Genomic DNA, 115,343 nt, shown 5'->3' with positions numbered 1-115,343 from the left:
TCCCGCCGCCGGGGGAGCCGGACGCCTAGCGCGTGGTCCGCCGGACACGCCCCAATGGCGCCCCGCTGATGCCGGGAGGGGAGCCACGGGGGAGGGCCCAGGCGGAGTAATTGGGTCCGTTATCACTCTCCGAAGTCGTTCAGCTGTCCGCAACCGATTTGTTGTCCGCAGATTTCCGTCTTCCTCTGGCTTTTCGTCCCACACACCTTCACTCTGGGTAGTGACCAACGGAGTTCGGGCGGACGTGCGACGAGCACGTCGGGAGAGACGGGGGCAGCGCATGGAAGCGGTGCGGCTCATCCTGGCGAGCAGACGTGCTCTGGCGGGGAGTGGTGGTGGCCCCGAGACCCTGGCGGAGGTGTGGCAGGCCCAGGCCCTGGCCCAGGCGATCGGCAGCCGGCTCGCGGTCTCCGGACCGCCCGAACTGCGCGGCGAGGCCCTGGGGCTGACGGAACTGGCGGGCCGCGGCTGCGGCGTCCTGGACGCGCCGGATCTCGATCCCGGGGACTTACGGGCGGCGCAGCTCACCGGACTGGAGGACGCCCGTCAGGCCCTGCTGTGCCTGGGCGGCCTGCTCGGCGAGGTCGGCATCGCCCTCGTCGGCATCGCCAGCTCCGCCGCCGACGAGAGCACGTACTGGCAGTGCATGGAGGCGATCGACGCGGCGGACGAGTCCAGGGACCGGGTCCGCGAGATGCTGCGCAAGCTCGCTGCCCGCGAGGAGGCGCTACCGGAGCGGGAGGCCGGTTAGGGGGTGTCGTTCGGATCACTGCGGGTCCGCGACGCCTGGCACGGCACCTCGCCGCGTTGTCGCATCACCCGAATACGTCCAGTACACGGGTCATGCTCCGCCTTGCGAGGCACCGCACCATGCGCCGCGGCCTGATCCGCGGTGATCCGAACGACACCCCCTGGCCCCCCGTCCTGCGGATGCCGCCGACACGGCGGTGGCAGCGGGTGCAGGTGGGGCCCACCGGCACCCTGGCGTGCAGGATGGGGACATGGATCTTCGCATCTTCACCGAGCCCCAGCAGGGGGCCACCTACGACACCTTGCTCGCCGTGGCCAAGGCCACCGAGGACCTGGGCTTCGACGCCTTCTTCCGCTCGGACCACTATCTGCGCATGGGCAACGTGGAAGGGCTGCCCGGCCCCACCGACGCATGGATCACCCTCGCCGGACTGGCCCGTGAGACCAGGCGCATCCGCCTGGGCACGCTGATGACGGCCGGTACCTTCCGGCTGCCCGGAGTGCTTGCCATCCAGGTCGCCCAGGTCGACCAGATGTCCGGCGGTCGCGTCGAACTGGGCCTGGGAGCAGGCTGGTTCGAGGAGGAGCACAAGGCGTACGGCATCCCCTTCCCGAAGGAGAAGTTCGCCCGTCTGGAGGAGCAGCTGGCCATCGTCACCGGCCTGTGGGCGACGGAGGTCGGCAAGACCTTCGATTTCCACGGCGCCCACTACGAGCTCACCGGGTCGCCCGCGCTGCCGAAGCCGGCGCAGGCGAAGATCCCGGTGCTGATCGGCGGGCACGGGGCGAGTCGCACCCCGAGGCTCGCCGCCCGGTACGCCGACGAGTTCAACATGCCGTTCGCCTCGATCGAGGACAGCGAGCGCCAGTTCGGCCGGGTCCGCGCCGCGGCCGAGGAGGCCGGCCGCCGGGCCGACGACCTGACGTACTCCAACGCCCTCGTGGTCTGCGTCGGCAGGAACGACCAGGAAGTAGCCCGCCGCGCCGCCGCCATCGGCCGCGAGGTCGACGAACTGAAGACCAACGGATTGGCCGGCTCCCCGGCGGAGGTCGTCGACAAGATCGGCCGCTACGCCGGGATCGGCTCCCGGCGGATCTACCTCCAGGTGCTGGACCTCACCGACCTGGACCACCTGGAACTGGTCTCGTCCCAGGTGCAGTCGCAGCTGTCCTGACCCCGGTCCCCGGCGCGCGCACCACGGCCGGCCGGGTCATCCCGCCGGCCGGCCGTGGTGCGCGGTGTGCGTCAGTCGCAGGGGGTGGCGTCGCGGACGGCGTCGATGATCGCCGGTCCTGCGATGCCGTCCCACATGATGGCCGTCACCTTGGAGCAGAACACGTAGGAGTGGTCGCCCTCGATCTTGACCGGGCCCGCGTAATTGGTGAACAGGCCCTGGTCGGTCTTGCACAGGCTGGCGTCGGTCCGGTTGGGACACAGCTTGAGCTTCATCTTCATGCCGCCGGGCATGTTGTTGTCGAAGACGGCACAAGCGCCCGAGAAGCCCTGGCTGTTGGACTTGGTGTAGGTGAACAGGGTGCCGTAGCGGCGCGAGTCGGGAAGCCGCTCGGCGTTGAAGAGCGTGTAGCCGGAGCCGCACAGGGTGGCGGTGGCCTGGACGGCGTTCGGCTTCTTGGCGGCGATGGCCTTCGTCTGGGCGGAGGCGTTCGCGGCGAACTGCACCGTGGTGCCCGGAACCTTGAGCGCGTCGGCGGTGGGCGTCGCGGCGGTGGCCGCGGGCGTCGCGAAGGCGGTGGCGAGCAGCGCGGCACCGGCGGCCAGGCCGCGTATGAGCGCACGAGACATGGTGGAGATCCCCCTTGTTGTGAAGCCTGAAATTCCGCGCAGGCGTGTGCAGTTGCACAGCGGCGGAGGAGTGGTCGGGGCAACCGTACCCTGCTGCTGACTCTTACTCAGGTCGTACAGGTGTGCCGTGCGTCACGTGTGATGGAGCTGTGAAAGGAGTGATGACACGGACGGTAAAGGAATGGTAGGTTCTCTGCGACCACAAAAACCGAACACCGGTTCTCAATGCGCGCTTTTCACGGGGGATCGCTGCGCTATGTCTCAGAACTTCTTTCGCATCGCCGTGCCGCCCGCCGGACGCACCACGTCCGGCCTGACCGCGCCGCCGACCATCACCGGCGACCGCCGGCTTCGTGCCGCCGCCGCCCTTTTCTTTGCTCACGACATCGCGTTCGCATCGCGGGCAACGTAGAGACGAAGTCCGCGTGAACAAGGTGTCCGTCTGACGCTCGGCCCCAGCACCTGGCGTCCGCCTGACGTCATGCCGACCCTCGGGCCGGGCCAACAGCACCGCACACGCGGCGATTCTCCCTTCACATCAAGAGCAGCTGCAGAGCTGTGATCGGCGCGACCGTTGCGCCGCCGCCCGCACCTGCTCCTCCCTCAGGCTCCGCTCCCGCTGCCGTCCTCACCCTTCCGCCGGTAGCGGCGCGGCTGCGCGCCGGAACATCCGGAGCGCCCAACTCTCAGGAAAGAGACCCCACTTGAAACGCAACGCCATGCTTCGGCGTGCGCGGATACCCGTGACGGCGGCCATCACCATGGCCCTGTCCACCGGTGCCGCCACGACCCAGGCATTCGCTGCGGCTCCGCCGCACGCGGCGGCCGACGGGTGGTCGGCCCCGATCACCCGGGACACCGGCGCCAAGCCCGGCGACCAGCCCCGCGCCGTCCCCGCGGCCCAGCGCGCAGCAGTCCTCGGCAAGGGCTACAAGCAGTCCTCCGACCAGGCATTCACCACCTCCGGTGACGGCACCGGCTTCCACGTCCTGATCGCGGACAAGAAGGACGGATACGCCTGGAAGACCGCCGCGACGCTGTCGGAGCCCGGCTTCGACACCGACGCGTGGATCGGCAACGCCTGCCTGACCGAGTCCGGAAGGTACGCGGCGGTCGCCTACGCCCCGCGCACCTTCACCAACAAGCCCGAGCTGATGACGCGCGGAGCGTTCACCGCCGTCGTCAACCTGGCCGACGGACGCGTCACCAAGCTGCCCTTCCAGGCCACGCTGAGCTACTTCTCGCCCGGCTGCGGCGAGGGCGACCAGGCCGTGTTCACCGCGCTGACCGACGACGGGTCGGCGAAGAACCAGACCCGCCTGGTCACCGTCGACGCCAGGACCGGCAAGACCGGGAGCAAGCAGACGGTCACCGGACAGGTCACCTCGGCCGTCCCGACCGCACAGGGCGTCGTCGCCGCCGCCGGAAACCACATCGTCTCCGTCAGGGGCAGCGAGGTCCGCAGCGTCGCGACGACCAAGTCCTGGCCGTTCCAGCTGAAGGCCGACGCCGACGGAGGCGTCACCTTCATCGACGCGGCCCCCGGGGCGCCGAAGGGGCGCAGCGCCGTGGCGGCGGCCGGGAACACGGCCACGGTCTCGCGCGTCAGCGCCGACCAGATCAAGAAGGCCGACGGCAGGAGCAAGCCCGCCGGCCTCGCCGAGGGCAGGCTCGACCAGTTCGACCTCACCTCCACCCCCGCGGGCCAGGTGTACGTGACCGGCAAGGCCGGACTCACCTCGCGCTCGGCGGCCGGGCTGCTGCACAACCCCGGCGGAATCGCCAAGGACGCACAGGTCTCCAGCCGGGGACAGGCCGTCGTCACCTCCCGCTGGGCCGACGGCAAGGACTCCCGGATCCGTCCGGAGGAGGCCCTCGAGGCCCGCACCGTCCGTACGACGGTGAAGACCCTGGACACCCGCAAGACGGTGGTCCTGGACGCTCCTCCCGCCCTTGACTACGTGGGCGGTCAGAAGGAGATGACGCAGGGAACGCAGACCAGCCCGGTTCTGCTCGCCCAGGGCGCCAAGACCGTGGGCGGGTCGCGGGTGGCGGCGAACGACACCGTCGACGCCGACCGCTACTGTGCGGTGCCGCGCAACGACCCCAGGAAGCAGGCGTTCCAGCCCACCCCGCGTCAGGTCGAGTGGGCCGTCGACCAGGCCATCGTCGGCACGCTCAACAAGGGTGCCACGCGGCCGGCGAACTGGAAGAACACCGGGATGGCGGCCTACGCGCCGCAGACGCTGTTCCCCCTGGCGCCGCTCGCGGGCGGCTCCGGCGCCGACTGGCACGTGCCCGCGCAGGTGATGCTCGGCATCACGGCACAGGAGTCGAACATGTGGCAGGCCGCCAGGATCGCCGTGCCCGGCGTGACGGCGAACTCGCTGATCGGCAACTTCTACGGCATCAAGTACGCCGCGAGCGGCCAGCAGCAGGACCCGTGGGCGGTCAACTTCGAAAAGGCCGACTGCGGTTACGGCATCACACAGGTCACCGACGGCATGCGGCTGCCGGGCCACCTGAAGGACGGCGAGAAGGCCAAGACCCCGGTTCAGCAGGAGGCCATCGCGCTGGACTACGCGGCGAACATCGCCGCCGGTGTCAATGTCCTCATCGGGAAGTGGAACGACACTCGCAACGACGGCCTGGTCATCAACGACGGCAGTCCCAAGTACATCGAGAACTGGTTCTACGCCCTGTGGGCGTACAACGCCGGGTACTACCCCAAGTCCAAGCCGGTGAACGGCAAGTGGGGTGTGGGCTGGACCAACAACCCGGCCAACCCGCTGTGGAAGGAGAACCGGACCCCGTTCCTGGAGAACGCCGAGGGCAAGGACGACTACAGCCAGGCCGCACACCCGCAGGACTGGCCGTACGAGGAGAAGGTGATCGGCTGGGCCGCCCGCCCCATCTCCGCCATGTTCAAGCCGGGTGACATGGAGCCCGGCTACCGGGCCGCCTGGTGGAACAAGCCCGACGCCCGCACCTCGGCCAAGCCGCCGATCTTCGACTTCTGCGGTCCGTCGAACGACTGCGTACCGTCGAAGATCAGTGAGGGCGCCTCCAACGACGACGGCAAGGGTCCGTGCGCACTGCCCGGTGACCCGCACAGCGACAACCCGCTGTACCTGAAGTGCTGGTGGAACCAGCCGGTGAAGTGGAAGGACTGCACCACCGAGGCCCGGTGCGGCAACCCGGTGCACCGCTTCGACGACACCTACCCCGAGCAGCCCGACGAGAACTCCTACCCGCCGCGCTGCAACAGCGGACTGCCGTCCGGATCCCTGATCGTGGACGACCTGCCCAACGGCACCGTGCCGGCCGGATCCACCGGACGGACCTGCACCGTCAGCTCCGACGGCTCTTTCCAGTTCACCTTCGCGGGCGAGAACGGCAAGTACCCGTCCAAGATCGACCTGCACCAGATCGGCGCCGGCAACAACAACCACTTCTGGCTGGGCCACACCCGCTGGCTGGTGACCGCCGACGGCAAGAGGCTGTTCATCTCCGGCAAGTGGACGCTGAACAGCAGCAAGCGCGGCTGGATGCGCGTCTTCGTGCACATGCCGGACCATGGTGCCCACACCCGGCAGGCCGCCTACGACATCGGCGGCACCGACTCCACCTCGCACGTACGCGTGCAGCCCCAGCGGATCGGTCAGAACAAGTGGGTCGACCTGGGCGTCTTCAACTTCGTCGGCACCCCGACGGTGACCCTCTCCACCGACACCGACGACGGCTTCGGCGACGAGGACATCGCCTGGGACTCGGTGGGCTTCCAGCCGCTGTCGGCCAAGCCGAAGGACTTCGTCGTCGCCATGGGCGACTCGTACTCCTCGGGTGAGGGCGCCTCCGAGGGCAACCGGGACTACTACCCGGAGACCAACTACTACGACAAGCAGAACCCCAAGACCCGTGACGCCTGCCACCGCTCCACCCAGGCGTGGTCCCGCCAGGCGACGATCCCGGGCCGGTCGAAGTCCATCGGCGCCCTGGCCGACGACTACGGCTCCGCCATGGACTACCACCTGATCGCCTGCTCCGGCGCCCGCACCTACAACGTGGTGCACGAGGGGGAGGTGCAGTCCAACGGTGGTGAGAAGCCGCAGATGGACAAGGGCTACCTGGACCAGAACACCACCCTGGTCACCATCTCCATCGGCGGCAACGACGCTCGCTTCGCCAACGTCATCCAGAAGTGCCTGACCGCGATCAACGGCGGCAACTGCAAGGACAAGACGTTCGAGCTGGGCGACGAGGACGCGTCCGTCGGCGGCCGGGACCACCAGTTCAACGGCCAGACCCTGGAGCAGGCGGAGACCGGCATCATCGACCAGATCGTCCGGCCGGACATCGTCAAGGTCCTCACGGAGATCCACGAGAGGGCCCCGCACGCGAAGATCGCGCTCATGGGCTACCCGCCGCTGATCGAGAACCGCGGTGAGTGCCTGAGCATCACGGTCCCCGGAATCGGCCAGATCGGCCTGTCCGCCTCCTCGTCGGACTGGCTCAACAGCGTGGCCGGCGTGCTGGCGAACGCGATGCAGAAAGCCGCGGACGACGCCAAGGCCAAGGGCATCGAGGTCTCGTTCTCCGACCCGAAGCAGAACTTCGCGGGCAAGGCCGTGTGCGGCGACCCGGAATCCGTCCACGGCATCGTCAAGACGCTCGTGGACTCCGACGAGCCGAAGTGGGACTACCCGATCGTGGACAAGTTCGGCCTGTCCGCCCAGTCGTTCCACCCGAAGATCGGCGGCGCCCGCCTCTACGCCGACTCCCTGGAGCGCACCTTCACCGGCATGGGCCTGTAGCCCTGCCGTCGACCAGGGGCCCCGGATCCTCGGGGCCCCTCCCAAAGGAACGGAAGACACTCATGAGGAAGCTTCTGCACACCACGGTCGCCGGTGGCGCTGCCGCCGCCGCACTCGTCGCCCTGGCCGCCGCGCCGGCCTCGGCGGCGAGCTCGGACTCCCAGTTCGACGTGACGTTCCCCGACAAGAGGCCCCAGACCCAGTACTACGTCCAGAACTCCGCGAGCCTCAACTCCCAGACCGGGAAGGTGACCGGAAAGTCGGTCATGAGCTGGCAGATCCTCGACGACCAGGTCATCGACAACTCGAAGCGGTACACCAGCTTCAAGATCACCACGCGCATCGAGGAGCGCCTGACCAAGACCAGCGAGGACCACGTCGTCACGACCAAGACGTGCGACCTGACCAAGCTGGTCAACGACAACTACACGTGGTTCCAGCAGGAGGACGTCAACACCTGCGTCGCGCCCTCCACCCTGTACGACGGTGAGGTGTGGTGGTCGACGGACTCGACGGTCGTCTACGACATCGAAGGCGACGGCAAGGGCCCGGTCACCAAGGAACTCACCGGTTCGCCCCTGCTCCACGGCTGACACCCCCACAGGTACCGGGTCCTGAGCACTTCCGCCCAGGACCCGGGCCCGCCCTCCCCAGCGGCCCGGTCCCTGACCGAGCCCTGATTCCGCACGGCCGGAATGCGGGCGAAAAGCAGTGGTCACAGGCCCGGCGGACCGGAACACTCGGGGCATGTTCCTGACGATCAGCACCACCGGCACGCCGGAACGCCCGGCGACCGACCTCGGGTTCCTGCTGCACAAGCATCCCGACAACGCGCAGGCGTTCTCCACCTCCTACGGCCGGGCGCACGTCCTCTACCCCGAGGCGGACGCCGAGCGCTGCACTGCGGCGCTGCTGCTGGAGGTGGACGCGGTGGCACTGGTCCGGCGCGGCAGGGGCAAGGGCCGCGGCGGAGCACCCGACGCGGCGCTCGCCCAGTACGTGAACGACCGCCCGTACGCGGCCTCCTCACTGCTCGCGGTGGCGGTCAGCAGCGTGTTCTCCAGCGCGATGCGGGGCGTGTGCAAGGCCAGGCCCGAGCGCGCCGCTCAGCCACTGCCCCTGCGCATCGAGGTGCCCGCGCTGCCCGCCCGTGGCGGCCCGGGCCTCGTGCGCCGGCTCTTCGAGCCGCTCGGCTGGTCGGTGACCGCCGAACCGGTGCCGCTGGACACCGAGTTCCCGCAGTGGGGCGACTCGCGCTACGTCCGGCTGGGGCTGACGTCCTCCGCTCTCACCCTGGCTCAGGCCCTGCGCCACCTGTACGTCCTGCTGCCCGTCCTGGACGACGCCAAGCACTACTGGGTCTCCCCCGACGAGGTCGACAAGCTGCTGCGGGCCGGCGAGGGGTGGCTGCCCGGCCATCCGGAACACAAGCTCATCGCCAGCCGCTACCTGTCGCGGCGCTGGTCGCTGACCCGCCAGGCGATGGAACGTCTGGAGCTCGTGCGGCTGGCCGAGACCGACGACAGCGAGGTCGAGGAGATCGACAACGCGGTCGGGGAGGAGTCCGAAACCGGGACCGGGACCGAGGAGGAGAACGGGACCGAGGAGCGGCCGACGCCGCTCGCCGTGCAGCGCAGGGACGCGATCGTCGCGGCGCTGCGGCGGTCCGGCGCCGCCCGTGTGCTCGATCTCGGCTGCGGCCAGGGTCAGTTGGTGCAGGAGCTGGTCAGGGACGTGCGCTTCACGGAGATCGTGGGCGTGGACGTGTCGATGCGGGCGCTCACCCTCGCGGCCCGGCGCCTGAAACCGGACCGCATGGGGGAGCGGCAGGCCGCACGCGTGCACCTGTTCCAGGGGTCGCTCGTCTACACCGACAAGCGGCTCAAGGGCTACGACGCCGCCGTGCTCAGCGAGGTGATCGAGCACCTCGACCTGCCCCGCCTCCCGGCCCTGGAGTACGCGGTGTTCGGCTTCGCCCGCCCCCGCACGGTCCTGGTGACCACCCCCAACGTCGAGTACAACGTCCGCTGGGAGTCCCTCCCGGCCGGTCACACGCGGCACGGCGACCACCGCTTCGAGTGGACTCGCGAGGAGTTCCGCGCCTGGGCCGGGGCGGTGGCCGAACGGCACGGCTACGAGGTCGCGTTCACACCGGTCGGCCCGGACGACCCCGAGGTCGGCCCACCCACGCAGATGGCCGTCTTCACCAGGACAGACACCAACGACAGGACCAACGGCACCAACGACAGGACCAACGGCACCAACGACAGGACCAGCGGCACCGACGACAGGACCAGCGGCACCGACGACAAGACCAACGGCACCAACGACAAGGAGGCGAAGGCAGCATGACCGGGACCGGCACCGGGCGCGTCCTGCCCGTCACCGACCTCTCCCTCGTCGTCCTCGTCGGCGCCTCCGGCTCGGGCAAGTCCACCTTCGCCCGACGCCACTTCAAGCCCACCGAGGTCATCTCCTCGGACTTCTGCCGCGGTCTGGTCTGCGACGACCAGAACGACCAGAGCGCCACCGGTGACGCCTTCGACGTGCTGCACTACATCGCGGGCAAGCGCCTGGCCGCGGGGCGCCGCACGGTGGTGGACGCCACCAGCGTGCAGCAGGACGCCCGCCGGCAGCTGATCGACCTGGCCAGGAAGCACGACGTGCTGCCCATCGCCATCGTGCTCGACGTGCCCGAGGAGGTGTGCGCCGCACGCAACGCGGCCCGTACCGACCGGGCGGACCTGCCCCGCCGGGTGATCCAGCGGCACACGCGCGAACTGCGGCGCTCCCTGCGTCACCTGGAGCGTGAGGGCTTCCGCAAGGTCCACGTGCTCCGGGGAGTGGACGAGGTGGAGAACGCCTCGGTGGTCACCGAGAAGCGCTTCAACGACCTCACCCACCTCACCGGGCCGTTCGACATCATCGGCGACGTGCACGGCTGCGCCGCCGAACTCGAGGCACTCCTCGGCAAGCTGGGCTACACCGACGGCGTGCACCCGGACGGCCGCACGGCGGTCTTCGTCGGCGACCTCGTCGACCGCGGCCCGGACACCCCGGGCGTGCTGCGCAGGGTGATGTCGATGGTGAGCACGGGCAACGCGCTGTGCGTGCCCGGCAACCACGAGAACAAGTACAGGCGTTACCTCAAGGGCCGCAAGGTCCGGCACACACACGGCCTGGCCGAGACGGTCGAGCAGATGGAGGACGAGAGCGAGGAGTTCAGGCAGCAGGTACGGGAGTTCATCGACGGGCTCGTCAGCCACTACGTCCTCGACGGCGGCCGGCTGGTCGTGTGCCACGCCGGTCTGCCGGAGAAGTACCACGGCCGCACCTCCGGCCGGGTGCGCTCGCACGCGCTGTACGGCGACACCACCGGGGAGACCGACGAGTTCGGCCTGCCGGTGCGCTACCCGTGGGCGGAGGACTACCGGGGGCGGGCGGCCGTGGTCTACGGCCACACCCCGGTCCCGGAGGCCACCTGGCTGAACAACACCATCTGCCTGGACACGGGCGCGGTCTTCGGCGGCAGGCTGACCGCGCTGCGCTGGCCGGAGCGGGAGCTGGTCGACGTACCGGCCGAGCGGGTGTGGTACGAGCCGGCCAGGCCGCTGCGCACCGAGGCACCCGGCGGGCACCACGGGCGTCCGCTGGACCTCGGCGACGTGCACGGCCGCAGGGTGGTGGAAACCCGGCACGCGGGACGGATATCGGTCCGCGAGGAGAACGCGGCGGCCGCGCTGGAGGTCATGAGCCGCTTCGCGGTGGACCCGCGCCTGTTGCCGTACCTGCCGCCCACGATGGCCCCGACGGCGACCTCGCACGTCGAGGGCTACCTGGAGCACCCGGCGGAGGCGTTCGCCCAGTACGCGCAGGACGGGGTCGCCCGGGTGGTGTGCGAGGAGAAGCACATGGGCTCGCGGGCGGTGGCGCTGGTGTGCCGGGACGCGGAGGCCGCACGCAGACGGTTCGGTGCGGACGGTCCCACCGGCTCCCTCTACACCCGCACCGGCCGTCCCTTCTTCGACGACCCCACGGTCACCGAGGAGATCCTCGCCCGGCTGCGCACCGCGATCACCGAGGCCGGCCTGTGGAGCGAACTCGCCGCGCCCGGCGACGCTTCCGGCGAGGCGGACTGGCTGCTGCTCGACGCCGAGCTGATGCCGTGGTCGCTGAAGGCCTCCGGGCTGCTGCGGACCCAGTACGCGGCCGTGGGCGCGGCCTCGGGATCGGTGTTCCCGGATGCCGTCGCCGCGCTGGAGGGCGCGGCGGCCCGCGGTGCCGACGTCACGGATCTGCTCGCCCGCCAGCGCGAGCGGGCCTCGGACGCCGCCGCGTTCACCGCCGCGTACCGCCGTTACTGCTGGACCACCGACGGCCTGGACGGCGTCCGGCTGGCGCCGTTCCAGATCCTGGCGGCCCAGGGGCGCAGCCTCGCCGCCCTGCCGCACGACGAGCAGCTCGCCCTGCTCGACCGCCTGGTCGAGCACGACGGCACCGGACTGCTGCAGACCACCCGCCGCCTGTATGTCGACACCGCCGACCCGGAGTCGGTGCGGGCGGGCGTCGACTGGTGGCTGGAGATGACCGGCCGCGGCGGCGAGGGCATGGTCGTCAAGCCCCTCGGCGCCCTGGTCCGCACCGAGCAGGGGCGCCTGGTCCAGCCCGGCATCAAGTGCCGCGGTCGTGAGTATCTGCGGATCATCTACGGCCCGGAGTACACCCGCCCGGACAACCTCGCCCGGCTGCGGCAGCGCTTTCTGAACCACAAGCGGTCGCTGGCGGTCCGTGAGTACGCCCTCGGTCTGGAGACCCTGGACCGGCTGGCCGACGGCGAACCGCTGTGGCGGGTGCACGAGGCGGTGTTCGCGGTGCTGGCGCTCGAGTCGGAGCCGGTGGATCCGCGGTTGTGAGGCTCCGTACCGATCGATTCCGGTCAGGTTCGTTCCCCAGGTCGCGAACCTGGCCGGACGTCGGGGTTGCGATCCCACTCGTCCCTGGTTAACCGCTGGTTGCCGTGCTAACTTCGCTGGTCGGTCAAGCAGGTGTACCGGCTCAGGGGGAAAGTCGGTGGAGACAGGCGCGGGGCTCGGCGAGCCCGAGGACGATTCCGGACGGGCGCGAGGTCTTGAGCTGCTGTTACAGCTGACCGACGCCCTGTGCGAGCTGGGCTGCATGGAGGATCCGCAGGGGCGGGTGCAGTTCGCCTCCGTGCTGGGCGACCAGCTGCACCGGCAGGTCGACGTGCGCGGGGTCAAACTCCGTGAGGACGTGGTCACCCTGGTGCGGGCCGCGTTGAACGTGGCGGGCGGGGAGCGCGTACTGGTCGGGGTGGTCCGCATCCTCGAAGGGACGCCGGCGGGCGACGAACTCGACCGGCTGATCGCCCCGGTCGCCCCTTCGGACGCACTCGGCGCACCTCCCGGCCCGCTCTCCCGCGACGACGAGAAGAGCGCGCGCGTCGCCCTCGCCCGGGGCGAACTGCCCGCGATCCGGCTGCGGGACGACCTCTGCGAGGAACTGAACGGGCTCGACCTGCCCACCGGGCTCTCTCCCGAGCAGCTCTTCGCGCACCTGCTGGAGTGGAACGTGCAGCCGGACGGCATGCCTCCGGCGGTCCTCCTCCTCGACCGTGCCGCCCGCCTGACCACCCATCGCGGCCACCGCGCCGCTCTGTCCGGCTGGGTCGACGACTGGGCCCGGAGAGCCGGTCTGCTGGTCGAGTTGCGACTGCGCCGAGCGGCGCGCGAGCAGGAGACCAGCGATCCCGACATTCCGCGCTGCCTCGTCATCGCCGTCGAGCCGGCCCGCGACGGCACCGGCGAGGTCGCCGTACGCCCCTGGCTCAACACCGTCCCGGGCCACTGGGACCCGCAGCCCTGCGAACCCTGTGTCACCACGCTCGACGGCCTCGGCGCGGCCGTCGAACGGGCGCTCGGACAGGGCGCCCGGCTGTGGTCCGCCCCGGCCGAGCCGGATCCGAACGTACGGCGGCAGCCGCCGCTGTACATCGAGTTCGTCCTTCCGTACGACCTCCTCAACCACGACGTGGCCGCCCTGACGTACCGGATGGGCGACGCGAGGCCGTTACGGCTCGGACTGAAGTACGGGCTGCATCTACGCAGTCTGGAGCGAATGCGCTCCGCCGACGGGATGGTCCGGGAGCAGTGGCGCAGACGGTGGCGCACGCTGCACCAGGACGGAGTCGACGTGCACGCCTGGCGGGAGCCGGACGCCGAGCGGTTCGCCGCCTGGCAGGCCGAGCTGGTCGAGGAGTCCTCACGCACCGCCGTGGTGATGGACGCCCCGGACTCCGGCTCCACCCTTGAGGCGCTCAAGGCCGCCATCGCAGAAGGGATAGGACTCGCCGTCTGGGACCGGCGGGGGGTCTTCGTCGAGGAGCGCCGCGAGGTGGTCACCGCCGTGTTCGCCGCCGCGCCGTTGCCCGCACAGATTCCGACGGCCGTCCACCGTCTGCGGCAGAGCGCCGAGACCCAGGGGCAGGGACAGGGCCCGGCCCGTCTTCTCGGTCGGCACATCGGTTTCTTCTGGGACGATCCCACTCGGCCCGTCGACGTCCAGACCCCGTACCCCGGCGATCTCGCCAGCGAGGAGGCACCGGCATGAGCGTGCACGAGCAGACGGCCCCGAACGGCTGGCACGTCTTCCACGCCACCGGCCGGCCACCGGCCGCCCCGCCGCCGTTGCCGGCGCCCCCGCCGTGGCGCCGGTTCCGCGGCACTCCGGCCCAGCCCCCGCCACCGGACGACCCGGAGGCCGCCCTGCGCCGCCTGGGCCCCGGCGAGGCCGCCCAGCAGCTGGGCGCGGACGAGATCGACGTGATCAACGCCGCGCTGGTGCTGCGCAGGCCGCTGCTGATCACCGGTCCGCCGGGCGTGGGCAAGTCCACCCTGGCCTACCTGATCGCCCGGGAGCTCGGGCTGGGACGGGTCCTGGAGTGGAACATCGTCAGCCGAACGGCACTGCGGGACGGCCTGTACGTACACGACGCCATGGGGCGCGCCCAGGCCATCGCCGCCTGGCAGGCCGGGGTGCGGCACACCGCGGCCCCCGGGCAGGGGGACGGCGCGGCGGCACCGGAACCCGCCGAGGCGGGCTCCGGCGGGAGCGCCGTCAACACCGCGACTTCCCCAAGTACTCGTCAACTTCCCCCCGTTCTTGGGGAGTTCATCACATTGGGACCGCTGGGCACCGCTCTGTTGCCCTACGATCGTCCCCGGGTACTGCTTGTCGACGAACTCGACAAGAGCGACATCGACCTGCCGAACGACCTGCTGCACGTACTGGAGAACGGAAGCTATGACGTCCCGGAACTGGTGCGCGACGCCGCCGACGAGGCGTACGTCCACACCAGCGACCCCGGAGGCCGCGCCCTGGTGCGCGGTGGACGTGTCGAGTGTGCGGAGTTCCCGGTCGTGGTGATCACCAGCAACGGGGAACGCGAATTCCCCGCGGCCTTCCGCAGGCGCTGTCTGCCCCTGGAGATGCGCACTCCCTCCCGGGACCAGTTGCTGGCCATGGTCGAGAGGCACTTGGGAACCCGGTCTCCGGAGGCCGAGGACATGGTCGACCTGTTCGTGCAACGGGTCCAGGCCGGCGGTACCCACTCCCTGGATCAGCTACTGAACGCTGTCCGGATGACTACCGCGGGTGGTTTCCAGGCCGACGGTGACGGGCGTAAGCTCGTGGAAATGCTCCTCCGCGACCTCGCGAAGGGCCGCTGAGAATGACCGGCTTCCCCCGGGAGCGCGCATCCGGACCGGGCGACGGATATCCCGTATCGGGCTCGTCGCCTCCTTCGGCGTTCCCCGAGTCCGCCACGTACGCGAGTGAGTACCAAGCCGCGCTCCCGGCTGCCCCGGGACAGGACTCCTACGCCCGCGTGCGGCCGCTCACCGAGGAACAGCCCGGCCCGCACTGGCAGGAGCTCGCCGACGCGGTCTGGCTGGCCGCCCACTGGGCCCGCCACGGGAATCGCGCGACCGCGGGGCAGACAGCGTCGTCGGATGCCGGGAGCGGCCCCGCGCGCCCGCACTCCACGGGCCCGCGCCCGCAGGACGACGTACCCTCCGCGGACCCCGCCGACCGCGACCGGGCCGCCGCCGAGGACGCAGATCCTCCTCGGCCGGCCCACGAGGACAGCGCCGGGCCCGACGGGCAGACCCCGCCCCACCGGCCCCCGACCGGGCGCGGCCCGCACATCCCCGGCAGCCCCCTCGAAGGTCCCCCCACCCCGATGACGGGCACCGAACGGCTATTACCCGACCCCGAGGGCGGCATCACCCTGGTCGCCTCGCCGCTGCTCCCGGCGGCCGGGCCGGCCCGCCCCGCCCCGGGCCGCCGCACCGCCCTGCTCGCCCGCGCCCTGCACCGGCTGGCCCGCCGCCTGCCCTCGCGCGACACCCTGGAACTGGACGAGGAGACCACCGCCGAGCAGGGGGTCGTCGACGGCATGTGGATGCCCTTCCTGCGGCCCGCCCGCACATCCGTGTTCGACCTGGTGCTCCTGATCGACGACGCACCCACCATGCGGATCTGGGAGGACACCACCGCACGCCTCGCCGAGGCCGCCGAACACAGCGGCGCCTTCCGCGGCGTGCGCACCGTCGCCCTGAACGTACCGCGCACCGGGACCGCCACCCTGCGCTGGGGCCAGGGGCGGGCCGCCGCCGACCCCGCCGAACTGCTCGACGGCCGCGGCGGGCGGGTCTTCCTCGTCGTCACGGACGGACTCGCCCACGGCTGGGCGGCCCCCGCCGCGGACGAACTCCTCGGCCGGCTCGCCCACGCGGGCCCCACCGCGCTCGTCCACCTGCTGCCGCCCCATCTGCGGCACCGTTCCTCGCTCCACCCCTACCAGGCGGTCCTGGAGGCCGGCGGCTTCGGCGCCGCCAACGTGGGCCTCGAACACTGGGCGCCACCGGGCGGGCCGGACCCGCTGCGACCGCTTCCCGACACCGGCGACGGCTTTGTCGCGGTGCCGGTGGTCTCCCTGAAGCCCGGGTCACTCGCCGCCTGGGCCGACCTGGTCGCCGGGGAACGCGGCGTGCGCCGGCTGCTGCCCGTCGTCCTGGCCGGCACCCTGACCAAGGGCGCTCCCGCGCCCGGTCTGCGCGCCCCGCGCCTCCCACGCGCCGCCACCGCGGCCGTGCGCCGCTTCTTCACCCTAGCCACCCCCGCCGCGCGCCGTCTCGCCACCCAACTGGCCGCCATACCGTTCGAGTTCGACCTCGTGGACCAGCTGCGGCGGCGCGCCATGCCGGAGACCGGTCCCGATCACCTCGCCGAGATCCTGATGGGCGGACTGATCGACTGGGACAGCGGGGGTGAGGGACGCCCGGAGTTCGCCGACGGAGTGCGCGAGGCGCTGCTCGCCACCACGACCCGCAGCCAACTCGCCCGCACCGTCACCCTGGTGGGCGAGCTGCCCGCGGCGGGCGAGCGGGGCGTCGCGCTGCGCGCGGCCCTGCGCGACCCGCTGGGGGCAACACTGCCCGACCCGGCCGAGCGCGGCTGGGCGCGCAGCGAACTGGCCGTGATGCGAGCGCTCTCGGGACCGTACTCCGAACGCGCCAAACGCATCGAACCGACCTTCTCGAAGTTCACCGTCCAGACGGTCCCAGCGGCCGAACGAGTGGGGGCCGGTTTGCCGACCGGTACACCCGCTGAGGTGAACCACGCGGGGGGAGAGGTCTCGGGCGACGGTGGAGAAGGCAGGCATCCAGCGTCGACCGTCCCCGACTCACCTGGAGAGCACGTGCCGCTGGTACCCGACGCGACCCAAGACGAAGCCCTGGAGGCTGAGCCGCTCATGCAGAGCACCACGACCGCAACGCCGGCCCTTCTGGTGAACGTTCCGCTCCGGAACACCTCGTTCGTCGGCCGCCAGGCGCTGCTGAGGGACGTGGAGGAACAGCTCAAGGCCCAGGACACCACAGCCGTGCTGCCGAACGCGCTGCACGGCCTGGGCGGCGTCGGCAAGTCCCAGCTGGCCCTGGAGTACGTCTACACCCATCAGCACGACTACAAGGTGATCTGCTGGATCCCGGCCGAGCGGGAGAGCCTCATCCTGGCCGCGCTGGCCTCCCTGGCCGCCCAGCTGGGCGTCGCCCCGACCGGGCAGGACAGCGCGGCCGCCCCGGCCGCCAACACCGCCGTGCCGGCGGTCCTGGAGGCGCTGCGCACCGGTGCGCCCTACGACAAGTGGCTGCTCGTCTTCGACAACGCCGAGGACATCGAAGCGGTCCGCAACTACTTCCCGACCAACGGGCCGGGCAAGGTCATCGTCACCTCCCGGAACCGCGCCTGGGAACGGGTGGCGACCTCCCTGCCGGTGAACGTCTTCCAGCGCGAGGAGTCCATCGAACTGCTCCAGAGGCGCTCGCCCGATCTGACCACGGAGGACGCCGACCGGCTCGCCGAGGCGCTCGGAGACCTGCCGCTGGCCGTCGAGCAGGCGGGTGCCTGGCGCGCCGTCACCGGCATGCAGGTCGACGAGTACCTGGAACTGCTCGCCCAGCGCAGCCCGGAGATCCTCGAACTCGACCCGGCTCCCGACTACCCGGTCTCCGTCGCCGCCGCCTGGGACATCTCGCTGGAGCGGATCCAGGCCAACAACCCCGGCGCCCGGCAACTGCTGGACATCTGCGCCAGCATGGCGCCCGAGCCCATCCCGCGGTCGATGCTGCGCGGAAGCCGCGGCGTCAGCGTCACGCCCGAGGTCGACCCGCTGCTGCGCGAGCCGATCAAGCTGAACCGGGCCATCCGCGACCTGAACCAGTTCTCGCTGGTCAAGGTGGACCCGAGGTCCGACACGCTGCAGATGCACCGGCTGCTGCAGACGGTGCTCCTGGCCAAGCTGGGGCCCGAGGAGCGGGAGCGGATGCGGGACGCCGCCCACCAGCTGCTGTCGGCGGCTAAGCCGGGCCAGTTCGGCTCGTCCCTGGAGTGGCGCGCCTACCAGGCACTGCTGCCCCACGTCCTCACCTCCCAGGCCGTGACCAGCACCGACACCTATGTGCGCGAACTGGTCTACGACACCGTGTGGTTCCTGTACTACTGGGGCGACCACGAAGGCGCCGCGGACCTCGGCAGGCAGGCCTGGAACGCCTGGCTCGCGGCCTCCGGCGAGGAGGACATCCAAGTCATCCGGATGGCGAAGAGCGTCGCGTTCCTGCTGCGCCAGACCGGCCAGGTCGCGGAGTCGATCCCGCTCACCGAGAAGGCGCTGGAAGTCTCCCGCCGGATCGAGGTCGACCCGGAGGACCTGATCGACTCCCTGTGCGAGATGTCCGACGCCCGTCGCTACCAGGGCCGGTTCTTCGAGGCGAGGGACCTGGGCCAGGAGGCCACCGAGCTGGCCCGGTCCCTGTTCGGCTCGGACGACCCGCTGACGCTGCGCGCCACCCACAGCTGGGGCGTCGACCTGAGGCTGTGCGGGCAGTTCAGCGAGGCCCTGCCGCTGGACCAGGAGAACGCCCGCCTGCGCGACCTGCTGTTCGGCCCCGCCAGCTTCTACACCCTCAACACCCTCAACGCCCTGTCCATCGACATGCGCGAGGCCGGGGACTACCCCGGCGCACGCGACTTCCAGGAGGACGCCCACCGCCGGGCGCGCACCACCCTCGGCGAGGAACATCCGCTGACCCTGCGCATCGCCCGCAACCTCGCGGTGTGCCGGCGCCGCGACGGTGCGCTCGCCGAAGCCCTCAAACTCTCCGAGGAGACGCTGCGCCGCTTCATCGCCCGCTACGGGCCCGACCACTTCGACGCGCTGGCGACGGCGACCAACGTGTCCGTCGACCAGCGCCTGGCCGGGGACCTCGACGGTTCCCGGCAGCTGGCCGAGGTGACCCTGCGGCGCTACGTGCAGCGTCTCGGTCAGAACCACGCGTACACCCTGCTGACCAAGGCCAACCTGGCGGCCACTTGGCGGGCGCTCGGCGGCCTCGACAGCGCGCAGGAGCTGGAGGACGACGCGGCCGGCCGGCTCGCCGAGACGCTGGGCCCCCGGCACGTCACGACACTGACCGTCGCGATCGGCCAGGCCAACACCGCGTACGCGCGACTGGACTTCGAGCGGGCACAGGCGATCGACGAGGACAATCTGCCGCTGCTCGCCGAGGTGGCGGGCGAGACGCATCCACTGACCCTGTCCGTCACCGCCAACCTCGCCCTCGACCTGCGCGGTCTCGGCCGCGGGGCGGAGGCCGACGAGCTGCAGCGCCGGGCCGTGGACGGCTTCGGCGGCGTGGTCCGCGCCGACCATCCCTGGCTCCTGGCGGCCCGGCAGCGCCGCCGCGTCGAGTGCGACATGGCCCCGATGCCCCTGTAGCACAGCCGTCCGCCGCGCGATGGCCGGCGGTGGGGAGAGATGCCGCCCGGTCGGCGCCGGGCCGCGGGGCGTGCGCCCCGCGGCCCGTGAGCCCGCCGACGGCGGGAGCGGCCGAAGCCGGGCGGACCCGGAACCGCCCCGGCGGCACCGTGTGCCGCCGGGGCCCGCACACGCCGTCCCGCCGTGCGGGTGCGGTCAGCCGACGTCGACCGGGGCCGCCGGTGTGCCGGCGTCGTCGGTCGGCTCGTCCGAGGGGGCGCCCCGGTCCTTTTCGGCCAGACGGCGGACCAGGATCAGGAGCGGCTGGGTGAGGAGAGTGGTGGCCAGCGCCATGAAGACGAGCACGGTGTAGAGCGGTTTGCTCAGCAGGCCCGCCTGGAAGCCCGCGTTGAGCGCGATCAGCTCCGTGAGGCCACGGGTGCTCATCAGCACGCCGACGGTCCGGGCGTCGTTGCGGTCCAGGCCGCCCAGCCGTGCCGCCGCCGTGCTGCTGCCGATCTTCGTCGTGACCGCCAGCACCGTCACCACCAGCAGGGTGAGCCAGCTCGTGGCGTCCAGGCCGGCGACGGCGACGGACTGACCCGAGACCACGAAGAAGAACGGCAGCAGCAGCGAGCTGACGTCGTGCAGTGGCCGCACCAGGTCCGGATCCAGCGTTCCCCGTTCCTCACGCGGCAACACCACACCCGCGAGCAGCGCGCCGAAGATCACGTGCAGCCCGAGGGCCTGCGTCACCCACGCCGAGCCCAGGGCGAAGCCGATGAGCAGCGCCAGCCGCAGCGTGGGCTCCATCCGCGTACTCCACAGCAGTCTGCGGAGCAGCGGCCGGACCGCCACGAGCATCAGTGCGACGAAACCGAGTGCGAGCATCGCCCGTAACGGCCAGGCCACCGACTGGTCGCCGCCGCCGTCCAGCAGCGTCCCGGCGAGCACCGTCCACCCGATCGCGTCGAGCAGACCCGCCGCGGACACCGCCACCACCCCGGGCACCGTCCGGGACAGCTCGTTCTCCCGCACTATCGCCGTCAGCACGGGCACCGCGGTTATCGACAGCGCGACACCCGCGAACACCACCATGCCGACGGAGAGGTGGCGCGGCATGCCCAAGTCGTGCAACTGGTCCCCGAACAGCAGCGCACAGCCACTGCCCGCGGCCATCGGCACCACGAACGCCGCGAGGGCGACGCCCACCGCCGAGCGCGCCCGGTCGCCCAGGACCTTCAGGTCCAGCTCGTAGCCGACCGCCAGGAGGAACACCACCAGCGAGAACTGCGCGAACCCGGTCAGTGCCGGGCCGATCTCCCGGGGGAAGAGCGCCTTGTGCACACCCGGCGCCAGGCTGCCGAGCAGCGAGGGGCCGAGCGCTATGCCGGCCGTCAACTGGCCCACGATGTAAGGCTGTTTCAGCCGCCGGGCGACGTAGCCCCCCGCATGCGCGGCCACCAGGATCAGGGCCGAGGCGCCTACGAAATGCGTGACCATTGCATCAGGGCTCACGGTCTCCCCCTGTTGTCCAGTTGTCCAGTTGTCGAGGCCGACCCCTTCGGCCAAGGGCGGGTCCGCGTCTTCGGCGCTGAACCCCCAACTCCCCAGAATACTGGTAATTTGACGTTGCATCGGGGGTCGTACAGGGCACTGCATCAGTGTCACGGGGGGCACATGACGGCGGTCGTGTTCATCCATGGGACCGGGGTTCGCGAACCTGGCTTCTCAGCGCTGACGGGGCGCGTGGCGGCCGGGCTGACCGCGCTGCGCGACGGACTTCGCATCGTGCCCTACTACTGGGGTGGCACGCACGGTGCCACGCTCGGCGCCGGTGGCGCGAGCCTGCCCCCGCAGGGCGCGGCCCGCGGCCTCGCCGACGCCCCGGCGGGACCGGACGGCGGCGACGACACGGCCGCGGCCTGGTCCGCCCTCTACGCGGATCCGTACGCCGAACTCGCCCTGGCCGCCGTCGGAGCGGAGCGGTCCGGCGAGCGCCCACCGGGCTCCGTACCGCCCGAGCAGAAGCTTCAGGCCCAGCTGGCCGCCCTCGCCGCCCAGGGCGACGCACCCGCCGCGGAGCTGGGCCCCGGCCTGGCCCGCGCCACCACCGACCTGGCCTCCCACCCGTTGCTGGGCCCCGCCGCCGACGCCCTGGACCCCGACGACCTCGCGGCCCTGGCTGCCCGCAGCCTCACCGCCCGGCTCATCGCCGACGCCCTGGACGCGGACACCCCGCTCGTCCCCGTCGGCGACACCCGCGACGCCGTTGCCGTCCGGCTCGGCGAGGCCCTGGGAGCACCGCCAAGGGGCGCGGAACGCGGCCTGCGCTCCCTGGTGCTGCGGACGGCGGGCTCCGCCGCCTCCCGTGCCGTCCTGCGCCGCCGGCGGGCCCTCACCGAGGCCGCCCATCCCGCCGCCGGGGACATCCTGCGCTACCTCAGCCGTGGCGCCGCCGTCCGCGCCGACCTGCGGACCCTCGTCGCGGGCCTGGAGCCGCCCGTGGTGCTGGTCGGACACAGCCTCGGTGGCATCATCGCCCTGGACACCCTGATCTCCCGGCCGTTGCCCCAGGTCCGGCTCCTGGTCACGGCGGGTTCCCAGGGGCCGTTCCTGTACGAGTCGGGCTCCCTGCCGTCCCTGGAACACCCCGCGCCCCTGCCGCCGCACGTCCCCGACTGGCTGAATCTGTACGATCCCCGCGACCTGCTCGGCTATTGCGGCGCGGAGCTGTTCCCGGGCCGTGTCACCGACGTCGCCGTCGACAGCCGCCAGCCCTTCCCCGCCGCGCACAGCGCCTACTGGACCAACCCGGCGGTGTACCGGCACATCGCGGACCGCCTGCCGTGACCGGCCCGGCACCGGCGCCGCGGCGCGTGCACCCGTCGGGTGTGCACGCCCTGATCGTCGGCATCGAGCACTACGACGCCGGTGGCGCCTGGGACCTGCCGGGGCCCGCCCGGGACGCCGTCCGCTTCCACCGGCTGCTGCGCGCCGCCGGGGTGCCGGAGGACCAGCTGCTGCTCCACCTCGCCCCGTTGCCGTCGTACGACCCCGGCGTCCCGTACGCGCCCGCCGACCACGCCACACTGCGCCGCGTCCTCGTGCGCGAACTGCCCGCGCGACAGGGCGACTTCCTGTGGGTGTGGTGGGGCGGACACGGCGTCCTCGACCGGTCCGGGCACCTCAGACTCTTCTGCGCGGACGCCACGACCGCCGACAAGCTGGGCATCGACCTCGACTCCGCGCTCGCCCGGTACGCCGGGGACGCCGTGCCCGCGTTCACCGAGCAGCTGTGGATCGTGGACGCCTGCGAGACCTTCGAGGAGGCCCTCGGCTTCCGGGAACCGCTGCCGCCCGACGCCCTGCCGGTGGGACGGCACAACCTCGCCCACCAGCAGACCGTGCTGCGAGCCGCGGGCCGCGGACGGGCCGCCGTCAACGACCCCGTGCGGGGCACCGGGCTGTTCTCCGACGTGCTGCTCGCCCTGCTGTCCGACCGGGCGGGTGTACTGCCCGCACCGCCCGATCCGGAAGAACTGTTTCCCGCCGTCCGGGCACGCATCGGGGCCCTCAGGGAAGCGGGCCGTACTCTCCAGCATCCGGAGATCCGGCTGCAGAGCCCCGAACGCACCGAGATCCTGCCCGCGTCGGCACCGGCCCCGGCGGCCCGTCCCGTCTCGCCGTTGCAGCGGGCCGTGGACGCCCTGTTGGCCTATCCGCTGATGGCCGATCCCACCGAACGGCAGACGGTGGTCGCCGCGCTGGACCCTCGCGTCACCGGGACGCTGGCCCGTCACACCAAGGCCCGTACGGACGCGGCCGGCATCCTCAACGGGCTCGCCCGGCGTCGCCCGGAGGCGCTGTGGGAGCTGTACGACGCCGTGGTGTCCATCGACGACGATCCCGAGCGCGGGGACGAACTGGCGGCGGCCCTGAGGGAGTTCGGGGACCGGGCGAGGGGCCCGCGCCATCAGAAATGATCCGGTGGCGTGATCGTACGGTTTTCGACCCGGCCGGGAATGGCCATGATGGAAAGGACACGGGGCATCGCGTGCCACCGTGAGAGAAGGGGGTAGCACCTTGGACCAGCAGCCCGGTCTGCTGCACGCCGAAGCAGCTGTCCGTGAACCGGCCGTCGCCGTGGGCATCGACGTCCGGGAGTCGGATCTGGCCGACCTCACGGGGCTGCCCCTGACTGCCGTGGACGAACTCGTCCCGCTCCCTCCCACCGCCCGTCTCCTGGCGGAGGTCCTGCGCGCACGCAGCAGCATGAGGGCTGGAGGTGAGGGCCCCGCCCGGGCCGAATAGCCGCCGCCGCACCGCCCACAGAGCCCTACCCGGGTCCCCGCGCGCCCACGGGGGGTCCCGCACGCCCGCACCCGCGACCGGAGGCCCCTCCCATGACCAGCGAGCCACGCCGAGCCACGTTCCGGATGCCCGAGCGGCTCTTCGCGGAACTGGCCGCCGGCGGCGGCTCGGCGGAGGCCGTCGCCTTCCTCGAACGGGGGGAACGGGCGCGCCGGTTGCTGCTCCTGCGCACCCTGCTCGACTGCCTGGACGCGCTGCCCACCCCGCTGAGCCCGACCGCCGAGGCCTGGCAGGTGGTCAAGGAGGCGGCCGCGCGGGCACCCGAGCCGGTCGACCGGCTGCTGCTCGCCCCGGCGACCGGCGGCTGGATCGCCCATGTGCTGCGCCGGGTGCACGGCACGGCGGCGGGCCCGCCGCTGTGGGCGGAGGCAGGCCACCTGGGCGCCCTGGCCGTCTCGGCGTCCCTGCACGCCGGCACGGAGGCGTGCCTCGGTGTCCCGCTCACCGACGGCGGTCTGTCCCTCCCCGGCCTGGGGCTGGCCCGGCTCCCCGAGGCGGAACCGGGGCTGACGGTCGGCCGGGCGGTCACCCGTGCCGGACTGCTGACCCTCACCGGCCCGGGACGCGACGGCACTTCGTCCTGCCTGACCATCCGCCCGGCGACGGCACCGGTGCGCGGCGCGGGGGAGCGGTCCGGGAACGACCTGCCCGATTCCGGCCCGCACAGCGCCACTTCCCGCTGGCTGCCCCTGCGCACCCTCACCCACCATGGTCCCGCCGGACCCGTCTCCCTTCCCCTCGACGACCTCGACCCCTACCGCGACCTCGACGACCCCATTGCGCCGGCCAGACTTGAAGATGCGGAGGCCGAGGCGTGGCAGCGGCTGTTCGAGCAGGCCGTCGAGCTGCTCGCGGGCGACGCCGGGCCCGGGCGCCTGGACCCGGCGGCCCTGCGTTCCATAGCGCCCTGGGGCCGTACCACCACCCTGCCCCCCGCCCCGCCGACGGTCCGGGTCTCCGCCTCCAGCGGCGACTCCTACGGCGGCATGGTGATCGCCCGCCCCGCCTGTGCGCTCGCCCTCGCCGAAACGCTCGTGCACGAGTTCCAGCACAGCAAGCTCGCCGCCCTCCTGCACCTCTTCCCGCTGCTGGACGACGACCGGGAGGAGCGCTACTACGCCCCCTGGCGTGCCGATCCACGCCATCTCACCGGCCTGCTGCACGGCGCGTACGCGTTCACCGGAGTCGCGGGGTTCTGGAGCGACCGGCTGGCCGACGCCCAGGACGAGCGGACGGCCGACACGGCCGGCTACCACTTCGCGCTGCGCCGCACCCAGAGTCGGCTCGTGGTGCGGACGCTGCTGACCAGCGGCCGCCTCACCGCGCAGGGCCGCGCGCTGGTGTCGGGACTGGCGGGCACGCTGGACGGCTGGTTGCGCCGGCCCGTCCCCCCGGCCGCCCTCAGCCGTGCCCGGGCGGCCGCGGCACTGCACCGCACCGAGTGGCGGCTGCGCAATGTCGTACCGCCCTCGTCGCCCGCCGGACCGGCCCGGGACGCCCTCCGCTTCCGCGCCGACCGGACCCTGTGGCCGGACGTCCGCACCCACGCCTTCGCCGCCCGGCCCACCGCCCCCCGTACCCCCGACGAGCATCTCGCCGCCGGGGATCCGGCCGCTGCCCTGGCCGGGTATGCCGAGGCTCTCGCGGACGACCCGTCCGGACCGCACGCGCTGGCCGGGTGGATCGTCGCCCGGTCCGTCCTGGAACCGGGGCGCGAGACCCGGCGCATGCTGGCCCGCCCGGAACTCCTGCAGCCGTTGCCGAGCAGCTGACCGGGCCCACGGCACCGTGAGGCCACCGGCGCCGTCAAGCCACCGCGGCCCGGCCCGTCGGCGCCGTCAGCCCACCAGCCGCAACCGTTCCCGGCACACCCCGACCCGGATCGTCTGGCCCCACGTCAGATCCACCGCGTCCGTCTCCATGCCGTCCCCGAAGGCGACCAGCCGTTCGGACTCGATGGTCAGGCTCAGGGTGCCGGTGGCCGGCAGTTCGCCCGCCACCAGGGACGTTCCGGTGGCCGGCGACGGCCAGGCCTCGCGCACGAACCACAGCAGCCGGTCCTCCGCAGGGCCGGGAAGCCGCAGGGCCCTGCCCCGGTCCTGCCACACCGACCGGAGCCAGCCCGTGGCGCCCGTGCCGGTGCCCACCAGTACTCCGGAGGAGGCCTGGGCCTCGACGACACCCCTGTCGCCGTCGAGGCACAGGCGGTACCGGGCGGTCTGGTGACCGGGCGCTCCCAGATAGATCTCGTTGAGCGCGACCAGCCGCTGCGTGTCGTCGGCGACGGCCTCGACCATCGTGAGCTCCTCGACGCCCGTCCCCGGGTCCGGCACGGCCGGAAGCAGTGCCGCCGCCTCCCGCGGCCGGTGCCGTACCAGCACCCCCGGGTTCCGGTCCGGATCCGCGTCGACCCCCAGTACCGGCTGGCCGGAGAGGTACTTGGCGACGTTCGCCACCAGCCCGTCCTGACCGACCACGACCACGACGTCCTCCGGGGCGAACAGGAAACGGTCCAGGTCGGCCCGCTCCACCCGGGTCTGCCGCCAGGTCAGGGGCACCGCCGAGGCCACCTCGGCCAGCGCCCGCCGGGTGCGGCGGTGGCGTTCGGCGAGCTCCCGGATGTCGCGGCCCCGGGAGGAGAGGAAGAAGGCGGCCTGGCCGTGCGTGCCGTGGCGGGCCACCAACTCCTCGTACTCCGTGGTGCGGTGGACGAGGACGACGCGCGGCGCGAGGCTCACGCCTGCGCCTCCGGGCGGGCGGGGCCGACCCCCGTTGCGGGCTCGGCTCCGGTTGCGGGCGCGGAGCCGGCCGTGGGTACGGCTCCGGACGTGGGTCCGCCCAACCTGGCGAGCAGCCCGGTGAGTACGTCCGGCGAGATCGTCACATGGTCGATGCGCGGCAGGTTCTCGGCCAGGCGGGTCCCGGTCAGGGCGTGCAGGGTCGCGATGTCGGCGTCCGCGTGCACCCGCAGCCACGCCGCCTGGGCCTGCGCCCGTGCCTCACCCACCTCGCGCGCCCCCTCGGCCTGCGCCCGGGCGAGCCGCACGGAGCGGGCCGCCTCGGCCTCGGCCAGCCGCTCCGTGCGAGCCGCCTCGGCATCCGCCAGCCGGACCGTGCGGGCCGCCTCCGCCTCGGCCCGTACCGCGTCCGCCGCGGCCTGTTCCTCGGCCTCGCGCCGGGCGTTGGTACCTCGCTGCTCGACCAACCGCTCCTCGCGCCGGGCGAGTTCGATGCGGCTCGCCAACTCGTTCTCGGCGATCGCCCGTTCCCGCTCGACGGCCACCGCCCGTCGTTCGTAGGTCGCCCGGTCGGCCTCCTGCTGGATCTGTTCCCTGGCGGGGGTGCGCAGGGCCCGTTCCACCTCCGGTTCCGGACGCAGCGCCACCACGCGGACGCCGACCACCTCGACGCCGGTGGCCGGGAGCCGGGGCTCGGCGGCCAGCCCGGCCGCGACCCGCTCGCGCACCGCGGTCACGCCGTCGGCCAGAGCAGCCGACAGCGGCGTACGGGCCAGGACGGCCAGGGCGTGCTCCTGCGCGGTCTCGGTGAGCAGTGTGGCCAGTTGTTCGAGGGGCGCGCCGCGCCACACCCCGGTGTCCGGGTCGATCGAGAAGTCCAGGCGCTCGGCGGCGACGGCCGGGGCGCTGATCCGGTACGTGACCGTCGCCTGCACCGACACGTCCTGGAAGTCGGACGTACGGGCGTGGAAGGTCATGGCCAGCTCGCGGTCGTCGACCGGCACCTCGGACAGGGACGCGGTCAGCGAGCGGAACCAGAAGCTGAGCCCGGGGCCGTCGTGCGCGAGCCGGCCGGACCGGTGGTGCCGGACGTGCGCCGTCGGTGCGCCGCGCAGGTGGCGCCAGCCCAGGCGCCGGGTGATGTCGGCCATCGATCCCCTCCTGTTTTCGTCATGTGGACGATAAACGCTCGGCATGATTGTCGTCAATGAGACGAAAACAAGGGGACATGAAAACACGCGAGGGACGGGTGAATCCGGCCTCCGATGGTCAGGATGAAGCCATGGGATTCCACGTCGACTCCGAGGCCGGGCGGCTGCGCCGCGTGATCCTGCACCGACCGGATCTGGAGCTCAAGAGGCTCACCCCGAGCAACAAGGACGCCCTCCTCTTCGACGACGTGCTGTGGGTGCGTCGGGCGCGGGCCGAGCACGACGGGTTCGCCGACGTGCTGCGCGACCGCGGGGTCTCCGTGCACCTCTTCGGGGACCTGCTCACCGAGGTGCTGCAGATCCCGGCCGCCCGAACGCTCGTCCTGGAGCGGGTCTTCCACGAGAAGGAGTACGGGCCGCTCGCCACCGACCACATCCGGGCCGCCTTCGAGACGCTGCCCGCACAGGAGCTGGCCGAGGCCCTCGTCGGCGGGATGACCAAGCGGGAGTTCCTGGCCGCTCACGCGGAACCGACGTCCGTCCGCTTCCACGTCATGGATCTCGACGACTTCCTGCTGGGTCCCCTGCCCAACCACCTGTTCACCCGTGACACGTCCGCCTGGATCTACGACGGCGTCTCCATCAACGCGATGCGCTGGCCCGCCCGGCAGCGCGAGACCGTGCACTTCGAGGCCATCTACCGCCACCACCCGCTGTTCCGTGGCGAAACGTTCCATGTGTGGTCCGAGGGGCAGGCCGACTACCCGTCGACCATCGAGGGCGGGGACGTGCTCGTGATCGGCAACGGTGCCGTCCTCATCGGCATGAGCGAGCGGACCACGCCCCAGGCCGTCGAGATGCTCGCGTACAAGCTGTTCGCCTCCGGGTCGGCCCGGACCATCGTCGCGCTGGACATGCCCAAGCGGCGCGCCTTCATGCACCTCGACACCGTGATGACCATGATCGGTGGGGACACCTTCACCCAGTACGCGGGGCTCGGCATGCTCCGCTCCTACAGCATCGAGCCGGGCAGCGGGGACCGGGAGCTGAAGGTCACCGATCACCCGCCGGAGCACATGCACCGCGCGATCGCCGCCGCCCTCGGCCTGAGCGAGATCCGCGTCCTGACCGCGACCCAGGACGTGCACGCCGCCGAGCGCGAGCAGTGGGACGACGGCTGCAACGTCCTCGCCGTCGAGCCCGGCGTCGTGGTCGCCTACGAGCGCAACTCCACCACCAACACGCACCTGCGCAAGCAGGGCATCGAGGTGATCGAGATCCCGGGCAGCGAGCTGGGTCGCGGCCGGGGCGGACCGCGCTGCATGAGCTGCCCGGTCGAACGGGACGCCGTGGGAGCCTGAGGGCGACCGCGCGGACGGAACGTGATCGCATAGAAATGTTGAGCATCGTATAGAATTCCAGAGTCCTGTCCCACACCCGTTGGAGCGCCCCCATGGCGACAGTCCCGACCGCCCTCGCCGGCCGCCACTTCCTCAAGGAGCTGGACTTCACCGAGGAGGAGTTCCGCGGTCTGGTCGAGCTGGCCGCCGAGCTGAAGGCCGCCAAGAAGGCCGGGACCGAGACCCCTCACCTGCGGGGCAGGAACATCGCGCTGATCTTCGAGAAGACGTCGACGCGCACGCGGTGCGCGTTCGAGGTCGCCGCCGCCGACCAGGGCGCCTCGACGACGTACCTCGACCCCGCGGGCTCGCAGATCGGGCACAAGGAGTCGGCGAAGGACTCCGCCCGCGTCCTCGGCCGGATGTTCGACGCCATCGAGTACCGCGGCGACAGCCAGGCCACGGTCGAGGAGCTCGCCGCCCACGCAGGCGTCCCCGTCTACAACGGGCTCACCGACGACTGGCACCCCACCCAGATGCTCGCCGACGTGCTCACCATGACCGAGCACACCGGCAGGCCGCCCCGCGAGATCGCCTTCGCCTACCTCGGCGACGCCCGCTTCAACATGGGCAACTCCTACCTGGTCACCGGAGCCCTGCTCGGCATGGACGTCCGGATCGTCGCCCCCAAGACCTACTGGCCCGCCCAGGAGATCGTCGACCGCGCCCGCGAGCTCGCCGGCGCGAGCGGCGCCCGCATCACGCTCACCGAGGACATCGCCGAGGGCGTCGCGGGCGCGGACTTCGTGGCCACCGACGTCTGGGTGTCCATGGGGGAGCCCAAGGCGGTCTGGGCCGAGCGGATCGAGGCCCTCGCCCCGTACGCGGTGACGATGGACGTGCTGCGCGCCACCGGCAACCCTGACGTGAAGTTCCTGCACTGCCTGCCCGCCTTCCACGACCTGGGCACCGAGGTCGGGCGCGAGATCCACGAGCGGCACGGCCTGCGGTCCCTGGAAGTGACCGACGAGGTCTTCGAGTCGGCGCACTCGGTCGTCTTCGACGAGGCCGAGAACAGACTGCACACCATCAAGGCGATCCTCGTCGCCACCCTCGCCTGACCGGCCTTATCCTGACCGGCTTTATCCTGACCGGCGGCCCGGAGCCACCCCGCCCCGGCCGCCACGCGACGAACCCCGTCGCACCCGCACCACCAGAAACGAGCACCACCCGCATGCCCGCTCCCGGCACCACCCCCCGCCGCGCCCTGCGCATCAAGTCCCCGGCCCTCCTCGTCGCCGAGTCCGGCGCCGACCGCGCAGGCCACGGCCTCAAGCGCACGATGGGCCTGTTCCAGCTCGTCTGCTTCGGCGTCGGCGCGATCGTCGGCACCGGCATCTTCGTCGGCCTGTCCGACTCGGTCGCCCAGGCCGGCCCGGCCGTCGTCGTCTCCTTCCTGCTCGCCGCGATCACGTGCGTGTTCACCGCGTTCGCCTTCGCCGAGCTGGGCGGCGCGATCCCGGTCTCCGGATCGTCGTACTCCTTCGCCTACGCCGGTCTCGGCGAGTCCACCGCGTTCCTCGTCGGCTGGTGCCTGCTGCTCGAGTACGGCGTCTCCATCTCGGCCGTCGCGGTCGGCTGGAGCCAGTACGTCAACGAACTCCTGCACAGCCTCACCGGATGGCAGCTGCCCGCCGCGCTGTGTGCCGGGCCGGGCGAGGGCGGCATCGTCAACCTGCCCGCGGTGCTCGTGATCGCCATGGGCTGCGTGCTGCTGGTGCGCGGGGTGCGCGAGAGCGCCCGGGCCACCGCCGCCATGGCCGCCGTCAAGCTCGTCGTCCTGGTCGCGTTCTGCGTGATCGGCTTCAGCGCCTTCAAGCACGGCAACCTGGTCCCGTTCGCCCCGGCCGGCCTGGGCGGCATCGGAGCGGGCACCACCGCGGCCTTCTTCTCCTACATCGGCTTCGACGCGATCACCACGGCCGGCGAGGAGGCGAAGAACCCGCGCCGGGACATCCCGGTCGCGATCCTCGTCTGCATGGGCCTGGTCACGCTGCTGTACTGCGCGGTCGCGCTCGCCGCGATCGGCGCCGTCGGCGGCGACCAGGTCGGCGGCCGGCCCGCCGCGCTGAGCTACGTCGTCAACGTGGTCACCGGGTCCTCGGTCGGCGGCGCGGTCATCGCCTTCGGCGCGGTCGTCGCCATCGCCTCGGTCGTGCTCGCCGTGATGTACGGGCAGACCCGCATCCTGATGTCGATGTCCCGGGACGGGCTCGTCCCGCGCGTCTTCGAGCGGGTCTCGCCCCGGACCTCCACCCCCGTCGCCGGCACCCTGATCGTCGCGGCCGTCTTCGCGGTCCCGGCCGGCTTCGCCTCGCTGGACGTCGTGATGAACCTGTGCACCATCGGCACCCTCGCGATCATGGCCGTGGTCAACATCGCGGTGATCGCGCTGCGCCGCCGCGAGCCCGGCCTCACCCGGACCTTCCGCGTGCCGCTGTACCCCGTGGTCCCGCTGCTCGGCGTCGGCTTCTGCCTCTACCTCATGTACGAGACCGGGTGGACGACCTGGGTCCAGTTCGCGGCCTTCCTGGCGGCCGGGCTGCTGGTCTACGTCGGCTACGGACGCCGGCACTCCCGGCTCGCGCAGCGGGAGCGTACGGCCGGGGCCGCACAGGCGACCGAGGTGGCCGGGGCCGCGCAGGCCACCGACGCCGCCCAGGTCGCCGAAGAGGTCACGCAGGACGCAGCCGAGGCGGCAGCGCCGGCAGTCTGAACCAGACCGCCTTGCCCGACTCGGTGGGGCGGTGACCGCAGGAGGAGCTCAGGGCGCGGATCAGCAACAGGCCGCGCCCGCCCTCCTGCCAGGGATCCGGCGCCTCGAGGCCGGGCCGGGTCAGGCCGCCGGGCGGCGCCGGGTCCGGGTCGTGCACCTCGACATGGCAGCCGGTCGGCTGCAGCTCCACCACCAGCTCTATGGGCCCGTGGCCCGCGGTGTGCTCGACGGCGTTGGCGACCAGCTCCGCCGTGAGCAGCTCCGCGGTGTCGCAGTCGGCGGTGTGCTCCAGTTCGGCCAGCGCGGTACGGACCAGGGCACGCGCCACGGGCACGGCGGCCACCGTGTGCGGCAGCGCGACGCGCCAGGAGGCGGAGGCGGCGGAAGGAGGTTCGTGCAAGGTGGATCCGTTCATGGCGCAGGGCGTCCCAGTGATCACCATCAGGCTGTCCTGCTTTCAACCTCAGGAATGGTACGGGGGCCCTCGACAGCGGCTCCCGGCGGCCCCCGTTCGGGACCCGCGGCCCCGACAACGGACGGCTTACCCCGGTGACCGGACGCCCTCCCGTGACGAGTCGCCTCGTTACCGCGTTATCGCCGTCCCGTGACGAAGTGACGGCGGCGACGGAGCAGGCGACTATCGGTCACTTCACAACGCCGTATCGCGGTCTCGTGACGACAGTCACAGATGAGTGATAGCTTCGAAGGGAAGCGCAGCGAGGCAGAGGCAGTCCCCCCGAGGAGGCCGCACGTCATGAGTCCCTTCACCGGCTCCGCAGCCCGCACCTCCGCCTGGCGGCACCTGCGCGTCGAGCGCACCGACGGCGTCGCCACCGTCACCCTCGCCCGCCCCGACAAGCTCAACGCCCTCACCTTCGGCGCCTACGCCGACCTGCGCGACCTGCTCGCCGAGCTCTCCCGGGAGCGGGCCGTACGCGCCCTGGTGCTGTCGGGCGAGGGCCGCGGCTTCTGCTCGGGCGGCGACGTCGACGAGATCATCGGTGCGACCCTGTCGATGGACACCGCCCAGCTCCTGGACTTCAACCGGATGACCGGACAGGTGGTGCGGGCCCTGCGGGAGTGCCCGTTCCCGGTGATCGCGGCGGTGCACGGAGTGGCGGCGGGCGCCGGGGCCGTGCTGGCACTGGCCGCCGACTTCCGGGTCGCCGACCCCTCCGCCCGCTTCGCCTTCCTCTTCACCCGAGTCGGCCTGTCCGGCGGCGACATGGGAGCGGCCTATCTGCTGCCCCGCGTCGTCGGGCTCGGGCACGCGACCCGGCTGCTCATGCTCGGCGAGCCGGTGCGGGCGGCCGAGGCGGAGCGGATCGGGCTGATCAGCGAGCTGGCGGAGGAAGGCCGTGCCGACGAGGCCGCGCAGGCGCTGGCCCGCCGCCTGGCCGACGGCCCGGCGCTCGCATACGCACAGACCAAGGCGTTGCTGACGGCCGAACTGGACATGCCACTGGCGGCCGCCGTCGAGTTGGACGCCTCCACCCAGGCACTCCTCATGAACGGCGAGGACTACGCCGAGTTCCACGCGGCCTTCACCGAGAAGCGGCCGCCCAAGTGGCGGGGGAGGTGAGCGCGCCATGAAGGTCGCGGTCATCGGCGGTGGCCCCGGAGGGCTGTACGCGGCGGCGTTGCTCAAGCGCCTGGACCCCACCCGCGAGGTCACCGTCTGGGAACGCAACGCCCCCGACGACACCTTCGGCTTCGGGGTGGTCCTCTCCGACGAGACCCTGGGCGGCATCGAACACGCCGACCCGACGGTCTACGAGGCCCTTCGGGAACACTTCGTCCGCTGGGACGACATCGACATCGTGCACCGGGGTGTACGGCACACCTCCGGCGGCCACGGTTTCGCCGCCCTCGGCAGGAAACGGCTCCTGCAGATCCTGCACGAGCGTTGCCGCAGCCTCGGCGTCGAGCTGCGCTTTCGCACCGAGGCCCCGTCTTCGGCGCTGCTGGCCGAGGCGTACGACCTGGTGGTCGCCGCCGACGGGGTGCACAGTGCCACCCGCGAGGCCTGCGCCGACGTGTTCCGGCCCCGGGTGACCTCGCACCGCTGCCGCTACATCTGGCTCGCCGCGGACTTCGCCTTCGACGCCTTCCGCTTCGAGATCGCCGAGACCGAGCACGGCGTGATGCAACTGCACGGCTACCCCTATGCGGCCGACGCCTCCACCGTGATCGTCGAGATGCGCGAAGAGGTCTGGCGCGCGGCCGGCTTCCAGGACCTCGACGAGCAGGGGTCCATCGAGCGCTGCGCGAAGCTCTTCGCGGACGCGCTCGGCGGACGGCCCCTGCGCTCCAACAACTCGGCCTGGACCACCTTCCGCACGGTGGTCAACGAGCGCTGGTCGTGCGGCAACGTCGTCCTCCTCGGCGACGCCGCCCACACCGCCCACTTCTCCATCGGCTCCGGCACCAAGCTCGCCGTGGAGGACGCCCTCGCGCTCGCGGCCTGTCTCCAGGAGCAGGACGGACTGGACCAGGCGCTGACCGCCTACGAGGAGGAACGCAAGCCGGTGGTCGCCTCCACCCAGCGCGCCGCCCGCGCCAGCCTGGAGTGGTTCGAGAACCTCGGCCTGTACCTCCACCAGCCGCCCCGCCAGTTCGCGTTCAACCTGCTCACCCGCAGCCGCCGCGTCACCCACGGCAACCTGCGGCTGCGCGACGCCCGCTTCACCGACGCCGTCGAGCGGGAGTTCGGCTGCCGGCCCGGCACGCCCCCGATGTTCACCCCGTTCCGGCTGCGCGGACTGACCCTGCGCAACCGGGTGGTCGTCTCCCCGATGGACATGTACTCGGCGGTCGACGGCGTCCCCGGCGACTTCCACCTCGTCCACCTCGGCGCCCGCGCGCTGGGCGGCGCCGGTCTGGTGATGACCGAGATGGTGTGCGTGAGCCCGGAAGGCCGGATCACCCCGGGGTGCGCGGGCCTGTGGACCGGCAGGCAGGCCGGGGCCTGGAAGCGGATCGCCGACTTCGTGCACCGGCAGACCCCGGGCACCGCCGTCGGCGTCCAGCTCGGCCACAGCGGGCGCAAGGGCTCGACCCGACTGATGTGGGAAGGCATGGACGAGCCGCTCCCGGACGGCAACTGGCCACTCATGGCCGCCTCCCCGCTGCCCTACAAGCCGGGCAGCCAGGCCCCGCGCCAGCTGTCCCGCGCCCAGCTGACCGACATCCGCGAGGAGTTCACCGCCGCCGCGTGGCGGGCCGCCCGCGCCGGTTTCGACCTGCTCGAACTGCACTGCGCCCACGGCTACCTGCTCTCCGGCTTCCTCTCCCCGCTGACCAACCACCGCACCGACGCCTACGGCGGCTCGCTGGAGAAACGGCTGCGCTTCCCGCTGGAGGTCTTCGACGCCGTCCGCGCGGTGTGGCCCGGGGAGCGGCCCATGACCGTACGCATCTCGGCCACCGACTGGGCCGAGGGCGGCACGAGCGCCGAAGACGCCGTCGCGATCGCCCGCGCCTTCGCGGCGCACGGCGCCGACGCGATCGACGTCTCCACCGGCCAGGTGGTGACGGAGGAGCGGCCTGAGTTCGGGCGGTCGTACCAGACGCCCTTCGCCGACCGCATCCGGCACGAGGCCGGCGTCCCGGTGATCGCGGTCGGCGCGATCTCCTCCTGGGACGACGTCAACTCCCTGATCCTGGCCGGGCGTACGGACCTGTGCGCGCTCGCCAGGCCCCACCTCTACGACCCGCACTGGACCCTGCACGCGGCGGCCGAGCAGGGCTACACGGGCCCGGGCGCCGTCTGGCCGGCGCCGTACCGGGCGGGCAGCCGCCGCCCGCAGACCGGCCGCACGGACGCCCCGAAACCGCGGCTGAGCCTGGACGGCTGACGGCGCGCACCGGGCACCCGACCCGGGAAGCCGGCCCCGCTCACAGGTCGACGAACCGTGCTCCCGCGTCCCGCAGCCGCTCGTGCAGGCCCCGGAACACAGTGGCGGAGCGGGCGCCCGGCCAGTCGGCGGGCAGCAGGCGCGCGGGCAGACCCGGATCCACGTAGGGCAGGTGGCGCCAGGAGTCGAGGGCGAGGAGGTAGTCCCGGTAGGCCTCCTCGGGCGGGGTGTCGGGGCGTCGCTCCCAGGAGTGCAGCACGCGCGCGTGCCGGTCCAGGAACGCCTCGTGCTGCTTGGCGATCCCGGCCAGGTCCCACCAGCGCGCCACCGCCTCCCGGGTCGGGGTGAAACCCAGGTGGTCCCCGCGGAAGAAGTCCACGTAGCTGTCCAGGTGCAGCCGCTGCAGGGCGTGCCGGGTCTCCTCGTAGAGCCGCGCCGGTGCGATCCACACGCCGGGCGCCGCGGTGCCGAAGCCGAGGCCGGCCAGCCGCGAGCGCAGCACGTGCCGCTTCTGCCGTTCGGACTCCGGCACGGAGAAGACGGCGAGCACCCAGCCCGCCTCCTGGGGCGGCGCCGTCGCGTAGATGCGCCGATCGCCGTCGTCGAGCAACTGACGTGCCTCCGGGGACAGTTCGTACCCGGCCGTGCCCTGCTCCGTGCGGGCCGGTACGAGCAGCCCGCGTCGCTTGAGGCGGGACACCGACGAGCGGACGGACGGCGCGTCCACCCCGACCGCGGCCAGCAGCCGGATCAGCTCGGCGACGGGCACCGGGCCCGGCACGAATCGACCGTACGCGCCGTAGAGCGTGACGATGAGGGACCTCGGGGCGTGCTGCGCGTGCTGCTCGGACACGTTGATCATCTTAAGTCGTCAGTATTACCGCTGGTCACCGTGGTGGCGCAACCGGAACCGCTGGAGCTTGCCGGTGGCCGTGCGTGGCAGCGCGTCCAGGAAGACGATCTCCCGCGGGCACTTGTACGGCGCGAGCTCCGCCTTGAGGTACGCGCGCAGCGCCTCCGCGTCCCGTGGCGCGCCCTCCTTCACTACGGCATACGCGACCACCACCTGCCCGCGGGCCTCGTCGGGCCGTCCGACGACCGCCGCCTCGACCACGTCCGGATGGCGCAGCAGCGCGTCCTCGACCTCGGGGCCCGCGATGTTGTACCCCGCCGAGACGATCATGTCGTCGGCACGGGCCACGTACCGGAAGTAGCCGTCGCCGTCGCGGACGTAGGTGTCACCGGTGACGTTCCAGCCCGAACGCACGTACTCACGCTGCCGCGGATCGGCGAGGTAGCGGCAGCCGACGGGGCCCTGCACGGCGAGCAGGCCGGGCTCCCCGTCGGGCACGGGGGTGCCGTGCCGGTCCTGCACGCGCGCGTGCCACCCCGGTACCGGTACTCCCGTGGTGCCGGGCCGGATGTCCGCGTCGGCGGCGGAGATGAAGATGTGCAGCAGTTCCGTGGCGCCGATGCCGTTGATGATGCGCAGGCCGGTGCGCTCGTGCCAGGCGTGCCAGGTCGCCGCGGGCAGGTTCTCGCCGGCGGAGACGCAGCGCCGCAGCGAGGAGGTGTCGTGCGCGCCGAGTCCGTCCAGCATCGCGCGGTACGCGGTCGGCGCGGTGAACAGCACCGAGACCCGGTGCTCGGCGATCGCGGGCAGCAGTTGCCGGGGGCCCGCCTGTTCGAGCAGCAGGGAACTGGCGCCGGCCCGCATCGGGAAGATCACCAGCCCGCCCAGCCCGAACGTGAACCCGAGCGGGGGGCTGCCCGTGAAGACGTCGTCCGGGCGCGGTCGCAGCACGTGCCGGGAAAAGGTGTCGGCGATCGCCAGCACGTCCCGGTGGAAGTGCAGGCAGCCCTTGGGGCGGCCCGTGGTGCCGGAGGTGAAGGCGATCAGGGCCACGTCGTCGGCCGCGGTGTCGGCGGCGGGGTACGGGGTGGTGGGTGCCGGGCGGCGCAGGAGGTCGTCGGGGGCGTCGCCGCCGTATGTGGTGATCCCCAGGCCGGGTATCTCCGCCTTCGCGAGGTCGTCGACGGCCCGCACGTCGCACAGCGCGTGCCGCACCCGGGCGATCTCGCACAGGGTGCTCAGCTCGTGCGGGCGCTGCTGGGCCAGCACGGTGACCGCGACGGCGCCCGCCTTCAGCACCGCCAGCCAGCAGGCGGCGAGCCAGGGGGTGGTCGGACCGCGCAGCAGGACCCGGTTGCCGGGGACGACGCCGAGGTCCCCGGTGAGCACATGCGCCACGCGGTCGACGCGGGCGCGCAGGTCGCCGTAGGTCCAGGTGTCCCCGGAGGCGGTGCGGAACACCGGGCGGCCCGCGTCGGTGTGGTCCAGCAACTCGGCGGCGCAGTTCAGCCGGTCGGGGTAGCGCAGCTCCGGGAGGTCGAAGCGCAGTTCGGGCCACTGGTCCGGGGGTGGGAGGTGGTCGCGCGCGAAGGTGTCGACGTGGGCCGAGGGTATGGCCGACGCGGTCGCCGGGGCCGGGTCCGTCGGCCTCCCGGTGCCGTCCCTGCTGGGGTCCATGGCGGTTCGCCCCCTTGTCGTGGTGGGCTCGCACTGGGAGCGTATCGTGTTGGTGACGACAGTCAATGGAGCGCGATACGGTCGGGAGTGGACGTACGGCCACGGGAGGCAGGACCGGCGATGCCCGCATTCTCGCTCGAACCCGAACAGTCCGCCTGGTGCGCCGAGCTGCGGGCCCTGGCCGCCGACCGGCTGCGCCCGCTCGCGGAGAAGGGCGAGCCGGGCCGCGTGAACCGGCCGCTCGTCGCCGAACTGGGCCGCCTCGGCCTGCTGGAGCGCCTGTTCACCTCGGGCGCGCTGGACCTGTGCCTGATGCGGGAGTCCCTGGCCTACGCCTGCACCGAGGCGGAAACCGCTCTCGCCCTGCAGGGCCTGGGTGCCCATCCGGTCCACGCGCACGGCACCCCGGCGCAACGCGACCGCTGGCTGCCGGGCGTGCGCGCGGGCACGGCCGTGGCCGCCTTCGCCCTCAGCGAGCCGGGCGCGGGGTCGGACGCGGCGGCACTCACCCTCGAGGCCCGGCCCGAGGGCCCCTCCCACTGGCGGCTCACCGGTGAGAAGTGCTGGATCTCCAACGCTCCCGAGGCCGACCTCTACACCGTCTTCGCGCGGACCACGCCCGGCGCCGGGTCCCGCGGCGTGACGGCCTTCCTCGTGCCCGCCGACCGTCCCGGCCTCACCGGGAGCGCCCTGGAACTGCTCTCCCCGCACCCCGTCGGCACCCTGTCCTTCGACGGAGTCCCCGTCACCGCGGACGACGTCCTCGGCGAGGCCGGCCGTGGCCTGCGGGTCGCCATGGCCACCCTCAACCTCTTCCGCCCCAGCGTGGGCGCCTTCGCCGTCGGCATGGCGCAGGCGGCACTGGACGCGACCCTCGTCCACACCGCCTCGCGGGACGCCTTCGGCGGCAAGCTGAGGGACCTTCAGGCCGTGGCCCACCAGGTCGCCGAAATGGCCCTGCGCACCGAGGCCGCCCGCCTGATGGTGTACGCGGCGGCGACGGCGTACGACGAAGGCGTCCCGGGCATCCCCGGGCGCGCCGCGATGGCGAAACTCCTCGCCACCGAGACCGCGCAGTACGTCGTCGACGCGGCCGTCCAGCTGCACGGGGCCCGTGCCCTGCGCCGCGGCCACCTCCTCGAACACCTCTACCGCGAGGTGCGCGCCCCCCGGATCTACGAGGGAGCGAGCGAGGTGCAGCGCGAAATCATCGCCAAGGAGTTGTACGGAGAGCTGGACACGACCCGGGAGGCCCGGTGAACCCCGAGCGCGGCAACCCGCCCGACCCCGCCCCTCTCACCCGGGTCAACCCGCCCGGCCTCTCCCCGCCCCGGGGCTTCTCGCACGCCGTGGTCGCCACCGGTTCACGGGTGGTGTTCCTGGCCGGCCAGACGGCGCTGGACGCGGACGGCAAGGTCGTCGGCGACACCCTGCCCGAACAGTTCGAGCGGGCTCTCACCAATTTGCTCACCGCCCTGCACGCGGCCGGCGGCACCCCGGCCGACCTCGCCCGCGTCACCGTGTACGCCACCGACGTCGCCGACTACCGGGACCACGCCCCCGAACTGGGCCGCATCTGGCGGACGTCGGCCGGTCGCGACTACCCCGCGATGGCCGTCGTGGGCATCGCCCGCCTGTGGGACGACCGGGCGCTGGTGGAACTCGACGGTTTCGCCGTACTGCCGTGACACCGCGCCCGCCGGGTCACGACACGGGCAGGGCCTCGGGGGCGGAAACTCATCCGGGACGTGACCGGCGGCGCGCGCCCGGGGGCTCGCCATGGCCGCGCTCAGGCGGCCATGGCGAGCCGCTCCGCCGGTCCCCGGCGCGGCGCGACGACCCGGCCGTCGGGCAGCAGCTCACCGGTGTCGTCGAAGACGATCGTCCCGTCGCACAGCAGGCTCCAGCCCTGCTCGGGGTGGGCGGCGACGACGTGCGGGGCGCCGGTGTCGGTGGCTGCACCGGCGACCGGGTGGGAACGCGAGGACTGGTGGGAACACATGGCACACCTCCACATCGGTGGGACCGGTCTGCGGACCGCCCGCGCGGTGGTCCGCCGGACCGGCCGCATGGGTCGACCATGCGCCCGCCCCGGGCCCTTCGGAACAGCCACCGGCGAAGCGTGACAACACGCGGACGGTACGCGGACCGTTCATCGACGCTCGCAGCGGACTCGCCACCGAAGGAGTGACGATCACGCTCGTCGGCACGGGCGCCCGGTAGCAGTGGACTCCCTCATTCCAGCCATCCGGGAGGTTCCCAGATGTCCCTGCGCCCCCTTCTCGGCGCCATCGGCGCGGCCGCCGCGCTGCTGCTCACCACCCCCGCCGCCCCCGCGAGCGCGGCCTCGGGCGACACCGTGACCGTAGACCCGACGGGCCGGGTGACGGCAGACGGCACCGTCACACTCTCCGGCACCTACCGCTGCACCGGCGCCACGGGAGAGGCCTTGATCGGCTCCACCATCGGCCAGGACGGCTCCTCGATCCGGCAGGGCGTCGGCGGCACCCGGGCCGTGTGCGACGGCTCCGTGCACCGCTGGGTCAACACGGGCACGCCCGCGGTGAGCACCGTGGAGCCCGGCGAGACCCACGTCGAGGCCTCGATGCTGGAACTCCGCGACGAGGACGGCCTGCTGCTGCCCCACCTCCTCGCGGCGGAGAAGCAGGACGTCACCCTGACCGAGGCCTGACCGCGGCTCAGGTCCCCCGGCATCGGCCGGGCGGCCCCGTGATCCGGCCGATGCCCGGTCACGGGGCCGCCAAGAGGGTGACGCGTCTCGCCCGACCGGCTGCCGCCGCGAGGGTGATGCGTTCCGCCCGACGCGGGCTGCGGCCGACTTCCGGATCCCGGGCTCAGCGGCGCAGGGCGGTCTCCTGCCGCATGTGCGACAGTTTCTCGGGATTGCGCACGGCGTACAGCCCGGTGATGAGTCCGTCGTCGATGCGCACCGCCAGGACGGTGTCGATCGCGCCGCCCAGCCGGAGAATCAGCGCCGGGTACCCGTTGACCTGTGCCGGCCCCAGCATCGCCGCGGTGGCCCTGCCCAGCCCGGCGACCAGCAGACGGGCCACCTTGTCGGCCCCCACGACGGGCTTCAGGACGGCCTGCTTGACCCCTCCGCCGTCACCCAGGAAGACGACCTCCGGCGCGAGGATGTCGAGCAGGCCCTGCAGGTCGCCCGTCTCGGTCGCCCGTTTGAACGCATCGAGCGCCTGCCGGGTCTCGGCCGGGGAAACGACCCCGCGCGGTCGGCGCGCAGCGACGTGTGCCCGTGCCCGGTGCGCGATCTGGCGGACGGCGGCCGGACTCTTGTCGACGGCATCGGCGATCTCGTCGTACCCCAGGTCGAACACCTCGCGCAGCACGAACACCGCCCGCTCGGTGGGCGTGAGCGTCTCCAGCACCAGCAGCATCGCCATCGACACGCTCTCGGCCAGCTCGACGTCCTCGGCCACGTCCGGCGCGGTCAGCAGCGGTGCGGGCAACCAGGGACCGACGTAGGACTCCCTGCGGCGGCCGAGCGTACGCAGCCGGCTCAGCGCCTGGCGCGCGGTGATCCGGACCAGGTACGCACGCTCATCCCGCACCGTGCCGAGATCGACACCCGCCCACCGCAACCAGGTCTCCTGCAGGACGTCCTCCGCATCGGCGGCCGAGCCGAGCAACTCGTAGGCGACCGTGAACAGCAGATTGCGATGGACGACGAAGGCCTCGGTGGCGGGGTCCGCGCCCCCACCGCCGCCGAGCCGCCCGGCCACGCCCCCTGTGTGCTCGCTGCGCTCGCTCTCCACCGGCTGCTCCTGCCTGTCCGCACTCGACGATGCCACGCGCACAGGACGCCGGTCGACGCGTCTTTGTGACACCCACGCACAGTGGTGCACGTCACACGGCCGTCCCGTCACAAGGAGAAGGGGTGCCGGCATCTCGTGTCCGGCCAGTGCAGCACCCAGTGCAGCACTGCGAGTTACGAGTGAGGACGAAGGGGAAGTCATGGACGCCCGGTTCAACATGTTCGACAACGAGCTCGCCACCAGGTTCGCCAAGCGGTTCGCCAACACCGGCCTGGTGATCGAGCAGTCGCCGCTGCCCAAGTCCACGCGGGAGCTGGTGTCGCTGCGCGCCAGCCAGATCAACGGCTGCGGCTGGTGCATCGACTGCCACACGAAGGAGGCCGCAGCCGCCGGGGAAACCGCGGTTCGGCTCCACCTGGTCGCCGCCTGGCGCGAGTCCACCGTGTTCACCGAAGCAGAGCGCGCCGCACTGGCGCTCGCCGAAGAGGGCACCCGCCTCGCCGACGCCCACCAGGGCGTGTCGGACGAGACCTGGGCGCAGGTACGCGAGCACTACGACGACGACCAGATCGCCGCACTGGTCTCCCTGGTAGCCCTGATCAACGCGGCCAACCGCCTCGCCGTGATCGTCCACCAGAAGGGAGGCTCCTACGAACCCGGCATGTTCGCCGCCGCGTTCAACTGACCAACGGACAAGCCCTGGCCCGGGCCCGGCCTGGACCACCAGCTCCGGGCCGGGGCCGCGTAACGATGGGACTTTGGTGCCTGCTTCAGGACCGGACCGTCCTGGTGATCAGATGTCCCGAAACGTCTCGATCTGCGCCCCGATGGAGTTCAGGCGCTCGGCGAGGTCCTCGTAGCCGCGGTTGATGACGTACACGTTGCGCAGTACGGACGTGCCCTCGGCTGCCATCATCGCCAGCAGGACCACCACGGCGGGGCGCAGTGCGGGTGGGCACATCATCTCGGCGGCGCGCCAGCGGGTCGGGCCCTCGACCAGTACCCGGTGGGGGTCCAGCAGCTGCAGGCGGCCGCCCAGCCGGTTGAGGTCCGTCAGGTAGATCGCGCGGTTGTCGTAGACCCAGTCGTGGATCAGCGTCTTGCCCTGCGCGGAGGCCGAGATGGCCGCGAAGAACGGGACGTTGTCGATGTTCAGCCCGGGGAAGGGCATCGGGTGGATCTTGTCGATCGGTGCCTCCAGCTTGGAGGGCCGGACGGTGAGGTCCACCAGCCGGGTGCGGCCGTTGTCGGCGACGTACTCCGGGCTGCGGTCGTGGTCCAGGCCCATCTCCTCCAGGACCGCCAGCTCGATCTCCAGGAACTCGATCGGCACCCGGCGCACCGTCAGCTCCGACTCGGTGACGACGGCGGCGGCCACCAGGCTCATCGCCTCCACCGGGTCCTCGGAGGGGGAGTAGTCCACGTCGGCGTCGATGGTCGGCACGCCGTGCACGGTGAGCGTGGTGGTGCCGATGCCCTCCACCTTCACGCCGAGCGCTTCCAGGAAGAAGCACAGGTCCTGGACCATGTAGTTGGAGGACGCGTTGCGGATGACGGTGACGCCGTCGTGGCGGGCGGCGGCGAGCAGCGCGTTCTCGGTCACCGTGTCGCCGCGCTCGGTCAGGACGATCGGGCGGTCGGGGCGGACCGACCGGTCGACCTCGGCGTGGTACTGGCCCTCGGTGGCCGCCACCTCCAGGCCGAACCGGCGCAGCGCGATCATGTGCGGCTCGATGGTCCGCGTGCCGAGGTCGCAGCCGCCGGCGTAGGGCAGCTTGAAGCGGTCCATGCGGTGCAGCAGCGGGCCGAGGAACATGATGATGGACCGCGTGCGGACGGCGGCCTCGGCGTCGATGGCGTCCAGGTCGAGGTCGGCCGGCGGCACGATCTCCAGGTCGGTGCCCTCGTTGATCCAGCGGGTGCGGACGCCGATGGAGTTCAGCACCTCCAGCAGGCGGTAGACCTCCTCGATCCTGGCCACCCGGCGCAGCACCGTGCGCCCCTTGTTGAGCAGCGATGCGCACAGCAGGGCCACGCACGCGTTCTTGCTCGTCTTGACGTCGATGGCCCCGGACAGCCGACGGCCGCCGACCACCCGCAGATGCATCGGGCCCGCGTAGCCCAGAGAGACGATCTCGCTGTCCAGGGCTTCACCGATTCGGGCGATCATCTCAAGGCTGATGTTCTGGTTGCCGCGCTCGATGCGATTGACGGCGCTCTGGCTGGTGCCGAGCGCCTCGGCAAGCTGGGTCTGCGTCCAGCCGCGGTGTTGCCGGGCGTCACGGATGAGCTTGCCGATGCGTACGAGGTAGTCGTCTGCCATGGGGTTGAGGCTATCTCAGATATGAGATGGCGCCTCCTGGGGGGTCCAAGGGGGTGATGGACCGTCAGTGACGCCTGCTGGTACGGGTGTGACGCCATCCGAAAGGTCCGGGAAAATCCACTGATGTCGTAGTACGTCCGGTGCTGCTGTGCGTGTGTCGCGGCCCGTGCCTGCCCCCGGTGGTGATCGACCAGGAGTGCCTGTTGATGTTCAGCCGCACCCCGGGAAGAATCCGAAAACTCTTGCGAAATGTGAGCGGCATACGGTGCCTCCTTCCGAAACGTTGTCGTGCATGCCTCGTTTTCCGTCGAATACCCCAGCGCTTTCGGCTCAGTCGGCCAACGGCGGGCCGGGCTCCGACAGACTCGGGGAGTGGGCGACGGTGACGAACCGGCAGGGCCGGCGCGGAGGCTGTCCGGGGTCGCGCCCGTGCTCGCGATCGGGGATCCGGCGGACAGGCTGCCGCCGCTCGGCGCGAAGCGCGTCTACTGCCGCGAGCGCGGCGGCGGATGGAAGAAGGTCGCCGGCGGACTCATCCATGCGGCGTCGCTCACCGGGCGGTTGCTGATCGTCGCGTGCGGGGACGGCCACGACTGCGAGCGATTCCGGCAACGAGCGTGAATGCGGGGGTACTTCAACGGGCACGAGTTGCCGGAGTGGCCCACGATGCCGTCGCTGTACGGCAGAAGTCCCGCCGTTCGCCGCCGAGGGGAACCATGGCTGGGCGGTCTTCGACGGCGAATCCGTCAGGCTCTCGTTCGGCGCCACGGCTCCCCCCGCACGGCGCGGCCGGACCGACGTCGTCCCGCTCGCCGAGGTCGGCGAGCTGTGGTACCGGCAGGGACCGGTCCGGGGATCGTTCGGACTCGTCGGCCGCGGCTGCTCGGTCCCGTCGCCGCCGGACCCGAAGGAAGACGTCGACAGCATGGCCTGCGGTCCGGGCCACGAGCGCTGGGCCGCCCTCGTTGCGGCGATCCGCACTTCTCTGGCCGAGTCCCGCCACTTCTCTGGCCGAGTCCCGCCACTTCTCTGGCCGAGTCCCGCCACTTCTCTGGCCGAGTCCCGCCACTTCTCTGGCCGAGTCCCGCCCCGCTCAGTGACCCCTGCCGCGCGATCAGTGGAAGGTGCCTACCGGCCGGTGGACGGCTGGTGACCTGTCTCGGCGAAGGTAGTCGCTGTCGGTTCCGCTGACCTGCGGGGACCGGATTGGCTGAGACAGCCGTCACGGCCTGGGATGCCCCGCTTGCCGGGGACGCGCCGACGGCGACGGCGAGCGAGCGATCCCGCCGTGCCGGTCGAGAGCTCCCGGACGAAGTCGGGCTGCTCGCCGGCCATCCAGCGTTCGGTGGCCAGGCGGGCCGACGGGTCAGTCATGTCGACATCGGTGCGGCCCGCCCAGCCGTCCGCTTCAGGTTTGGTTTCCGAGCCGGAGCTTCAGTTGTTGGCCAGTGTGCGGTTGAGGAGGGGGAGCAGGCGGTCCCAGTGCCGCCGCAGTCCGGCGGGGTCGAATGCGTCGGTGTCGGACATGGTGAACCCGTGGACGGTGCCGGGGTAGATCTCGGAGGTGTAGCCGACACCCGCGACGTCCAGGGCCCGGTTGAGCTCGCCCAAGGCCTCGGGCGTCAGGTCGCTCTCGGCGTGGCCGAAGTGGACCTGGGCGGTGAGGTCGGCGAGAGCATCGGGCCCGTCCGCGCCCACGGGACCGTGGAATGCGGCGACGGCGGCCACCTGCCCGGGGTGGGCCGAGGCGGTGCGCACCGCCAAGAGGCCGCCTATGCAGTAGCCGGTCACCGCGACCGGTCCGGCGGCGACCTCGGGCTGGGCGGTGAGGAACTTGAGGTAGGCGTCGGCGTCGCTCAGGACACGTTCGGCGGTGTGCGCCTCGATCAAGGGCATCAACTGGGCCATGAGCGCCGGCCGGGCCTCTTCTCCGATGTGCTCGGGAAGACCGATCACCGGTGCCGGGCCGTGCCGGTAGAAGAGGTTCGGAACGAGCACGTAGTACCCGTGCCCGGCCAGTTCACGGGCCATCTCCCGCAGCACCGGCCGGATGCCGAAGCCGTCCGAGTGCATCAGTACCCCTGGGTGCCGCTCGCCGTCGTCCGGGAAGGCAACGAAGGCGTCGGCCTGGCCGTCCGCGGTGGAAATCCGGAGCGTCTTGGCGGGCATGAATTCTCCTGTCGTGGTTGATGTGCCGAGCCTGTGATCAACACGACGGAGGCGGAGCCCGCGCGGCAGCGCCGGGCCCTCGACCGAGTAGCGGGCCCGCACCGGCCCGTACGGCGCTCAGAAGGGCACCGGGTCACCAATCCGTGTGTGGCGCAATGCCGTCCCGGTATTCATAACCGCACAGCCTAACCCACCGGGCAAAAGCCGTCGCCGCGCCGGGTTGGGGGCTGACCTCGATGGAACAGCTCGGTTCGAGGGGTGCGCGGGTTCGGTTTCATGCGGCCGCGACGTAAACGCCTCGACTGGATGAGAGCGGTCAGGTGGGCCGGGCATGACCATCCCGCCCCCATGTACTAGAGTTATCTCGACATCGAGATATCTGCCCGGGCGCACCGCAGCCGCCATTTAGTAAGGGTTACCTAACTTAGCCTTACCTTAGCGGATCGGCCCAGATGCCGTGGCGGCAGGATCGTGGTGGTACGCGCACATCAATGAAGGAGACTGTCGTGTCGGCGAACAGCTTCGACGCCCGCAGCACGCTGCAGGTGGGCGACGAGTCGTACGAGATCTTCCGGCTTGACAAGGTCGAGGGCTCGGCCCGACTGCCTTACAGCCTGAAGGTCCTGCTGGAGAACCTGCTCCGCACCGAGGACGGCGCGAACATCACCGCCGACCACATCCGCGCCCTCGGCAACTGGGACTCCCAGGCCCAGCCGTCGCAGGAGATCCAGTTCACGCCGGCCCGCGTGATCATGCAGGACTTCACCGGCGTGCCCTGTGTCGTCGACCTCGCCACCATGCGCGAGGCCGTCAAGGAGCTCGGCGGCGACGCGGCGAAGATCAACCCGCTCGCCCCGGCCGAGCTGGTCATCGACCACTCCGTCATCGCCGACAAGTTCGGCACCAACGACGCCTTCAAGGTCAACGTCGAGCTGGAGTACGGCCGCAACAAGGAGCGCTACCAGTTCCTGCGCTGGGGCCAGACCGCCTTCGACGAGTTCAAGGTCGTACCCCCGGGCACCGGCATCGTCCACCAGGTGAACATCGAGCACCTGGCCCGCGTCGTCATGGTCCGTGACGGCAAGGCCTACCCCGACACCCTGGTCGGCACCGACTCGCACACCACCATGGTCAACGGCCTCGGCGTCCTCGGCTGGGGCGTCGGCGGCATCGAGGCCGAGGCCGCCATGCTCGGCCAGCCGGTCTCCATGCTCATCCCGCGCGTCGTCGGCTTCAAGCTCACCGGCGAGCTGCCCACCGGCACCACCGCCACCGACCTGGTGCTGACCATCACCGAGATGCTGCGCAAGCACGGCGTGGTCGGCAAGTTCGTCGAGTTCTACGGCGAGGGCGTCGCCGCCACCTCCCTCGCCAACCGCGCCACCATCGGCAACATGTCGCCGGAGTTCGGCTCCACCGCCGCGATCTTCCCGATCGACGACGAGACCCTGCACTACCTGCGCCTGACCGGCCGCTCCGAGCAGCAGGTCGCCCTCGTCGAGGCCTACGCCAAGGAGCAGGGCCTCTGGCTGGACCCGCAGGCCGAGCCCGACTTCTCCGAGAAGCTCGAACTGGACCTGTCCACGGTCGTCCCGTCCATCGCCGGCCCGAAGCGCCCGCAGGACCGCATCGTCCTCGCCCAGGCCGCCGAGCAGTTCGCCAAGGACGTCCTCAACTACGTGGAGGCGCCCGTCGCCGAGACGCCGGCCGCCGCCGCGTCCGTGGTCGACGAGGCCGGCGCCGAGTCCTTCCCGGCCTCCGACGCCCCGGCCTACGGCCACCAGGAGAACGGCGCCGGCGCCCCGCAGCACGGCCAGGGCACCGGTGCCGTACCGTCCAACCCGGTCCAGGTCACCGCCCCCGACGGCACGACCTACACCCTCGACCACGGTGCGGTCACGGTCGCCGCCATCACCTCCTGCACCAACACCTCCAACCCGTACGTCATGGTCGCCGCCGCCCTGGTGGCCAAGAAGGCGGTCGAGAAGGGCCTGACCCGCAAGCCGTGGGTCAAGACCACCCTCGCCCCGGGCTCGAAGGTCGTCACCGACTACTTCGACAAGGCCAACCTCACCCCGTACCTGGACAAGGTCGGCTTCAACCTCGTCGGTTACGGCTGCACCACCTGCATCGGCAACTCCGGCCCGCTGCCGGAGGAGGTCTCCAAGGCCGTCAACGATCACGACCTCGCGGTCACCTCGGTCCTCTCCGGCAACCGGAACTTCGAGGGGCGTATCAACCCCGACGTCAAGATGAACTACCTGGCGTCCCCGCCGCTGGTCGTCGCGTACGCCATCGCCGGCTCGATGAAGGTGGACATCACCCGTGACGCCCTGGGCACCGACCAGGACGGCAACCCGGTCTACCTGAAGGACATCTGGCCCTCCGAGGCCGAGGTCAACGACGTCGTCGCCAACGCCATCGGCGAGGACATGTTCGCCAAGTCCTACGAGGACGTGTTCGCGGGCGACGCCCAGTGGCAGTCCCTGCCGATCCCGACCGGCAACACCTTCGAGTGGGACCCGGAGTCGACGTACGTCCGCAAGCCCCCGTACTTCGAGGGCATGGCGATGGAGCCGGTCCCGGTCGAGGACATCGCCGGTGCGCGCGTCCTGGCGAAGCTGGGCGACTCGGTCACCACCGACCACATCTCCCCGGCCGGTGCCATCAAGGCCGACACCCCGGCGGGCCAGTACCTCACGGAGCACGGCGTCAAGCGGGCCGACTTCAACTCCTACGGCTCCCGCCGCGGCAACCACGAGGTCATGATCCGCGGTACGTTCGCCAACATCCGCCTGCGCAACCAGATCGCGCCGGGCACCGAGGGCGGCTACACGCGTGACTTCACGCAGGAGGGCGGCCCGGTCTCCTTCATCTACGACGCCTCGCAGAACTACCAGGCCGCCGGCGTCCCGCTGGTCGTCCTGGCCGGCAAGGAGTACGGCTCCGGCTCGTCCCGCGACTGGGCCGCGAAGGGCACCGCGCTGCTCGGCGTCAAGGCCGTCGTCGCCGAGTCCTACGAGCGCATCCACCGCTCGAACCTCATCGGCATGGGCGTCCTGCCGCTGCAGTTCCCGGAGGGTGCCACGGCCGAGTCCCTCGGCCTTACCGGCGAGGAGACCTTCTCCATCTCCGGCGTCACCGAGCTGAACGAGGGCACCACGCCGCGCACGGTCAAGGTCACCACCGACACCGGTGTCGAGTTCGACGCGGTCGTCCGCATCGACACGCCCGGTGAGGCCGACTACTACCGCAACGGCGGCATCATGCAGTACGTGCTGCGCAGCCTGATCCGCAAGTAGGCGGCCCGGTCCGCCCGCGGGTGGACCGGTTCACGGGCTCAGGGCCGCATCCCCGGCACGAGGGGGTGCGGCCCTTCCCGTTTCCCGTTGCTCGCCGTCCCGTCAGCCGAACTGCCCCGGCTGGTAGTCGCCGGCCGGCTGCTGGACGATGACGTTCACCCGGTTGTAGGCGTTGATGACGGCGATCAGGGACACCAGAGCGGTGAGCTGCTCCTCGTCGTAGTGCTTGGCGGCGTTCGCCCAGGCCTCGTCCGTGACGCCACCGGCGGCGTCGGCGATGCGGGTGCCCTGCTCCGTCAGTTCCAGGGCGGCGCGCTCGGCCTCCGTGAAGACCTTGGCCTCCCGCCAGGCGGCGACCAGGTTCAGCCGCACCGAGGACTCCCCGGCGTGCGCGGCGTCCTTGGTGTGCATGTCGGTGCAGAAGCCGCAGCCGTTGATCTGGCTGGCGCGGATCTTCACCAGCTCCTGCGTCGCGGCCGGCAGCGTCGAGTCCGAGACGACCTTGCCGGCGGAGTTGATGTGCTTCAGGAGCTTGGCCGCGAGCGGGTTGCCGAAGAGGTTCAGGCGGGCATCCATGGTGGGCTCCTCCGTCGTCATGTGGTGGTTACACATCCCTGACGGGGCAGCCGGACGCGATGTGACACGGCCACATGTGACCCGCGTCACTCCAGGCGGTGGGCGGCCTTGCGAGGGCCGCGGCCGGTGGCCGCTCCGGGCGGACCCGGTGGCCAAGCCGACGGCCACCGGGTCCGCGAGCCGGGCGGGCAAGGGGGGGAGGTGCCCACCCGGGTGGTGCTGGCTTGTGGTCGGCTGCGATGCGACAACGTTGTCTTGATGGTCTGTACATGACTCTAGCGTCCCAACAGACAACGATGTCAAGTGACTTCGCGCCAGTCCGCCCATGTGGGTGCCCATGTGCCCGCGCACTCGAACGCGGTCTTCCGTGCCACCGCCGGGGCACGCTACTGTCCCTGCGGCTTGTGCGACCTGTGGTGCGCGACCCGTCCGAAGGAGGAGGGGCCGCGTCATGCGTTTTCGCCCCACGTCCCTGCTGCTGGCCGCGCTGCTCGCGGTCGGTGGCTCCCCCACGGCCGCCCGAGCGGCGACCGCCCAACCCCCCGATCTGGTCAGGGATCCGACGACGTACGTCGATCCGCTGATCGGCACCAGGAACGGCGGCAACGTCTTCCCCGGCGCCGTCGTCCCGTTCGGCATGCTCTCCTTCAGCCCGGAGAACACCCGCGGCGACGCCACGAGAACCGCCGCGCCCGGCGGCTACCAGTACGACGCCACCCGGGTCCGCGGCTTCAGCCTCACCCACATGTCCGGCACCGGATGCGCGGGCGGCAGCGGCGACATCCCGTTCTTCCCGTACGCCGGAGAGGTCACCTCGTCGCCCGCGAGCGACACCAAGGACGCGGTCTACGCCGCCGACTTCCGGCACACCGACGAGACCACCGGGCCCGGCCACTACAAGGTGGGCCTGTCCTCCGGCGTCACCGCCGACCTCACGGCGACGGCGCGCACCGGCTCGGCCCGCTTCACCTACCCGGCCGGCAAGCCCGCGTCCTTACTGATCCGCACCGCCAACTCCGAGGTCGGCTCCACCGACTCCACGGTCACCATGGACCCGGCCAGGCGCACGGTCTCCGGCTCCGTCACCTCCGGGAACTTCTGCGGATACCTCGACCCCGAGGGCCGGCGCGCCTACTACACCCTGTACTTCACCGCCCGCTTCGACCGTCCCTTCAAGACGACCGGCACCTGGCAGGACGACAAGCTCACCCCCGGCGCGACCTCGGCCTCCGGCGGCACCGGCGGATTCGCGAGCGGCGGACGGCCGGTGGCGGGCAAGGGCGCCGGCGGCTACGTCGAGTTCGAGCCCGGCACCGGACCGGTGGGGGTCAAGGTCGGCATCTCCTACGTCAGCCGGGCGGGAGCCGAGGCGAACCTGGCCGCGGAGAACCCGCCGCAGCGCTCCTTCGACTCCGTGCGCGAGGCGGCCCGGCGCGCCTGGCACGACCGGCTGGGCGCGATCAGGGTCGGCGGCGGCACGGACGACGAGCGCACCACCTTCTACACCGCGCTCTACCACGCCCTGCTGCACCCCAACGTGATCAGTGACAGCGACCGCGGCTACCGCGGCAGCGACGGCAGGGTGCACCGGGTGGCCCGCGGGCACCAGGCGCAGTACGGCACCTTCTCCGGCTGGGACGTCTACCGCGACCAGGTGCAGCTGCTGACCCTGCTGAGCCCGCGCACCGGCTCGGACGTCGCACAGTCGCTGTACGAGCTCGCCCGGCAGAACGGCGGCGTCTGGGACCGCTGGCTGCACGGGGCGGGCGGCACCCACGTCATGAACGGCGACCCCTCGCCGACCGCGCTGGCCGGGATCCGAGCCTTCGGCGGCACCGACTTCGATCTGCGCGGTGCGCTGGCCTCGCTGGTGAAGGCGGCGACGGTGCCCACGCGGCAGGACCTGTCGGCGGCGGGCAAGCCGGTGCTGTCGGTGGGCCAGCGTCCCTCGCTGGACAAGTACCTGGCCCACCATTACATGCCGTCCGTCTCCAACGCCTGGGGCGGTGCCGCCGAGACGCTGGAGATGTCGGCGGCGGACTTCTCGCTCTCCCAACTCGCCGCCGCGGCAGGGCAGAAGAACACCGCGGCGACCTTCGCGCGGCGCGCCCAGTGGTGGCAGAACAACTTCGACATCGCGGCCGACCCTCTCCCCGGCTCGCGGCTTCCCTCGGGCAAGGGGGACCCCCATGGCGGCTACATCGCCGACCGCCGGGCCGACGGCAGCTGGGTCACCGGCTTCACCCCGGACACCGGCAACGGATTCGTCGAGGGCACCGCGGCCCAGTACACCTGGATGGTCCAGCACAACCCGGCGGGTCTGTTCGCGGCGATGGGCGGCCGGGACCGGGCACTGGCCCGCCTCGACGCCTTCTTCCACAACGCCGACGGCAGCTGGGCCCTCACCGGCAGTGGCGGCGACAAGTCCGAACTCGACAACGAGCCCTCGATAGGCGTCCCGTACCTCTACGACTACGCGGGCGCGCCCCACAGGGCGCAGGAGACCGTCCGCGCGGCGATGAAGCAGCTGTGGTCGGCGCAGCCGGGCGGCATTCCCGGCAACGACGACCTCGGCGCGATGTCGTCCTGGTACGTCTTCTCCGCGCTCGGCATGTACCCGCAGGTGCCCTCGCGCGCCGAACTCGTCCTCGCCTCACCGCTGTTCGAACGGATCGAGATCTCCCGCCCGGACGGCAACGACATCTCCATCCGCGCCGCCGGAGCGGCCGCCGGTTCGCCCTACGTCCAGTCCCTGAAGGTCGACGGCCGCGCGAGCGACCGTCCATGGCTGCCGGCCTCCTTCGTGCGCGACGGCGGCCGTCTGGACTACACCCTCTCGGACACCCCGAACCGCACCTGGGGGAGCGCCGAGGCCGACGCCCCGCCGTCCTTCCGGCAGGGCGAGCAGCCGTACCAGATCGGCGTGGGCCCGACCACGGCGACCGTCGCGCCGGGCGAGAGCACGCGGGTCGTCGTCCGAGCGCTGTCGCTCGGCGGCGGCACCGGCCCCGAGGTGCGTTTCAAGATCGGCACACCGGCCGGTGTCACGGCGACCCCGACCCGGGGAACGGTGACCGGCGGCACGCAGGAGATCACCCTCACCGCGTCCCGGGACCTCGCGCAGGGCTTCTACGACGTGAAGGTGGCCGTCACCTCGGGCGAGTCGTCGTACGAGCAGCCCGTGGCGCTGACCGTGGCGGCTCCGGGCAGTCTGTTGGCCGCTTACAACAACACCGGCGTCTCGGACGACGACGGCGACCACGACGAGGCCGACTACGACGGCGGGGGCTGGAGCTACTCCCGTCAGGCCCTCGCCGCGGCGGGTCTGACCCCGGGCGGCCCGGGCGCGGTGGACGGCCTGGCCTTCTCCTGGCCCGCCTCGCCCGACGGCCGCCCGGACAACGCATCCGCCACCGGTCAGACCATCGAACTGGCCGCCCCGGCGGCGAAGTTGTCCTTCGTCGGCAGCGCGGTCAACGGCAACCGGCAGAACAGGGCGACCGTCACCTACACCGACGGCAGCACCGACACCGCCGACCTCTCCCTCACCGACTGGACCGTCGGCGGAGGCGGCGGAACCGTCCAGTACGGCAACGAGGTGGTGGCCACGACCACCTACCGCAACGTGGCAGGCGCGGACAAGGACCCGGTGACGACGTACGTCTTCGCCACCAAGCCCTTCGAGGCCCCGGCAGGCAAGCAGATCAAGAGCGTCAGGCTCCCGGAAGACACCGACCTGCATGTGTTCACGCTCGCCACGGGCTGAGCACGCGCGCTGAGCGACACGGCTGAGCAGTACCGCTGAGCAATACGAAGGGGCGGGCCTTTTGGGCCCGCCCCTCCGTCCTGCCACAGCTGTCACGCCCTCGCGGTCAGGCCAGCAGCTCCACCTCCGCCAGCGCCGACTCCCCGTCCAGGACCAGGCGGTACTTCTGGTAGGTGCCCGGGGCGGCGATGGTGAAGGGGCGGGTCTGCCGGTCCCAGGTGAAGGACTCGCCGGAGCGCCGGTCCACCGTCGTCCACGTGGTGCCGTCCGAGGAGGCCTGCAGGGACCAGCCGGTCGGGGCCCTGGTGTGGTCGGCCGACGAGGTCAGGGTGTACTGCAGCGCCCTAGTGTTCCCCTGGGTCGGCAGGTCCACCGTCGTCACCGTCGCGGCCGTCGCCGACGTGTTGTCGAACAGCGGCCCGTCGCCCTTGAGGACATCGGCCCGCGGGGCCGGCACCTTGTCGTCGGTCGTGATCGAGACCGGCGCCGCGTTCTTCCCGGTGCCCCACGAGGACGGCCGCGGGCCCATGTCGAAGTCCAGGACCCCGCCCTTGGAGATCAGGGAGTGGGGCAGCGATGTCGAGGTCCAGGCACGGCCGTTGAACCGCACTCCCTGCACGTACACGTTGGTGCGGCTGTTGCGGGGCGCCCTGACCACCAGGTCACGGCCGTTCTCCAGGTGCACCGTCGCCTTGGTGAACAGCGGGGAGCCCATGGCGTACTCTCCACTGCCCATCACCAGCGGGTAGAAGCCGAGCGCGGAGAAGACGTACCAGGCCGACTGCTCGCCGTTGTCCTCGTCGCCGTGGTAGCCCTGGCCGATCTCGCTGCCGACGTAGAGCCGTGAGAGCACCTCGCGGATCTTCGCCTGCGCCTCGTACGGCCGGCCGGCCGCGTCGTACATGTACAGGACGTGGTGGGAGGGCTGGTTGGAGTGCCCGTACTCGCCCATCCGTACGTCCCGCGCCTCCGTCATCTCGTGGATTACACCGCCGTAGGAGCCGACGACATCCGCGGACGCGGTCTCCGGCGTGGCGAAGTACCTGTCCAGCTTCCGGGCCAGCCCGCCCCGGCCGCCGTAGAGGTTGGCCAGGCCCCGGCTGTCCTGCGGCACGGTGAAGGCCATGCCCCAGCCGTTGGTCTCCGTGTAGTCGTAGCCCCACACGCGCGGGTCGTACCTGGCCGGGTCGACGCGCCAGTTGCCCTGGTCGTCCCGGCCCTGGAAGAAGCCGATCCCGGAGTCGAAGAGCTTGACGTAGTCCTGGGCGCGGTTGAGGAAGTACTCCGACTCCTCCTTGTAGTGCTTCTCGCCCGTCTTCCGGTACAGGGCCTGGCCCATCCTCGCGATGCCGTAGTCGTTGACGTAGCCCTCCAGCGCCCACGACATGCCCTCATTGGTGTCCGTGCTGGTGTAGCCGAGGAACGGCGCGGTGGCCATGCCCTTGCGGCCCACGCCCGACATCGGGGGCACGACCGTCGCGTTCTTCAGCGCCGCGTCGTAGGCCGCCTTCGCGTCGAAGCCGACACCCTTGATGTACGCGTCGGCGAACGCCACGTCCGACGACGTGCCGGTCATCAGGTCCGCGTATCCGGGGGAGGACCAGCGCGAGGTCCAGCCGCCGTCCTTGTACTGCTGCACGAAGCCGTCGACCATCTGCCCGGTCTGACCCGGGCTCAGCAGCGAGTACGCCGGCCAGGTGGTCCGGTAGGTGTCCCAGAAGCCGTTGTTGACGTAGACCTTGCCGTCGACGATCTTCGCGCCGGTGTGGGTGGGGGTGTCCTGACCTGGCATCGGTGAGAAGGGCGAGGCGTACTGGTCCCTGCCGCCGACCTTCTCGAAGCCCGAGTTGGGGTACAGGTACAGCCGGTACAGGCTGGAGTACAGCGTGGTCAGCTGGTCCGGCGTGGCGCCCTCGACCTCCACCTTGCCGAGCAGCCTGTCCCAGGTCCGCTGGGCGCGGGCCCTGACCGTGTCGAAGGAGGTGCCGGCCGGGATCTCCTGGCGCAGGTTGTCCTTTGCCTGGTCGATGCCGATGAGCGAGGTCGCCAGACGCAGGGTGACCGTGTGGTCGGCGCCCGCGTCGAAGCGGAGGTAGCCCTTGACGCCGCCGGCGGAGCCGTCCTTCACCGGCTTGTCGAACACCCCGTAGACGAAGAGGCGGGTCGCGCCCGTCGACAGGCCCGACTTCACGTCCGAGTAGCCGGTGACGACCCCGTTCTCCTTGTCGAGGGTGAGCCCGGCCTGTTCGGTGACGTTGTCGAACAGCACACTGGCGTCGGCGCCCGGATAGGTGAAGCGCAGCACCGCCGCATGGTCGGTGGGCGTCATCTCCGCCTTCAGCCCGTTCTCGAACCGCACCCCGTAGTAGTACGGGCGCGCGGTCTCGTTCTCGTGCCGGAAGGCGAGCGCGCGGGCCGTGCGGTCGGTGTCCGGCGTGCCGGAGGCGGCGGACGGCATCACCTGGAAGGTCTGCCGGTCACCCATCCAGGGGCTCGGTTCGTGGCTCGCGCTGAACGCCTGGATGGTCGGCAGGTTGTCGCCGTTGTTCGCGCGCGCGTACTCGTACAGCCAGCTCAGCGAGGACGCGTTCGTCACCGGGGTCCAGAAGTTGAAGCCGTGCGGCAGCGCGGTCGCCGGGAAGTTGTTGCCGCGCGAGAAGCTGCCACTGGAGTTGGTGCCGCGGGTGGTCAGCGCATAGTCGGACAGATGCGCCTTGGGTCTTTCGGGGGCGACCCGCCTGATGGCCACGTCGTCCAGCCAGCCCCGGAACTTCGCCGGCCCGGCGGGGGAGTCGTAGGCGAGGAGGATCCGGTCCACGGTCTTGCCCGCCGCGACCGACCCGATCCGCGAGACCACGTTGTTCCACTGGTTGACGTACAGCACCTTGGCCGCGCCCTGCGCCTGCGGGCTCAGGCCGAAGCCGTGCTGGTCCGTCGCGCCCAGTCGGCTCAGGTAGGTGCCGTCGGTGAAGGCCAGGTCGACGGCGACGTTCGTGGCGTCGTAGTCGCGGTCGCCGTCCGCCATGGACGGATAGACGCGGTACGACAGCTGGGTGTCGCGGGCGACCTCGACGTTCACGTCGAAGACCTTGTTGTACGAGTACGCCCGCCCGCTGCTCGTGTGCCGTCCGGCGTACCGCAGCGCCCGCCTGCCGGTGTAGCCGGCACCCGACTTCGCGGTGGGCGGGCCGCTCGGTCCGTGGTCGACCAGCGACAGCATGTCCTGCGGTGCCGGTGCACCGCCGCCGGTGGAGAACTGGACGTCGGCGAGCTGCAGGATGCCGGCGCCGTCGTTCTTCGTGATGTCGATCCGGAAGTGCTGGTACTCGGCCGGAGCGGCGAGGTCGTACGTCTTCGTCTGGAACCGCTGGGCGAAGGTCTCCCCGGAGCGGGTGTCGAGGGTCTTCCAGTCCCTGCCGTCGGTGGAGCCCTGGAGCGTCCAGTCCCTGGGGTCCCGTTCGGCGTGGTCATTGGCGGACGTGAGGGCGTACTTCCCCAACTTCACCGGTGCGTCGAGGTCGAACTCCACCCAGCCGGTGGGCTCGAAGGTCAGCCACTTGGTGCCCGACTCGCCGTCGACGAGGTTCTCCTTCACCTCGCCCCCGCCGGTGTTCTCCCCGCTCGCCCGGACGTCGGTGACGTGGTCGTCGACATTGCCCGGAATCCCGGTGCTGTAGCCGCCGTCCACGCCCGAGGCGCGCTTGCTGCCGTCCGGCGCGGTGTCGACCGTGTTCAGCCAGTTGGGCGCGGGATCTCCCGACTCGAACGAGGACGTGAACTCCCGGTCGGCCGCCGGGGCCTTGCCGGGCAGCGCGACCGCCGCCCCCTGGGAGCCCACGGCCATGACGAAGGCGGCCGTGATGACGACCGCCGGACCCCATCTGTGCCGTACTCTGCGCTGCATACGAGACGACCCTCCCTGCGCTCAGACAACGTTGTCAGCTCTCGTGCGCAAGGACCAGTAGGGAGGCAAGTGGTCTGTGATGTCAAGGGTGTTGAGCGTGGCATTCGGGCACAAAGTCGCGGATATTTCCGCCACGGAACGCACAGGCGGCTCACATTTCCGCGAGGTCTCAACTCGGAAAAGACCGACAGCCAACCTTGCATTCGATCTTGCTCCGCTGGCGGGAAGTGGACTATACCTGTCGGCGTCCGCCTAGCCGTTCGAGTGGCCGGAAGCGGGTCCGGGGGGAGCCGGAAAGGGTGGTTCGACGTGCGAAACGCGCCGGCCTCCTTGTTTTCCGGCCGATCCCGGTACATGACGCACGAAGCACTTCCTGCACGACCCTGCTTGACCTGACCGCGGTGCCGGGGAGGATCCGGTTCACCGCCTGAGTCCTGGAGAAGGCGAGGACTTGAGCATGGGATCCGAGAACCAAGGCTCCGCGGGCGTCGGCCGCCGCGATCTGATGAAGCGCTCGGCGGCGCTCGGCCTGATCAGCGTGCCCGCGGTGAGTTTCCTGTCCGCGTGTGCCAGCAGCGGCGGCGACGGCCAGGGGAAGGCCAAGGCGGGAAAGAAGACCGCGAAGAACCCCCTCGGCGTCAACGACACCGCGCAAATGGAATTCGTACTGTTCGACGGCGGATTCGGCAAGGAGTACGCGCAGGACGCGGTGAAGATCTACGAGAAGGACTTCCCCAAGGCGAAGGTGAAGTTCTCCGCCACCCAGAAGATCCAGTCGACGCTTCAGCCGCGCTTCAACCAGGGCAACCCGCCCGACCTCATCGACAACTCCGGTGCCGAGCAGATGGACATGGGCGTCCTCGTCGGCAAGAACCAGCTCGCCGACCTCACCCCGCTGCTGGATGCCCCCTCGTACGACGACCCCAACAAGAAGGTCCGGGACACGCTGCGTCCCGGCATCGTGGAAATGGGCCAGTTCGACGGCAAGCCGGTCTGGATCATGTACTACGCCTACACGGTCTACGGCGTCTGGTACTCGCAGAAGGCCCTGGACTCGCTCGGCGAGAAGTACCCGGAGACCTGGGACGAGATGCTCAAGGTCTGCGAGAAGGCGAAGAAGAAGGGCATGGCCGGCTGGACCTACGCCGGCAAGTACCCGTACTACCTCCCCTTCTCGCTCTACCCGATGATCGGCAAGGTCGGCGGCCGCGAGGTCCTCGACGCGATCGACAACCTCGAGCCCAACGCCTGGAAGCATCCGGCGGTCAAGGCCTGCTTCGAGGCCTACTACGAGCTCTACAAGAAGGGCTACATCCTCAAGGGCACGCCGGGCCTGGACCACATCCAGTCGCAGACCGCCTGGGCGCAGGGCAAGGCCCTGTTCATCCCGAACGGATCCTGGGTGGAGAACGAGTCCGCCAACGTCATCCCGAAGGACTTCAACCTCGCCGTCTCCGCGCCCAGCGGCCTCGACAGCTCCGACAAGATGCCGTTCGGCACCATCTGGGCGTCCGGCGGTGAGCCCTTCATCGTCCCGGCCAAGGCGGCGAACGCCGAGGGCGGCATGGAGCAGCTGCGCATCATGCTCAGCGAGGCGTCCTCCAAGAACTTCACGGCCAAGGTGAAGTCGCTGACCGCGTACAACGGCGGCACCACCGGCATCCCCCTCACCCCGGGCCTGAAGTCGGGCGTCGCGGCGCTGGAGAAGGCAGGCTCCAACGTGGTGAACCCGCGGCTGCAGGACTGGTACGTGCAGCTGCAGAAGGAGAAGATCGGGGTGGCCGGTCTCGGCGAGATGATGGCCGGCCGCCTCACCCCGGCGGAGGCCATCAACAAGATCCAGGGCTTCGCCGACGAGGCCGCGAAGGACACGTCGATCAAGCACTACAAGCACCAGTGAGGGTCCGTCACCAGGGCCCGCCCGGCGGACCGGGCCGGCGCCGGGCGACGGCGCCGGCCAACGCGGTCCGGACCCCGCGTCCTGGGCAGGATCGGCCGGGCGGGCCCTGGCGGCGACGCCCGCCCAGAGATCGGGGTCGGTAGCAATGCAGCACGGCAAGTACCGGTTCATCGTGGGGTTCCTGACGGTGCCCCTGGGGCTGTACGCGCTCTTCGTCGTCTGGCCGTTCATCCAGTCCATCTACTACTCGTTCACGGACTGGACCGGCCTGAGCCCCGACTTCAAGATGGTCGGCTTCGACAACTACACGAGGATGTTCCACGACGACATCTTCTGGAAGTCGTTGCAGCACAGCCTGCTGTTCGCGTTGCTGCTGCCACTGGTGACGATCAGTCTGGCGCTGTTCTTCGCCTTCATGATCAACGTCGGGGGGCGGCGCAGGAGAGGCGGGCCCGTGATCTCCGGCGTCCGCGGCTCCTCGTTCTACAAGATCGTCTACTTCTTCCCCCAGGTCCTGTCGATCGCGATCGTCGCCCTGCTGTTCGCCTTCGCGTACAACCCGGACAGCGGCGCGATCAACTCCCTGCTGCGCGGTATCGGCCTCGACGGCGTCCAGCCGCTGTGGCTGGGCGACCCGGGCCTCGCCCTGTGGTGCGTGATGGCCGTGCTCGTCTGGTCCACGGTCGGCTTCTTCGTGGTCCTCTTCTCGGCGGGCATGGCCTCCATTCCGGCGGACCTGTACGAGGCCGCGCTGCTCGACGGTGCCGGCCGGGCCACCACGTTCTTCCGGATCACACTTCCGCTGCTGTGGGACACCGTGCAGTCCGGCTGGGTCTACATGGGGATCCTCGCGCTCGGGGCGGAGTCGTTCGCGGTCGTGCAGATCATGACGACCGGGCCCGGCGGCCCCGACTACTCGACCACCGTCATGGTCCTGTACGTGTACCAGAAGGCGTTCCGTGACGGTCAGGCCGCCTACGCCACCACCATCGGCGTCGCCCTGCTCGTCGTCACGCTGGCCTTCGCCGCCGTCGTGATGCGGCTGGGCCGGCGCGAGCGGCTGGAGTACTGATCAGATGAAGACGACCGAGACCTCTGCTCCCGTACCGGCCGAGTCCGGAGCCCCCGTCGACAGGATCGGCACGCCTGCCGGGACAGCGCGCAAGGAGAAGAAGGAGGGCACCGTCCTCAACGTCTTCTCGCACGGGATCCTCGTCATCTGGGCGATCATGGTCGTGATGCCGCTGCTGTGGGCGGTGATGACGTCCTTCAAGACCGACAGCTCCATCTTCGGTTCGCCCTGGGCGCTGCCCGACAAGCTGCACTTCGGCAACTGGGCGCGGGCCTGGACCGACGCCAACATGAGTGACTACTTCCTCAACACCGTCCTGGTGGTGGGCGGCTCGCTCATCGGCACGCTGGTGCTGGGCTCCATGGCGGCCTATGTGCTGGCCCGGTTCGACTTCCCGGGCAACCGCTTCATCTACTTCCTGTTCGTCGGCGGCATGAGTTTCCCGATCATGCTGGCGCTGGTCCCGCTGTTCTACGTGGTGAACAACATGGGGCTGCTGAACACGATCCACGGCCTGATCCTGGTCTACATCGCCTACTCGCTGCCGTTCACGGTGTTCTTTCTCACCGCGTTCTTCCGGACCCTGCCGACCTCGGTGGCGGAGGCCGCGTTCGTGGACGGTGCGTCGCACACCCGTACGTTCTTCCAGATCATGTTGCCGATGGCAAAGCCCGGCCTGATCAGCGTGGGGATCTTCAACTTCCTGGGCCAGTGGAACCAGTACATGCTGCCGACGGTGCTGAACACCGATCCGGACAAGCACGTGCTCACCCAGGGACTGGTCCAGCTGGCCGTCAGCCAGGGCTACAAGGGGGACTGGTCCGGTCTCTTCGCCGGCCTGGTCATGGCGATGCTGCCGGTGCTGGTGGCCTACATCGTCTTCCAGCGCCAGGTGGTGCAGGGGCTGACGGCCGGAGCCCTCAAGTAACCCCGGGACCTCCGCCGCGCCCCCGCCGCATCCACGCCGCCCCCGGCCGCCGGGCGCGGCATCCGGGTGCATGTGCATGACTCCGCAGGTGTGGCCAAGGACCCGGAAACGGTTCAACCTCTTGACGGGAGGCAACCCGAACAGCTCAGCTTAGAGTTCACTAGTTGGACATAGACGGGGCCTCGCCGAAGCGGCCCCGCGCTCAGGAGGTCGTCGTGGAGACTCCAGGGTCGCAGTCGTCGCTGCACCGAGCCAACCTGGAGCGGGTCGTACGCGCCGTGCGGCTGGCAGGATCCCTCACGCAGGCGGAGATCGCGAGGACCACGGGACTGTCCGCGGCGACGGTCTCCAACATCGTGCGGGAGCTAAAGGACGGCGGAACGGTGCAGGTCACGCCCACCTCGGCGGGCGGCCGCCGGGCCCGGAGCGTGTCCCTGAGCGGGGATGCCGGCATCGTGATCGGTGTCGACTTCGGGCATACCCATTTGCGGGTCGCGATCGGGAACCTGGCCCACCAGGTGCTGGCCGAGGAGGCCGAACCGCTGGATGTCGACGCCTCCTCGACGGAGGGCTTCGACCGGGCGGAAGAGCTGGTCAACCGCCTGATCGCGGTCACGGGGGTCGACCGTTCCAAGATCGCCGGAGTGGGCCTCGGTGTGCCCGGCCCGATCGACGTGGAGTCCGGGACCCTGGGGTCCACGGCCATCCTGCCGGGCTGGACCGGCATCAAGCCCGCGGAGGAGCTGCGCGGGCGGCTCGGGGTGCCCGTGTACGTGGACAACGACGCCAACCTCGGCGCCCTCGGTGAGCTGGTGTGGGGCAGCGGCCGAGGGGTGCGCGACCTGGCGTACATCAAGATCGCGAGCGGTGTCGGCGCGGGCCTGGTGATCAACGGGAAGATCTACCGCGGACCGGGCGGCACAGCGGGCGAAATCGGTCATATCACTCTCGACGAATCCGGCCCGGTCTGCCGCTGCGGCAACCGGGGCTGTCTGGAGACCTTCGCGGCCGCGCGCTACGTGCTGCCGCTGCTCCAGTCCAGTCACGGCACCGACCTCACCATGGAGGGCGTCGTACGGCTCGCCCAGGGCGGTGATCCGGGCTGTCGTCGGGTGATCGCCGACGTCGGCCGGCACGTGGGCAGCGGGGTTGCCAATCTGTGCAACCTGCTGAATCCGAGCCGGGTGGTCCTCGGTGGCGACCTCGCCGAGGCCGGTGAGCTGGTGCTCGGCCCGATCAGGGAGTCCGTCGGGCGGTACGCCATCCCCAGCGCGGCGCGCCAACTCTCCGTACTTCCCGGGGCACTTGGGGGCCGTGCGGAGGTGCTCGGGGCGCTCGCCCTCGCGCTCAGCGAGATGGGCGATTCGACCCTTTTGGACGGCTCCCTGCCGGCGGCTACCCCCGCGTTCACTTAGAGAACGGATGGCACCGTTGCCATCTCGTTAAGGATTTACTTCTTGACGTCGCACGTGTGGCCGAGTTGACTTCCAGCCACCTCGGCCGCAACGACGCGGCCTCGTCAGGGAGGTTTAAAGAAGTGAACACGCGTATGCGTCGTGCGGCCTTCGCCGTTGCTGCTGGTGCCATGGCCGTCTCGCTCGCCGCCTGTGGCAGCGCCAAGGAGTCCGGTGGCGGCTCCGCCAAGGCCTCCGGCAGCGCCAAGAAGGGCGATGCCATCAAGGTCGGTCTGCTCCTGCCGGAGAACCAGACCGCTCGTTACGAGAAGTTCGACCGCCCCATGATCGAGAAGAAGGTCAAGGAGCTCACCAACGGCAAGGGCCAGGTCGTCTACGCCAACGCCAAGCAGGACGCCTCGCTGCAGAACCAGCAGGTCGACACCATGATCACCAACAAGGTGGACGTGCTGATCGTCGACGCCGTGGACGCCGCCGCCATCAAGAACTCGGTGCAGAAGGCCAAGGACCAGGGCATCCCGGTCGTCGCCTACGACCGCCTGGCGCAGGGCCCGATCGACGCCTACACCTCGTTCGACAACGAGACGGTCGGCAAGACCCAGGGCGAGGCGCTGCTGAAGGCGCTGGGCTCCAAGGCCAAGTCCGGCAAGATCGTCATGATGAACGGCTCCTCCACCGACCCGAACGCCGCGCAGTTCAAGAAGGGCGCCCACGAGGTGCTCGACGGCAAGGTGAACGTCGGCAAGGAGTACGACACCAAGGAGTGGAAGCCGGAGAACGCCAACTCCAACATGGAGGGCGCCATTTCGGCTCTCGGCAAGAACAACCTCGTCGGCGTCTACTCCGCCAACGACGGCATGGCCGGCGGTATCATCACCGCCCTCAAGGCCGCCGGCATCTCCAACATCCCGGTCACCGGCCAGGACGCGGAGCTCGCGGGTGTGCAGCGCATCGTCTCCGGTGAGCAGTACATGAGCGTCTACAAGCCGTACGCCCCCGAGGCCGCCGCCGCCGCCGAGATGGCCGTGGACCTGGCCCAGGGCAAGCCGCTCTCCGTCGCCAAGGACAAGGTCGACAGCCCGACCACCAAGCAGGTGCCCTCGGTCCTGGTGCCGGTCACCGCGCTGACCAAGGACAACATCAAGGACACCGTCGTCAAGGACGGCGTCTACACGATCCCGGACATCTGCACCGCCCAGTACAAGGCGGCCTGCGACAAGATCGGTCTGAAGTAAGCAGCGGTCCGCGCCTTTCCAACTAGGGGAATTCGCTCTTGAATTCCCCCAGCGGGACGAAGGCGCCCACAGGCTCCTCCGGCGCCCCGCGAATCAAACAGCCCCGCAAGCTCGTGCGGGGTGCCGGACGGAACAATCCCCCCAAACTTCTGCACAACCTCCCGCCGGGTCAGGCGGCGAAGGAGATGGTTCACGTGTCCGCTACGCCCGTGCTGGCGTTGCGCGGGGTCTCCAAGCGGTTCGGTGCCGTCCAGGCGCTCACCGACGTAGAGCTTGAGGTCCACGCCGGTGAGGTGGTCGCCCTGGTCGGCGACAACGGCGCCGGAAAGTCCACGCTGGTCAAGACGATCGCCGGCGTGCACCCCATCGATGAGGGCGCCATCGAATGGGAAGGCAAGACGGTCCAGATCGGCAAGCCGCACGACGCCCAGAACCTGGGCATCGCGACGGTCTACCAGGACCTCGCCCTCTGCGACAACATCGACGTCGTCGGCAACCTCTACCTGGGCCGGGAGATCCGCAAGCGCGGTGTCCTGGACGAGGTGGAGATGGAGCGCCGCTCCCGCGAGCTGCTGGACACGCTCTCCATCCGCATCCCCAGCGTCCGCATCCCGATCGCCTCGCTCTCCGGCGGTCAGCGCCAGACTGTGGCCATCGCCCGCTCCATGCTCGGTGAGCCCAAGCTCGTCATCCTCGACGAGCCCACCGCCGCCCTCGGCGTCGAGCAGACCGCTCAGGTCCTCGACCTGGTGGAGCGGCTGCGGGAGCGCGGTCACGCCGTGATCCTCATCAGCCACAACATGGCCGACGTGAAGGCCGTCGCCGACAAGGTGGCCGTCCTGCGTCTGGGCCGCAACAACGGCGTCTTCGAGGTCAAGTCGACCTCACAGGAAGAGATCATCTCCGCCATCACCGGCGCCACGGACAATGCCGTCACCCGTCGTGCGGCGCGCACCAATGGGGAGATCAAGAAGTGAGCATCGACAAGACCTCCACGCCCCCCGAGGACACCGTCGTGGAGAACCCCGAGGCGGCACGCGGCTCCGACGTCGCCGTCGACCCCCGACTGCTGGTGCGCGAACAGGGCCTCGCGGGATACGTCACCGAGTTCAAGCGGAAGATGAAGGCCGGTGACCTCGGGTCCATGCCGGTCGTCATCGGCCTGGTGGTCATCTGGATCATCTTCCAGAGCCTGAACTCCAACTTCCTCACCGCGGGCAACCTGTCCGACATCTCCGTCGCCATGGTCGGCACGGGCATGATCGCCGTCGGCATCGTGTTCGTCCTGCTGCTCGGTGAGATCGACCTGTCGGTCGGTTCGCTCTCCGGTGTGGCGGGCGCGACCTTCGCGGTGCTGAACGTCACTCACGGCATGAACGAGGTGCTGGCCTTCGTGCTGGCCATCCTCACCGGAACGGTCGCCGGTGCGATCCAGGGCTTCTTCTTCGCCAAGATCGGTGTGCCGGCGTTCGCCGTCACCCTGGCCGGCCTGCTGTTCTGGAACGGCTTCATGCTCAAGATCCTGGGCGACAACGGCACGATCAACCTGAACAGCGACGGACTGGTCGCCAAGCTGACCACGTACTACTTCTCCGACGTGGCCGCGGCCTACGGTCTGGCCGCCGCGGTGACGGTGCTGTTCTTCCTCAGCTCCTTCTACGGCAACAAGCGCCGCGAGGCCGCCGGCGTGCCGTCCAGGCCGCTCAGCGAAACCATTCTGCGCACCGGGCTGCTGGCCGTCGTCTCCTTCGCCGTGGCGATCGTGTTCAACCAGTACAAGGGTCTGCCGCTCGCCGTGGTGGTCTTCGTCGGCGTGCTGCTGGTCTCCGACTTCGTCCTGCGCCGCACCCCGTACGGCCGCAAGATCTTCGCACTCGGCGGCAGCGTCGAGGCGTCCCGGCGTGCCGGTATCAACGTGGACATGGTCCGGATCTCGGTCTTCGCCATCTCCGGCACGTTCGCGGCGCTCGGCGGTCTGTTCATCGCCTCCAAGATCGCGTCCGCCAACCAGGGCGCCGGTGGCGGTGATCTGCTGATGAACGCGATCGCGGCGGCCGTGATCGGCGGTACGTCCCTCTTCGGTGGCCGTGGCCGCACCTGGAACGCGCTCCTGGGCGTGCTGGTGATCATCTCGATCCAGTACGGCCTCGCCCTGGAGGGCATCGCCTCCCCGGTTCAGTACATGATCACCGGTGGCGTCCTGCTGGCGACCGTCGTCATCGACGCGGTGACCCGCAAGACGCAGAAGACGGCGGGGCGCGCGTAGCGCCGTCCGGCCAAGCCACTGTGCCCGGCACCAACGGCGGTGCCGGGCACAGTCATGTCATGGAAAAGGTCTCACCGGGGTACCGCCGTTCGCGTGACCTACGACGCACGGCCCGGACATCGGCCGCTCAGGCGGAACATTAGACTCGACAGGCCCGGCAACAGCTCGATCAGCTCTACTGCAAGGAGGCACGGGTGCCGCTGCTGACCCGCATCAGGGGACCGCGCGATCTGGACCGGCTCAGCCTGGAGGAGCTGGACCAGCTGGCAGAGGAGATCCGGACCTTCCTCGTCGAGGCCGTCTCCAAGACCGGCGGCCACCTGGGCCCCAACCTCGGCGTCGTGGAGCTGACCATCGCCCTGCACCGGGTCTTCGACTCACCGAAGGACAAGGTGCTGTGGGACACGGGCCACCAGTCCTACGTGCACAAGCTGCTCACCGGCCGCCAGGACTTCGCCCGCCTGAAGATGAAGGGGGGCCTGTCGGGCTACCCCTCGCAGGCCGAGTCCGAGCACGACGTCATCGAGAACAGCCACGCCTCCACGGTCCTGGGCTGGGCCGACGGTATCGCCAAGGCCAACCAGCTGCTGGAGCGCGACAGCCACGTCGTCGCGGTGATCGGCGACGGCGCGCTGACCGGCGGCATGGCCTGGGAGGCGCTCAACAACATCGCCGATGCCAAAGACCGCCCGCTGGTCATCGTCGTCAACGACAACGAGCGGTCGTACGCGCCCACCATCGGCGGCCTCGCCAACCACCTGGCCACCCTGCGCACCACGGACGGTTACGAGCGCTTCCTGGCCCGCACCAAAGAGGTACTGGAGCGCACCCCCGTCGTCGGCAAACCCCTCTACGAGACCCTGCACGGAGCCAAGAAGGGCCTGAAGGACTTCATCGCCCCGCAGGGCATGTTCGAGGACCTGGGCCTGAAGTACGTCGGCCCGATCGACGGCCACAACATCGAGGCCCTGGAGTCCGCCCTCGCCCGCGCCAAGCGCTTCGGCGGCCCGGTCATCGTGCACTGCCTCACCGAGAAGGGCCGCGGCTACCAGCCCGCCCTCCAGGACGAGGCCGACCGCTTCCACGCCGTGGGCAAGATCCATCCGGACACCGGCCTGCCCATCGCCACGTCCGGCGCCGACTGGACCTCCGTCTTCGGCGACGAGATGGTCAAGCTCGGCAAGGAGCGCAAGGACGTCGTCGCCATCACGGCCGCCATGCTCCAGCCGGTCGGCCTCGACAAGTTCGCCAAGGCCTTCCCGCACCGGGTCTACGACGTCGGCATCGCCGAGCAGCACGGCGCGGTCTCCGCGGCCGGCCTGGCCCACGGCGGACTGCACCCCGTGTTCGCCGTGTACGCCACCTTCCTCAACCGCGCCTTCGACCAGGTGCTGATGGACGTGGCGCTGCACCGCTGCGGCGTCACCTTCGTACTGGACCGGGCCGGTATCACCGGCACCGACGGTGCCTCCCACAACGGCATGTGGGACATGTCGATCCTCCAGGTCGTCCCCGGTCTTCGGCTGGCCGCCCCGCGCGACGCCGACCAGGTCCGCGCCCAGCTGCGCGAGGCGGTCGAGGTCGACGACGCGCCGACCGTGGTCCGCTTCTCCAAGGGCGCCGTCGGCCCGGCCGTACCCGCCGTGGGCCGCGTCGGCGGGATGGACGTACTGCGCGAGCCGGGCACCGACACCCCGGACGTGCTCCTCGTCTCCGTCGGCGCCCTCGCACCGATGTGCCTGGAGGTCGCCGCGCTCCTCGACAAGCAGGGCATCTCCACCACCGTCGTCGACCCGCGCTGGGTCAAGCCCGTCGACGAGGCCATGGCCCCGCTCGCCGAACGGCACCGCGTGGTGGTGACGGTCGAGGACAACTCCCGCGTCGGCGGTGTCGGCTCCGCGATCGCCCAGTCCCTCAGGGACGCGGGCGTCGACGTGCCGCTGCGCGACTTCGGCATCCCGCCGCGCTTCCTGGACCACGCCTCCCGCGCCGAGGTCATGGCGGAGATCGGCCTGACCGCGCCCGACATCGCCCGTCAGGTCACCGGGCTCGTCTCCAAGCTCGACGGCCGGTTCGAGCGGACCGGCGCCGAGGTCGACTCGGTGGAGCCCGCGCGCGACTGACACTCCGACGGGCCCTTCAACCCATTGGGCCGGTTCCGCCACCCCACCGGTGGCGGAACCGGCCCCGCTGCGTGAACCTGCCAGTGCCGGGGCATACGCATCCCCAGCCCTCTCGATCAAGTCGAGCCATGTCGAGGACGACAAAGAGGACGGCAAACAGGGGAGGTAGGCACGTGAGCAGTACGCTCTTCAGGACGAAGAACGTCGAGCAGTCGATCCAGGACACCGAGGAACCCGAACACGCACTCAGGAAGTCCCTGTCCGCGCTGGATCTGACCGTCTTCGGTGTCGGTGTCATCATCGGCACCGGCATCTTCGTCCTCACCGGCAAAGTCGCCAAGGAGAACGCGGGTCCGGCCGTCTCCCTGGGCTTCGTCGCGGCGGGCGTCGTCTGCGCTCTCGCCGCGCTGTGCTACGCGGAGTTCGCCTCCACCGTCCCGGTGGCGGGGTCCGCGTACACCTTCTCGTACGCCTCCCTGGGCGAACTGCCCGCCTGGATCATCGGCTGGGACCTGGTCCTGGAGTTCGCCCTCGGCACGGCGGTGGTCGCCGTCGGCTGGTCGGGCTACATCCGCTCGCTCATGGACAACGTCGGCTGGCACCTGCCGGCCTATCTGTCGGGCCGGGAGGGCGCCTCGGGCTTCGGGTTCGACATCCTGGCCGCCGCCCTCGTCCTCGTCCTCACCTGCATCCTCGTCGTCGGCGTCAAACTGTCCGCACGCGTCACCACGGTCATCGTCGCCGTCAAGGTGACCGTCGTCCTCATCGTGATCATCGCGGGCGCGTTCTTCATCACGGGCACCAACTACCAGCCGTTCGTCCCCCCGGCCCAGACCGTGGCGGCGGAGAGCAGCCTCAAGGCCCCGCTGATCCAGCTGATGTTCGGCTGGGCGCCGTCCAACTACGGCGTCATGGGCATCTTCACCGCCGCCTCGGTCGTCTTCTTCGCCTTCATCGGCTTCGACATCGTGGCCACGGCCGCCGAGGAGACCCGCAACCCGCAGCGCGACATGCCGCGCGGCATCCTCGGCTCGCTGTTCATCTGCACCGTGCTCTACGTGGCGGTGGCGGTCGTCGTGACCGGTATGCAGAACTACCGGAACCTGTCCATCGATGCCCCCCTCGCGGACGCGTTCAAGGCCGTCGGCCACCCCTGGTTCGCGGGCGTGATCAGCTTCGGCGCCGCGGTCGGTCTGACCTCGGTCTGCATGATCCTGCTGCTCGGCCAGACCCGGGTGTTCTTCGCGATGAGCCGGGACGGACTGCTGCCGCGTTTCTTCTCCCGCGTCCACCCGCGCTTCCGGACCCCGCACCGGCCCACCATCCTGCTCGGCGTGATCATCGCGATCGTCGCCGGCTTCACCAGCCTGAGCGAACTGGCGGAGCTGGTGAACATCGGCACGCTGTTCGCCTTCGTCGTCGTCGCGATCAGTGTGATCATCCTCCGCAGGACCCGGCCCGACCTGCACCGCGCCTTCCGCACCCCGTGGGTGCCGGTCATCCCGATCCTGTCGGTGTGCGCGTCGCTGTGGCTGATGCTGAACCTGCCCGCCGAGACCTGGCTCCGGTTCGCCGTCTGGATGGTGATCGGCTTCGGGGTCTACTTCCTCTACGGCCGCTCGCACAGCCGGCTGGCCGGACGCGAGCAGTCCACGGCCGGCCGGGCACCGGGGGCCGGCACCGTTCCCTAGGGGGTGATCCGAACGGCACCCCCTGGATTGCCGATCACGGGCGTCGCGTGCGGAGTCGTCCCGCGCGGGCCTGGCCGAACCTGGCTCGTATGCGCCCTTCGCGGCTCTTGTCACTGCGCTGATCCGGCCCTGATGATGGTGGTCCGGTGAGGTGTCCTCGCACCTCGACTGCCCAGTGTCTACCCGTCCGTTGAACCGGCGAAGGAGACCACGATGAGCACTGCCGGAGCACATTCCGGTGCGGATCCGAACGGATTACCGGCGACGACCACACAGCCGCCGCAGTGCACCACCCGCATCCCGGACTGCGCCGGCACGCCCCTGGACGCCCTGGCCGACACCGACCCGGGCACGCTGAGCCGACTGCTGCCGTCCACGGGGCCGTGGGGCCCCAGCTTCAACTCCAGCATCTGAACGGGCCGGACACCGCGGGCGATGACCGTCGAGGCGAGGGGGTTCAGGCAGTTCGTCCTGAAGGTGCACAGCAGGTGCGACCTCGCTTGCGACCACTGCTACGTCTACCGCCACGCCGACCAGAGCTGGCGCAGAAGACCGCGGGTCGTCCCGGACGCGGTGGTGACGGCGACGGTGTCCCGGATCGCCGAGCACGCCCGGGCCCACCCCGAGGTGCCGCGGCTGCACGTCATCCTGCACGGCGGCGAGCCGCTGCTCGCGGGACGCGAGCGGCTGGCCCGGATCGCCTCGGCCCTGCGCGAGGCCCTCGACGGAGTGTGCGACCTCGACCTGCGCATGCAGACCAACGGCCTTCTGCTGGACGAGGACGTCTGCGCCATGCTGGTCCGCGAGGGGATCCGCGCCGGCATCTCGCTGGACGGGGACCGCGCCGCCAACGACCGGCACCGCAGGCGGAGCGACGGCACGGGATCCTACGACGCGGTCGTGCGCGCGGTCCGCCTCATCGGCTCTCCGCGCTACCGGTCCGCCTTCGCGGGCCTGCTGTGCACCGTCGACGTCGAGAACGACCCGATCACCGTGTACGAGGCCCTGGCCGCGCTCGCCCCGCCCCGGGTGGACTTCCTGCTGCCGCACGCCACCTGGGACCACCCACCGCCGCGTCCCGCGGACCCTCCGGACGCCTACGCCCAGTGGCTGATCCGCGTCTACGACCGCTGGAGAGACAGGGGCCGCCCCTTCCCGGTCCGCCTCTTCGACTCGCTCGAAGCCGGCCGTGACGGTCGCGACTCCTTCACCGAGGCGCTCGGCCTGGGCAGCCCCGACCTCGTCGTGGTGGAGACCGACGGGGAGATCGAGCAGGCCGACTGGCTCAAGACGGCGGAGCAGGACGCGCCACGGACCGGATTCCACGTCCTGCGCCACTCCTTCGACCAGGCGGCCGGGCACCCCGGGTTCCTCGCCCAGCAGACCGGAGTGGCCGGCCTGTGCCGCACCTGCCGGGACTGCCGCGTGGTGCGCATCTGCGGGGGCGGGCTCTACGGTCACCGCCACCGTTCCGGCAACGCCTTCGACAACCCGTCCGTGTACTGCGACGACCTCTTCCGGCTGATCGGCCACGTCCTGCGGGCCCCCGGCCCGGGCCGGGCCGTCCGCGCCCACACCCTCACCCCGGCCGGCTTCGACTCCCTGGCCGCGGGCGACGGCGACGACGACGCGCTGCGCGGCCTGCTGCGCGCCGAGGCCAGCATCCGCAGGATGCTGCTGGCCGCCGTGTGCGCCAGGTACCCGGGCCCCGAGGCAGCCGCGCTGACCCGGCTGGACCGCCGGTGGCCGCACCAGACGGCCGCCGCGCTGCGCCACCCCTACCTCGGCGCGTGGGCGGTGCGAGGCCTGGAAGGACGGCTGCGGCCGGACGCCGTCCGGCAGCGGCTCGCCGAGATCGCCGTGTCCGCGGCCCTGCGTGCGGGCGCCGACCTGCGGATCGGGCTGCCCGCGACCGCCGGCTCGATCCATGTGCCCTCCTTCGGGCGTCTGGTCCTGCCCGCGTCCGGCGACCAGGTCGTGCTCGCCGCACACGGCGGCACCCTGCTGATCGGCACCGACGGCCACGAAGCCGCGCTGCCGGTCGCCCGCGCCCCGGACCGCGCCGGGCGCTGGGAGCCGGTGCGCCGCATCGTGGCCGGGGAGTTGCGGGTCCTCCTGGAGGACGGCGACCCCTACCGGGACGGCTACCCCGCGACGCCCTCGCCCCGACTGGACGACGCCGAGTACGGCCTGTGGGCCCGGCGGTTCACCGAGGCCTGCGACATCGTCCGCACCCGGCACGCCCGCCGCGCACCGGGCATCCGCACCCTGCTCGCCGCATGTACCCCCCTGCGCGGGGAAGACGGGCAGAAAACGGCAGCCGCCCACCCGCAGGCCTTCGGCGCCCTGGGGCTCACCCTGCCGGAAACCGCCGGGTCGCTGGCCGAGCTGATCGTAGAAGGAGTACAGCAGGTGAAGTTCAACGCCCTGTTGGACCTGTTCGATCTCGCCACGGACGACGAGGCGGTGGAAGGCCTGCGGTCCGCCTACCTCGGCCGGCTTCCGGCAAGCCGGGTGCCGCACGACGGACTCACCCGCCAGGGGCGCCGCGTCGCCGCCAGGCTGCGGGACTGACGGCGGATGTTCACCGCGGCCTCCCTCGCCGCCGACCTGGGAAGACTCGGAGTCGAGAGGGGTGCGACCCTGCTGGTGCACTCGTCCCTGCGGGCCGTCGGACCGGTGCGCGGCGGCAGCCGTACGGTGGTTCGCGCGCTGCGCCGCGCACTGGGCCCGGACGGCACTTTGGTGGTGCCCACGTTCACCGAGGGAAACTCCCTGACGTCCCGCACGTACGTCAGCATGACGCACGGCCTGACAAAGCATCAACTTCTGTCCTACCGTGAGAACATGGAGCCCTTCAGCGTGGCTTCCACGCCTTCCGACGGCATGGGACGGATCGCCGAAGAGGTGCGCCTGAGCGGGCAGGCGGTGCGCAGCCGGCATCCGCAGACGTCCTTCGCCGCGCTCGGGGCCGGGGCCGCCCGGATCACCGCCGGGCACGAGCTGGAGTGTCTGCTCGGTGAGCGCTCCCCCCTCGGCCGTCTGTACGAGATGGGCGCCTCCATCCTGCTGCTCGGCGTCGGCTTCGAGGTCTGTACCGCGTTCCACCTGGCGGAGTACCGGCTGCCCGCGCCGCCCCGCCGCCGCTACGACTGCAGGGTGCTGACCGACAACGGCCCGCGCTGGACCGGCTTCACGGACGTGGACCTCGACGACAGCGACTTCGGGGTGCTGGGCCGGTGGCTGGAGACGCGGCCGCACGAGGGCCGCTCGCCCGTCGTCCGGGGTCGCGTGGGCCACGCCGACTGCCGGCTGCTGCCGCTGCCGTGGGCCGTGGACGCCGCGCTCGCCTGGATGACCGTCTGCCGCCAACCGGCCGGGGAGCGTCCCGCGGAGGCCGGCCGTGCCTGAGAACCACGGGCGCGGCGGGCCGCCCCCGAGCATCCAGCAGCCCTACGCGTTCCTCAGTTACGGCCGCACACCCCAGTCGCCGGGCGGCCACATGAAACGCTTCCACGCCAAGCTGTCCGCGGACCTGATGGAGCTCACCGATCTCGGGGCCGGGATCGACCCGGTCTACCTCGACTCCCGGACCCGGCTGGGGGCGGCCTGGCGCAGCGAGCTGAAGGACCATCTCGCGCGGTGCCAGGTGCTGGTCCCGGTCCTGTCGCGGCGGCTGTTCATCAGCAAGTGGTGCGACGTGGAGTGGCAGTGCTTCGAGCGCCGGCAGCAGCTGCAGCTCGCCCGGCGCACGTTCACCCGCAAGGCGGTCGTTCCCGTCCTGTGGACCCCGCTCAGCCCCGACGAGATCCCCAGACCCTACGCCGACGTGCAGTACGCCCACGACGACCTGGGCCACGACTACGTGGACGGCGGGCTGTTCGGACTGCTCTCCGACGGCCGCGACCGGACCTTCAACAAAGTGGTCTACCGACTCGCCAGGAACATCGTCGAAGTGGCGGTCAGCGCCCGCCTGGAACCGTGCGACCCCGCCCTCTTCGACGACCTGTTCGACCCTCTGAACGGCCCGGCCGGTGAGGAGCACTGATGCGTGGGAGCCGTTTCGCCCCAGGTGCCGAGCAGTCGCCGTACTTCTTTCTGAGCCACGCCGCCGTCCCGCCCCCGGGCGAACACGGCGGATCCGGGCATCCGCCCCCCGACAAGAACGTCCTGGAGTTCTACACCGACCTGCGCAAGGAGGTCGCACGGCTGGCGGGCACCTCCCGGCTCACCACCGTCGGCTACCTGGACGCCCCGGGCCGCGACAAGGCCCGCACGGCCCGCGCGCTGCACCGCTGCCACAGCTTCGTGCCGCTGATCTCGCGCCGCTACTTCAGCAACGCCACGTGCGGCAGGCAGTGGTACGCCTTCACCCACCGGGACGTCTCGGGTGTCCTGGTGCCGGTGCTGTGGACGCCCGTACCCACCGCCGCGCGCCCCGTCGTCGTCGACCTGGACCTGCCCACCCCGGCCCCGCCGGCGCCCGCCTCGCCCGTGGCACCGGACGCGCTGGAGCTCTACGCGCAGGACGGGATGTACGGCCTGCGCCTGGACCCGGAGAACCGGACGGCGTACCAGCAGTGTGTGGGCAGGATCGCCCAGTGCGTGGTGCAGGCGGCGCGTCATGTCCGCGCCCGGCCGCCGGCCGACGCCGAACCGGCGGACCTGGACGACGTGCCCGACGCCTTCGCCGCGGCCGCCTGGCACCCGCTCGGCATCGCCGTACTCGCCCCGGACATCCACCATCTGCCCCCGGGCCGCACGGACGCCAAGTACGGCCCCGAACCCGGGGACTGGCAGCCCTTCAGCGACGGTTTCGGCACCCCGCTCGCCGCGCGCACGGCCGAACTCGCCCGCAACATCGCCTTCGCCCCCGAGATCCGCACCTTCGACGAGGCCGAGGCCGTCTTCCTCGGCAAGCAGGAGCCCACCTGCCCGTGGGTGCTCATCCTCGATCCCTGGATCCTGTACGACCGTTCGGCCGTCGAGCGGCTGCGCGCGTTCGACGCGCGGGACCTGCCCTGGGTGACCGTGCTGACGCCGCTGGCCGACGACACCCAGACCGCACAGGCGCGTTCCCGGCTCAAGGAACTGCTCCGGACGGCGCTGCCCCGGCGGCTGAGCCGGGGGCGGGCCATCCAGCGGGCGGCGGTGGCGGGCATCGAGAACTCGGAGGCGTTCAACTCGCGCTTCATGGAGCTCGCCAACAACGCGGCTCAGCAATACTTGAACCGGGTTCCGCTACCATCCCCGACCAGGTCCCTCGCCTCGGCGACGTGGCCCGACGCCGACTCCGGCGGACCGGCCGCCTCCGCTCCGCGGCGGACCGGCTCCCAGGGTGACCAGGAGGCTCAACCGTGACCGGCGTGCTCGCCCGCCCCGACGGCGGAAAGATCGTCACGTTCTACAGCTACAAGGGCGGCACCGGCCGCACCATGGCCCTGGCCAACACCGCCTGGATCATCGCCTCGCAGGGCAAACGGGTCCTGGTGGTCGACTGGGACCTGGAGGCACCGGGACTGGACCGCTTCCTGCGGCCCTTCCTCGAACCGGACGCGCTCAGCGTCCGTCCCGGCGTGCTGGACCTGATCAACGACTACATGCTGCGGGTGACCGACGTCCTGCGCGGCCATCGCGGAGGCCCCGAGGAGGCGTCCCGGCTCGGCGCCTGGATCACGGGACAGGCCGACATCACCAGGGCCGTCTCGCCGCTGGTCTGGAACTTCCCGCACGGCGGGCGACTGGAGTACATCTCGGCCGGCCGCCAGGACCGCAACTACTCCTCCATCTTCTCCCAGTTCAACTGGAACCGCTTCTACGAGGACCAGTGCGGCGGGCAGTTCCTGGACGCCCTGTGCGCCCAGTTCCGGCGCGGCTACGACTACGTCCTGATCGACAGCCGTACCGGCCTCAGCGACATCTCCGACATCTGCACCCTGCACTTCCCCGACGTGCTGGTGAACTGTTTCACCCACAACGACCAGAGCATCGAGGGCGCCGCGGCCGTCACCCACCGGGTGGAGGACACCCGGGGGGACCGGCGGGTGCGGATCCTGCCGGTGCCGATGCGGGTCGAGGACTCCGAGGCGGACCGGCTGGAGGCCGCCCGGGCCAAGGTCCGCCGGACCTTCGACCAGTTGCTCATGGACACCCCGGACGTCGACCCGCGCCGGTACTGGGGCAATGTCGAGGTCCCCTACAAGCCCACGTACGCCTACGAGGAGATCCTGGCGACCTTCCGGGACGAGCCGGGCACCCCGGGCTCCCTGCTGGCGGCCTGTGAGCGGCTGACCGAGGTCATCACGGCGGGCGAGGTGACCTCGCTCGTCCCGATGACCGAGGAGGAGCGCCAGACCTATCTCAAGACCGTCGTACGACGTCAGCAGCCGCTGCCCACGCACATCTTCCTGAGCTACGTGCCCGAGGACCAGATCTGGGCGGACTGGATCAGAAGGGTGCTCAGCGACGCCGGGTTCACCGTCGGCGACCCGCGCTCCGAGGACGGCTCGGGCGTCGGCTTGCCCCTGCTGGACGACACCGACGCCAAGGTGCGCGCGGCCGCCCGCACCGTGGCGGTCCTCTCGGCCGCCTACCAGAAGTCCCCCCAGGCCAGGGCCGTCTGGGAGGCGGTGGCAGCCGCCGACCCCATGGGTTCGCGGCGCACCCTGGTTCCGGTCAGGGTCAGCGACGTCCGGCTCGGCCATCCGTTCTCGGACCGCACCCCCGTCCATCTGAGCAATCTCAACGAGGCGGCCGCCCGCAGCGCCCTGCTGCGTGCCGTGGACGCGCCACTGGTCCAGTTCGAACACCCCGCGGACGCCGGTCCCCGCTACCCCGGTGCGGAGCCCCCCGTGTGGTCGGTGCCCGTGCGCAATCCGGCCTTCACCGGTCGTGGCGAGCTGCTGGAACGACTGCGGCAGCGGCTGGCCGACACCGGCACGGCGACCCTGCTGCACGGCATGGGCGGTGTCGGCAAGACCCAGCTGGCCACCGAATACGCCCACCGCTACCGGGGCAACTACGACGTCGTCTGGTGGATCGAGGCGGAGTTCGGCGACCTCGCACTGCGCCAGTACGCCGAACTCGCGCCCCGCCTCGGCGTCGAGGAGCGCGACAGCATCGGCGCCACCGCCGACGCGGTGCGCGACGCACTGCGCCGGGGTCAGAAGTACGAGCGGTGGCTGCTGGTCTTCGACAACGCCACCACCCCCGAGTCCATCGGCCGCATGGTGGTCAACAGCCCCACCGGCCATGTGCTGATCACCACCCGCAACGAGGGCTGGACGCAGCTCGCCGAGCGGATGGACGTCGATGTCTTCACCCGCGCGGAGAGCGTCGAGCACCTGCTGCACCGGGTCTCCGCCATCAGCGCCGAGGACGCGGAACAGGTCGCGGAAGCCCTCGGTGACCTGCCGCTGGCCGTCGACCAGGCCGCCGCCTGGCTCAACGAGACCGGCCAGGACGCCACCCAGTACCTGCGGCTGCTGGAGACCCAGCTGGCGAACCTGACCGAGGGGGCCGACGCCGACGCCTATCCGCTCCAGGTGGGCGCCACCTGGAACCTCTCCGTTCAGCAGCTCAACTCCCCGGTCGCGCGGCGGCTGCTTCAACTGTGCGCCCACTTCGGCGCGGACCCCATCTCCCTGGACCTGCTCAACGGCAAGGAGATGGGCGATGCCCTGAGCATCGTCCAGCCCGGCGCCGACGGGACGGCCATGGTGTCCCGGGCCACCCGGCAGCTCGGCCGCTATGCGCTGGCCAAGGCCGACCGCAAGAGCCACAGCTTCCAGGTGCACCGCCTCGTCCAGGCCGCGGTGCGCTCCTCGATGTCCGAGGCGGAACGGGAGGAGGCCCGTGCCCGGGTCCGCGCCGTGCTCAGCGGCGCGCGTCCCGCCGCCGAGGGCGATGTGGAACGCCCGGAGAACTGGTCGCGCTACAACACCATCTGGCCGCATCTGAAGACGCCGTGGACCAAGTTCTCGCTGGACAACGGTATCCGCCGTCTGATGACCGACTGGCTGCGCTACCAGCGGGTCCGCGGCGAGTACGGGGAGGCCCTGGCGCTCGGCGAGGAGCTGCTGACCCCCTGGCTGAAGGAGTCGGGCCCGGACGACCGCTGGACGCTGCACCTTCGCTACGAGATCGCCAATGTGCTGCGCTTCCAGGGCTGGTACAGAAGGGCACTCGACATCGACCAGGACGTCTACGAACGCCAGCGCGCCTGCCTGGGCGACGACGACCCGCACACGCTGATGACGGCGGGCAGCCTGGCGGCCGACCTGCGCGCGGTCGGCCGGGTGCGGCGGGCGCTGGAGATCGACCGCGAGACGTACGAACGGTCCGTGGACCTGCTGGGCGAGGACCATCCCCGCGCACTTGTCGCGGCGAACAACCTGGCCGTGTCGATGCGCATGGCCGGCGACTGCTTCGCGGCGCAGGAGGTCGACAAGGCGAATTGCGAACACCGGCGCGACACGCTCGGCTCCCACCATCCGTTCACGCTGTCCTCGCTGATCAACCTGGGCCGTGACCAGCGCTCGTGCGGCGACTACGAGGTGTCCGCGGAGACCCTGCGCGGCGTCTACGACACGGCGGTCAAGCACCTGGGGCTCGACTCGCCGCCGGCCCAGGAGGCCGCCAAGGCGCTCGCCATCACGCTGCGCAGACTCGACCGGCTGGCGGAGGCCATCGAGATCAGCCAGAACGTACTGGACAGCTGCCGCAGACGGCTGGGGGACGCCTCCCCGGAGACGCTGGTGGTGCGCCTGGGCCTGGCCGGGCACTACGCCGCCGCCGAGCGCCACGAGGAGGCCGTGGCCGAGACCGCCGAACTGCTCGACAGGTTCGGTGCCGAACTGGGGGAGACCCACCCCAACACGCTGGCCTGCGCGGTCAATCACGGCATCAACCTGCTGGCCACGGGTCGGGCCGCGGAGGCGAGAGAGGTGTGCGAGCATGCCTGGGCCGCCCTGCGGGCGACGCTCGGCGAGGAGCACCCCTTCAGCATGAACTGCCAGATGAACCTGGCCAACGCCGAGGCGGTCGTGGGCGAGAGCGAGCAGGCGGAGCACAACTACCTCGAGGCGCACCAGGAGTTGGCCGACCGCCTCGGCGGTGACCACCCCACGGCGCTGACCTGTCTGGCCAACCTCTCGGTACTGTTCCGGGAGAGGGGCCGGATCCGTGAGGCGGACGACCTGGCCAGGCGGAGCCTCGACGTCCTCAGCGCCAAGCTCGGCGCCGAACACTCCAAGGTGAGGCGGCTGAGGGACGGCCGGCGGGTGGGGCTCGAACTCGATCCCCACCCGATCTGACCGAAGGGCGCCGCCGCCCCGGGCGTTACGCCGGTGCGGCGGCGGCGCCGTTGCGTGCCTGTTCCCGCAGCCAGCGCAGCACCTTCGGCAGCGCCGGGACCGCGGCGAAGTGCGCCGCCGACGGCTGCAGGACGACGGTGGCCCGCGGAATGCGGCGGGCCAGCCATCTGAAGTGCTCGACGGGGGAGAACACGTCGTGCTCGCCGTGCCACAGCAGTGTGGGCACGGAGATGTCCGCCGGTGAGAAGCCCCACGGCCTGCAGAATGACACCGCGTCGTCGATCCAGCCGTCGGCGCTCTCCTCCAGACCGGTGAGGAAGTTCTGCCGCAGCATGCGCAGGATGCCTGCGTCCGCGACGACCTGACGGTCGACGTCCGGCATCTCCTCGTCGAGGTCCGCCAGCAGGGACAGCGGGTCGATCCGCATGGCGTCCGCGTTCTGCGCCAGGGTCCTCGTCAAGGCGTGGGGATGGTACCGGGCGTTGCGGTACTCGCGCACGTTGGAGGCCGTCATGCCCTCGAACCAGTCCAGCTCGTCCGCGTCCGGGGGCGCGAGACTGACCAGCACCGCGGCACTGCGCACCTGGCCGGGGTGGAGCGCCGCGCAGGCGAGGGCGTGCGGCCCGCCTCCCGACCGGCCCACGACCGAGTACTCCTCGATCCCGAGATGCCTGGCGATGTCCGCGACGTCGCAGGCGGCGTGCGCCACCGTGCGGCCCTCCAGGCGGGTGGATCCGCCGTAGCCGGGGCGGTCGTAGGCGATGAGGTGCACGCCGAGCTGGTACAGCACCATCGACAGCGGCCGTGGGCCCTCGCGACTGCCGGGGGTTCCGTGCAGCAGGAAAACAGGGTGGCCTTGAGGATCACCCCAGGAGTCGAAGACGAGCTCACGCCCGTCTCTACTGCGCGCGATCCGCGCCACTCCCCGCCTCCCGTCCACCTGCCGTCATGGGTGCCGGAATCCTCTCAGATCGGCGGGTCCGTCGGGCCGGCTTCCCGCCACGGGGGCCGACGCGCCACCACGGTGCGACGACAACGTGGCAATTATGACGGAACCCGGGTCGAGTGCGCGCGCGCTGTTCGGACAGATGAGGGAGGGCTTCAGCGGCCCACCGCCCGCGGCCCCGTGACCTCGGCCCCCAGTGTCCGCACCCGCTGGCGCAGCTCACGGTCCGCCGTGACGACCAGAACGGGGCGCTCGCCGGCCTGTTCGACCAGTTCGACGATCCGGTCGTCCCCGCTGCCGGCCGCCGCCTCCACCCGCACCCCCGGCACCGGGTCGACGCCGCGTGCCGCGCCCTCGACGACGAGGACGATTTCCGCCTCGCGCGGCAGATCCGGCAGCCCGTCCGCGGCCAGCCGGTCCCGCAGCCGCTCCGCGGCCCCCTTGCGGTCCCGCCACCAGCCGTCGGGCACCGACCCGACGACATTGGCGCCGTCGACGATCACGAGCAACGGAGTGTCCGCGTCCATGCCTCCAGCGTCGCACGAGAGTGCGGGCGTGTCCGCACGGCCGCTCGGGCAGGAAGAACGGTGCCGTGCGCTCAGCTCTCCCGTGCCCATCGCGTGGTGATCGAGTTCACAGCCCCCACCGCCCGGTTGATCCGCACGTCGCTCGCGCGCACCGAGCGGGCGAACTCGACGTGCAGGAACGTGAGACGCTCGGCGTCGGCCCGGTGGCCCTGGACGTTGTCGTGGCCCTCCAGCGGGCAGGAGCGGTCCCAGGCGCGGCACACGGCGAATCCCCTCTCGTGCAGGGCGTCGGCGAGCCGGCGGCCGTCCGTTCGGCCGGCCGTGCCCTTGCCGGTGGAGGTGACGACGTCGTAGCCGGGGGCGGAGTCGTCGGCGAAGCCGTGCACCTGGATGCCGGGCAGCCGGCGCCGGGCCAGCTCGTCGCAGACCGCGTCGAAGACGGAGTCGGTCCGGTGCGCCACGTCGGCGGCGTTGCCCACGCCGGCCCTGCGGTGGGCGCCGGCGAGCACCATGACGCCGCCGGGGGAGCCCAGCAGCACCCGGGCGCCGACGCGCTCGGTGTTGGCGTCGGCGGTGGGGTGCGGCACCTGCACCGACCACCGGACGGGTTCGGACAGGTCGACGTAGACGCGTCCCCAGCCGCGCGGCGCCGGGCCGGTCTCGGTGCGGTCGGACAGTTCCGCGAAGGACCGGCCGGTGGCGGGGTCGGTGAGCGTGCGGAGCTGGAAGTCGACGCCGGACAGCAGCGCGCGCGCCTGGTCGAGGTGCCCGTCGAGGATCCGGCCCACCGCGTCCGCGATGGTGCGGCGTTCGGCCGCGCGCGGTTCGCGGTAGCCGGCGTCCTCGCTCAGGTGGGAGGCGAAGTCGGTGATCCGGCGTTCCAGCGGCACCCCGGCGGGTGCGGTGGTGCGGGGCGTGCTCCGGGCGCCGTCGTGGCCCTGGCCGCCCCGGCCGATCGTGTACGCCCCGAAACCGGCCACCAACGCCCCAATGACGACGATCGCCGCGGCGATACTGATCGACTTCGCTCGTTTCCCGGTCATGACCGCCACACGATAACCAGCGCGGCTGCGCCCGCACCACGGCGGTCGGGGAGGCCCGGCGAGCGTGGGTGAACTCCGAATGAAGGAGGACGCTCCGTCTGCCCCTTCGCGTTCGAGCTCAAACGATTTTCTCACCTTTTTCTTTCACGTGTGCAACCCTATGGAACGTTCATCTGTCTGTTGGTCGGAGCCGCACTGGTGTGCGCTCCATGGCGTGGGACGTCCCCGGGGCGTGGCATGCAGCCGGTGTTGCACGAGAGGAGCCAAACCGTTGGCCGCTTCGCGCTCGAAGCGGCGGCACAAGGTCCGCCGACGGGCCGACATGTCGCTCTTGGGGGGAATCCGACCACCGATAGCCGTTTTGTCGGTTCTGCTTCTTTCCCTTGCCGGAGTCACCGCACTCACCCTGGGCAAACCGGACAACGCCCTGGTCCCGAAGGCGGTGCTGACGTCCCAGCAGTACGTCGCCGAGGACGGCGCCATCGCACTGCGGGCCTCACTCGACGAGTCGGTCACCGACCTCACCGGCACCGCGACGCTCTTCAACGAGGGCAGACCCGTCTCCGCGGACACCGTCCTGGACAAGGCCGGCGACGTCTACCAGAAGTGGCGCGGCACCGCGGTCATCGAGATCAAGTCCGGAAAACTGCTCGCCGCACGGGGCGAGAACGTTCCGCTCACCGCCATCGATCTCACCAAACTCTCACAAAAAGACGGCCTCGCGCCGCGCATGGTAAGACTGGACAACGGCCAGACCCGGCTGATCATCCTCGCCCTGCTGTCCTGGCCGGGGGAGCCGCAGCAGCTGCTGGTGGCCTCCAACACCCTCGGCTTCCCCGGCGTCGACCTCGGCCCCGGACGGGCCATCGGCGTCGTCGACCCCACCGGACGCCTGCTGTCCAGTCACGGGGCCCTCGACGGCGAGCAGGCCAGGCAGCAGCTGGAGGCCTTCGCCAAGGTCGCCGCCCGCAAGGCCGAGCAGAACCCCATCAGCGCCAAGGAACCCGGCTCCGGCGGCTACACCGGCGTCAGCGGCCACCTCACCGGTGACACCGGCAAGAACGTCCGCGCCGTGGGCGGCTACGCCACGCTCGCCGCCTCGCAGGCCGGTGACACCACCACCGCCAGCAGCCTCGGTCTGACCGTGGTCACCGAGGTCGGCGTATCCGACCACGCCTCCCAGATCACCCGCCCGGCCTTCGGCCTGGCCGCCGCCGGCGCCCTGCTGCTCATCGGCGGGATCGCCGTCATGCTGCTGCTCGGCACCGTGCAGCGCCCGCTGATCCGGCTGTTCCTGGAGAGCCGCCGGCTCACCCGCGGCGACCTCGCCCGCCGGGTCACCGTCCCCCGCGCCGGCGAGGCGGCCCGCATCGGCGCCGCCCTGGAGCGGCTGCGGCTGCAACTGGACGGTGCCCCCGTCGACGTCCAGGGGCCTTCCGTACGCAAGGGACTCGGTGCCCGCGCGCTGGTCGCGGTCGGCGCCGCTCTGCTGCTGCTGTGGTCGGTGCCGCTGATGGCGCTGCTCAACCGCCCCGACAGCTCCGTACTGGTGCCCACCCAGGTCGTGCACGACCAGAAGTCCCGCACCGCGACCCTGAGCGACCGGGTCCGCCGCGCCCTCAACGAGGGCTACGCCGACCTGTCCGCCGTCGCCGTCCTGATCGGCGACCGCACCTCGGACGAGGACATGCAGAAGGTGCTGGAGCGCACCATGCAGGACCACGACCGCTACCAGTCGCTCTACGTCCTCGGTGCCGACGGGAAGATCCTCGCCCAGGCCGGGCACGCCCCGCACCACACCGCCGGCAAGGGCCCGTCCGGCCGGGCCATCGAGGTCACCGGCGAGAGCGACAAGAAGCCCGTCGTCACCGCCACCGCCGAGGCGCCCGGCCGGGGCGGCGCCGCCGTTGTCGGCGAGTTCCGCATCGAGTTCGTCAACGCGCTGCTGGGCCGTCAGGGCCTCGGCGACGTGCGGGTGGTGGACGACAAGGGCCGCAGCATCGCGGGCGACTCCGGCTACCTCGCCTTCCAGCAGGCCCCCTCCTATGTCACCCCGCTGCTGGCGAAGAAGCAGGCCTACGCCACCGTCCTGCGCGGCGGCACGGTCCGCGTCGCGGCCGCCGCGCCCTTCACGGGCGGCGGCGCCGCCAAGCCGCTGAAGTGGACCGTGGTCAGCTGGCAGCCCGCCTCCGGCCTCGCCATCCCCGCCTACAGCCTGCAGAACCGGACGGTCCTCGCCGGGCTGCTCGGGCTGACCGCCGCGGCCGCCTGCCTGGGCTGGCTGCACATCATCGTCGTACGGCCCCTGCGCGCCCTGGCCGACCAGGCCGAGGCGCTCGCCGGCGGCGACCGCAAGACCGTGCTCTTCCCGCGCCACCACGACGAGGTGGGCGCCGTCGTGCGCAGCCTCGAACTGATCCGGCAGCAGTTGCAGGGACAGCCGCGCAGGCGCGACAGCGGCAGCCGAACCCCCGCCGGGGCCGGAAGAAACGTCGGAGAATAGGGACCCCACCGTGCTCTTCCTCTTCACCGTGCTCGTGGTGTGCGAGGCCGTGTTGCTGATCGCCGGAATCGTCGAACAGCGACGGCACTACACGAACCTCGACATGATTCCCACCCGGGTCCTGGTCAACGGCATCCGCGGCAAGTCCTCCATCACCCGGCTGTGCGCGGGCGCGCTGCGCGGCGGCGGTCTGACCACCGTCGCCAAGACCACCGGCACCGCGGCCCGGTTCATCCACCCGGACGCCACCGAGGAGCCCGTCTACCGCAAGTTCGGCATCGCCAACGTCGTCGAGCAGATCGGCATCGTGCGGCGTGCGGCCGCCTACCGGCCGGACGCACTCGTCATCGAGTGCATGGCGGTCATGCCGGCCCTCCAGGAGATCAACCAGTCCAAGCTGATCCGCTCCACCATCGGCGTGCTGTGCAACGTCCGTGAGGACCACCTCGCCGAGATGGGACCCACCCTCGACGACGTGGCCCGCTCGCTGTGCCGTTCCATGCCGGAGAACGGCATCTGCGTCACCGCCGAGAAGGACCGCTTCGACATCCTGCAGGAGGAGGCCGACGCCCGGAACTGCGAGCTGATCTACGCCGACCCCGAGACGGTCAGCGACGAGGAGCTGCGCGGCTTCAGCTGGTTCACCTTCAAGGAGAACGTCGCCATCGCGCTCACCGTCGCCCAACTCGTCGGCGTCGACCGCGAGACGGCCCTGCAGGGCATGTACGACGCCCCGCCGGACCCCGGCGTCCTCTCCGTCGAGCGCTACCTCGCCCCCGAGGGCAAGAAGCTGCGTTTCGCCAACGTCTTCGCGGCCAACGACCCCGAGTCGACGCTGATGAACATCAACCAGCTGCTCGACCTCGGCGCCATCCACCGGCCGCTCAATGTGGTCATCAACTGCCGTCCCGACCGGGTCGAGCGCAACGGGCAGATGGGCGAGATCATCCCCGGCCTCGACCCGGAGCAGGTCTTCGTCATCGGCCACCCGGCCAAGTCCGCCATCGACGCCATCCCCGGTGCGTACCGCGGCCGGGCCGTCGACCTCGGCGGTGACCGCCGCGACCCCGAGGAGTTCATGCACGAGCTGCTCGGCCGGCTCGGCCCCGACTCCTCCCTGGTCGCCATCGGCAACATCCATGGCCAGGGCGAGCTGCTCCTGGAGCACCTCGCCGAACTCCCGCCCGACGACAGCCCGGACGACGCGCCCACCAGGCCGGCCGGCACCCGGCCCCGCACCTCGGACCGGCACCCGGAGCACGTCGAGACCATGCAGCTGTACGCCCCCCGGCTGGACCCCTACCAGCGCTATCCGGGGGCGTACGAGACGCGGTACGCACCGCAGGGCACCCCGGTGCACGTACCGGCGCAGCGGACCGCCGTGCAGCCCTACGGGCAGCCGCACCCGGGGCAGACCCACGACCAGGGCCACCGGGAGCCGTGGCCCACGGCCGTCCATGCCCCGGCCGTGGCGCAGCACCAGCAGCCGCCGCAGTACCACGACCCCGCACCGCACCTCCAAGCCCCGCAGCAGCGCGGCCTGTTCGAACCCCGTTTCCCGCCCGAGTCCCCGGCCGACGACTCTCAGCAGTGGCAGAATCCAGGAGAGCAGCACCGTTGATCCCCTCCGTCCTCACTCCCGAGATCGCCGCGATCGGCATCGCGATCGGGCTGCTCTTCTCCCTGATCTGCTACCTGACCACCAACCTCTCGCCGGGCGGCATGATCACCCCGGGCTGGCTGGCGCTGACCCTCGTGGAGGACCTCCAGCGGGCCGCGATGGTGGTCGGCGTCACCGTCCTGACGTACGCCGGGACGCTGCTGATGCAGAAGTTCGTCATCCTCTACGGCAAGCGGCTGTTCGCCGCGGTCGTGCTGCTCGCCGTGTCCCTCCAGGCGACCGTGATGATCGTGCTGTCGCTGGAGTTCCCGCTGCTGTACGCCAACCAGACCCTCGGCTTCATCGTCCCGGGCCTGATCGCCTACCAGCTCGTCCGCCAGCCCCGCGGCGCCACCCTGCTGGCCACCGGCTCGGTGACGCTCATGGCCTATGTCGTCCTCACCGCCGGAATCCTCCTCGGCGTCATGCCGGCCGCCTGACCAACGGAGTCCATCCCCATGCCCTCCAAGAAGAAGCGCCCGGTCCTGCACGCCACCGTCGTGCTCGCGCTGCTCGGCGCCAGCGGCTACCTCACGGTGGAGCTCAGGAAGGACGAGCAGGCCAAGGCGCCCGCGGCGCAGGCCGTCATCGACCAGCCCAGCCTGGAGAACGGCGGCGGCCGGCAGGGCGGCAAGCAGACCTGGGAGCGCCTGAAGAACCCCGATCGCACGGTGCTGCGCGGCGCGAACGGGCAGATCCTCGCCACCTTCACCGACGGCGCCCGCACCGCCACCCTGCGCGGCCCGTCCCGCACCTTCGGCGAGCCCGCCAACACCAAGTCCAAGGTGGTCACCGAGGACTGGGTGAGGCTGATGCCGGAGCCGTGGACCAAGGGCGCCGAGCAGCAGCAGTGGTTCAAGGACTGGTTCAGGAAGTACTACGGCAGCCAGGAGGACGACGTCTTCGCGATCGCCTTCCAGTACGTGCAGGGCGCGCCGGTGAAGAAGGACTCCGCCGGCGTCCCGTACGCCGGCGACGCGGTGTTCGGCCCGTTCAAGGCGGACGGCGTGGACCGCCTGGAGCAGAACGACTTCTACGACTACCTCGGCATCGCGTACACCTTCCGCAGCGGCGCCACGCTGTACCCGCACAAGGAGCGCTACCGGGCGCTGGACTGCTCCGGTTTCATGCGGATGGTGTGGGGCTACCGGGCCCGCTATCCGCTGATGGCCACCAACACCCTCGGCGATGGCCTGCCCCGCACCGCGGACGGCATGGCCCGCTCCAAGGCCGGCGTCGACATCATCAAGATCCAGGGCCCCGCGCCCTGGTACGTCCGGCCGAAGAACATCGACGTCCTCCAGCCGGGGGACCTGCTGTTCTTCAAGATGGACCACCGCACCGGCAACCACATCGACCACGTCGCCCTGTACCTGGGCCTGGACACCGACGGCCACCGCGTCTTCGTCTCCAGCCGCAAGGAGCAGAACGGCCCCACCATGGGCGACGCGGGCGGCGTCTCGCGCATCGACGGCAACGGCTTCTACGCGCAACTGCTCCGCAGCGCCAAGCGGCTGTAGACCGGCCGGAAGGCGTGCTCACAACGCCGGTGCCCGGCACATCGGTTGATGTGCCGGGCACCTTGCATGCTCGGGGCTGTCCTACGCCGGGACGCCGGCCACGCCCGGAGCCAGGAACTTCTTGCCGTTCACGCGCTCCGAGACGCCCTCGCGGTCCAGGTACGGCGTGATGCCGCCCAGGTGGAAGGGCCAGCCGGCGCCGGTGATGAGGCAGAGGTCGATGTCCTGGGCCTCGGCGACGACGCCCTCGTCGAGCATCAGCCCGATCTCCTGCGCCACCGCGTCGAGCACCCGCGCCCGCACCTGCTCCTCGGTCAGGACCTTGTCGCCCTGCTTGAGCAGCGCGGCGACCTCGGGGTCCAGCTCCGGCTTGCCGCTGTCGTAGACGTAGAAGCCGCGCTTGCCCGCCTTGACGACGGCCGCGAGGTTCGCGGAGACCGTGAAGCGGTCCGGGAAGGCCCGGTTGAGGGTCTCGGACACGTGCAGACCGATCGCCGGGCCGACCAGCTCGAGCAGGACCAGCGGGGACATCGGCAGGCCGAGCGGCTCGACCGCCTTCTCCGCCACCTCGACCGGGGTGCCCTCGTCGATGACGTTCTGGATCTCGCCCATGAAGCGGGTGAGGATGCGGTTGACGACGAACGCCGGGGCGTCCTTCACCAGCACCGCGGTCTTCTTGAGCTTCTTGGCCACCGCGAAGGCGGTCGCCAGCGAGGCGTCGTCGGTCTTCTCGCCGCGGACGATCTCCAGGAGCGGCAGGACCGCCACGGGGTTGAAGAAGTGGAAGCCCACGACCCGCTCGGGGTGCTTGAGCTTCGACGCCATCTCGGTCACCGACAGCGACGAGGTGTTGGTGGCGAGGATCGCGTGCGCCGGGGCGACCGCCTCGACCTCCGCGAACACCTGCTGCTTGACACCGATCTCCTCGAACACGGCCTCGATGACGAAGTCCGCGTCGGAGAAGCCCTCGGCCTTGTCCAGGACACCGGAGACCAGCGCCTTGAGGCGGTTGGCCTTGTCCTGGTTGATCCGGCCCTTGCCGAGCAGCTTGTCGATCTCGGCGTGGACGTAGCCGACACCCTTGTCGACGCGCTCCTGGTCGATGTCGGTCAGGACGACCGGCACCTCCAGGCGGCGCAGGAAGAGCAGGGCGAGCTGCGAGGCCATCAGGCCCGCGCCGACCACGCCGACCTTGGTGACCGGCCGGGCCAGGTTCTTGTCCGGCGCGCCCGCCGGGCGCTTGCCGCGCTTCTGCACCAGGTTGAACGCGTAGATGCCGGAGCGCAGTTCGCCGCCCATGATGAGGTCGGCGAGGGCCTTGTCCTCGGCGTCGTAGCCCTGCTGCAGGTCGCCGTTCTTGGCGGCGGCGATGATGTCGAGCGCCCGGTAGGCGGCCGGGGCCGCGCCGTGCACCTTGCCGTCGGCGATGAAGCGGCCCTTGGCGACGGCCTGGTCCCAGGCCTCGCCGCGGTCGATCACCGGACGGTCGACGACGATCTCGCCCTTGAGGACGGAGGCCGTCCAGATCAGGGACTGCTCCAGGAAGTCGGCGCCCTCGAACAGGGCGTCGGCGATGCCCAGTTCGTAGACCTGCTTGCCCTTGAGCTGCTTGTTCTGGTTGAGCGAGTTCTCGATGATCACCGAGACGGCCTTGTCGGCACCGATCAGGTTCGGCAGCAGCGTGCAGCCGCCCCAGCCGGGGACCAGACCGAGGAAGACCTCGGGGAGGGAGAAGGCCGGCAGCGCCGCGGACACCGTGCGGTAGGCACAGTGCAGACCGACCTCGACGCCGCCGCCCATCGCCGCGCCGTTGTAGTACGCGAAGGTCGGGACGGCCAGCTTCGACAGGCGCTTGAAGACCTCGTGGCCGCCCTTGCCGATGGCCAGCGCGTCCTCGTGCTTCTTCAGCAGCTCGACGCCCTTGAGGTCGGCGCCGACCGCGAAGATGAACGGCTTGCCGGTGATGCCGACGCCGACGATGTCGCCGTCCGCGGCCTCCTTCTCGACCTGGTCGATGGCGGTGTTGAGGTTCGCCAGCGACTGCGGGCCGAAGGTGGTCGGCTTGGTGTGGTCGAAGCCGTTGTCCAGGGTGATCAGGGCGAACCGGCCCGCGCCCGACGGCAGGTCGAGGTGGCGTACGTGCGCCTGGGTGACGACCTCGTCCGGGAAGAGCTCGGCCGCGCCCTTCAACAGCTCAGCGGTGGTGCTCACTTGTCGCCTCCGTCGAAGTGCGGGTTCTCCCAGATGACCGTGGCGCCCATGCCGAAGCCGACGCACATGGTGGTCAGGCCGTAGCGGACCTGCGGATGCTCCTCGAACTGGCGGGCCAGCTGCGTCATCAGACGGACGCCGGAGGAGGCGAGCGGGTGACCGAAGGCGATCGCGCCGCCGTACTGGTTGACGCGCTCGTCGTCGTCCGCGATGCCGTAGTGGTCGAGGAAGGCCAGGACCTGGACGGCGAAGGCCTCGTTGATCTCGAACAGGCCGATGTCGGAGATGGACAGGCCCGCCTTGGCAAGGGCCTTCTCCGTCGCCGGGATCGGGCCGTAGCCCATGACCTCGGGCTCCACGCCCGCGAAGGCGTAGGAGACCAGACGCATCTTGACCGGCAGGCCGTTCTCGCGGGCGAAGTCCTCGCTCGCGATGATCGAGGCGGTGGCGCCGTCGTTCAGACCGGCCGCGTTGCCCGCGGTGACCCGGCCGTGCACGCGGAACGGCGTCTTCAGGCCCGACAGGTTCTCCAGGGTGGTGCCCGGGCGCATCGGCTCGTCGGCCGTCACGAGACCCCAGCCGGTCTCGCCGGCCTCGGGGTTGGTGCGGCGCACCGAGATCGGCACCAGGTCCTGCTGGATCTTGCCGTTGGCGTACGCCTTGGCGGCCTTCTCCTGCGAGCGCACCGCGTACTCGTCGGCGCGCAGCTTGGTGATCTGCGGGTAGCGGTCGTGCAGGTTCTCCGCGGTCATGCCCATGAACAGGGCGGACTCGTCGACCAGCTTCTCGCTCACGAACCGCGGGTTCGGGTCCACGCCCTCGCCCATCGGGTGGCGGCCCATGTGCTCGACACCACCGGCGATGACGGCGTCGTACGCACCGAAGGCGATGGAGCCCGCGGTGGTCGTGACGGCGGTCAGCGCGCCCGCGCACATGCGGTCGATGGAGTAGCCGGGGACCGACTGGGGAAGACCGGCGAGGATCCCGGCCGTGCGGCCGAGGGTCAGGCCCTGGTCACCGATCTGCGTGGTCGCGGCGATGGCGACCTCGTCGATCTTCTTGGGGTCGAGCCCGGGGTTGCGGCGCAGCAGCTCCCGGATCGCCTTCACGACGAGGTCGTCGGCGCGGGTCTCGTGGTAGATGCCCTTCGGGCCCGCCTTGCCGAACGGGGTGCGGACGCCGTCGACGAAGACGACGTCCCTGACGGTACGAGGCACGATGGCTCTCCTCCAGGGTGCGGGGTGGCACTGCTGCGACGCGCAACCGCTGAGCGCGCGCTCAGCCCCATGCTACTTGTGGGTAACGTAGCTGCACAGTCCTCCCGGGGGGAGCGGTGAACGTCACACCTCCCGCGGCGCGGCCGCTCCCGGATCCTGGCGTGTTCCGACCCCTCTCACGGTTCCACGGACGGCGACGACCGGGGCGGGCGCCCCGGAAGAGGGCGCGCGGAACCGCGTGAGAAATCACAGGCCACCTGCGCGAGAAACCACAGGCCACCTGCGCCAGAGGCTCCACGCCACCGCGCCCGCCCCGGCTGGAACCGCCTACGGCGTCGACGCGCCCTTCGCCGACAGCGCCTCCACCAGTACCGGCGTCACCAGCTCCGCCTGCCACGGCCGCGCCCCGTACCCCGCGAGCGCGGCGCTCACCGACCCGGCGTCCGCGACCTTGGGCGGCTCCCAGCACAGCCGCCGGACCGCGTCGGGCGCGATGAGGTTCTCCTGCGGCATGGCGAGCCGCTCGGCCAGTGCCGAGACACCGGCCCGCGCCGCCGTCAGTCGTGCCGCAGCCGCCGGGTCCTTGTCGGCCCACGCCCGCGGCGGCGGGGGTCCGGTCACCGGCTGCCCGGGGTGGGGCAGCTGGGAGTCGGAAAGGGCCTTGGCCCGGTCGACCGCGGCCTGCCACTGTTCCAGCTGACGCCGTCCCGTGCGGTGACCGAAGCCGTTCAGCGCGGACAGCGCGTGCACATTGCCGGGCAGGGCGAGCGCCGCCTCGACGATGGCCGCGTCAGACAGCACCTTGCCGGGGGACACGTCCCGCCGCTGGGCGATCCGGTCCCGGGCCTGCCACAGCTCCCGTACGACGGCCAGCTGACGCCTGCGCCGCACCTTGTGCATGCCGGACGTGCGGCGCCAGGGGTCCTTGCGCGGCTCGGCGGGCGGAGCGGAGGCGATCGCGTCGAACTCCTGCTGGGCCCACTCCAGCTTGCCCTGTCGGTCCAGCTCCTTCTCCAGGGCGTCGCGCAGGTCGACGAGCAGTTCCACGTCCAGTGCCGCGTACCGCAGCCACGGCTCGGGCAGCGGGCGGGTCGACCAGTCGACGGCGGAGTGTCCCTTCTCCAGGGCGAAGCCGAGAACGCCCTCGACCATCGCCCCGAGGCCGACCCGGGGGAACCCGGCGAGCCGCCCGGCCAGCTCGGTGTCGAACAGGCGGCTGGGGACCATTCCTATCTCGCGCAGGCACGGCAGGTCCTGGGTGGCGGCGTGCAGGACCCACTCGACGCCGTACAGTGCCTCGCCCAGGCCCGAGAGGTCGGGGCAGGCGACGGGGTCGATCAGCGCGGTCCCGGCGCCCTGGCGGCGCAGCTGCACCAGGTAGGCGCGCTGACCGTAGCGGTAGCCGGAGGCGCGCTCGGCGTCCACGGCGACGGGGCCGGAACCGGCGGCGAAAGCCGCGATCACCTCGGCGAGCGAGTCCTCGTCGGCGATCACGGGCGGAATGCCCTCGCGGGGCTCCAGCAAGGGGATCGGCGCCCCGGTGTCAGAAGGTCCGCCGTCGTCCGGAGGGGCGCCTCCGGTGGTTCGCAGTGAGCTGTCTGCTGCGGTTTCTTGGGCGTCGGTCACCTGTCAAGGGTATCCGTGGATGGACGGCGCCCGCCGACGGAACGTTCCGTCGGCGGGCGCCGGGGGGTCGCAAACCGGTCAGACCGATGACACGTCCGGTTCACGACCGGCAGTGGGACGCGACGGGATCGGCACTCGATCCCGTTCACGCCGGTGAGCCGTCGCGGCTCTTCGGCGGTTCTGCGAGGAGGGCGGGGCGGGGAGGGGGCGGCTTGGCGGGTGCGGGTGGTTCTTCGAGCGGGGGCGTGCGGTGGGTTGTGGTGGGGGCGGATTCGGAGCGGCGGGCTGCTTCGTGCGGGTGAGGTCTGCGGCGCTTGTGGAGGAGCCATGCGTCCGGTGGGGCGACGTACGGCGTCGGCGGGAGGGTTTACGGCGTCAGTGGATGATGCCGGTGCGCAGGGCCACCGCGACCATGCCGGCGCGGTCGCCCGTGCCGAGCTTGCGGGCGATCCGGGCGAGGTGGCTCTTGACGGTCAGCGCGGACAGGCCCATCGAGACGCCGATGGCCTTGTTCGACTGGCCCTCGGCGACCAGCCGCAGCACCTCGACCTCGCGGCCGGACAGCTCGCGGTAACCACCCGGGTGGCTCGGGGCACCCGGGGGGCGGCGGTGCAGGCGGGCGGCGGCACCGCCGATGGGGGCGGCACCGGGCCGGGTGGGGAGCCCGACGTTGGTGCGGGTGCCGGTCACGACGTAGCCCTTGACGCCTCCGGCGAGGGCGTTGCGCACCGCGCCGATGTCGTCGGCGGCGGACAGGGCCAGTCCGTTGGGCCAGCCGGCGGCGCGGGTCTCGGACAGCAGCGTGAGCCCGGAGCCGTCGGGCAGATGGACGTCGGCGACGCAGATGTCGCGCGGGTTGCCGATGCGGGGGCGGGCCTCCGCGATGGACGACGCCTCGATGACGTCGCGGACTCCGAGCGCCCACAGGTGGCGGGTGACGGTGGAACGGACGCGCGGGTCGGCCACGACGACCATGGCGGTCGGCTTGTTCGGGCGGTAGGCGACCAGGCTTGCGGGCTGCTCGAGGAGAACGGACACCAGGCCTCCTGGGGGTGGGGGACGGGGCCGGCTTGTGGGGATGAAGCCGGGACGAACCGTGCTTTCAAGGTCACAGTCGTCTTCGGCACCAAACCCGGTGTCCTTTAGAGAATGATCACGATCTGGTGAGAACAATCCGTACAATTCGGACGCGCTATCGATCAGCCGAAGATCAAATCGGTTCAGTCGGAGTCGATACGAGCTCGAAAGTGGTCGTATCGACAAAGGCACGGCAAGAGGCCGGTAAGTCCCGGAGTGGCAGTCAGCGCGCCTGCGGATCCCGCCGCTGCGGCAGTGTCACCACCGACGCGTCGCCGGGACCGGCCGGCGGCAGACCCGCGACCTGGGCCAGCAGATCGCACCAGGAGGCCAGGTGGGCAGCCGTGTCCGGCACTCCGCCCAGGCCCTCGCGAGGGGTCCAGGAGGCGCGGATCTCGATCTGTGAGGCGGCCGGGCGTGCGGCCAGCCCGCCGAAGTAGTGGGAGCTCGCCCGCGTGACGGTGCCACTCGGCTCGCCGTAGGCCAGGCCACGCGCCTGGAGCGCTCCGGTCAGCCACGACCAGCACACGTCCGGCAGCAGCGGGTCGGCGGCCATCTCCGGTTCCAGCTCCGCGCGCACCAGGGTCACCAGGCGGAAGGTGCCCCGCCAGGCGTCGTGCCCGGCCGGGTCGTGCAGCAGCACCAGGCGACCGTCGGCGAGATCCTGGTCGCCGTCGACGACCGTGGCCTCCAGTGCGTAGGCGAAGGGGGCGAGGCGCTGGGGCGGCGGCACCTGCTCGATCTCCACCTGCGGCCGCAGCCGCGCCGCTCTCAGCGCGTCGACGGCGGCCCGGAAGGGCGAGGGAGCCCGAGCCGCCCTGCTCGCATGTCCGTCCCCCTCCTTCTCGTCGTCCATTCCGCCAGCGCCGTCCGACAGTCGTCCCTGAGCCGCAGCCATGCGGGGAAGATTAAGGGGAACGGAGGCTTTGTGCAGGGCAAGACACCCCACCTGCTCGCAACGGCCGCACCCCGGCCGTGGTGCCTGCGGCGCCGTGCGAGACTAGCCGGCGTGAGTGCCAACGAGACCCCCGCGGCCCAGCAGCCGCAGCCGCCCACAGCCACGTACGACTCCGCCTTCCTCAGGGCGTGCAGGCGCGAACCCGTTCCGCACACGCCCGTGTGGTTCATGCGGCAGGCCGGGCGCTCCCTGCCGGAGTACCGCAAGGTGCGCGAGGGCGTCCCGATGCTGGAGTCCTGCATGCGGCCGGAGCTGGTCACCGAGATCACGCTCCAGCCGGTCCGCCGGCACGGCGTGGACGCGGCGATCTACTTCAGCGACATCGTCGTACCGCTGAAGGCCATCGGCGTCGACCTCGACATCAAGCCCGGCGTCGGCCCGGTCGTGCAGAACCCGATCCGCTCCCGCGCGGACCTGGCCCAGCTGCGCGACCTCACCCCCGAGGACGTGTCCTACGTCACCGAGGCCATCGGTCTGCTGACCCGCGAGCTCGGCAGCACCCCGCTCATCGGCTTCGCCGGCGCGCCGTTCACCCTGGCGAGCTATCTCGTGGAGGGCGGCCCGTCCCGAACGTACGAGAACGCCAAGGCGATGATGTACGGCGACCCCGAGCTGTGGGCCGACCTGCTCGACCGACTCGCCGACATCACGGCCGGCTTCCTCCGGGTGCAGATCGAGGCGGGCGCCAGCGCCGTCCAGCTGTTCGACTCCTGGGCCGGCGCCCTCGCCCCGGCCGACTACCGCCGCTCGGTGCTTCCCGCCTCGCGCAAGGTCTTCGAGGCCGTCGCCGGCTACGGCGTTCCACGCATCCACTTCGGCGTCGGCACCGGCGAGCTGCTCGGCCTCATGGGTGAGGCCGGAGCGGACGTCGTCGGCGTCGACTGGCGCGTCCCGCTCGACGAGGCCGCCCGCCGCGTCGGCCCCGGCAAGGCGCTGCAGGGCAACCTGGACCCGACCGTCCTGTTCGCCTCCCGTGAGGCCGTCGAGACCAAGACCCGCGAGGTCCTGGACGCAGCCGCGGGACTGGAGGGCCACGTCTTCAACCTCGGCCACGGCGTCATGCCGTCCACGGACCCCGACGCGCTGACCCGGCTCGTCGAGTACGTCCACACGCGGACCGCCCGCTGACTCACCACGTGTGCCGGGGCCGGGCCTGCCTGCCGAAGACCAGGCGGCGCGGTTCCGGCGGCGGCGGGGTGCCGGGGCGCAGCGGCAGAGCGATCAGCATGCCGACGACGAAACCGACGATGTGGGCCGTGTACGCCACGGTCCCCGCGTCGGAGACGCCCTGGCCGGACGAGTAGAACGCCTGCAGCACGAACCAGAAGCCCAGCACCAGCCACGCCGGCAGCCGCAGCGGCAGGAAGATCAGGAACGGCACCAGCACCCACACGCGCGCCCTCGGATACAGGATCAGATAGGCGCCGAGCACCCCGGCGATCGCTCCCGAGGCGCCGATCAGCGGCTGGCCCGAGCCCTCGTTGAGCAGTGCGAAGCCGTACCCGGCCGCGAAGCCGCAGACGAGGTAGAACAAGAGGAACCGCACATGGCCCATGCGGTCCTCGATGTTGTTGCCGAAGATCCACAGGAACAGCATGTTGCCCAGCAGGTGCAGCCAGCTCCCGTGCAGGAACATCGCCGTGAACACCGACAGCGGAGGGGACTTGTCGTAACCCGGCGGCCCCACCACGCAGCCGGAACCGTGCGGGCCGACGCCGACCGCGCCCGTCGGCACCAGGGGCGGCACCTGATGGTGGATCAACTCCCTGGGCACGGCGGCATAGTGCTCCAGGAACGCCTGCAGATGGCAGAACTGCGCCAGGTCGCTGCCGCCCGCCACGGAACCGGAGACGCCGGGCGTGGAGAGGAACACGACGAAGTTCGCGGCGATCAGCGCGTACGTCACCCAGGGGGTGCGCCGCACCGGGTTCACGTCATGGACGGGGATGACCACATGGAAGTACTGCCCCCGATGCGCCCGGCGAATCGGTTGAACGCGGCCGTCCGCGGGACCGTATGTCTCGTCAACCGTCCGCGGCACGGGGAAGGCGGCCGCGGGGACGACGTGAGGAACAGGCGATGAACGACCGAGTTACTCCTCCGATGCACGCTCTGCCCGACGGCGAGGCGGAGATCTCGCTGGTGGTGCGGCTGCCGTGGGAAGACGTGGCCCGGCTCGGCCAGGAGGCCGGACGGCTGGCGGCCCAGATGCAGCGCCCGGTCACGCTCGACGAGGCCGTCAGCCATCGGCTGCGCTCCACGCGGCCGTCCGCGGCGCATGCCAAGCCGGCCGGCGAGCAGGCTGCCTCCGGCGGTGGCGCGGCGGTGGCCTCCAGCGCGTCGGTGTCGTCCCTGCCGAGGCTCAACGGAACGGCGTGAGTTCCTGTCCTTCCCCCTGAGGGATACGGGTGTTGTGCGGGCGGCCGGTCTTCCGGGGCTGGTCGCACCCACGCGGCGAAGCCGCACATGAGCACGGCCCCGCGCCCCTTCAGGAGATGCCCGGCGATCCTTCACAAGGCGCCGTGGATCTTCCGCGTCGCTTCCCTCGCCGCCACCAGGACCGGGTCCCACACCGGTGAGAACGGCGGGGCGTAGCCCAGGTCCAGCGCCGTCATCTGTTCCACCGTCATGCCCGCGGTGAGGGCGACCGCGGCGATGTCGACCCGCTTCGCCGCACCCTCGCGACCGACGATCTGGACGCCGAGGAGTCGGCCGGTGCGGCGTTCGGCGAGCATCTTGACCGTCATCGGGGAGGCGCCGGGGTAGTAGCCCGCGCGGCTGGTCGACTCGATGGTGACCGTCTCGAACTGCAGGCCGACGCGGCGCGCGTCCTTCTCGCGCAGCCCGGTGCGCGCGATCTCCAGGTCGCACACCTTGCTGACCGCGGTCCCCACCACACCGGGGAAGGTGGCGTAGCCGCCGCCGACGTTCGTGCCGATGACCTGGCCGTGCTTGTTGGCGTGCGTGCCCAGCGGAACGTGCCTCGCCTGGCCGGAGACCAGGTCGAGGACCTCGACGCAGTCGCCCCCGGCCCAGATGTTCTCGTGGCCGCGCACGCGCATCGCGCGGTCGGTGAGCAGGCCGCCGTGAGCGCCGAGCGGGAGCCCCGCCGTCCGCGCGAGCCCGGTCTCGGGGCGCACGCCGATGCCGAGCACGACGACGTCCGCCGGGTACTCGGCGTCCTCGGTGGCCACCGCCCGGACGCAGCCGGTCCCACCGGTGAGCACCTTGGTCACCTCTGCGTCGTTGACCATGGTGATGCCCAGGCCCTCCATGGCCTCGTGCACCAGACGGCCCATGTCCGCGTCGAGCGTGGACATGGGCTCCCTGCCGCGGTTGACGACCGTCACCTCGTAGCCGCGCTTGATGAGGGCCTCGGCCATCTCCACGCCGATGTAACCCGCGCCGACGACCACGGCCCGAAAGGCACGACCGTCACCGCCACGCGCGCGTGCCAGGGTGTCCAGGAGGGCCTGCCCGTCGTCCAGCGTCTGCACGCCGTGCACGCCGGGCGACTCCATGCCGGGCATGTCGGGGCGGACGGGACGGGCACCGGTCGCGATCACGAGCTTGTCGTACGAGGTCCAGGACTCCTCGCCGGAATCGACGTCCCGCGCGCGGACGCGGCCCGCGGCGACGTCGATCTCCGTGACCTCGGTGCGCAGCCGCACGTCGATGTCCCGCGCGCGGTGCTCCTCGGGGGCGCGCGCGATCAGCCTGTCCCGCTCCGTGACGTCGCCGCCCACCCAGTACGGGATGCCGCACGCCGAGAACGAGGTGAAGTGGCCGCGCTCGAACGCCACGATCTCCAGCTCGCCGGGCCCGCGCAGGCGGCGCGCCTGCGACGCCGCGGACATTCCCGCGGCGTCGCCCCCGATCACGACCAACCGCTCCCGCGCACCCCTCGTACCGCTCATGCTCATGTGAACACGCTACGGCCACCGGGGATTTCAGTCCTGCCCGGGCTGCTCTCCGGTTTGCTCCCCGGGCTGCTCTCCGGTTTGCTCCCCGGCCGCTCCGCGGGGTGCCTGCCGGGCCACGGACAGCGGACCGAGCGCGGTCGTCGCCGGTGCGGCGGCCGGGTGGCGCGGCAGCCGGGGACGTACGATCCGCAGCCACACCACGACGGCCGTCGCCGCCGCCACGGCGAACGGCAGCACCGCGCCGAAGGCGAGCGCGATCCAGCGCACCAGGGTGACGAAGACGTGCCAGCCGCCGGCCAGCGCGTCCCCGAAACCGGGCCGGTCGTGGTGCGCGGCCTCCGGCACCGGCGTCCGGGACAGCGACAGGGTGATGGTGGCCAGGCTCGTGCGGTCCTTCAGGGACGCCTGCTGGGCCAGCAGCGCTTCCAGGTCGGCCTCACGGCGGCTCAACTCGCTTTCCAGGGTGACCACGTCGCTGAGCGAGGAGGCCCGGTCCATCAGGGCGCGGACCCGGGCGACACTGGCGCGCTGGGACCTGACGCGGCTGTCGACGTCGACCACCTGGTCGGTGACGTCCTCCGCCTTCGCGGTGCGGTCGACGAGCCTGCCGGTGCCCCGCAGGGCGGTCATGACCTGGTCGTACCTGTCGGTGGGCACCCGCAGTACGACACGGGTCTGCTCGTTGCCCTCGTCGTCCCGGCTGGTGGTCTCGTCGCCGACGTACCCGCCCGCGGTCTCGGCGGCGGTACGGGCCGCGTCGAGGGCCTTCGGCACGTCCCTGACCTGCACGGTGAGGGAGGCGGTGCGGATGATGTGGTTCGCGGTGAGCCGGGGCGGTGCGGTGGTCCTCGCGGCACCGGCGGTGCCGCCGCCCGGGGCGCCGCGCTGGGCAGCGCCGCCCGCGGCGTCCCTTCGGGCCTCGCTGCCCGCGGCGTCCCTTCGGGCCTCGCTGCCCGCGGCGTCCCTTCGGGCCTCGCTGCCCGCGCTGTCCCCTCGGGCCGCGCCGCCCGCGGCGGCCTTGTCGGAGGACGTCCCTGCGGAATCGTGCCCAGCGCTGCATCCGGTGAGCGCCAGGGCCGTGGCGAGCAGCAGCCCGGCCAGCGCGGGCCCGGATCGGACGGAACTTGGTGCGTGCATGTCGGTTACCCCCGAGGGTCGTCGTGACGACTGACGCTCCTTCGACGGCCGGGCCGCCCCGGACGTTGGCCGGAAACGATCCCGATGCGGTCACGGTCGGGATTCGGGCCGGACACCAGGTGCGCAGGGAGTGTCCGTGGGGTCTGAGAGAGTGGGGGACATGAGCACAATGGGTTCGCAAGTACGGCATGTCGTCGTCATCGGGGCCGGGATCGCGGGGCTGGCGGCCGCGCACCGCCTGCTGGAGCGCGGCGCTCGCGTGACCGTGCTGGAGACGGCGGGCCGGGTCGGCGGCAAGCTGCTGGCCGGTGAGATCGCGGGCGTGCGCGTCGACCTGGGTGCCGAGTCGATGCTGGCCCGGCGGCCCGAGGCGGTGACCCTGGCACGCGAGGCGGGCCTGGCCGACCGGCTGCAGGCACCGGCGACCGCGACGGCCTCCGTCTGGACCCGCGGCGCCCTGCGGCCCATGCCCAAGGGACACGTCATGGGCGTCCCCGGCACGGCAGCCTCCCTCGCGGGAGTCCTCTCCGACGAGGGCCTGCGCCGCATCGAGCGCGACGCCGAGCTGCCCCGGACCGAGATCGGCGACGACGTGGCGGTCGGGGAGTACGTGGCGGCGCGGCTCGGCCGCGAGGTCGTCGACCGCCTCGTGGAGCCGCTGCTCGGCGGTGTCTACGCGGGCGACGCCTACCGCATCTCGATGCGCTCCGCGGTTCCCCAGCTCTTCCAGACGGCCCGCACCCACGACTCCCTGACGCAGGCGGTCCGCGACCTCCAGGCCAGGGCCGCGACGGCCCCGCAGACCGGTCCGGTCTTCATGGGCATCGAGGGCGGGGTGGGCCAACTCCCGCTCGCCGTAGCGCAGTCGGTGCGGTCACGGGGCGGCGCGATCCTGACCGGGACACCGGCGACGGAGCTGCGCAGGGAGGGGGACGGGACCTGGCGTGTGGCCGCCGGGGACTGCGTCCTGCGGGCCGACGCCGTCGTCGTCGCGGTACCCGCGCCGGTCGCCGCGGAACTGCTGGGCGCCGAGTCGCCCGAGGCCGCCACCGAGCTGCGAGCCGTCGAGTACGCCTCCATGGCCCTGGCCACGCTGGCCTATCGCCGCCAGGACACCGGCCTTCCGGAGGGCAGCGGCTTCCTGGTCCCGCCCGTCGACGGGCGGACGATCAAGGCCTCCACATTCGCCTCCCAGAAGTGGGGCTGGATCGCCGACGAGGACCCGGACGTCGTGGTGCTGCGCACCTCCGTGGGGCGGTACGGCGAGACGGAGATCCTGCAGCGCGAGGACGCCGACATCGTGGACGTCTCCCGGCAGGACCTGCGCGAGGCGATCGGTCTGACCGCCACACCGCTGGAGACCCGGGTCACCCGCTGGGACGACGGCCTGCCCCAGTACCCCGTCGGCCATCACGCGCGCGTGGCCCGTATCCGCGAGCACGTGGCCAAGCTGCCCGGCCTCGCCGTGTGCGGCGCGCAGTACGACGGCGTCGGCATCCCGGCGTGCATCGCGAGCGCGTACGCGGCCGTGGACCAGCTCGGTGGTGATCTCGGCGGTGTGCAGGAGCTCACCGCCAACCCGGTGCAGAGCCTGCACGGCGGAGCGGGAGAATAGCCTCATGAGTGACGACGCCCCCACCACCGAGTCCGGCAGGATCCCGAACAAGGGCAAGCTGGCCAAGGACCTCAACGAGGTCATCCGCTACACCCTGTGGTCCGTCTTCAAGCTGAGGGACGTGCTGCCCGAGGACCGCGCGGGCTACGCCGACGAGGTACAGGAGCTGTTCGACCAGCTCGCCGCCAAGGACGTGACCATCCGCGGCACGTACGACGTCTCGGGCCTGCGTGCCGACGCCGACCTCATGATCTGGTGGCACGCCGAGACCAGCGACCAGCTCCAGGAGGCGTACAACCTCTTCCGCCGCACGAAGCTGGGCCGCGCGCTGACGCCGGTGTGGTCCAACATGGCGCTGCACCGCCCGGCCGAGTTCAACCGCTCGCACATCCCGGCGTTCCTCGCCGACGAGACGCCGCGCAACTACGTGAGCGTCTACCCCTTCGTCCGTTCCTACGAGTGGTACCTGCTGCCGGACGAGGACCGCCGCCGCATGCTCGCCGACCACGGCAAGATGGCCCGCGGCTTCCCGGACGTGCGCGCCAACACGGTCTCCTCCTTCTCCCTCGGCGACTACGAGTGGATCCTCGCCTTCGAGGCCGACGAGCTCCACCGCATCGTCGACCTCATGCGCCACCTGCGCGGCTCGGAGGCCCGCAGGCACGTCCGCGAGGAGATCCCGTTCTACACCGGCCGCCGCAAGGACATCGCGGAACTGATCGCGGGGCTTGCCTGACGGCTGGGGCGGGGTGCGGCCGGCCGGGGCGCCGGGAGGACCGGGGCGCGCCGGGAGACCGGGGGCCGTGGAGCCTGGGCTCCTGGAGGCCGGGGGTCCCCCCGGAAGAGCGGGGTCGGCCGTCGGAAGTGTGTCCCGGAGCCGATCGCGGCTTTGTCCGATCAGCGGGGGTCCGGGTGGCGGTCGGCCTTTCCCTTCAGGGACTCCCGCAGGGTCTCCCGCCCGGAAGCGCCGGCCGGCGTGATCGGCTGCGGCTCCGGGTGCGGGGAGCAGGCCGCCCGCCGCTGCGGGAGCCGCCCTTCCAGCAGGTAGGCGTCGACGTGCGCGTTGACGCACCGGTTCGGCCCACCGGCGATGCCGTGCGCGCCGGAGTCCCGCTCGGTCACCAGCGCCGAGCCGCTCAGGCGCCGGTGCAGTTCGAGGGCGCCGTCGTAGGGCGCGGCCGCGTCCCGCTCGGCGGCCAGGATCAGCGTCGGTGGCAGCTCGCCCGGCCCGGTCCGCACGTCGAGGGGTCGCTGCCGGGGCGCCGGCCAGTAGGCGCACGGCAGATTCATCCACACATTGCCCCAGGTCTCGAACGGCGCCACCCGCGCGAGCCGTGTGTTGTCCCGGTCCCAGACGCGGAAGTCCGTCGGCCAGGGGGCGTCGTTGCACTCCACCGCCGTGTAGACCGCGCTGCCGTTCTCCGCCTCGGCGGCACCCGCCTGGTACGGCGCGGCGAGCTCGACCAGCGGCTTCGGGTCGCCCTTCAGATACGCCGACAGCGCCTGGGCGCTCCGCGGCCAGTAGTCGTCGTAGTACCCGGCCGTCAGGAACGCGTCCTGCAGCTGCCCCGGCCCGACCTTGCCGCCCGCCGGCTCGGCGGCGAGCCGGGCCCGCGCCTTCTCGTAGTGGCTCTGCACCTCGTCGGCCGTGCGCCCGAGCCCGTACACGTCGTCGTGCCGGGCGACCCACTCCCTGAAGTCCGCCCAGCGGCCCTCGAAGGCGGCGGACTGGTTCAGGTTGTTGCGGTACCAGATCTGCTCGGGGTCGGGGTTCACCGCCGAGTCGAAGACCATCCGGCGCACGTGCGAGGGGAACAGCGCCGCGTACAGGGCACCGAAGTAGGTGCCGTACGAGGCCCCCATGAACGTCAGCTTCTCCTCGCCGAGTGCGGCACGCAGGACGTCCAGGTCGCGGGCGTTGTTGAGGGAGTTGTAGTAGCGCAGGTCACTCCCCGCCCGCCGGGCACAGCCCTGGGCGTATGCCCTGGCCCTGGCGATGCGCTGCTTCTTGTACGCCTCCGAGGGGTGCGTCGGCGCGGCCGACGGCCCTTCGAAGAAGCGCTTGGGGTCCTCGCAGGACAGCGGCGCGGAACGGCCCACCCCGCGGGGGGCGTAGCCGACGAGGTCGTACGCGGCCGCCACGCGCTTCCACTCGGGTAGCGCGCCGATCCGCGGGAAGAACATGCCGCTGGCGCCGGGACCGCCCGGGTTGTAGACGAGGGCGCCCTGGCGGGGCACTTTGCGCTTGCTGTTGCGCGGATCCTTGTGGGTGGCCCGAGCCCGGCTGACGGTGAGCCTGATCTGCTTGCCGTCGGGGTGCGCGTAGTCGAGCGGCACGGAGACCGTGCCGCACTCCATGCTGCCGTGACCGTCCTGCCCGTCGGCGCACCGGCCGAAGTCGATGCCGGCCGCCCGGGCGCGCTCCGCGGCGACGACGGTCCCGCGCAGTTCGGCGAACGCCGGGCCGCGCAGGCCGGACGGCGCGCCGGCGACGGTGCCGGTGCTGCCGGCCGGAGCGGCGGCGAGGGAGGTCAGGACCAAGGACCCGGCGGCCGTGAGGACGGCGGCAGCTCTCATGCGTATCCCTTCGGTGCACAGCAACAAATGCGCGTCACAGCAACAAAAGGGATATTTCGTTTGCCTCCCGGAGAAGGCAAGCACCGGGAGCCGGTGTCGGCGCCAATGCTCCTGATGCGCCGCCGCCCACGCGCTCGGTGCAGGCGCGCGCGCCGGTCAGCGACTTCGGCAGTGCGCCCAGCGGTGCGCCGAGCTCTGTGCCGAGCGGTGCGCCGAGTCCTGTGCCGAGCGGTGCGCCGAGTCCTGTGCCGAGCGGTGCGCCGAGTCCTGTGCCGAGCAGTGTGCTCGTCAGTCGCGCCAGGGCTGGTCGCGGTGGGCGAAGGCCCGGCGCAGCTCCGGTTCGCCGATCGCGCGGATGCCGCGCACGGCGACGGAGGCCAGGTACGTACGGTCGTCGGCGGCGCGGTTGACACGCCGGGCCAGGGCGCCCAGCAGGCGCTGCCCGGCCGGGGAGGCCCAGCGTGAGTACGGGTGGACCTCGACCCGGGCGATGGCGAGGCAGCTCAGGGTGAGCGTCAGAGGAAGCGCGAACCACAGGGCGACCAGATCGCGCGCCATCCCGGTCGGGCCGGGGAGCAGCAGCGCGGTCGCGCCCAGCGCGAGGACGACCAGGGCGGCGGCCCGTACCTGGCGGATGCCGGTGGCGACCGTCGTACGCGCCCCCTCGGGCACGGCCAGGCCCGCGCTGACGAGACGGTCGGCGAGACTGCGCACCGCGTCCGTGGCGGCCGTGGCCGCCCGCACCGGAGCTATCCGCGACTGCCCCTCCGGACCGATGACGCCTATGACGGACCGCTCCATGTCGTCCCGCCCGCGCGGGTCCACAACGGTCGCCCATCCTGTGTGGGCGAGCAGCAGCCGACGCTGGCGCGCCATGGAGACGAGGGTCACCTCGGCGACCCGCGCAGGGCCGCCTGACAGGAACGCCGCCTCGTAGAGCGTCAGCTCATGAGCCAGGCCCGTGTGCACGTCGACGGCCGCCGCGCGTACGGCGGCCAGGCACAGCCGCGTGCACGCCGTGCCGGCGACGGCCCAGGCCAGCAGCAGGAGAAGGACCCAGAACATGACGCGTTTCTATGCCAGGGGCCTGGGAAACGCCATGCCTTGTTCATGATACGGACGTAGTGTGGCCGGTATGTGACGTTCCGTTTATTCCGGGAGGTCAGCCGCCCGGCGGTGGTGGACTGGATTCGGCCGGTGGCATGGTGTAGGTGGGCGGCGCCGACGGGGTGACGGGAATCACCTGTCCGATGCCCGCCGTCGGTACGGAGGTGGCGGAGGAGGCGGTGGCCGAAGGGCTGCCGCTCGCGGCCAGGTCGCGGGCCAGGGCGCCGAAGTCGACGAGCCCCGTGGCCTCCAGCACCTTGATGTGGTCCAGCACCGTGGTGTTCGCGTCGTCGGCGAGGGCGCGCACCAGCGAGTTCTGCGTGCTCGCGCGGATCTGGGCGACGAGCGAGAACACCCGGCCGTGCGCGAGGCGCGTGATGTTGGCGAACCGACGGTCGTAGTCCCCGCCCTGCGCCGCGTTGAGAGTGGCCAGCCACTGCTTCTGCTGGGCGGTGGGCTCGTTGGGCAGTCCCAGGCCGAGCCTGGCCGCGACGTCCCGGACCCGCTGGTCCAGGAAGGTGTGCCCCGCCACGAGGTGCTGCCCCGCGGTCCGCACGGCCTGCGTGGTGCCCTTCTGCTCCGCCATCTGCCCGGCGGGCAGTTCCCACAGTCCGGCCAGCCGGACCTTGGTGACGAACTCGCGGTCCGGTTCGGACAGCGGCCCGAACTGCGTCGCTACGGTCTGTGCGCTCAGTACGTCGGCGGCGGACGCGGGCCGGTGGGTGTACGACCAGAAGGGAAAGAGCAGTGCCGCGAGGGTCGCGGCCAGTCCCGAGATGATGATCCCGGTCCCGCTGAAGATGCCTCGGCCCTTGAAGGGGGGTCGCGGTCGCATGGGGTGCCTCCTGTTGCGGCACCGCACGTCAGTGCGCTTCGGGGTGGGGAGTTGGCATATTACTGCAGGTGGTGGGGTCCGGGCACGGTTGGTCCGGGCCCACCCGACGGCTGTTCACCGCCGCATCGGCACCCGCCGCAGCAGCACCCGCCGCGCCGCCCGGGCCACCCGCACCGCCGGCCTGCGGGACCTCGGCACCGGCCCCGAGCGTTCCAGCCACCACTCCCGCAATTCCCGCCGGACCTCCGGGTCCTGCGGCTGCCCGGTCCCCAGCAGGAACCCCGCGTAGTCCAACGCGTCCCGCCGGTAGCCCCCGGTCATCGGATGCCCCTGTGCATAGGCGAGGAAGGCGGCCCGGTAGCCCGTTCCGAGGATCAGCGGCAGCTCCGGCGCCACCTTCGCCACGACGTCCGCCCGCTTCGACGCGAGCGCCCGTGCCTGCACCCCCAGCCGCACCCGGTCGAACCCCTCGGGCACGGGTGTCCCGGCGACGAGCGCGGACAGCAGGGCGGCCTGCGCGAGAGCGACCCGCTGCCGCGCGGGGTCGGCAGCATCTGCCGCCGATCCACTGGGGGTTGACGCCCCAGGTCCACGGTCGGTCGATGCCGCCGCTCCGGCACCGACTGCCCCCCGCGCTGCGTCACCGACAGCCGTCCCCGCTCCGGCACCGACTGCCGCCCTCGCTCCGCCGCCGACTCCTGCCGTCGCTCCGTCACCGGCCCCCGCCGCCGCACCCCCCTTCGTCACTGCCTCCCGGATCGCCCCCAACTCCCGCTCCAGTTCGGCCGGTTCGGGGAAGTTCTCGTCGCGTTCCAGCAGCACCCCCGGCGGGGACACGCGTGCGGCGAGGTCGGTCAGGACGTCGAGGACCGGGCGGGGGACCGGGTGGGCGTGGCTGTCGTGCCAGACGCCGTCCCGCTCGAACCCGCCCGCCACGTGCACGTAGGCGATGGCCTCGACGGGCAGCTCCGCCAGGGCCTTGGCGGCGTCCTCGCCCCGGTTCACCTGATTCGTGTACAGGTTGGCCACATCGATCAGCAGCCGTACGCCCGTCCGGTCGGCCAGTTCGTACAGGAACTGCCCCTCGGTCATCTCCTCGCCCGGCCAGCACACCAGCGCCGCGATGTTCTCCACGGCGAGCGGCACGGGCAGGGCGTCCTGCGCGATACGGACGTTCTCGCACAGCACGTCGAGGGCGTCGCGCGTGCGCGGCACGGGCAGCAGGTGCCCCGCCTCCAGGCGCGGGGACGCGGTGAGGGGCCCACCCGCCCGTACGAACGCGATGTGCTCCGTGACCAGCGGCGAGCCGAGCGCCCGGGCCCGCTCGGCGAGGGCGGTCAGCCTTCCCTCGTCGGGCCGCTCGGCCCCGCCCAGGCCGAGCGAGACCCCGTGCGGCACCACGGTCACGCCGCGGGACCGCAGGCGCCGCAGCGACTCCGGGAGGTGCCCGGGGCACACGTTCTCGGCCACGACCTCGACCCAGTCGACACCCGGCATGCGCTCAACCGCGTCCGAGATCTCCGGCCGCCATCCGATTCCCGTACCCAGTCGCTGCATCGTCCCCTCCTTGCCGACAGACCGCTGCTCCGGCGTGACGGGGGTATGGCCCCGGCGCCCGGGCTCGAATCGCGCTTCCCCCGCCTTCAGAGCAACATTTGAGGTTTGCGCGTGCCGGGGCAGCCGTCACAGCCGCAGTCCTGGGCGGCGCGACGCCGAGCCCGGCGGCGACGACGCGCCTGCTGAGCCGGGCGTTGTGCCGCAGTCAGTCCTGGGCGATGTCCGGCTGGATCTCCACGCTGAAGACGGCGTTCGCCTCGGTGCCCGCCTCGTTCTGCCAGACGAGCACCCTGACGTGCTTGACGTCCTCGCTGCCTCGGCGCTCCCACTCGGTCATCAGGTCGGTGACGACGAGAGCGGCGGCGTACTCGGCGTCCTCGGCCGGGTTGTCGCTGGTGATCGTCCCCTGCCACCGTTCGGGGTGCACGCCGTAGGGGCGCCAGCCCTCCGAGCCGTGCGGCTCGTCCACCCGGTACACCCAGTCCGTCCTGGCGTTCATAGCGCCGATCGTGCCACCTGGGCGCGCCCCGCGCCGCATCTGGCGATCCCGGCGGAAGTGGGGGTCCACCGGCCGCCACAACCGCCCCGACGCCCGGAGCACGCGCCCGGCCGGGCGCGCCCTACCGCAACGCCGGATGGTCCGCGACCACCGTGCAGGAGCCGGGAGCGATCTCGGTGAAGCCGGCGTCGCGCACCACCGGGAGGCCGCTGTGGGTCAGCCGGTGCCAGTGGTCGGGTGCGGCGGCGCGGGCGGAGAGCGGGAAGCCGGCCTCGCACCAGGTGGTGCGCTCCTCGTCGGAAAGCGCCCACCAGGCGAGTTGGGCGCCGTGCCCCGCCTGGGCCATCGCCTTGCCTGCGGACATGTCGAGATCGGGGTTCAGCCACAGCACCGGGGTGCCCGCGTCCGGCTCGGAGGGGGGCTCGGCATCGTCGAGGTCGGTACCGGAGACCTGCAGCTTCGCCAGCTCCTTGGGCCAGCCGTCCAGGGGCACGGGTGGGAAGACCCGTACCTCCGCCGCCTTGCCCGTGACCGTGATCCCCGGCAGTGCCTCGGCCCGCCGCCACTCGGCACCGCGCGCCCGCCGCACCACCTTCCGGATCCGCGCGTCCTGCCAGTCCCGGATCGCCCCGGCCCACTCGCCGTCGCCCAGCGACCGCTCGTCGCTCAGCATGACGAGCACGGCCCGCGCCGCGGTCTGCAGCGCGTCGGTACGGCCCGGGGGAGCGGCCCGCTCGATCCGGACGACCAGCGGCAGCACGAACTGCGGCGCCCCGTCACGGGCGCCGGGATCCGACCGGAACGGGCTGTCTTGGACGGGCGTGCCGTCGTACGCGTCCTTCACGTCCCCAAGTGTGCCAAGCGGGTCAAGCACGAGAGGATGGCCCCCATGCAGCGCGATCTACGTTTGGAGGCCGTCGGCCGCCGCTACGGTGTGCGCGGGCCCTGGATCCTGCGCGGTGTGGACCTGGCCGTGGCCCCCGGCACACTGACCCGGATCGAAGGCGCCAACGGCACCGGCAAGTCGACCTTCCTGCGCCTGCTGGCGGGCATCGACGCCCCCACCGAGGGACGGATCACCGGCCGTCCGCGCACGGCCTACGTGCCCGAACGCTTCCCGGCGGCACTGCCGTTCACCGCCTCCGGCTACCTGACGCACCTCGGCACCGTGCACGGTCTGTCCCGTACGGCCGCCGCCCGGGCCGCCGGCGAGTGGCTGGAGCGGTTCGGAGCCGCCGTGCACGCCTGTACGCCCATGGCGCAGCTCTCCAAAGGCAGCAGCCAGAAGGTCGCGGTCGCCCAGGCCCTGCTCGCCGGCCCCGAGCTGCTCGTCCTCGACGAAGCGTGGACCGGACTGGACACCGCCGCCCGGTCCGAGCTGGAGCGGGCGGTCGCGGAGCGGACCGCGCAGGGAGGCGCCGTTGTGTTCGTCGACCACGACCCGCGCCGCCTCGCGGGGGTGCCCCACACCGTGTACGCCGTGCGTGACCGCACCCTCGTCGCCCGCACCGGGCGGGTCGCCACGCCGGCCGGGCCGCACGTCGTCGTAGAGGTGCACGGACCGCCGGACGGGCGCCTGCCCGCCGACGCGCGCCGGGCCGTCACCTCGGCCGAGGAGACCGCGCCGGGCATCTACCGGATCGCCGTTCCGGCCCCCCACTCCGACCTCCTGCTGCGCACCCTGCTGACCGCCCGCCCGCCGTGGCACGTCGCCCGGGTCGAGCCCGGCCCCAAGGACCCCGGCCCCAAGGACCAGGACATCCGCCGATGACGGCCCTCTTCCGCTACCAGGCAGCGCTCCTCGCGCGCTCTCAGCGCTGGCTGCCTCCCTTCATCCTGTACGCGGCCTTCCTGGCCGTGGGCGTGCAGAGCGGGCAACCCGTCCTCGACTCGCTCGGTTACGCGGCCGCCGGACTGCTGCCCGTCGCCGCCTGGCTCGTGCGGATCTGTGTGACGAACGAGCCGCCCGCGGCCCGCAGCTGTGTCGCCGCGGCGGCCGGACCGGCTCGGGCGCACCTGGCATGTGTGCTGGTGGCCTTGTCCGTCGCCGCCGGGCTGGGTTCGGCCGCGAGTGTCGTGGTCACCCTGATCAGTGATCCCGTGACCGCCGACCATCGTGTCCGGGTGCCGGTCCTTCAGGCGGGCGCGGCCGGACTGCTCGCCGCGCTGGTCTGCGCGCTGCTCGGCACGGCGGTCGGCGCGGTCACGAACCGGCCCGTGCTGCGCTCGCCGGGCCGGGCGGTGCCCGCGATGCTGCTGGCGGCACTGCTGGCCGTGGTGGCCGCGGGCTCTCCGGCGCAGGCCGCCGTGTACGGCCTGGTCACCGGCTCCCGGTCGGGCCGCGTTCCGCTGTCGCTGCTGCCGCTGGCCGGTGCCGGGGCCATCGCGGCGGCTGCGGTTGCCGTGAGTTGTGCGTTCAGCGCGCGGAGGTCACCCTGAGCAGGCCGTGCGCTGCGCCTCCTGCCACTCGCAGGTCGGGCAGAGCGTGATCCCCTTGTACGACTCCGGGTACTCCGTCGGCTCCCGGCACAGCACGCACTCCGCGTACGGCGGCCCGTCGGCCCTGGGCGGCCTGGTGGCGTCGATCGTGCAGTAGTCGTCGTCGCTCATGCATCCAGCGTAGGGCGGTCAGGAGCGAGCGGTCGCCGCACCGATCAGCTCGGACACCTTCACGAAGCGGAAGCCCTTCCGGCGCAGCTCGGGCACGATGGTGCGTACGGCGCGCTCGGTGACCGGGGCCGCGCTGCGGGTGCAGTGCATGACCACCACCGACCCGGGCTTCACCCCGTCCAGCACCTGCCGGGCCACCGCGTCGGCGTCCGTCGCGAACGCGTCGCCGCTGACCACGTCCCACTGCACCGCCGTGACCCCCAGACCGCTGAGCGCACGCAGCGCCTGCCGGTCGTAGCAGCCGCCGGGGAAGCGGAAGTACGGCATGGCGTGCCGCACGCCCGCCTTGCGGAAGGCGGTGTACGCGCGCTCCACGTCCGAGCGCATCCGGTCCGCGGAGACGGTCGGCAGGCCGTAGCAGTCGCCGGTGAAGGCGTAGTGGCTGAAGGAGTGGTTGGCCAGCTCGAACATGGGGTCGCTGCCGATGGAGCGGGCCTGGCCGGGGTACTCCTCGGCCCACCGGCCCGTCATGAACACGGTGGCCGGCACCTTCAGCGAGCGGAGCGTGGTGATCAGCGCCGGGTTGTCGAAGTGCTCGCCCGCCGCCGCCCGGGGCCCCTGGTCGGCGGTCATGTCGGCGTCGAAGGTGAGCGCCACCGTCTTCCCCTTGGTGCGGGGGCCGTTGGTGAAGACGGGGGTGAGTCCGCCGGGGCCCGGGGCGAGAGTCGGCGGCCGGGCGGGCGCCGACTTGGCGGGGGCCGGGCGGCCGGTGTGCTGGGCAGGGGCCCCGGTGGTGCCGCAGCCGGTCAGGGCGGTCAGGGCGGCGCCGAGGGCGCAGAAGGCCGCGATACGTGCAACACGTCGTACAGGTGCGATCACCTGACGAACGTAGGACGGCGTCCGGTCGTATGAACGGCGGCGTGGCCGTGTGGTCACCCGCCCGGCGGTGCCACGGTCCAGGGGCCGCTCGGTCATTCGCCCCCGCAGTGCGATGGTCCCCGCAGTCCCCGCGGTCCCCGCAGTCCTGCGCTTGCGCCTCACGCCGTCCGGTCAGAGGTCCCGTTGTTCCAGCGGCCGGGTCGCCGGTCCCTGGATCACCTTGCCGTCGATGTCGAAGCGGGAGCCATGGCACGGGCACTCCCATGCCCGTTCGGCCGCGTTGAAGGAGACCAGACAACCGAGGTGGGTGCAGCGCGCGGAGAGGGCGTGCGGATGGCCGTCGTCGTCGCGGTGGACCGCGATGCGCTCACCGTCGGCCCGCACCACCGCACCCTCCCCGGGGGCCACGGCGTCCGCGGACGTCGTCTGCCGCAGCCGGTCGCCGACGAAGTGCCGGGCCACCTGCGCCTGGTGCTTCAGGAAGGACGGCGCCTCGCGCACGGCGGTGCGCACCCGGCGCGGGTCGTACAGCTCCCGCCACGCGCAGTCCTTGCCGGTGATCAGGGCCGTGATCAGCTGCCCGGCCATCATCCCGCCGCTCAGCCCCCAGCCGCCGAACCCGCTGGCCACGTACGTGTGCCGGGCGCCCGGGTGCAGCGGGCCGACCAGCGGAACCGTGTCGGTCGAGTCGTTGTCCTGCGTGGCCCAGGCATGGGTGAGGTCCACGTCGGGGAAGTGCTCCCGGGCCCAGCCGGAGAGTCGCTCGAAGCGGGCCGGGGTGTCACCGGTGCCGGGCGTGAAGTGCTCGCCCGTCACGATGAGCAGCCGCTGCCCGCTCTCGCCGTACGGCGCGGTGCGCACTGAGCGCGTGCCCTCATCGGGGGTGATGTACATGCCGTCCGGGTCCCGGTCGGCCTCGAGGGGTCCGGCGACGACCAGTTCCCGGCGCGGTGAGAGGCGGGTGAACAGCAGCGCCCGGTCGAAGATCGGGTAGTGCGTGGCCACCACGACGTCCCGCGCCGTCACGGTCGCGCCCGTGCCGGTCGTGAGCCGGCACGGGGTGCTCTCCTCCAGGCCGAGGACGGTGGTGTCCTCGTACACGCGTCCGCCGCGGGCGATCAGGTCGTCGGCGAGAGCCAGCAGGTACTTGCGTGGGTGGAACTGCGCCTGCCCGGTGACCCGGACCGCGCCCGCCACCGGGAACGGCAGACCGGTCTCCGTCACGAACGAGGCCGGCAGCCCCGCGTCCCGCGCGGCCTTCGCCTCGGCCCGCAGTTCGTCCACCCGGGCCGCGTCGCAGGCGTAGGTGTAGGCGCTTTTCGTCTCCCACTCGCAGTCGGCACCGAGCTCGTCCACCAGCGCGGCGGCGTGCTCGATGGCCTCGGACTGGGAGCGGGCGTACAGCCGCGCGCCCTCAGGTCCGCGCGTGCGCCGCAGCTTGTCGTAGACGAGCGTGTGGAGCGCGGTCAGCTTGGCGGTGGTGTGCCCGGTGACCCCGGCCGCCACCCGCCGCGCCTCCACGACCGCCACGCCGAGCCCGGCCCGCGCCAGCTCGTACGCCGTGCTCAGCCCGGCCACCCCTGCGCCGATCACGGCCACGTCGACGTCGAGGTCCTCCTCCAGCGGGGGACGCGACGGCCCCGGAGCCGTCCGGATCCAGTACGAACAGCTTGCCTGCGGGTGCTCGCTCATGGCCGTCGGGTACCCCGTCCGCACCGACCCGACCGTGCGTACCGGGACGGACGCCGACAGCCACGTGTGCCGGCCCGGGAGGTCATCGCCCGTAGTGGCCGGTCAGGCTGCCCACGGCGAGGGTGTGGCGGGCGAGTGCCCGCTTCACGTCGGCGGTCGTGGCGTCGCGGGTGAGGCCGAGCCGACGGTCGGCGGCGTACAGCGTGAAGACGTAGTGGTGGGGCTTGCCCCTGGGCGGGCAGGGACCGTTGTAACCGGTCTTGCCGAAGCTGTTGCGGCCCTGGGTCGCACCCGGGGGCGCCTGGCCGGCCGACAGGCGCGCGGTGTGCGGGTCGATGTCCCAGGCCAGCCAGTGCGTGAAGGGGCCGTGCGGCGCGTCGTTGTCCTCGGTCAGCAGGACCAGGCCGAGGGCGTGTGCGGGGACCCCGGAGAACGCCAACGGCGGTGAGAGGTCCGCGCCGTCGCAGGTGTAGCGGCGGGGGATGGTGCCGCCCTCGGTGAAGGCCGGGCTCGACACGGTGATGCGCCCCGAGGCGGTGGGCGTGCGGACAGCGGAGCCACCTCCCTCGCCGGTGCACCCCGCAAGGACCCCCAACGCCGCCGCCGCGGCCACGATCACCAGCCTGCGCATGCCCGCACGCTAGCCGCGGCCGGGAGCCGCGGCCACCAGCGCCACGCACCTGAGCCGCACGGGCCACCTCGCCGTGCGGCGCGCCACAGCCTCCTTGATGCGGCACACCCAGCCACCCAGCGCGGCAGCGCGCCACGTCAACGGCCGTGCGCGTGATGTGCGTCAGTGGTCGGGGGAGGGGCCGACGTGGTGCGGGGTGTCGCTGTCCTCGGCGTCATCCAGGGGTTCCGGGGACGTGGCGTCGGCGCTGTCCCGGACGGGGGTGACGGGTGGGGACGTACCGGCGCCGAGCGGCTGGGCCGGGCCCGCGCCCTGCCCGGGTCCGACGGCTCGGGCGCCGCCGTTGCCCTCGGCGCCGCCGGTGACGCCCCGCCGGCGCTCCGGTTCTCCCGGGGGCCTCTCCAGGAAGCGCAGCAGTTCGACGGGGAAGGGCAGGACGAGGGTGGAGTTCTTCTCGGCGGCGACCGCGACCACGGTCTGCAGCAGCCGCAGTTGCAGCGCGGCGGGCGTGTCCTCCATCTGCTGGGCGGCCTCCGCCAGCTTCCTGGAGGCCTGCAGCTCGGCGTCGGCGTTGATGATCCGGGCCCGCCGTTCCCGGTCGGCCTCGGCCTGCCGGGCCATCGACCGCTTCATGGTGTCGGGCAGGGAGACATCCTTGATCTCGACCCGGTCGATCTGCACGCCCCAGCCCACGGCCGGGCTGTCGATCATCAGCTCCAGGCCCTGGTTGAGCTTCTCACGGTTGGA

87 protein-coding genes (1 of these 87 running past the window's edge) are annotated in these 115,343 nt (G+C 71.5%); 51 read left to right on the top strand and 36 right to left on the bottom strand.

Going from position 1 to position 115,343, the window contains the following annotated elements:
- The 3 genes from AB0A61_RS28325 to AB0A61_RS28315 all read left to right on the top strand — a co-directional run.
- On the top strand, positions 1 to 29 hold the final stretch of the coding sequence (locus AB0A61_RS28325) for a nucleotide pyrophosphohydrolase (RefSeq protein WP_361298054.1). It extends 322 nt beyond the left edge of the window; 29 of the gene's 351 nt are visible here — the last part of the coding sequence; its start codon lies off the left edge, out of view; its stop codon occupies positions 27 to 29.
- A gap of 251 nt (positions 30 to 280) precedes the next feature.
- Positions 281 to 751: a DUF6099 family protein gene (locus tag AB0A61_RS28320; protein ID WP_361298051.1), complete on the top strand. Its 471-nt coding sequence runs from the start codon at positions 281 to 283 to the stop codon at positions 749 to 751.
- Between the two features lie 250 nt (positions 752 to 1,001).
- Positions 1,002 to 1,925, top strand: coding sequence for an LLM class F420-dependent oxidoreductase (locus AB0A61_RS28315; RefSeq protein ID WP_361298048.1), 924 nt, complete (start codon positions 1,002 to 1,004; stop codon positions 1,923 to 1,925).
- Positions 1,926 to 1,996: 71 nt separating this feature from the next.
- Here AB0A61_RS28315 and AB0A61_RS28310 read toward each other — a convergent pair whose 3' ends face one another.
- On the bottom strand, positions 1,997 to 2,554 hold the full coding sequence (locus tag AB0A61_RS28310) for a hypothetical protein (RefSeq protein ID WP_361298045.1): 558 nt from the start codon (positions 2,552 to 2,554) through the stop codon (positions 1,997 to 1,999).
- Positions 2,555 to 3,258: 704 nt separating this feature from the next.
- Between AB0A61_RS28310 and AB0A61_RS28305 the strand changes: the two genes are divergently transcribed.
- From AB0A61_RS28305 to fxsT (AB0A61_RS28275), 7 genes are all read left to right on the top strand, one after another.
- Complete coding sequence (locus AB0A61_RS28305; protein ID WP_361298042.1) at positions 3,259 to 7,368, top strand: NocE; 4,110 nt, start codon at positions 3,259 to 3,261, stop codon at positions 7,366 to 7,368.
- Positions 7,369 to 7,430: 62 nt separating this feature from the next.
- Positions 7,431 to 7,961, top strand: coding sequence for a hypothetical protein (locus tag AB0A61_RS28300; RefSeq protein ID WP_361298039.1), 531 nt, complete (start codon positions 7,431 to 7,433; stop codon positions 7,959 to 7,961).
- Positions 7,962 to 8,115: 154 nt separating this feature from the next.
- Positions 8,116 to 9,720, top strand: coding sequence for a 3' terminal RNA ribose 2'-O-methyltransferase Hen1 (locus AB0A61_RS28295; RefSeq protein ID WP_361298036.1), 1,605 nt, complete (start codon positions 8,116 to 8,118; stop codon positions 9,718 to 9,720).
- The gene (locus AB0A61_RS28290; protein WP_361298033.1) at positions 9,717 to 12,281 is read left to right on the top strand and encodes a polynucleotide kinase-phosphatase; all 2,565 of its coding nucleotides are present in this window, start codon (positions 9,717 to 9,719) and stop codon (positions 12,279 to 12,281) included. The genes AB0A61_RS28295 and AB0A61_RS28290 overlap by 4 nt, the downstream gene beginning before the upstream one ends.
- Before the next feature lie 157 nt (positions 12,282 to 12,438).
- A complete protein-coding gene (locus tag AB0A61_RS28285) occupies positions 12,439 to 13,995 on the top strand; it encodes a hypothetical protein (RefSeq protein ID WP_361298030.1) in 1,557 nt (518 codons plus the stop codon).
- The gene (locus tag AB0A61_RS28280; protein WP_361298027.1) at positions 13,992 to 15,113 is read left to right on the top strand and encodes an AAA family ATPase; all 1,122 of its coding nucleotides are present in this window, start codon (positions 13,992 to 13,994) and stop codon (positions 15,111 to 15,113) included. Before AB0A61_RS28285 ends, AB0A61_RS28280 begins: the two co-directional genes overlap by 4 nt.
- 2 nt (positions 15,114 to 15,115) lie before the next feature.
- Complete coding sequence (fxsT, locus tag AB0A61_RS28275; RefSeq protein WP_361298024.1) at positions 15,116 to 19,723, top strand: FxSxx-COOH system tetratricopeptide repeat protein; 4,608 nt, start codon at positions 15,116 to 15,118, stop codon at positions 19,721 to 19,723.
- A 195-nt stretch (positions 19,724 to 19,918) separates the two neighbouring features.
- Here fxsT (AB0A61_RS28275) and AB0A61_RS28270 read toward each other — a convergent pair whose 3' ends face one another.
- Positions 19,919 to 21,220, bottom strand: coding sequence for a cation:proton antiporter (locus AB0A61_RS28270; protein ID WP_361298021.1), 1,302 nt, complete (start codon positions 21,218 to 21,220; stop codon positions 19,919 to 19,921).
- Between the two features lie 162 nt (positions 21,221 to 21,382).
- Between AB0A61_RS28270 and AB0A61_RS28265 the strand changes: the two genes are divergently transcribed.
- The 4 genes from AB0A61_RS28265 (at position 21,383) to AB0A61_RS28250 (ending at position 25,848) form a co-directional block, all read left to right on the top strand.
- A complete protein-coding gene (locus AB0A61_RS28265; RefSeq protein WP_361298018.1) occupies positions 21,383 to 22,555 on the top strand; it encodes an alpha/beta fold hydrolase in 1,173 nt (390 codons plus the stop codon).
- Positions 22,552 to 23,688 (top strand): caspase family protein, encoded by a 1,137-nt coding sequence (locus tag AB0A61_RS28260; RefSeq protein WP_361298015.1) that lies wholly within the window; start codon positions 22,552 to 22,554, stop codon positions 23,686 to 23,688. The genes AB0A61_RS28265 and AB0A61_RS28260 overlap by 4 nt, the downstream gene beginning before the upstream one ends.
- Before the next feature lie 100 nt (positions 23,689 to 23,788).
- Positions 23,789 to 24,016: a hypothetical protein gene (locus AB0A61_RS28255; protein WP_361298012.1), complete on the top strand. Its 228-nt coding sequence runs from the start codon at positions 23,789 to 23,791 to the stop codon at positions 24,014 to 24,016.
- Between the two features lie 92 nt (positions 24,017 to 24,108).
- A complete protein-coding gene (locus tag AB0A61_RS28250; protein WP_361298009.1) occupies positions 24,109 to 25,848 on the top strand; it encodes an HEXXH motif domain-containing protein in 1,740 nt (579 codons plus the stop codon).
- 66 nt (positions 25,849 to 25,914) lie between these two features.
- On the opposite strand, the gene AB0A61_RS28245 is transcribed toward AB0A61_RS28250, so the two are convergent.
- On the bottom strand, positions 25,915 to 26,814 hold the full coding sequence (locus AB0A61_RS28245; RefSeq protein ID WP_361298006.1) for a hypothetical protein: 900 nt from the start codon (positions 26,812 to 26,814) through the stop codon (positions 25,915 to 25,917).
- Positions 26,811 to 27,965, bottom strand: coding sequence for an SPFH domain-containing protein (locus AB0A61_RS28240; RefSeq protein ID WP_361298003.1), 1,155 nt, complete (start codon positions 27,963 to 27,965; stop codon positions 26,811 to 26,813). Before AB0A61_RS28240 ends, AB0A61_RS28245 begins: the two co-directional genes overlap by 4 nt.
- 131 nt (positions 27,966 to 28,096) lie before the next feature.
- Here AB0A61_RS28240 and AB0A61_RS28235 point away from each other — a divergent pair, with 131 nt between their 5' ends.
- The 3 genes from AB0A61_RS28235 to AB0A61_RS28225 all read left to right on the top strand — a co-directional run bounded on the left by AB0A61_RS28235 (position 28,097) and on the right by AB0A61_RS28225 (position 32,081).
- Positions 28,097 to 29,326: an arginine deiminase gene (locus tag AB0A61_RS28235; protein WP_361298000.1), complete on the top strand. Its 1,230-nt coding sequence runs from the start codon at positions 28,097 to 28,099 to the stop codon at positions 29,324 to 29,326.
- A gap of 92 nt (positions 29,327 to 29,418) precedes the next feature.
- Complete coding sequence (argF, locus tag AB0A61_RS28230; RefSeq protein WP_361297997.1) at positions 29,419 to 30,426, top strand: ornithine carbamoyltransferase; 1,008 nt, start codon at positions 29,419 to 29,421, stop codon at positions 30,424 to 30,426.
- Between the two features lie 113 nt (positions 30,427 to 30,539).
- Complete coding sequence (locus AB0A61_RS28225; protein WP_361297994.1) at positions 30,540 to 32,081, top strand: amino acid permease; 1,542 nt, start codon at positions 30,540 to 30,542, stop codon at positions 32,079 to 32,081.
- Here AB0A61_RS28225 and AB0A61_RS28220 read toward each other — a convergent pair.
- Entirely contained in the window at positions 32,041 to 32,496 is a 456-nt protein-coding gene (locus AB0A61_RS28220) for an ATP-binding protein (protein WP_361297991.1), read from the bottom strand. The genes AB0A61_RS28225 and AB0A61_RS28220 overlap by 41 nt on opposite strands.
- 339 nt (positions 32,497 to 32,835) lie before the next feature.
- Between AB0A61_RS28220 and AB0A61_RS28215 the strand changes: the two genes are divergently transcribed.
- Positions 32,836 to 33,663: an enoyl-CoA hydratase family protein gene (locus tag AB0A61_RS28215; RefSeq protein ID WP_361297988.1), complete on the top strand. Its 828-nt coding sequence runs from the start codon at positions 32,836 to 32,838 to the stop codon at positions 33,661 to 33,663.
- A 7-nt stretch (positions 33,664 to 33,670) separates the two neighbouring features.
- Positions 33,671 to 35,938: a bifunctional salicylyl-CoA 5-hydroxylase/oxidoreductase gene (locus AB0A61_RS28210; protein WP_361297985.1), complete on the top strand. Its 2,268-nt coding sequence runs from the start codon at positions 33,671 to 33,673 to the stop codon at positions 35,936 to 35,938.
- 40 nt (positions 35,939 to 35,978) lie between these two features.
- Here AB0A61_RS28210 and AB0A61_RS28205 read toward each other — a convergent pair whose 3' ends face one another.
- Complete coding sequence (locus tag AB0A61_RS28205) at positions 35,979 to 36,800, bottom strand: PaaX family transcriptional regulator C-terminal domain-containing protein (protein WP_361297982.1); 822 nt, start codon at positions 36,798 to 36,800, stop codon at positions 35,979 to 35,981.
- Between the two features lie 15 nt (positions 36,801 to 36,815).
- A complete protein-coding gene (locus tag AB0A61_RS28200; RefSeq protein WP_361297979.1) occupies positions 36,816 to 38,468 on the bottom strand; it encodes an AMP-binding protein in 1,653 nt (550 codons plus the stop codon).
- Between the two features lie 120 nt (positions 38,469 to 38,588).
- On the opposite strand from AB0A61_RS28200, the gene AB0A61_RS28195 reads away from it, so the two are divergent.
- Both AB0A61_RS28195 and AB0A61_RS28190 read left to right on the top strand, forming a co-directional pair.
- A complete protein-coding gene (locus AB0A61_RS28195; RefSeq protein ID WP_361297976.1) occupies positions 38,589 to 39,728 on the top strand; it encodes an acyl-CoA dehydrogenase in 1,140 nt (379 codons plus the stop codon).
- On the top strand, positions 39,725 to 40,156 hold the full coding sequence (locus tag AB0A61_RS28190; protein ID WP_361297973.1) for a RidA family protein: 432 nt from the start codon (positions 39,725 to 39,727) through the stop codon (positions 40,154 to 40,156). The genes AB0A61_RS28195 and AB0A61_RS28190 overlap by 4 nt, the downstream gene beginning before the upstream one ends.
- Positions 40,157 to 40,257: 101 nt before the next feature.
- Here AB0A61_RS28190 and AB0A61_RS28185 read toward each other — a convergent pair whose 3' ends face one another.
- Complete coding sequence (locus AB0A61_RS28185; RefSeq protein ID WP_361297970.1) at positions 40,258 to 40,470, bottom strand: DUF5999 family protein; 213 nt, start codon at positions 40,468 to 40,470, stop codon at positions 40,258 to 40,260.
- A 261-nt stretch (positions 40,471 to 40,731) separates the two neighbouring features.
- On the opposite strand from AB0A61_RS28185, the gene AB0A61_RS28180 reads away from it, so the two are divergent.
- Positions 40,732 to 41,160, top strand: a complete 429-nt coding sequence (locus tag AB0A61_RS28180) for a DUF6299 family protein (RefSeq protein ID WP_361297967.1) — start codon at positions 40,732 to 40,734, stop codon at positions 41,158 to 41,160.
- A gap of 163 nt (positions 41,161 to 41,323) precedes the next feature.
- On the opposite strand, the gene AB0A61_RS28175 is transcribed toward AB0A61_RS28180, so the two are convergent.
- Positions 41,324 to 42,262, bottom strand: coding sequence for an RNA polymerase sigma-70 factor (locus tag AB0A61_RS28175; RefSeq protein WP_361298110.1), 939 nt, complete (start codon positions 42,260 to 42,262; stop codon positions 41,324 to 41,326).
- A gap of 199 nt (positions 42,263 to 42,461) precedes the next feature.
- On the opposite strand from AB0A61_RS28175, the gene AB0A61_RS28170 reads away from it, so the two are divergent.
- On the top strand, positions 42,462 to 42,947 hold the full coding sequence (locus AB0A61_RS28170) for a carboxymuconolactone decarboxylase family protein (RefSeq protein WP_361297964.1): 486 nt from the start codon (positions 42,462 to 42,464) through the stop codon (positions 42,945 to 42,947).
- 108 nt (positions 42,948 to 43,055) lie between these two features.
- Here AB0A61_RS28170 and AB0A61_RS28165 read toward each other — a convergent pair whose 3' ends face one another.
- A complete protein-coding gene (locus AB0A61_RS28165) occupies positions 43,056 to 44,585 on the bottom strand; it encodes a UDP-N-acetylglucosamine 1-carboxyvinyltransferase (RefSeq protein ID WP_361297962.1) in 1,530 nt (509 codons plus the stop codon).
- Positions 44,586 to 44,649: 64 nt separating this feature from the next.
- The gene (locus tag AB0A61_RS28160; protein ID WP_361297959.1) at positions 44,650 to 44,847 is read right to left on the bottom strand and encodes a DUF4236 domain-containing protein; all 198 of its coding nucleotides are present in this window, start codon (positions 44,845 to 44,847) and stop codon (positions 44,650 to 44,652) included.
- Positions 44,848 to 44,957: 110 nt separating this feature from the next.
- Here AB0A61_RS28160 and AB0A61_RS28155 point away from each other — a divergent pair, with 110 nt between their 5' ends.
- Positions 44,958 to 45,206, top strand: coding sequence for a hypothetical protein (locus AB0A61_RS28155; protein WP_361297956.1), 249 nt, complete (start codon positions 44,958 to 44,960; stop codon positions 45,204 to 45,206).
- An 813-nt stretch (positions 45,207 to 46,019) separates the two neighbouring features.
- On the opposite strand, the gene AB0A61_RS28150 is transcribed toward AB0A61_RS28155, so the two are convergent.
- On the bottom strand, positions 46,020 to 46,754 hold the full coding sequence (locus AB0A61_RS28150) for a dienelactone hydrolase family protein (protein WP_361297953.1): 735 nt from the start codon (positions 46,752 to 46,754) through the stop codon (positions 46,020 to 46,022).
- A 506-nt stretch (positions 46,755 to 47,260) separates the two neighbouring features.
- On the opposite strand from AB0A61_RS28150, the gene AB0A61_RS28145 reads away from it, so the two are divergent.
- Positions 47,261 to 50,056 carry an aconitate hydratase gene (locus tag AB0A61_RS28145; protein WP_361297950.1) on the top strand — a complete coding sequence of 932 codons (2,796 nt, stop codon included), beginning with the start codon at positions 47,261 to 47,263 and terminating at the stop codon, positions 50,054 to 50,056.
- A gap of 102 nt (positions 50,057 to 50,158) precedes the next feature.
- Here the strand turns inward: AB0A61_RS28145 and AB0A61_RS28140 are convergent, their stop codons facing one another.
- The gene (locus AB0A61_RS28140) at positions 50,159 to 50,632 is read right to left on the bottom strand and encodes a carboxymuconolactone decarboxylase family protein (RefSeq protein WP_361297947.1); all 474 of its coding nucleotides are present in this window, start codon (positions 50,630 to 50,632) and stop codon (positions 50,159 to 50,161) included.
- A 451-nt stretch (positions 50,633 to 51,083) separates the two neighbouring features.
- Here AB0A61_RS28140 and AB0A61_RS28135 point away from each other — a divergent pair, with 451 nt between their 5' ends.
- Positions 51,084 to 54,398 carry a GH92 family glycosyl hydrolase gene (locus AB0A61_RS28135; protein WP_361297944.1) on the top strand — a complete coding sequence of 1,105 codons (3,315 nt, stop codon included), beginning with the start codon at positions 51,084 to 51,086 and terminating at the stop codon, positions 54,396 to 54,398.
- A gap of 106 nt (positions 54,399 to 54,504) precedes the next feature.
- Here AB0A61_RS28135 and AB0A61_RS28130 read toward each other — a convergent pair whose 3' ends face one another.
- Complete coding sequence (locus AB0A61_RS28130) at positions 54,505 to 58,302, bottom strand: GH92 family glycosyl hydrolase (protein WP_361297941.1); 3,798 nt, start codon at positions 58,300 to 58,302, stop codon at positions 54,505 to 54,507.
- 457 nt (positions 58,303 to 58,759) lie between these two features.
- Here AB0A61_RS28130 and ngcE point away from each other — a divergent pair, with 457 nt between their 5' ends.
- The 15 genes from ngcE (at position 58,760) to fxsT (AB0A61_RS28055) (ending at position 80,246) form a co-directional block, all read left to right on the top strand.
- Positions 58,760 to 60,202 (top strand): N-acetylglucosamine/diacetylchitobiose ABC transporter substrate-binding protein, encoded by a 1,443-nt coding sequence (gene ngcE / locus AB0A61_RS28125; RefSeq protein WP_361297938.1) that lies wholly within the window; start codon positions 58,760 to 58,762, stop codon positions 60,200 to 60,202.
- A 145-nt stretch (positions 60,203 to 60,347) separates the two neighbouring features.
- The gene (locus AB0A61_RS28120; RefSeq protein ID WP_361297935.1) at positions 60,348 to 61,274 is read left to right on the top strand and encodes a sugar ABC transporter permease; all 927 of its coding nucleotides are present in this window, start codon (positions 60,348 to 60,350) and stop codon (positions 61,272 to 61,274) included.
- A gap of 4 nt (positions 61,275 to 61,278) precedes the next feature.
- Complete coding sequence (locus AB0A61_RS28115; protein ID WP_361297932.1) at positions 61,279 to 62,202, top strand: carbohydrate ABC transporter permease; 924 nt, start codon at positions 61,279 to 61,281, stop codon at positions 62,200 to 62,202.
- A gap of 215 nt (positions 62,203 to 62,417) precedes the next feature.
- On the top strand, positions 62,418 to 63,617 hold the full coding sequence (locus tag AB0A61_RS28110) for an ROK family transcriptional regulator (protein ID WP_361297929.1): 1,200 nt from the start codon (positions 62,418 to 62,420) through the stop codon (positions 63,615 to 63,617).
- A 134-nt stretch (positions 63,618 to 63,751) separates the two neighbouring features.
- Positions 63,752 to 64,852, top strand: coding sequence for a substrate-binding domain-containing protein (locus AB0A61_RS28105; RefSeq protein WP_361298107.1), 1,101 nt, complete (start codon positions 63,752 to 63,754; stop codon positions 64,850 to 64,852).
- A gap of 185 nt (positions 64,853 to 65,037) precedes the next feature.
- The gene (locus AB0A61_RS28100) at positions 65,038 to 65,829 is read left to right on the top strand and encodes an ATP-binding cassette domain-containing protein (RefSeq protein WP_361297926.1); all 792 of its coding nucleotides are present in this window, start codon (positions 65,038 to 65,040) and stop codon (positions 65,827 to 65,829) included.
- Positions 65,826 to 67,118 (top strand): sugar ABC transporter permease, encoded by a 1,293-nt coding sequence (locus AB0A61_RS28095; RefSeq protein ID WP_361297923.1) that lies wholly within the window; start codon positions 65,826 to 65,828, stop codon positions 67,116 to 67,118. The genes AB0A61_RS28100 and AB0A61_RS28095 overlap by 4 nt, the downstream gene beginning before the upstream one ends.
- Before the next feature lie 194 nt (positions 67,119 to 67,312).
- Positions 67,313 to 69,241, top strand: a complete 1,929-nt coding sequence (dxs, locus tag AB0A61_RS28090; RefSeq protein ID WP_361297921.1) for a 1-deoxy-D-xylulose-5-phosphate synthase — start codon at positions 67,313 to 67,315, stop codon at positions 69,239 to 69,241.
- A 173-nt stretch (positions 69,242 to 69,414) separates the two neighbouring features.
- Positions 69,415 to 70,932: an amino acid permease gene (locus tag AB0A61_RS28085; protein WP_361297919.1), complete on the top strand. Its 1,518-nt coding sequence runs from the start codon at positions 69,415 to 69,417 to the stop codon at positions 70,930 to 70,932.
- A 213-nt stretch (positions 70,933 to 71,145) separates the two neighbouring features.
- Positions 71,146 to 71,346 (top strand): hypothetical protein, encoded by a 201-nt coding sequence (locus tag AB0A61_RS28080; RefSeq protein ID WP_361297916.1) that lies wholly within the window; start codon positions 71,146 to 71,148, stop codon positions 71,344 to 71,346.
- 21 nt (positions 71,347 to 71,367) lie between these two features.
- Positions 71,368 to 73,506, top strand: coding sequence for an FxsB family cyclophane-forming radical SAM/SPASM peptide maturase (locus tag AB0A61_RS28075; protein WP_361297913.1), 2,139 nt, complete (start codon positions 71,368 to 71,370; stop codon positions 73,504 to 73,506).
- A gap of 6 nt (positions 73,507 to 73,512) precedes the next feature.
- Entirely contained in the window at positions 73,513 to 74,343 is an 831-nt protein-coding gene (locus AB0A61_RS28070; protein ID WP_361297910.1) for an AAC(3) family N-acetyltransferase, read from the top strand.
- Positions 74,336 to 74,980, top strand: coding sequence for a TIR-like protein FxsC (locus AB0A61_RS28065; RefSeq protein WP_361297907.1), 645 nt, complete (start codon positions 74,336 to 74,338; stop codon positions 74,978 to 74,980). Before AB0A61_RS28070 ends, AB0A61_RS28065 begins: the two co-directional genes overlap by 8 nt.
- Positions 74,980 to 76,293, top strand: coding sequence for an FxsC protein (gene fsxC / locus AB0A61_RS28060; protein WP_361297904.1), 1,314 nt, complete (start codon positions 74,980 to 74,982; stop codon positions 76,291 to 76,293). The genes AB0A61_RS28065 and fsxC overlap by 1 nt, the downstream gene beginning before the upstream one ends.
- Entirely contained in the window at positions 76,290 to 80,246 is a 3,957-nt protein-coding gene (fxsT, locus tag AB0A61_RS28055) for an FxSxx-COOH system tetratricopeptide repeat protein (RefSeq protein ID WP_361297901.1), read from the top strand. Before fsxC ends, fxsT (AB0A61_RS28055) begins: the two co-directional genes overlap by 4 nt.
- Before the next feature lie 25 nt (positions 80,247 to 80,271).
- Here the strand turns inward: fxsT (AB0A61_RS28055) and AB0A61_RS28050 are convergent, their stop codons facing one another.
- From AB0A61_RS28050 to AB0A61_RS28040, 3 genes are all read right to left on the bottom strand, one after another.
- Positions 80,272 to 81,168: an alpha/beta hydrolase gene (locus AB0A61_RS28050; protein ID WP_361297898.1), complete on the bottom strand. Its 897-nt coding sequence runs from the start codon at positions 81,166 to 81,168 to the stop codon at positions 80,272 to 80,274.
- A gap of 179 nt (positions 81,169 to 81,347) precedes the next feature.
- Complete coding sequence (locus AB0A61_RS28045; protein ID WP_361297895.1) at positions 81,348 to 81,719, bottom strand: NTP pyrophosphohydrolase; 372 nt, start codon at positions 81,717 to 81,719, stop codon at positions 81,348 to 81,350.
- Positions 81,720 to 81,790: 71 nt separating this feature from the next.
- Positions 81,791 to 82,762: a hypothetical protein gene (locus tag AB0A61_RS28040; RefSeq protein WP_361297892.1), complete on the bottom strand. Its 972-nt coding sequence runs from the start codon at positions 82,760 to 82,762 to the stop codon at positions 81,791 to 81,793.
- A 322-nt stretch (positions 82,763 to 83,084) separates the two neighbouring features.
- On the opposite strand from AB0A61_RS28040, the gene AB0A61_RS28035 reads away from it, so the two are divergent.
- The 4 genes from AB0A61_RS28035 to AB0A61_RS28020 are packed head-to-tail and all read left to right on the top strand — an operon-like array spanning position 83,085 to position 88,445.
- A complete protein-coding gene (locus AB0A61_RS28035; protein WP_361298105.1) occupies positions 83,085 to 85,265 on the top strand; it encodes a HAMP domain-containing protein in 2,181 nt (726 codons plus the stop codon).
- A gap of 10 nt (positions 85,266 to 85,275) precedes the next feature.
- The gene (gene pgsB / locus AB0A61_RS28030) at positions 85,276 to 86,886 is read left to right on the top strand and encodes a poly-gamma-glutamate synthase PgsB (protein WP_361297889.1); all 1,611 of its coding nucleotides are present in this window, start codon (positions 85,276 to 85,278) and stop codon (positions 86,884 to 86,886) included.
- Positions 86,883 to 87,365 (top strand): poly-gamma-glutamate biosynthesis protein PgsC/CapC, encoded by a 483-nt coding sequence (locus AB0A61_RS28025; RefSeq protein ID WP_361297886.1) that lies wholly within the window; start codon positions 86,883 to 86,885, stop codon positions 87,363 to 87,365. Before pgsB ends, AB0A61_RS28025 begins: the two co-directional genes overlap by 4 nt.
- An 18-nt stretch (positions 87,366 to 87,383) precedes the next feature.
- A complete protein-coding gene (locus AB0A61_RS28020; protein ID WP_361297883.1) occupies positions 87,384 to 88,445 on the top strand; it encodes an NlpC/P60 family protein in 1,062 nt (353 codons plus the stop codon).
- Between the two features lie 81 nt (positions 88,446 to 88,526).
- Here the strand turns inward: AB0A61_RS28020 and AB0A61_RS28015 are convergent, their stop codons facing one another.
- The 5 genes from AB0A61_RS28015 to AB0A61_RS27995 form a co-directional block, all read right to left on the bottom strand.
- Positions 88,527 to 90,656 carry a 3-hydroxyacyl-CoA dehydrogenase NAD-binding domain-containing protein gene (locus AB0A61_RS28015; protein ID WP_361297880.1) on the bottom strand — a complete coding sequence of 710 codons (2,130 nt, stop codon included), beginning with the start codon at positions 90,654 to 90,656 and terminating at the stop codon, positions 88,527 to 88,529.
- Positions 90,653 to 91,873, bottom strand: a complete 1,221-nt coding sequence (locus AB0A61_RS28010) for an acetyl-CoA C-acyltransferase (RefSeq protein ID WP_361297877.1) — start codon at positions 91,871 to 91,873, stop codon at positions 90,653 to 90,655. Before AB0A61_RS28010 ends, AB0A61_RS28015 begins: the two co-directional genes overlap by 4 nt.
- Positions 91,874 to 92,200: 327 nt before the next feature.
- The gene (locus tag AB0A61_RS28005; protein ID WP_361297874.1) at positions 92,201 to 93,499 is read right to left on the bottom strand and encodes a ribonuclease D; all 1,299 of its coding nucleotides are present in this window, start codon (positions 93,497 to 93,499) and stop codon (positions 92,201 to 92,203) included.
- A gap of 375 nt (positions 93,500 to 93,874) precedes the next feature.
- Positions 93,875 to 94,537 carry a response regulator transcription factor gene (locus tag AB0A61_RS28000; RefSeq protein ID WP_361297871.1) on the bottom strand — a complete coding sequence of 221 codons (663 nt, stop codon included), beginning with the start codon at positions 94,535 to 94,537 and terminating at the stop codon, positions 93,875 to 93,877.
- A gap of 262 nt (positions 94,538 to 94,799) precedes the next feature.
- A complete protein-coding gene (locus AB0A61_RS27995) occupies positions 94,800 to 95,474 on the bottom strand; it encodes a DUF3000 domain-containing protein (protein ID WP_361297868.1) in 675 nt (224 codons plus the stop codon).
- A gap of 111 nt (positions 95,475 to 95,585) precedes the next feature.
- On the opposite strand from AB0A61_RS27995, the gene hemE reads away from it, so the two are divergent.
- Entirely contained in the window at positions 95,586 to 96,662 is a 1,077-nt protein-coding gene (gene hemE / locus AB0A61_RS27990; RefSeq protein WP_361297865.1) for a uroporphyrinogen decarboxylase, read from the top strand.
- Position 96,663: 1 nt separating this feature from the next.
- Here the strand turns inward: hemE and AB0A61_RS27985 are convergent, their stop codons facing one another.
- Entirely contained in the window at positions 96,664 to 97,488 is an 825-nt protein-coding gene (locus tag AB0A61_RS27985; protein ID WP_361297862.1) for a rhomboid family intramembrane serine protease, read from the bottom strand.
- Positions 97,489 to 97,613: 125 nt separating this feature from the next.
- Between AB0A61_RS27985 and AB0A61_RS27980 the strand changes: the two genes are divergently transcribed.
- Complete coding sequence (locus AB0A61_RS27980) at positions 97,614 to 97,913, top strand: hypothetical protein (RefSeq protein ID WP_361297859.1); 300 nt, start codon at positions 97,614 to 97,616, stop codon at positions 97,911 to 97,913.
- A 131-nt stretch (positions 97,914 to 98,044) separates the two neighbouring features.
- Here the strand turns inward: AB0A61_RS27980 and AB0A61_RS27975 are convergent, their stop codons facing one another.
- Both AB0A61_RS27975 and AB0A61_RS27970 read right to left on the bottom strand, forming a co-directional pair.
- Positions 98,045 to 99,457 (bottom strand): FAD-dependent oxidoreductase, encoded by a 1,413-nt coding sequence (locus AB0A61_RS27975; RefSeq protein WP_361297856.1) that lies wholly within the window; start codon positions 99,455 to 99,457, stop codon positions 98,045 to 98,047.
- A gap of 27 nt (positions 99,458 to 99,484) precedes the next feature.
- Positions 99,485 to 100,594 carry a DUF4349 domain-containing protein gene (locus tag AB0A61_RS27970; protein WP_361297853.1) on the bottom strand — a complete coding sequence of 370 codons (1,110 nt, stop codon included), beginning with the start codon at positions 100,592 to 100,594 and terminating at the stop codon, positions 99,485 to 99,487.
- A 160-nt stretch (positions 100,595 to 100,754) separates the two neighbouring features.
- Here AB0A61_RS27970 and hemG point away from each other — a divergent pair, with 160 nt between their 5' ends.
- Positions 100,755 to 102,209: a protoporphyrinogen oxidase gene (hemG, locus tag AB0A61_RS27965; RefSeq protein ID WP_361297850.1), complete on the top strand. Its 1,455-nt coding sequence runs from the start codon at positions 100,755 to 100,757 to the stop codon at positions 102,207 to 102,209.
- 4 nt (positions 102,210 to 102,213) lie between these two features.
- Positions 102,214 to 102,945: a hydrogen peroxide-dependent heme synthase gene (hemQ, locus tag AB0A61_RS27960; protein WP_361297848.1), complete on the top strand. Its 732-nt coding sequence runs from the start codon at positions 102,214 to 102,216 to the stop codon at positions 102,943 to 102,945.
- 161 nt (positions 102,946 to 103,106) lie between these two features.
- Here the strand turns inward: hemQ and AB0A61_RS27955 are convergent, their stop codons facing one another.
- From AB0A61_RS27955 to AB0A61_RS27930, 6 genes are all read right to left on the bottom strand, one after another.
- Entirely contained in the window at positions 103,107 to 104,786 is a 1,680-nt protein-coding gene (locus AB0A61_RS27955) for an alpha/beta hydrolase (protein WP_361297846.1), read from the bottom strand.
- 288 nt (positions 104,787 to 105,074) lie between these two features.
- Positions 105,075 to 105,851, bottom strand: coding sequence for a TIGR04222 domain-containing membrane protein (locus AB0A61_RS27950; RefSeq protein WP_361297844.1), 777 nt, complete (start codon positions 105,849 to 105,851; stop codon positions 105,075 to 105,077).
- Between the two features lie 97 nt (positions 105,852 to 105,948).
- Positions 105,949 to 106,728 (bottom strand): DUF4142 domain-containing protein, encoded by a 780-nt coding sequence (locus AB0A61_RS27945; RefSeq protein WP_361297841.1) that lies wholly within the window; start codon positions 106,726 to 106,728, stop codon positions 105,949 to 105,951.
- A gap of 114 nt (positions 106,729 to 106,842) precedes the next feature.
- On the bottom strand, positions 106,843 to 108,285 hold the full coding sequence (locus AB0A61_RS27940; RefSeq protein WP_361297838.1) for a DUF692 domain-containing protein: 1,443 nt from the start codon (positions 108,283 to 108,285) through the stop codon (positions 106,843 to 106,845).
- 205 nt (positions 108,286 to 108,490) lie between these two features.
- On the bottom strand, positions 108,491 to 108,784 hold the full coding sequence (locus AB0A61_RS27935) for a hypothetical protein (RefSeq protein WP_361297835.1): 294 nt from the start codon (positions 108,782 to 108,784) through the stop codon (positions 108,491 to 108,493).
- A 121-nt stretch (positions 108,785 to 108,905) separates the two neighbouring features.
- Positions 108,906 to 109,628, bottom strand: a complete 723-nt coding sequence (locus AB0A61_RS27930) for an aminoacyl-tRNA hydrolase (protein WP_361297832.1) — start codon at positions 109,626 to 109,628, stop codon at positions 108,906 to 108,908.
- Positions 109,629 to 109,673: 45 nt separating this feature from the next.
- Here AB0A61_RS27930 and AB0A61_RS27925 point away from each other — a divergent pair, with 45 nt between their 5' ends.
- Positions 109,674 to 110,555 carry an ATP-binding cassette domain-containing protein gene (locus AB0A61_RS27925; RefSeq protein ID WP_361297829.1) on the top strand — a complete coding sequence of 294 codons (882 nt, stop codon included), beginning with the start codon at positions 109,674 to 109,676 and terminating at the stop codon, positions 110,553 to 110,555.
- Complete coding sequence (locus AB0A61_RS27920) at positions 110,552 to 111,223, top strand: ABC transporter (RefSeq protein ID WP_361297826.1); 672 nt, start codon at positions 110,552 to 110,554, stop codon at positions 111,221 to 111,223. Before AB0A61_RS27925 ends, AB0A61_RS27920 begins: the two co-directional genes overlap by 4 nt.
- Here the strand turns inward: AB0A61_RS27920 and AB0A61_RS27915 are convergent.
- The 5 genes from AB0A61_RS27915 to AB0A61_RS27895 form a co-directional block, all read right to left on the bottom strand.
- On the bottom strand, positions 111,215 to 111,394 hold the full coding sequence (locus AB0A61_RS27915) for a hypothetical protein (protein ID WP_361297823.1): 180 nt from the start codon (positions 111,392 to 111,394) through the stop codon (positions 111,215 to 111,217). The genes AB0A61_RS27920 and AB0A61_RS27915 overlap by 9 nt on opposite strands.
- Positions 111,395 to 111,412: 18 nt before the next feature.
- Entirely contained in the window at positions 111,413 to 112,273 is an 861-nt protein-coding gene (locus AB0A61_RS27910) for a polysaccharide deacetylase family protein (RefSeq protein ID WP_361297820.1), read from the bottom strand.
- 171 nt (positions 112,274 to 112,444) lie between these two features.
- Entirely contained in the window at positions 112,445 to 113,965 is a 1,521-nt protein-coding gene (locus AB0A61_RS27905) for an FAD-dependent oxidoreductase (protein ID WP_361297817.1), read from the bottom strand.
- Positions 113,966 to 114,047: 82 nt separating this feature from the next.
- Positions 114,048 to 114,596 (bottom strand): YbhB/YbcL family Raf kinase inhibitor-like protein, encoded by a 549-nt coding sequence (locus tag AB0A61_RS27900; RefSeq protein ID WP_361297814.1) that lies wholly within the window; start codon positions 114,594 to 114,596, stop codon positions 114,048 to 114,050.
- A gap of 162 nt (positions 114,597 to 114,758) precedes the next feature.
- The coding region (locus AB0A61_RS27895; RefSeq protein WP_361297811.1) for an SPFH domain-containing protein at positions 114,759 to 115,343 on the bottom strand (585 nt) is incomplete at its 5' end.

The organism is Streptomyces sp. NPDC046197 (assembly GCF_040646295.1).
Taxonomy (GTDB): domain Bacteria; phylum Actinomycetota; class Actinomycetes; order Streptomycetales; family Streptomycetaceae; genus Streptomyces.
The sequence above is the reverse complement of the archived record's forward strand: the minus strand, read 5'-3'. Positions and strand labels throughout refer to the sequence as shown.

Excerpts from the sequence above, each read along its gene's own strand:
- AB0A61_RS28320 (WP_361298051.1), top strand. The coding sequence starts at position 281 with ATGGAAGCGGTGCGGCTCATCCTGGCGAGCAGACGTGCTCTGGCGGGG.
- AB0A61_RS28315 (WP_361298048.1), top strand. The coding sequence starts at position 1,002 with ATGGATCTTCGCATCTTCACCGAGCCCCAGCAGGGGGCCACCTACGAC.
- AB0A61_RS28310 (WP_361298045.1), bottom strand. The coding sequence starts at position 2,554 with ATGTCTCGTGCGCTCATACGCGGCCTGGCCGCCGGTGCCGCGCTGCTC.
- AB0A61_RS28300 (WP_361298039.1), top strand. The coding sequence starts at position 7,431 with ATGAGGAAGCTTCTGCACACCACGGTCGCCGGTGGCGCTGCCGCCGCC.
- AB0A61_RS28295 (WP_361298036.1), top strand. The coding sequence starts at position 8,116 with ATGTTCCTGACGATCAGCACCACCGGCACGCCGGAACGCCCGGCGACC.
- AB0A61_RS28290 (WP_361298033.1), top strand. The coding sequence starts at position 9,717 with ATGACCGGGACCGGCACCGGGCGCGTCCTGCCCGTCACCGACCTCTCC.
- AB0A61_RS28280 (WP_361298027.1), top strand. The coding sequence starts at position 13,992 with ATGAGCGTGCACGAGCAGACGGCCCCGAACGGCTGGCACGTCTTCCAC.
- fxsT (WP_361298024.1), top strand. The coding sequence starts at position 15,116 with ATGACCGGCTTCCCCCGGGAGCGCGCATCCGGACCGGGCGACGGATAT.
- AB0A61_RS28265 (WP_361298018.1), top strand. The coding sequence starts at position 21,383 with ATGACGGCGGTCGTGTTCATCCATGGGACCGGGGTTCGCGAACCTGGC.
- AB0A61_RS28250 (WP_361298009.1), top strand. The coding sequence starts at position 24,109 with ATGACCAGCGAGCCACGCCGAGCCACGTTCCGGATGCCCGAGCGGCTC.
- AB0A61_RS28240 (WP_361298003.1), bottom strand. The coding sequence starts at position 27,965 with ATGGCCGACATCACCCGGCGCCTGGGCTGGCGCCACCTGCGCGGCGCA.
- AB0A61_RS28235 (WP_361298000.1), top strand. The coding sequence starts at position 28,097 with ATGGGATTCCACGTCGACTCCGAGGCCGGGCGGCTGCGCCGCGTGATC.
- argF (WP_361297997.1), top strand. The coding sequence starts at position 29,419 with ATGGCGACAGTCCCGACCGCCCTCGCCGGCCGCCACTTCCTCAAGGAG.
- AB0A61_RS28225 (WP_361297994.1), top strand. The coding sequence starts at position 30,540 with ATGCCCGCTCCCGGCACCACCCCCCGCCGCGCCCTGCGCATCAAGTCC.
- AB0A61_RS28220 (WP_361297991.1), bottom strand. The coding sequence starts at position 32,496 with ATGAACGGATCCACCTTGCACGAACCTCCTTCCGCCGCCTCCGCCTCC.
- AB0A61_RS28215 (WP_361297988.1), top strand. The coding sequence starts at position 32,836 with ATGAGTCCCTTCACCGGCTCCGCAGCCCGCACCTCCGCCTGGCGGCAC.
- AB0A61_RS28210 (WP_361297985.1), top strand. The coding sequence starts at position 33,671 with ATGAAGGTCGCGGTCATCGGCGGTGGCCCCGGAGGGCTGTACGCGGCG.
- AB0A61_RS28205 (WP_361297982.1), bottom strand. The coding sequence starts at position 36,800 with ATGATCAACGTGTCCGAGCAGCACGCGCAGCACGCCCCGAGGTCCCTC.
- AB0A61_RS28200 (WP_361297979.1), bottom strand. The coding sequence starts at position 38,468 with ATGGACCCCAGCAGGGACGGCACCGGGAGGCCGACGGACCCGGCCCCG.
- AB0A61_RS28195 (WP_361297976.1), top strand. The coding sequence starts at position 38,589 with ATGCCCGCATTCTCGCTCGAACCCGAACAGTCCGCCTGGTGCGCCGAG.
- AB0A61_RS28185 (WP_361297970.1), bottom strand. The coding sequence starts at position 40,470 with ATGTGTTCCCACCAGTCCTCGCGTTCCCACCCGGTCGCCGGTGCAGCC.
- AB0A61_RS28180 (WP_361297967.1), top strand. The coding sequence starts at position 40,732 with ATGTCCCTGCGCCCCCTTCTCGGCGCCATCGGCGCGGCCGCCGCGCTG.
- AB0A61_RS28170 (WP_361297964.1), top strand. The coding sequence starts at position 42,462 with ATGGACGCCCGGTTCAACATGTTCGACAACGAGCTCGCCACCAGGTTC.
- AB0A61_RS28165 (WP_361297962.1), bottom strand. The coding sequence starts at position 44,585 with ATGGCAGACGACTACCTCGTACGCATCGGCAAGCTCATCCGTGACGCC.
- AB0A61_RS28160 (WP_361297959.1), bottom strand. The coding sequence starts at position 44,847 with ATGCCGCTCACATTTCGCAAGAGTTTTCGGATTCTTCCCGGGGTGCGG.
- AB0A61_RS28150 (WP_361297953.1), bottom strand. The coding sequence starts at position 46,754 with ATGCCCGCCAAGACGCTCCGGATTTCCACCGCGGACGGCCAGGCCGAC.
- AB0A61_RS28140 (WP_361297947.1), bottom strand. The coding sequence starts at position 50,632 with ATGGATGCCCGCCTGAACCTCTTCGGCAACCCGCTCGCGGCCAAGCTC.
- AB0A61_RS28135 (WP_361297944.1), top strand. The coding sequence starts at position 51,084 with ATGCGTTTTCGCCCCACGTCCCTGCTGCTGGCCGCGCTGCTCGCGGTC.
- AB0A61_RS28130 (WP_361297941.1), bottom strand. The coding sequence starts at position 58,302 with ATGCAGCGCAGAGTACGGCACAGATGGGGTCCGGCGGTCGTCATCACG.
- ngcE (WP_361297938.1), top strand. The coding sequence starts at position 58,760 with ATGGGATCCGAGAACCAAGGCTCCGCGGGCGTCGGCCGCCGCGATCTG.
- AB0A61_RS28120 (WP_361297935.1), top strand. The coding sequence starts at position 60,348 with ATGCAGCACGGCAAGTACCGGTTCATCGTGGGGTTCCTGACGGTGCCC.
- AB0A61_RS28115 (WP_361297932.1), top strand. The coding sequence starts at position 61,279 with ATGAAGACGACCGAGACCTCTGCTCCCGTACCGGCCGAGTCCGGAGCC.
- AB0A61_RS28105 (WP_361298107.1), top strand. The coding sequence starts at position 63,752 with ATGCGTCGTGCGGCCTTCGCCGTTGCTGCTGGTGCCATGGCCGTCTCG.
- AB0A61_RS28100 (WP_361297926.1), top strand. The coding sequence starts at position 65,038 with ATGGTTCACGTGTCCGCTACGCCCGTGCTGGCGTTGCGCGGGGTCTCC.
- AB0A61_RS28080 (WP_361297916.1), top strand. The coding sequence starts at position 71,146 with ATGAGCACTGCCGGAGCACATTCCGGTGCGGATCCGAACGGATTACCG.
- AB0A61_RS28075 (WP_361297913.1), top strand. The coding sequence starts at position 71,368 with ATGACCGTCGAGGCGAGGGGGTTCAGGCAGTTCGTCCTGAAGGTGCAC.
- AB0A61_RS28070 (WP_361297910.1), top strand. The coding sequence starts at position 73,513 with ATGTTCACCGCGGCCTCCCTCGCCGCCGACCTGGGAAGACTCGGAGTC.
- fsxC (WP_361297904.1), top strand. The coding sequence starts at position 74,980 with ATGCGTGGGAGCCGTTTCGCCCCAGGTGCCGAGCAGTCGCCGTACTTC.
- AB0A61_RS28045 (WP_361297895.1), bottom strand. The coding sequence starts at position 81,719 with ATGGACGCGGACACTCCGTTGCTCGTGATCGTCGACGGCGCCAATGTC.
- AB0A61_RS28040 (WP_361297892.1), bottom strand. The coding sequence starts at position 82,762 with ATGACCGGGAAACGAGCGAAGTCGATCAGTATCGCCGCGGCGATCGTC.
- AB0A61_RS28035 (WP_361298105.1), top strand. The coding sequence starts at position 83,085 with ATGTCGCTCTTGGGGGGAATCCGACCACCGATAGCCGTTTTGTCGGTT.
- AB0A61_RS28020 (WP_361297883.1), top strand. The coding sequence starts at position 87,384 with ATGCCCTCCAAGAAGAAGCGCCCGGTCCTGCACGCCACCGTCGTGCTC.
- AB0A61_RS27995 (WP_361297868.1), bottom strand. The coding sequence starts at position 95,474 with ATGGCTGCGGCTCAGGGACGACTGTCGGACGGCGCTGGCGGAATGGAC.
- AB0A61_RS27980 (WP_361297859.1), top strand. The coding sequence starts at position 97,614 with ATGAACGACCGAGTTACTCCTCCGATGCACGCTCTGCCCGACGGCGAG.
- AB0A61_RS27975 (WP_361297856.1), bottom strand. The coding sequence starts at position 99,457 with ATGAGCATGAGCGGTACGAGGGGTGCGCGGGAGCGGTTGGTCGTGATC.
- AB0A61_RS27970 (WP_361297853.1), bottom strand. The coding sequence starts at position 100,594 with ATGCACGCACCAAGTTCCGTCCGATCCGGGCCCGCGCTGGCCGGGCTG.
- hemG (WP_361297850.1), top strand. The coding sequence starts at position 100,755 with ATGAGCACAATGGGTTCGCAAGTACGGCATGTCGTCGTCATCGGGGCC.
- hemQ (WP_361297848.1), top strand. The coding sequence starts at position 102,214 with ATGAGTGACGACGCCCCCACCACCGAGTCCGGCAGGATCCCGAACAAG.
- AB0A61_RS27955 (WP_361297846.1), bottom strand. The coding sequence starts at position 104,786 with ATGAGAGCTGCCGCCGTCCTCACGGCCGCCGGGTCCTTGGTCCTGACC.
- AB0A61_RS27950 (WP_361297844.1), bottom strand. The coding sequence starts at position 105,851 with ATGTTCTGGGTCCTTCTCCTGCTGCTGGCCTGGGCCGTCGCCGGCACG.
- AB0A61_RS27945 (WP_361297841.1), bottom strand. The coding sequence starts at position 106,728 with ATGCGACCGCGACCCCCCTTCAAGGGCCGAGGCATCTTCAGCGGGACC.
- AB0A61_RS27940 (WP_361297838.1), bottom strand. The coding sequence starts at position 108,285 with ATGCAGCGACTGGGTACGGGAATCGGATGGCGGCCGGAGATCTCGGAC.
- AB0A61_RS27935 (WP_361297835.1), bottom strand. The coding sequence starts at position 108,784 with ATGAACGCCAGGACGGACTGGGTGTACCGGGTGGACGAGCCGCACGGC.
- AB0A61_RS27925 (WP_361297829.1), top strand. The coding sequence starts at position 109,674 with ATGCAGCGCGATCTACGTTTGGAGGCCGTCGGCCGCCGCTACGGTGTG.
- AB0A61_RS27920 (WP_361297826.1), top strand. The coding sequence starts at position 110,552 with ATGACGGCCCTCTTCCGCTACCAGGCAGCGCTCCTCGCGCGCTCTCAG.
- AB0A61_RS27915 (WP_361297823.1), bottom strand. The coding sequence starts at position 111,394 with ATGAGCGACGACGACTACTGCACGATCGACGCCACCAGGCCGCCCAGG.
- AB0A61_RS27905 (WP_361297817.1), bottom strand. The coding sequence starts at position 113,965 with ATGAGCGAGCACCCGCAGGCAAGCTGTTCGTACTGGATCCGGACGGCT.
- AB0A61_RS27900 (WP_361297814.1), bottom strand. The coding sequence starts at position 114,596 with ATGCGCAGGCTGGTGATCGTGGCCGCGGCGGCGGCGTTGGGGGTCCTT.